The organism is Terrabacter sp. 2YAF2 (assembly GCF_052114705.1).
Classification (GTDB): Bacteria; Actinomycetota; Actinomycetes; order Actinomycetales; family Dermatophilaceae; genus Terrabacter.
On the sequence record NZ_JBFRFG010000002.1, the window covers coordinates 172,291 to 284,233 of the forward strand.

The window sequence follows — 111,943 nt, forward strand, 5'->3', positions numbered from 1 at the left end:
GAGAGCCTCCGGTCCGGGGGAGCGGGCCGTCAGCGCGAAGAGCCGGCGCGGCTCGCGGCGCCGTCGCGGAGCGGCTTCTTCGCCGCCGGACCGGAGCGCCGACTGCCCAGGGAGCTGACTCCGGGGGTGACCGTCGCGCCCGAGGTGTCGAGGTGGGCCAGCGCGGTGGAGATGCCGTGCACGACGCTGCTCGTGATCGGCAGGCTCATGTGTCCGACGCCGTGGAGGGCGACGTTGTGCACGTTGAGGTCGGCATGGTGCAGCGCCGCGTTGTGCTGGGGAACGACGACCTGGTCGAGGTCGGACCAGTAGACGAGGAAGCGCGTCTGGCACTCCTTGACCGGGGCGGCGAGCTCGTCCATGAGGGCGCTCCCTGGGCGGAGCTGGCGGGTCAGGCCGTTGTTCCACGTGTACGCGAGGTAGCTGCCCCGGTGCGGGGTGCCGAGCGTGACGAGGGTGTGCACGTGCTGGTCGCCGCCGAGACGTGTCACGTAGTAGCGCGCGATGAGGCCGCCCATGGAGTGGCCGATGACGTGGATGCGCTCGTAGCCGGTCTCCTCGACGATCCGCTCGACCTCGGCGCCGAGGGCGGCGGCGGCCGCCCGCACGTCGCCGGTGAAGATGGAGTAGTTGATCGTCTCGATGCGCCCGAAGCCGCGTCGCACGAGGCCACGGCGCAGGACCGTGAAGATCGAGCGGTTGTCGACCATGCCGTGCACGAGCAGGATCGGGGTCTCGGCCGCCTCGACGTTCTGGATCGCGAGCCCGCGCTGGCTGGGGGGCAGGTGGCCGAGCCGGTAGCCCTGGCGCCGGTCGCTCGCGCGTGAACCGAGCAGACCGAGGGGATAGAGCCCGAGGTGCAGGCCCATCCAGGACGCCTCGAGTGCGGCCCCGGCGAGCCCGGTCGGCGTGAGGAGCGCGCCGGCGACCTCCCCGACGGCCGCGACGAAGCCCCGGGGGCCCCGCTTCGCGGCACCGGTCGAGGTGCGTGCCTGCCGCGGCGTCGTCGCCGCTCGTGCTGCCATTGCCACCTGTCGAACGTACCCCGACGGGTGGGTCTTCCGTCACTCTCGCGCGCCGCGTCTCCCCAGGCTGGCTAGAGTGCCCGGCATGAGCGAGTCCCTGGGTGCCGACGCCGTTGCCGCGACTGTCGACGAGAGCGCGACCGGCACAGGGCCGGTCTCGACCGACGTCATCCGTGTCGTCGTGGCCAAGCCCGGCCTCGACGGCCACGACCGCGGCGCGAAGGTCGTCGCGCGGGCGCTGCGCGACGCCGGCATGGAGGTCATCTACACCGGCCTGCACCAGACGCCCGAGCAGATCGTCGAGGCGGCCATCCAGGAGGACGCCGACGTCGTCGGGCTCTCGGTCCTCTCCGGGGCGCACCTGACCCTCTTCGCGCGGGTCGTCGAGCTGCTCGCCGAGCGGGACGCGAGCGACATCGTCGTCTTCGGCGGCGGCATCATCCCCGACGACGACATCGCTGCGCTCGAGAAGCTCGGCGTCGCCAAGGTCTTCACGCCCGGCGCGACGACGATGGAGATCGTCGGCTGGGTCCGCGAGCACGTCCACCCCGCCTGAGGCGGCCCGCGCGCCAGCCCGCACCCCACGGCATACGGCATACGCCACACGGCATACGCCCACACGGCAGATGTACGCCTCCGGCCGGATCGGCCGACCGGACCGTGGGTGAGATGGCGGTGTGATCTTTGTCCGGTCAGGCAGACCCGATGCCGTCGCCGCAGGCCGGAGCCACTAGAGTCCGAGCGACAGCCTGATTCGGTTGCGCCACGGCGCAGGGCCCGTCCGAGCGCGAGAGCGTGAGCACGTGGGCCCCGGGACGCCGCAGCGACGCGATCGACGACGATTCGAATCGACGACGAGGACGGACCCCACCCGTGGATCTCTTCGAGTACCAAGCCCGCGACATGTTCGAGAAGCACGGGGTGCCCGTGCTGGCCGGCGCCATCGCCACCACCCCTGAGCAGGCCCGAGCGGCCGCTGAGCAGATCGGACCGAAGTCGGGCGGTGTCACCGTCGTCAAGGCGCAGGTGAAGACCGGCGGCCGCGGCAAGGCCGGTGGCGTCAAGGTCACGAAGAGCCCCGACGAGGCCCAGGCCGCGGCCGAGGCCATCCTCGGGATGGACATCAAGGGCCACACCGTGGGCACCGTGATGATCGCCCAGGGCGCCCGCATCGCCGAGGAGTACTACTTCTCGGTCCTGCTCGACCGGGCCAACCGCACCTACCTCGCCATGTGCTCCAAGGAGGGCGGCATGGAGATCGAGGAGCTCGCCGTCGAGCGTCCCGAGGCGCTCGCGCGCATCGCGGTCGACCCCAACAGGGGCATCGACGAGGCCAAGGCGAAGGAGATCGTCGACGCCGCCGGCTTCGACGACGCCGACAAGCCCGCGATCGCCGACGTCCTGCAGAAGCTGTGGGCCGTCTACCGCGACGAGGACGCGACGCTCGTCGAGGTCAACCCGCTCGTCAAGACCGAGGACGGCGACATCGTCGCCCTCGACGGCAAGGTGACGCTCGACGAGAACGCCGGCTTCCGCCACGCCGACCACGAGGCCCTCGAGGACTCGGCCCACGCGGACCCGCTCGAGGCGGCCGCCAAGGAGAAGAACCTCAACTACGTCAAGCTCGACGGCTCCGTCGGCATCATCGGCAACGGCGCGGGCCTCGTCATGAGCACGCTCGACGTCGTCGCGTACGCCGGTGAGCAGTTCGGCGGCCAGAAGCCGGCCAACTTCCTCGACATCGGTGGCGGTGCGAGCGCCGAGGTCATGGCCAACGGCCTGCACATCATCCTGTCGGACCCGCAGGTCAGGAGCGTCTTCGTCAACGTCTTCGGCGGCATCACCTCCTGCGACGCCGTCGCCAACGGCATCGTCGGCGCGCTCGACGCGCTCGGTGACGAGGAGGACCGCCCGCTCGTCGTGCGCCTCGACGGCAACAACGTCGAGGAGGGCCGTCGCATCCTGCAGGAGCGCAACCACCCGCTCGTGACGATCGAGCCGACGATGGATGGCGCCGCGCGCCGCGCCGCCGAGCTCGCCGCCCGGCCCGCCAACTGACCACCGAGCCAAGAGAAGCGAGAACGAAACCATGGCTATCTTCCTCAACGCCGACTCGAAGGTCATCGTCCAGGGCATGACCGGGTCCGAGGGCATGAAGCACACCCAGCGCATGCTGAAGTCCGGCACGACCATCGTCGGCGGCGTCAACCCGCGCAAGGCCGGCACCACGGTCGACTTCGAGGGCGGCGTCTCCGTCCCCGTCTACGGCACCGTCAAGGAGGCCATCGAGGCCACCGGCGCCAACGTGTCGGTGATCTTCGTGCCCGCCCAGTTCACCAAGGCCGCCGCGGTCGAGGCGATCGACGCCGCCATCCCGCTCGCGGTCGTCATCACCGAGGGCGTCGCGGTCAAGGACACCGCGGAGTTCTACAACTACGCCAAGGAGCAGGGCACGACGCGCATCGTCGGCCCGAACTGCCCCGGTCTCATCACCCCGGGCGTCAGCAACGCCGGCATCATCCCGGCCGACATCTCGGGCACCGGCCGCATCGGCCTCGTCTCCAAGTCGGGCACGCTGACCTACCAGATGATGTACGAGCTGCGGGACTTCGGCTTCAGCTCGGCCGTCGGCATCGGCGGCGACCCGATCATCGGAACGACGCACATCGACTGCCTCGAGGCGTTCCAGAACGACCCCGACACCGACGCGATCGTCATGATCGGCGAGATCGGCGGCGACGCCGAGGAGCGTGCGGCGGCCTACATCAAGGAGCACGTGACGAAGCCGGTCGTCGGCTACGTCGCCGGCTTCACCGCCCCCGAGGGCAAGACGATGGGCCACGCCGGCGCCATCGTGTCGGGCAGCTCGGGCACGGCGCAGGCCAAGAAGGAGGCCCTCGAGGCCGCCGGCGTCAAGGTCGGCAAGACGCCGTCCGAGACCGCTGACCTCATGCGCGAGATCATGCAGGGCATCGCCAAGTAGTCTGCGCGACAAGCGTTTCGAGCGGGCGGTCACCTTCGGGTGGCCGCCCGTTCGTCGTTCCCACCGAGCGCGTATGCCGTGTGGCGCAGCGGGTACTTCGGCGTGGCCAGACGCCCCCAGGTCCCAGGCTCCAGAGTCCGCTCTGGGGTCCGGTCTGGGTCCGGTCTGGGTCCGGTCTGGGTCCGGTCTGGGTCCGGTCGGGGTCCGGTCGGGGGTCACCGGCGTGGGCGCTCGCTCAGAGGCGCGGATCTTGTGACCATGGGGATGAACCACCGGATCCGCATTGCAGGAGTGAGACCACTGGCCCCGCCGAGCACGACCACCACGACCGCTGCGGCGACGACCTCGTCGGTAAGCCCTGCGACGGCCATGCCGGCCTCGCTGCGGGCCGGCGCCCTCGCTGCGATCGGGACGTGGTCGGTCGTCGTGCTGCCCGCCCTCATCGGCTGGGTCGCGGCGCCGGAGACCTCGGTCGGATGGTTCTCGGCCGTGTCGGTCGCGAGCGCGATCTGGTTCCTCGGGCACGGTCAGTCGGTCGGCGCCGGCACCGTGTCGCTCTCCGTGACCCCGCTGCTGCTCCTGCTCGTCTTCGTCTACATCGCCGTCCGGTGGGCCCGACGTCTCGCGGCGACCGAGCGTCTGCGTGTCGGCGCGGGCGCCTGGAGCCGTGTCGCGCAGTGGGGCATCGTGCCGGGCTTCGTCCTCGGCTACGGACTCGTCTCGGCGGTCCTGGCGCTCTTCACGCTCGGCGGTCCCGCCACGCCCGGCGTCGCGGCCGTCCTGGGCTCGCTCCTCGTCCCGGTCGCGGCGCTCGGTTTCGTCCTGCTCCGCCCCGACGACGACACGGCGCCGGCCTTCGTCCGCTCGTGGTTCCGGAGGGGGCCGACCTGGCTGCCGTCGGTGTGGCGTGCCGGGTGGCGCGGAGCGGGCCAGCTGCTCGCGCTCGGGCTCGTCGTGGTCGTCCTCCGCGTCGCCGTGTCGTGGACGACGGTGGCCGACGTCCAGGACCAGTACGCCGCCAACGTCGGGGCCCTCGCCATCATCTCCCTCGCCCAGCTCGCCCTCCTCGGCAACGCGGCGACGTGGGCCCTGTCGTTCCTCGCCGGTCCCGGCTTCCAGGTCGCACTGGGGTCGACGATCACTCCCGCCGCCGCCCAGCCGGGGATGCTGCCGCTCGTGCCGGTGCTCGGCGCCCTTCCGCAGGCGGCCGACTACCCGGCGATCATGTATGCCGTGGTGCTGGCTCCCGTGCTCCTCGGCGCCTGGCTCGGGCGGCGGGTCGACTCCGAGCTCGAGTTCTTCGGCAACGTGCGTGCCCGGTTGACCGCCACCGCGGTCACGGCCCTCCTGGCGGTCGCCGTCGTCCTCGGCGTGACGGCCCTCGGCAACGGGGCCGTGGGGGTCGACCGGCTCTCGGCCGTCGGCGCGCCCCTCGGGCCGTTCGCCGCCGCCCTCACGATCGAGGTCGTCGGTGGCGCGCTCCTCTACGCGGCCGCGCTCGTGCTGCGTGAGCGTCGGCGCGAACGCCAGCAGGAGGAGGCTGCCGAGCCTGCAGCCCAGGACGAGAAGGCCGCCGGATCGGGCGACGAGGACTGACCGGGGTGCGGGGCCCGTGGGCTCCCCGTTCGCTCTCCGCGTCCGACCTCAGCGCATGACGAGACCGAGCAGCCCGGCGTCCCGCAGCGGTGCGCAGCTGCCCGCGGCGATGCTCGTCTGGGCACCGGCGAGGCACTCCTCGTAGGCGCTCACCGAGTCGTAGAACGCGACCTGCACCGCCAGCGTCGACAGCAGCATCCCGGCGATGACGAGCGTGACGACCGGCCAGATCTTCTCCCTGCCCGTGCGCGGCGACAGGAAGCGGAGCAGGCGCACCGTGAGCGCCACGGCGAGGACGAGCGGCACGAAGGCCACGAAGCGCTTGGGCAGCGGGAGGTACATCGCGGTGAGGCCGAGGAGCACGAGCAGCGCGACGGGGAGGGTGCGCTTGGCCTTCTCGCGGGCGAAGACGATCTGGTCCTGCAGGTCGGGGTCGGTCACGCGCCCATCCTCGCCCATGGCGCCGACCGACCCCGCATCACCCCGACCGATACACTCCGCGGCGTGACGAGCGATGCCCCTGCCAGCGCGCCCACCAGTGCTCCCGCCCCCGTCGACGTCGTGGTCCTCGTCTCCGGCTCGGGCACCCTGCTCCAGGCCCTCATCGACGCCTCGGCCGACCCGGCCTACGGGGTGCGGATCGCGGCGGTCGGCGCCGACCGCCCGTGCGTCGGCCTCGAGCGCGCCGAGCGGGCCGGCATACCGACGTTCACCGTGGCACCGAAAGAGCATTCCGACCGGCGTGCGTGGGATGCCGCACTGGCCGAGCAGGTTGCTGCCGCCTCGCCGCGCTTCGTCGTGACGGCCGGCTTCATGCGGATCCTCGGCCCGGCGACGCTCGGGGTGGCCCCGGTCGTCAACACCCACCCGGCCCTGCTGCCGAGCTTCCCCGGTGCCCACGGGGTGCGCGACGCCCTCGCCTACGGCGTCAAGGTGACCGGCACGACGTGCCACCTCGTCGACGCCGGCGTCGACACCGGGCCGATCATCGAGCAGCGCGTCGTCGCCGTCGAGGACGACGACACCGAGGAGAGCCTGCACGAGCGCATCAAGGTCCACGAGCGCGAGCTGCTCGTCGACGTCGTGAGCCGCCTGGCCCGCGAAGGCTTCGCCGTCGAGGGCCGCCGAGTCCGCATCGGCTGATCCGCCCCMCTCGCTGATCGAAMGAGCGATCCGTCCCCGMCCCGCGCCGCCCCACTCGCTGATCGAAMGAGCGATCCGTCCCCGMCCCGCGCCGCCCCMCTCGCTGATCGAAMGAGCGATCCGTCCGCACGACGGACGAACTGCTCTCTCGATCGACGGTAGGCTGGGCAAACACGACTGGCGCGGGTGGGACACCACCGGGGAGTGACGTCGGGAGCATCGACCGCCTGGGTGCCTCGCGAGAACGGAAGCCACCGGGTCCGACCCGGGGCATGCCGCGACCGACGTCACCGAACCAGGAGTGCACCTATGACCGCCGCCCCGTCCGCTGCGACCGACGGCCGCCGCCCCATCAAGCGGGCCCTCGTCTCCGTCTACGACAAGTCCGGCCTCGACGAGGTGGCCCGCGCGCTCGACGCTGCCGGCGTCGCCATCGTCTCCACGGGCTCCACGGCCAAGACGATCGCCGCCGCGGGCGTGCCCGTGACTCAGGTCGAGGAGCTGACCGGCTTTCCCGAGTGCCTCGACGGCAGGGTCAAGACGCTGCACCCCAAGGTCCACGCCGGCATCCTCGCCGACACCCGCAACCCGGACCACGTGCAGCAGCTCGCCGACCTCGGTGTCGAGCCGTTCGACCTCGTCGTCGTCAACCTCTACCCCTTCCGCGAGACCGTTGCGTCGGGTGCGAGCGAGGACGAGTGCGTCGAGCAGATCGACATCGGCGGGCCGTCGATGGTGCGCGCCGCAGCGAAGAACCACGCGAGCGTCGCCATCGTGACGAGCCCCACGGCATACGCCCACGTCACGGAGGCCGTGACGGCGGGGGGCTTCACGCTGACCGAGCGCCGCCGCCTCGCTGCCGAGGCGTTCGTGCACACGGCGAGCTACGACAACACCGTCGCTAGCTGGATGGGCACCGTCGTCGCCGACACGACGGACGGCACCGGCTTCCCGGCGTGGACCGGCGCGACCTTCGACCGTGCGGCGGCCCTGCGCTACGGCGAGAACCCGCACCAGGGCGCTGCGCTCTACCGCCACTGGCGTCCGGGCGTGGCCTCCGCCGAGCAGCTGCACGGCAAGGAGATGTCCTACAACAACTACGTCGACACCGACGCCGCGGTGCGCGCCGCGCATGACCACGGCGACCAGCCGACCGTCGCGATCATCAAGCACGCCAACCCGTGCGGCATCGCCATCGGCGGCACGATCGAGGAGGCCTACGAGCGGGCCCACGCGACCGACCCGGTGAGCGCCTACGGCGGCATCATCGCCGCGAACCGGACCGTCACGGCAGCGATGGCGGCGGCGGCCAAGCCGGTCTTCACCGAGGTCATCATCGCGCCCGACTACGAGCCCGAGGCCCTCGAGATCCTCACGACCAAGAAGAACCTCCGCATCCTACGCCTGCCCGTCGGCATGGCCGAGGCGGCCGACCCGATCGAGACGCGTGCCGTCAGCGGTGGCCTGCTCGTGCAGACGGTCGACAAGGTGGACGCCGTCGTGCGCGGCGAGGGCGGCGACGTCACGGGTGGCGACGACGCCGCGAACTGGCGCCTCGTCGCCGGCGAGTCGGCGGACGACGCGACCCTGGCCGACCTGCAGTTCGCCTGGCGCGCGATCCGCGCCGTGAAGTCCAACGCGATCCTGCTGGCCAAGGACGGCGCCGCGGTCGGCGTCGGCATGGGACAGGTGAACCGCGTCGACTCCTGCTACCTCGCCGTGCGGCGTGCGGGGGAGGAGCGGGCCCTCGACTCGGTCGCCGCGTCCGACGCGTTCTTCCCCTTCGCCGACGGACTGCAGATCCTGCTCGACGCCGGCGTGCGCGCTGTCGTCGCGCCCGGCGGCTCCATCCGCGACGACGAGGTCATCGAGGCGGCCAAGGCAGCCGGCGTGACGATGTACTTCACCGGCACCCGCCACTTCGCCCACTGACGACAATCGAAAGAGCAATCCGTCCGCTCTCAGTAGGACCCTGAGGTCCCGCTGAGCCGGACGGATCGCTCTTTCGATCTTGTGAGGCCGGACGGATCGCTCTTTCGATTGGGCGTATGCCGTTCAGCGGGGTCAGCGGGTCCAGCGGTAGCCGGTGGGCTCGCCCTCGCCGAGGTCGACGATCGCGGCGACCGGGCCACCGCCGTCGGGGCCCTGGTGCGCGGCCGACACCGACACGAAGACGGCGGGGTCGCCCGTGACCGACGCCGTGACGCCGCCGACGGCCGACTTGATCTGGCGGTGCCAGTGCACGTCCGAGTCGTCGAGCATCGCGTTGCGCCGGCCGTGCACGGTGCCGTCCTGGCTCACCTCGCACTTGAGGAACACGTTGACGAGCCTGCCCTGGATGTCGCTGGTGTGCGGGCGCTCCGGCAGGTCGAGCCCGGCGTCCTTGATCGCAGCCCACACGCCGTCGGCGTCGAGCGCGTCCTGCATGACCGAGTGGCCGATGCGGTAGCGGCCGCCGATGCCCTTGGTGTTGCCGACGACGACGACCTGCGCCTGGTCGAGCTCGACGCCCGAGCTGCACGAGGCGACCGACGAGAAGAGCGACCGGTTGTGCATGATGTCGGCGTCGGTCGGCATCTCGATCTCGCCCAGGGCGACGGCGATGCCGAGGCCCGTCGTGCCGTTGGAGAGGTCCATCGACTCGTGGGTGTGCTCGGTCCAGACCTCGTGGCCTCGGGACTTCGCGTCGCGGATCGTGTGGATCGTCAGCAGCGGCGTCTTGGTCTGGACGTAGTGGACGTCGGCCGGGTCGGTGATGCCGGCGCGCTCCATGGCGACCTTCACGGCGTCGGCGACCTTCTGGACCATCGCGACGTAGCCGATCTCCTCGGGCTTGATCGGCTCGCTCATGGCGAACCCGACCGTCAGCCGGGGCTCGTCGGACTGCTCGGCCTTGTCGGCCGGGACGGTCGCGAAGATCGTCGCGTGCGGGCTGATGATGCCGTCGGTGCCGCCGGACCACACGATCGGGACCTGCTTGACCTGGTCGGCCGGAGCGCCCTTCTCGACGAGGACCTCGCGGAAGGCGCGGTCGGCGATGATGCGCGTGTAGTCGTTGACCCCACCGTTGCCCTCGGTCTTGCCGATGATGGCGATGACGCGGCTGGCCTCCATGACGCCGTCGTCGATGAGCTTCGCGAGCTCCGACGCGTCCGCGACCGAGTGGATGGGGACCTTGCGCACCTCAATGGCTTCGGGCACGTGAATCACCTTTCTCTTTCAGGGTTTTCGATGACGGTCCCGACGTGGCCGTCGATGGCCGGGGCGAGCTGGTCGAGTGCTGTGATGATCGAGCGCGAACCGCCGGAGCGGACGAAGCGCAGGGCGGCCTCGACCTTCGGACCCATCGAGCCCGACGCGAAGTGGCCGGCGGCGGCATACGCCTCCATCTCGGCGAGCGTGACCCGGCCGATGTCGTGGGCCTCCGGCGTGCCCCAGCCGGCGACGGCGTGGGCGACGTCGGTCGCGATGACGAGCGCGTCGGCGTGGACGGCCCGGGCGAGCAGGGCGGCCGTGAGGTCCTTGTCGATGACGGCCTCGACGCCGTGCATGGCGCCGTCACTGCCGCGGACGACGGGGATGCCGCCGCCTCCGGCCGTGACGACGACGTAACCGGCGGCGAGGAGCGTGTGGAGCGTGTGCGTCTCGAGGACCTCGACCGGCTCGGGGGAGGCGACGACGCGACGCCAGCCCTTCTCGCCGCGGTCCTCCCAGCGCTCGCCGTGGTCGATGAGCGTCTGGGCCTGCTCGCGGGGCAGGAAGCGCCCGATCGGCTTCGTCGGGTGGGTGAAGCCGGGGTCGTCGGCGTCGACGAGGGTGCGCGTGATGATCGCGGCGACCGGTCGCTCGACGTGACGGGCGGCGAGGGCACCCTCGAGGGTGTCGAGCAGCGTGAAACCGATCGTCCCCTGCGTCTGGGCGCCGCACCAGTCGAGCGGGACCGGCGGCACGACGTGCGCGGCGAGCTCGTTCTTGACGAGGAGGTTGCCGACCTGGGGCCCGTTGCCGTGCGTGATGACGACCTCGTGGCCGGCGGCGACGAGCTCGGCGAGGTGGTGGCTCGCGACGGCGATGGCGTCGAGCTGGGCCTGGGGCGTCGCGCTGCCGTCGGGCCCGGTCATGGCGTTGCCGCCCAGCGCCACGAGCACCCTCACGGCGCGTCCTCGGTCGTCATGGCGTGAGCCTAGGGAGCGCGGCGGAGCGGGCGCGTTGTCACCTCCTGCCCAAGGCAGCCACCGACATTGGCAGATGTATGCCGTCGGGCCGAGGTCCGTGGGCTGCTGCACCGCCGTCCGGGGGCGGGGCCGTCGATCTCGCCTGGACCGTTTCGGTCCGCGGGGCGCGGGGAGATAATGTCTTCAGGCGCCGTCCGGCGCGCTTCGGTCGAGCCGAGAGGTGGGCACACGTGGGAGTCGGGGTCCTGCTCGCCGTCGTCGGGGCCATCCTGGCCTTTGCGGTCCGCGCCAACACGCCCGCCATCAGCCTGCCCACCGTCGGGGTCATCCTCATGGTGGCCGGCGGCCTGCTCATCTGGCACGGGGCGAAGGGCACGCAGCACAAGCGCGTCATCACGCGCGAGGAGCGGCCCAACGGCTCGGACTCGCCGACCAACACGGTGCGTCAGACCATCGAGGAGTTCGACGTCGACTGAGGCGCCCACCGCCTCTGCTGGACGTCAGGGGTGAGCCAGCACCTGCGCCCACGTCCCCGGTTCGTGCCCGAGCAGGCGGCGCAGCGTCGACGGGTCGCCGACGAGGCCGCCCCGGTCGTAGGACGCGAACATCGCCAAGAGGTCGTCGCGGGCCTGGGCCGACAGGGTCGCACCGGGTCCGGCCACCCACTCGGCGACGTCCACGCGGATGGCCTGCACGGGGCGGCCGAGCACGTCCGTGGCGACGCGCGCCAGGTCGCGGACCGAGAGCACCTCGGGGCCGGCCAGGTCGTACGTCAGGCCCTCGTGCCCGATGCGGGTCAGCACTGTCACGGCGACCTGCGCCACGTCGGCGAGGTCGACGTTCGTGAAGGGCGCGTCGAGCGAGTACGGCACGGTGAGCTGCCCGCTGGCCGCTGCGTCGACGAGGTTCTGGTGGTATGCCGCGGGGCGCAGCACCGTGACCCCGGGCAGGTGATCACGGATGACCTTCTCGGCCTCCGCCTTGCGGAGATGATGCGGCATCGAAGCCTCGTCCGGGTGCAGCACCGAGTGGAAGACGAAGCGGGACAGGCCTGCTCGCTCGGCCGCGGCGGCGACGCGCTCGGCGATCCCGACCTCGTCAGGGTGCACGTTGGGCGCGAGGTGGTAGACGGCGTCGACACCGGCGAGGGCCTCGTCGAGCCCGACCCCGGACTCGAGGTCAACGACCGAGATCGACCGGGCCCCAGCGGCATACGCTCTCTTCCCGGCCTCGGTGGAGCGCACCGCAGCGCGCACGTCGACCTCCTGCGAGGCAAGCGCGCGCGTGACGGCGCGACCGGTCTTGCCGGTCGCGCCGATCACGAGGACTGTCGTCACGGTCAGACCCAGTCGACATCTGCCGCAGTCCGTCCCGCGGCCAGCGTTGCGTAGCCGGGCCCACGGTCGAAGAAGGGCTGCTCGGCGGCCCGATCCGCACGCAGCTGCTCGCGCAACGCGTCTGACGCGTCGGTGTCGATGACGGGGCCGTCGAGGTCGCCGGTGGCGACGACGCCGTAGTCGCGGCGTGCTCCGTCGAAGGAGACCTTGCCCCAGCGCAGGTCGCGCTCGACCTCGTCGTAGGGCCGGTCGAGCGGGTCGCCCCAGCCGCCGCCTCCGGTGGTGCGGATGCGGATGACCTGACCGGCCTTGACGACCTCGGCGTCGGCGAGGGCGTCGACGGTGCGCTCCTCGGGTCCGCCCACGTCGACCGTCACCTCGAAGGGACGACCGGCCTTGCCGCCCTTGACGCCCCAGCAGGCGAGGATGGAACGGTCGGCGATGGACATGAAATGGGCGTCCTTGAGCATCCGGATGTGCTTCTCGTAGCCGAGGCCGCCGCGGTAGCGGCCTGCGCCACCGGAGTCGACGGCGAGACCGAGCCGCTCGACGATGAACGGGAACCGGCTCTCGGTGAACTCCGTCGGCAGGTTGCGGCTGTCGGGCACGACGTGGATCGTGTCCTCGCCGTCGGCGTAGTAGCGCCCGCCCGAGCCGCCGCCGAGCACCTCTCGCATGAGGTAGTCGTTGCCGTCGCGGTCCTTGCCGTAGACGCCGGTGTAGCGGATCGTCTCCTGGTCGGCGGGCATCTTGCCGTCGACGGCCTTGGCGACGACGCCGGCGAGGACGCCGAGCAGGCGCAGGATGACGAAGGTGCGGGCGTTCGTCGGCGCCGGGTAGATCGGGGTGAGCAGCGTGCCCTTCTCGGGGAACCTCATCTCGATGAGCGGCACGATGCCCTCGTTGACGTCGAGCTCGGCCATCCGCTCGGGGGTGTCGGCGAGGTTGCGGAGGATCGGCGCGAGCCACTTCTTGAGGAAGTTGCCGCCGACGTAGTCGCCGCAGTGGTTGATCGGGCCCTTGGCCTGCTTGGCGGTGCCGGTGAAGTCGATGATCAGCTTGGGGCCGCCGTCGCCGGGGCCGGGGCCGCCGGTCGACTGCTTCGTCAACGTGATCCGCTGCGTGTGGAGCATCGGCTCGTCGACGCCGTCGTGCTCGGCGTAGTCCTCCCAGACGTAGGTGCCGTCGGGGATCTTGCTGAGGATCTCGCGGCGGTAGGTCTCCGTCGTCTTGTCGAGGATCGCGTCGAAGGCCGCCTCGATGGTGTCGCGGCCGTAGCGCTCGAAGAGCTCGGACAGGCGACGCGCGCCCATGAGGCAGGCCGAGCACTCGGCGTCGAGGTCGGCGGCGAGGCTGTCGGGCATGCGGCTGTTGCGCGTCATGATGCGCAGCGCCGCCTGGTTGGGAACTCCCTTGTCCCACAGCTTGATCGGGGGGACCGAGAGCCCCTCTTCGAAGACCGTCTGCGCGTTGCTCGGCATCGAGCCGGGCACGGCCCCGCCGATGTCGTCGTGGTGCCCGAAGGCCTGGACGAAGGCGACGACCTCACCGCCGGAGAAGACCGGCACCGTGACGCAGAGGTCGGGCAGGTGGCCGATGCCGCCCTCGGACTCGTAGACGTCGTTGTGGAAGAAGACGTCGCCCTCGCTCATCTCGGCGAGCGGGAAGTCGCGGGCGATGGGGTGCACGAGGGCGCTGTAGGACCGGCCGGTCAGCTTGCGCAGCTGCCGGTCGTGGATGCCGGCGCGGAAGTCGTGCGCGTCACGGATCATGGGCGAGCGCGACGTGCGGGCGATGGCCGTCTCGACCTCCATCTCGACGCTCGCGAGGGTGCCCTCGACGATCTCGACGAGGATCGGGTCGACCGTCGTGCCCTCGGGCGTCAGCCGGTTGCCGTGCTCGTAGGCCGTGGGCAGTCCCGCAGGATTGCGTATGCCGTCCGGCGCGCTCGCGTGGGCCGCGCCGGCTGCCAGCCCCGCTCCGGCGCCGGCGGCGTCGACGGGGGCGAGTCGGGTGCTGGCGGTCTGGCAGGAGAAGCACATGTCAGGCCTCCGGGGTGGTCTGGGCGGCGGTGGTCTTGGTGATGACGAGGTTGCCGAGGGTGTCGACGCGGACGACGAAGCCGGGGTGGACCGGGACCGTCGAGCCGAACTCCTCGATGACCGCCGGGCCCTCGACGGTGTCGCCGGCGAGGAGGTCGGCGCGCCACCAGACGTCGGTGTCGACGTAGCCGGCGTCGGCGTCGAAGCAGACCGGCCGGACGCTCCGGTGGGCCCGCTCGCGCACGTCGGCAGCGCCCTCGGCGCCGGCGAGGTCCCGCAGCTCGGGGCGCGTGATCGGCCCGACGCCGGTGACCCGGAGGTTGACCCACTCGACCTGCTGCGTCGGGTCGTTCCGGAAGTCGTAGCCGTAGAGGGCACGGTGCTCGTCGTGGAAGCGTGAGGCGACGCCCGCGGCATACGCCTCGTCGACGTCACCCTCGGGGGCGGCGACGCGGACCTCGTAGGCCTGCCCGAAGTAGCGCAGGTCGACCGTCCGCGTGTAGCGGTGGCTGTCGCGCGGGAAGCCTTCGGCGTCAAGGGCGCTCGCTGCCTTGGCGGTGAGGTCGTCGAAGGTCTTCTGCACGGCGGCGTGGTCGAGCGAGTGGTGCCGGGCGACGGCCGTCTGGACGTAGTCGTTCTTGACGTCGACGGTGAGCAGTCCGAACGCGGAGACGTTGCCGGGGTTCTGCGGGACGACGACCCCGGCGAGGCCGAGGATGTCGACGAGACGGCAGGCGAGCAGGGAGCCCGAGCCACCGAAGGTGGCGAGCATGAAGTCGCGCACGTCGAGACCGCGCTTGACCGAGACCTGGCGCAGGGCGTTGGCCTGGTTCCACGCCGAGATCTCGAGGATGCCGGTCGCGCAGCGCTCGAAGTCGAGGTCGAGCCTGCCGGCGAGCTCGGTGATGCCGGCCCGTGCCGCGTCGACGTCGAGGGGGATCTCGCCGCCGAGCAGGTGCGGGGGGATGCGGCCGAGGGTCACGTGCGCGTCGGTGATGGTCGGCTCGGTGCCGCCCTTGGCGTAGCAGAGCGGTCCCGGGTCGGCGCCGGCGGACTGCGGGCCGACCTTGAGCGAGCCCTCGGGGGAGATCCACGCGATCGAGCCGCCACCGGCGCCGACGGTGACGACGTCGATCATCGGGATCTTGCTCGGGTAGGCACCGACCGTGCCCTCCGTCGTCAGGGTCGGCTCGCCCGCGAGGACGACCGAGACGTCGGTCGAGGTGCCGCCGCCGTCGCAGGTCAGGACCTTGTCGAAGCCGGCGCGGCTGGCGATGAGGCCGGCCCCGAGCGCCCCGGCGGCCGGGCCGGAGAGGACCGTCGTGATCGGCTGGTGCACGACCTCGTCGGCCGAGAGCACGCCGCCGTTGGACTTCATGACGTAGAAGGGGAACCCACGGGGGGCTTCGCCCCCCGCGTCCCCCCCGGAAGACGCGTGTGGCTGGGCCAGGAAGTCGGCCAGCCGGTCGTGGATGTTGCGGACGTAGCGGGAGACGTTGGGCTTCACCGCGGCGTCGACGAGGGTCGTCATGGAGCGCTCGTACTCGCGGTACTCGCGCAGCACCTCCGAGCTGATCGAGACGATCGCGTCGGGGTGCTCGCGGCGGAGCACCTCGCGCATGGCGAGCTCGTGGCTGTCGTCGGCGTAGGAGTGCAGGAAGCAGACGCCGATCGTCGTGATGCCGCGCTCCTTGAACCACCGGGCCACGGCGACGGCGCGCTCCTCGTCGAACGGGCGGATCTCGTTGCCCTCGAAGTCGAACCGTCCACCGACGGTCTTGACGTGGTCGGCCGGGACGATCCGTGCGGGCTTGACCCAGAAGTAGGAGTTGCCGTAGCCGTCGGGGACGGCCTGGCGGGCGATCTCGAGGATGAACTCGTAACCCTCGGTCGTGATGAAGCCGAGGGCCTCGACCTTGCCCTCGAGCAGCTTGTTCGTCGCGACGGTCGTGCCGTGCGAGACGGCGCTGATGTCGTCGCCGCTCGCGCCCATGAGGTCGAGCACCTTGCGGACCCCGGCGAGGAAGCCGTCGGCGGGGTTGCTCGGCGTCGAGGGGGTCTTCGTCGTGACGAGCTCGCCCGACTCCTCGTCGAGCGCGACGACGTCGGTGAACGTGCCACCCGTGTCGATGCCGATGCGGATCCGGCGGGTGGTGGTCGCGTCGGGCATGCGCGCTCCTCGGTCGGGAAGTAGGGCTGTTTCGCTGCACAGATTCAACTGGGGGACGACGGCCGGTCGCGTTGGCGTAATCTGCCAAAGAGCGCGCGGATCTCGGTCAACCCTTCGACTCCGGTCGGCCCGTGCCCCACAATGTCGCCATGGTCGCCGACCCAGTGCCTGCCGACCCGGACATTCGGGTCCTCGTCGTCGACGACCACCGCGTCGTCCGGGCCGGGTTGACGGCCTTCCTGGCCACCGAGGACGGGATCGAGGTCGTCGGGGAGGCCGCGGACGGGCAGGCGGCCCTCGACGAGCTCGCCGTGCTCGAGCGAGCGGGCACGCTGCCGGATGTCGTGCTGATGGACCTCGAGATGCCGCGGATGGGCGGCGTCGAGGCGTGTCGTCGCGCCCGCGAGCGCTGGCCCTCGGTCGAGATCGTCGTGGTCACCTCGTTCGCTGACGGCGACTCGGTGCGGGCAGCCCTCGAGGCCGGTGCCAACGGCTACGTGCTCAAGGACACCGATGCCGACGGCGTGGCCCGCGCCATCCGGCAGGCCGCGGCGGGCCACATGCATCTCGATCCCGCCGCGGCGCGCACGCTGTCGGACTCGTTGCGGGCGCCGCGCAGCGCTGCCGACGCGCTCACTCCCAGGGAGCGGGAGGTCCTGGTGCTGGTCGCGTCCGGGGCGAGCAACCGCGAGGTGGGGCGCCGGCTGGGCGTCACCGAGCGGACGGCGCGAACCCACGTGTCCAACATCCTGGCCAAGCTCGACCTGCGGTCGCGGACCCAGGCGGCCCTCTGGGCGGTCCGCGAGGGGCTGGCCCCGGCGCCGGATGCGTGACGGCATGCAGGACGGCATGCAGGACGGCATGCAGGACGATGCGGTGGCGCCGGGCATCGACCCCCTGGCGCTCAGCCGGAGCCTGCGGTCGACCTCGATGCCGACGGTGCCTGTCCTCGAGCCGGCGCGCGCGAGCCGCACGAGCCTCGACGAGCAGCTGCTCGACCTCGTCTTCGACCGCGCACCGATGGGAGTGGCCGTCTTCGACACGAACCTGCTGCTCCAGCGGTGCAACCGGACCTGGACCCACTTCTACGAGCACTATCTCGGCGTCGGGCCGGAGTACACCACGCCGGGGGCGTCGCTCCACGACCTCATCCCCGGCAACGAGGAGAGCATCCAACCGCTCGTCGACGCGGTCCTCTCCGGACAGGTGATCCGCCAGGCCGCCCACCGGGTCGCGATCCCCGGGCTGGAGACGTTCTGGGACGTCGTCTTCGCACCGCTGTTCGAGGGCGACCGGATCGTCGGCATCGTCGACATCGTGACGGACGCCACCGACCGGGTGCGGGCGACGAGGCGGCTGCAGGCCAGGATCGCGACCTTCACCCGCGTGGCCGCCGGCATGAGCGTCGACCAGCCGCTCTCCACGACGCTGGCCAGCATCGTGGACGCGGTCCGCGAGACGACGGACGCGTATGCCTCCTCGATCGTGTCGTGGGGCTCGTCCGGCACGGGTTCGGCTGTCGGTCATGCTGATCCGCTGCTCGGCCCCGGACTCGCCGAAGCACTTGCTGCCACGTACTCGCACCCGGACATGCCCGTTCGCGAGGTGGGGGAGCGGCGACTGATCCTGCGGGAGGGCATGCGGGAACGGGTCCTGGCCAACCCGCGGTTCGCGGCGCTGCACCCCTACGCGCACGACGCGGTCTGGGACGACGTGGCCATCGTGCCGCTGATCTCCTCGGGCTCCTCGTACGGCGAGCTGCACGTCTACCTCGGGCCCGGTCAGCGACTCGACGACGACGACGAGGCCTACCTGACCGCCCTCGCCGACCAGGCCGCCGTAGCGGCCCAGAACGCCGAGCTGTTCAGCACGGCCGCGCAGGCCGCGTCGCTCGAGGCTCGCCACCGGCTGGCCCGCGACCTGCACGACTCGGTCAGCCAGGCGCTCTTCTCGATGACGCTGCACGCCTCGGCCGTGGCCCGTCACCTCGAGGCGGCGGGTCTGGACGCAGATCATCCGGCGCAGACCCAGGTCGGCCAGCTGCAGGCGTTGACCCGAGGGGCGTTGGCCGAGATGCGGGCCCTGATCTTCGAGCTGCGCCCGGGTGCGCTGGCGGAGGAGGGTCTCGTCTCGGCCCTGACGCGACAGGCGGCCGCCCTGTCGGCCCGTGAGCAGATCCCGATCACCGTCACCGCTGCCACGGTCCCGACGGGCCTCGACCCGGACGTCGAGGAGCACCTCTACCGGGTCGCCCTCGAGGCGCTGAACAATGCCGTCAAGCACGCCGACGCGTCACGCCTCGACGTCGAGGTGCAGGTCGTCCGGGCCACCCCGGACGAGCCCCAGGTCGTCCGCATCAGCGTCGTCGACGACGGCCGGGGCTTCGACGCCCGCGCCTCGTGGCCGGGGCACCTGGGCCTGCGGACCATGGCCGAGCGCGCCGAGGCCGTCGGGGCGCGCCTCGAGATCGCGTCCGAACCCGGGGCCGGCACCACCGTGACGCTGACCTTCCCCCAGCCCGCGCCGTAGCCGACGCCGTAGCCCACGTCGCCGTAGCCGACGCCGTAGCCCACGTCGCCGCAGCCGCGCGCGCCCCTGGCGCCGAGTCTCGTCTACGTCATTGCGCCGAGGCGGCCTCGGCCGAAGATCACGGGCTGACCCAGCGAATCGGCCGATGTGGCCGGGGGTGGCTGTGCAGCAACGTATTCCGTGTCAGCAACAGCCTCCACGGAAGGTCGTCAACACCATGTCAAACGCTCAGTGGGCTCTGAACGTCCTCTTGCTCGTCTGGGTCCTCTCCCGCAACCTCGGGGTGCGTGAGGTCACCCGGTCGATGTTCGTCATGCCCCTGCTCATCGTCGTCGCGGCGGCCGGCGGCCTCCTCCGGGACGTCCCGACGGTGGGCAACGACTGGCTCCTCGAAGCCGTCGGGGCCGGCGCCGGTCTCGCGCTCGGCGTCCTCGCGGCGTTCCTGTGCCGCGTCGAGACCCGGCGCGGCCGGGTCACCGTCTCGGCGGGCGTGGGCTTCGCGGCCCTGTGGGTCGCGGTCATCGGCGGACGGATGCTCTTCGCCGCCTGGGCGCAGGGCCCGGGCGCGGCCGCGATCGGAGGGTTCTCGCGTGACCACCTCATCACCGGCGCGGCCGCCTGGACCGCTGCGTTCGTCCTCATGGCGCTCGCGATGGTCGCGGGACGCCTCGCGACGCTGGCGATCCAGCTCGCCCGAGTCGCCGGCCCGGCCGCCCTCGCACAGGTGCGGTCGTGAGCGCCGCCACGCTCTCGTCCGGCCGGGTGCAGGATCGGCCGCCCCACCAGCCCGAGCACCAGCCCGAGCACCAGCCCGAGCACCAGCCCGAGCACCAGCCCGAGCACCAGCCCGAGCACCAGCAGGACCCATCCGGCGCCCGTCCCATCCGCATCTTCGTCGTCGCACACGACGTCCGGGTGCGGGCGAGCCTCGCGTCCCTGATCACCGCCGACGACCGGCTCGCACTGGCCGGCACGGCCCGGACGGGGGAGGAGGCCCGACGCACGTTGACGCTCGCCCCGGCCTCGGTCGACCTCGTCCTCGTCGACATCGCCCTCCCGACCCGGGCCGCCGGCCACGCCCTCATCCACGACCTCGCCGAGCACCCTGCCGGCCCGTTCACCGTCGTCTCGCTCGGCTTCGACACCGCTGACGACCGATCCGCCAGGGCCTCCGGGGCCGTGGCCCACCTGACGAAGTCGACCGCTCCCGAGGAGATCACCACCGTGCTCGCGCGCGCCCCCAGGACCAGCCACACGACCACCGCACCCGCCCTCCCGGGCGCCGGCCCCAGCACCGTCCGGTCAGGCCTGACCCCGCCACTCGGCCGGGGAGGTCTTGTCCTCGCCGTCCTCGCCGTGTTCGTGCCACCGTGGCTGTTCTGGCTCTCGGCGCTCGGGCAGTCCGCGGGTTGGTGGGGCTGGCGCCTGCCGCAGGGCGCGGCGCTGTGGTCGATGACGCTGCCGCTCGTCGCCGTCATCGCGGTGCGCGGTGGCCGTCCGGCCCTCGTCGACCTGTGGGGTCGCCTGACGCGGTGGCGGGTGTCGCCCTGGGCGTATGCCGCGGCCCTCGGCGTCCCGGTCCTGCTGGGTGCCGCCTCTGCTGGCGTGGCCGTGGCCCTCGGTGCACAGAGCCCCGTCGGGCAGCTGATGTCACTCCCCGGCGCGCTGACCTACCTCGCCTACGGAACCGGGCTCTTCCTGCTCACCGAGGAGCTCGCGTGGCGTGGGGTGCTGCTGCCCCGCCTCCAGGAGCGGATGGCGCCGTTGGCCGCGGCGGTCGTCGTCGGGCTCGTGTGGGGTCTGTGGCACCTGCCGCTCCTCCTGGTCCCGGGCCAGCACGACCACGGGCTGCCGCTTCTCGGGTTCCTGCTCCTCATCGTGCCGACGAGCGTGCTCGTCACGGCCCTCGTCACCACGGCGCGGGGGAGCGTCGTCGTCGCCGCGGTGTTCCACGCTGCCTTCGACGCGGCCTACAGCTGGTTCGGCGTCGTCGGGACCGACCACCGCCCGTTCTGGGCCGCGGTCGTGCTCAGCTGGCTCGCCGCTGCGGCGGTCGCCGCGCTGACGCGCGGACGTCTCGTGCTCGGCTCGATCCGTTGAGCGGGCGCCGCACCACCTCGGCTGCGCCACGATGTCGAGGGCGCGTCGTCGGCTGCGTCCCCCGGGTGAGCGTGCCACGCTGGCACGACGTGACGAAGGAGAGCGACATGGCGCAGTACCTCATCGGCGTGGACTTCCAGCCCGGCGACGACCCGGCCCCGATGTCCGACTGGACGCCGGAGGAGGTCCAGGCACACCTCGACTACTACGGCGTGCTCATCGGTGAGCTCGAGGCCAACGGCGAGCTCGTCTCGTCGACGATCCTGACCGGCCCCGACCTCGCCAAGATCGTCCGGTCCGACGGGGTGGCGCCGGTCGTCACCGACGGGCCCTTCCAGGAGTTCAAGGAGTGGATGGCCGGCTTCCAGGTCGTCGAGGTCGACTCCGAGGAGCGCGCCCTCGAGATCGCGTCGCTGATGTCGGCCGTCCCGGGCCGCGGGGGTCGCCCGACGCGCCAGCCGATCCACGTGCGGCAGGTGATGGAGCAGGCGCCCTCGAACACCGACGAGATGGACGCCTTCCTGCGCACGACGGGTGCCTCGCACTGAGCCCTGCGCCCGCCGTCGACGACCTGCTGCGCACGCTCGCGCCGCAGGTCGTCGGCATCGTCAGTCGCCGCTTCGGCGACTTCGACTCCGCCGAGGACGCCGTCCAGGAGGCGCTGCTCGCCGCCGCGCGGCACTGGCCCGTCGACGGGGTGCCCGACGAGCCCCGCGCCTGGCTCGTCACCGCCGCCTCCCGGCGTCTCGTCGACCTGTGGCGCAGCGACGCGGCCCGGCGGGAGCGGGAGGCGCGCGTCATCGCGTGGGAGGTGCCGGCATACGACCCCGTCGACCACGACGACAGCCTCACGGTGCTCCTCCTGTGCTGCCACCCCTCGCTCACCCCCACATCGGCGATCGCGCTGACGCTGCGCGCCGTGGGCGGCCTGACGACGGCCGAGATCGCGCACGCCTTCTTCGTGCCCGAGCCGACGATGGCGCAGCGGATCAGCCGCGCCAAGGCGACGATCCGTGCGTCCGGAGAAGGCTTTCGTATGCCGTCCGCTGCCGACCGTGACGCCCGCCTCCGCTCCGCGCTGCACGTCCTCTACCTCCTCTTCAACGAGGGCTATGCGAGTACGAACGGTGATGCGGTGCAGCGGATCGAGCTGTCCCGCGAGGCGATTCGCCTGACGAGGCTGCTCGTGGCCAGCCTGCCGCAGCATGCGGAGGTTCTCGGTCTCCTCGCCCTGATGCTCCTGCTCGAGGCGCGTGCCCCGGCCCGCAGCGACGGCTCGGGAGCGCTGGTGCCGCTCCCCGAGCAGGACCGCTCGCGGTGGGATCGCTTCCTCGTGACGGAGGGCCTCGATCTGCTCCGTCAGGCCCTGGCGCTCGACGCGGTGGGGGAGTACCAGCTGCAGGCCGCCATCGCGGCGGTGCACGACCGGGCAGCCTCCGCAGCCGACACGGACTGGGCCGAGATCCTCACCCTCTACGGGATCCTCGAGGAGATCACCGGCAACCCGGTCGTGACGCTGGGCCGCGCGGTGGCCGTGGCGATGGCCTGCGGTCCGCGGGCCGCTCTCGAGGTCGTCGACGCGGTCGAGGACCGGCTCGGCACGACGCACCGATGGCTCGCCGTGCGCGGCCAGCTCCTCGAGATGGCGGGTGAGACCGCCGCCGCGGCGGCCACGCTCGACCGGGCCGCGGCGACCGCGACGAACGAGGCCGAGCGGCGCCACCTCGCGGCCCTTGCTGCACGCCTCCGGTCTCCGCGAGTCACCCGCGGAGGATGAGGCGCGGCCACCCCGGGGGTCCCACGATCGAGATGTCCCCGTCGTTCGTCGTCAGGAGGAGCCATCGTGCTCATCGGCCTCCCGAAGGAGCCGGACTCCGGCCGGGTGCCGCCCCTGGCTGTGGCGGGGGAGCGCGGGCCGGAATGGACGGCGGTCGACGTTGCCGACGTCGCGCTGGGCCTCGCCGTCGTCGCGCTGGAGGGGTCGCGCCGGGTCGCCGCGAGAGCAGGCTTCGTCGTCCGACCGCTGTCGGCGCTCGCCTCGGGGTCGGTCGCCGCCGGTCGGCGGCTGCGCTGGCACCCGCGGGTCGTGGACGTCGTCGAACGGGGCGAGCGGCAGCGGCGGCTCGCCGCGCAACAGGCATACGTCGTGGGCCAGCGTCTGGCTCCCCGGCTCGTCGACGGGCTGCTGGGGCTCGTCGACCTCACCGAGATGGTGCCTGAGCACGTCGACCTCGATGTGATCGTCGCCGGGGTCGACGTCGACGCCGTGGTGGCGCGGGTGGACCTGGAGCGGATCATCGACCGGATCGATGTGGACGCGGTCGTGGCGCGGGCCGACCTGCAGGCAGTGCTGGGCCGGGTCGACGTCGACGACGTCGTCGCGCGGGTGGACCTGGAGCGGATCATCGACCGGATCGACGTGGACGCGGTCGTGGCGCGGGCCGACCTGCAGGCGGTGCTGGGCCGGGTCGACGTGGACGACGTGGTCGCACGGGTGGACCTGGAGCGGATCATCGACCGGATCGATGTGGACGCGGTCGTGGCGCGGGCCGACCTCGACGCGGTGGTCGCCAAGCTCGACCTCATCGCGCTCGCCGAGTACGTCGTCGAAGGGATCGACCTGCCCGGGATCATCCGCAGCTCGACCGGTTCGATGGCGTCCGAGGGCCTTCGGGAGGTCCGCCGGCAGGGGATCGGGGCCGACGAGCGGGTGGCGCACGTCGTGGACCGGCTCCTGCACCGACCCGAGCGGGCTCCCGGGTCGACGTACGAGGAGGGGGCGCCCGGGCCGGCCGTCCGCCACTCGGCCCGGCCCGGGTCCGGTCCGGGTGATCCCGGGCTCGCGCACTGAGGACGACCGTGCAACCGCCGGTGGGACCACCCCGGGGCCCGATCGCGCGCATCGCGATCCCCTTGGGGGCGCGGTCGGTGCAGGGACACCGGGCCGGCATCGTCACCCGAGCGCTGGCTGCGGGCGTCGACGCCTTCGTCGGCGTGGTCGCGGTCGCCCTGGCGTATGCGGGGGCGACCGCAGCGTACTTCGTGCTGGGCCCGCGCACGTTCCGCTTCCCGGACCCCGGGTTCGGACTGCTGCTCGTGGCCTTCCTCGGGTTCCTGGTCTGCTACCTGGCGCTGGCGTGGGCGACCACCGGCCGCAGCTACGGGGCGCGCCTGCTCGGGCTGCGGGTCGTCAACTCGCGCGGCGGGCGTCTGCGGCCCTGGGTCGCGTTGGCCCGCGCCCTGCTGTGCGTCTTCATCCCCGTCGTGCTCCTCTGGGTGGTCGTCAGTCCCGAGAACCGGTCCGGTGCCGACATCCTGCTGCGCTCGTCCGTCGTGTACGACTGGGTGTCCGCCTCGGAGCGGGACGCCGCCCCCGAGGCTGACGACGGCGATGAGGGGAACGGCGGTCCGGCGACCCCTGGTCCGGCGACACCCGGTCCGGCGACACCCGGTCCGGCGACACCCGGTCCGGCGACACCCGGTCCGTGACGCCGTCAGGCGCCGAAGTACTCCCGCAGCGCGGCGTCCTGCTCCGGCGTGAGGTTGGTGTGGAGCAGGGTCGGGTGGTGGGCCAGGAACGCGTCCCGGACCCGCTCCACGTCGCCGTCTGACGTCGTGACGAACAGGGCGGACGTCCCCGGGGTGACCTCGTCGCGGACCTCCTGGATGAACGCGTCGCCGATGCCCGCGCCGCGCAGCGACCCACCCAGGGCACCGGCAGCGGCGCCCACGGCGAGCCCCAGGAGCGGCGCGAAGGCGAGCAGTGGCCCCCGGTGTCGCGGTCCTCCCGGAGCGCGTCGATGACGAGCTTGACCGTGACGTGCTCGTCGCCGGCGGTGCGCAGGCGACGGCCCGCCTGCGCCTGCAGGTCCCGGCCTCGGCCGAGGAGCTGGCTGGTCCGGGCCGGCACGGAGCGCGGACGGTCGGCATCCGGTGGCATGGCTCCCATGCTCCGCCTGCCTCCGGGGCTCGACGTCATGCCCGCGGGGTGAGCTGGGAGCCGTCCGTCGTCGCCGGCCTCCGGGCCTGCTCCCGGGCCAGCTCCCGGGTCGGCGCGCCAACGCGTCCGGGTCACCCTCAGAGCATGATGACCCGCCGCCGCGACGGCGCGATGGTGGGCGAGTGGACCGGCCAGTCGGTCGGACCGGCAGACACCGACTCGGTCGACCCAGCGACCGGGGCACGGGGAGGCGAAGTCATGACCATGGACGATCACAGAGCAGTGGACGGCGGCGGAACCGTTTCGTCACCGACGCAACCGGTGCCCGTACGGGACGTGGCCGCGCTCGAGGCCGAGATCGAGCGGCTCCGCCGTCGCAACGCCGAGCTGGAGTCGCCGACGGCGGTGCGGGCGCGACACGCCGCGCGAACCACCCTCGTGGTCATCCTCACCATCATCGGTGCGCTGTGCCTGACGCTCGCGGTGCCCGCCATCTGGGCGCGCAACCAGGTCCTCGACACCGACCGCTACGTCACGACCATGGAGCCGCTCGCGTCGAACCCGGACGTCCAGGTCTCCGTCGAGGCGGCGGTGAACCGGGAGATCGCCGCCCGCCTCGACATCGGCGCCTTCGTCGATCAGGCGCTCGCGGCACTCCCGCCGCAGGCCGCGCGGCTCAAGGCCCCGATCGAGAGCGGGGTCTCCGGGCTCATCAGCACCGCGGTCCACAAGGCCGTGACGAGCGACGCCTTCGTGACGCTCTGGACGGCCGCCAACCGAGCCGGGCACGCCGCGCTCGTCAGCCTCCTGACCGGAGAGAACCAAGGCACCGCCGTCACGGTGTCGAGCACCGGGGCCGTCGTGCTCAATCTCGGCCCGATCATCGCGCAGGTCAAGACCCGGCTGGTGGACGCTGGTCTCGGGATCGCGCAGAACATCCCGACGGTCGGCGCGACGATCGAGATCGCCCAGATCCAGGGCGTCGACCGCGCGCAGCAGGTCGTGCGGTGGCTCAACACCGCAGCGAACTGGCTGCCGTGGGTCGGGCTGGTCCTTCTCGCGGGCGCGGTCGCGCTCGCCCGGGGGCGCCGACGCCGCGCCCTGCTCTGGGCGGCGCTCTCGACGGCGATCGGGCTGCTGCTGTTGCGCCTCGCGCTCGTCATCCTGCGCGAGGTCTACCTCGGCCAGATGCCGACCGACGTCATCACGCCGCAGGCCTCGGCCTACCTCTTCGACACCGTGACGCGGTTCCTCATCGACGGCATACGGCTGATGTTCATCATCGCTCTGCTCGTCGCCGGGATCGCCGCGCTCCTCGGCCATCGGGCCGCGCTGGCCCGCGCCGGCCGTTGGGTGAGCCGGATCTCCGGCAACGCGTGGCACTCGCTGAACCAGGGGCCCGTCGGGATCGCGGTCCGCGAGCACGCCCGCGTCGCGGCCGGCGTGGTCGTCGGGGTCGGCATGTTGGTCCTCGTGCTCTGGAACAACCCCACCGGCATCGTCGTGCTGCTCATCGCGATCGTCGTGGCCCTGCTGCTCGCCGCCGTCTGGGGGATGGCGCACCGGAAGGTCGAAGCCGGCCTCCCGGCGGGCTGAGGACACCGGACCGCGCGCACCGCCAGCCGTCGGACGACCGTTGGTGCGCGTCAGGAGCGACACGCCGGCCGACACGCCGTGATCGATGCGCCACGTCGACCAACGGTCGTCGGTCGGCGGGGTCCGGGTCAGCCGGCGTCGCCCCGGTGGATCGGGGCGTGCGGGAACGACGTCTCGGCGACGCCTTCCAGCTCGGCCCGGTGGTTGCGGATGAGGTCGAGGTTGCGGTCGCGCAGGTGGTCGAAGGCCTGGCCGACGTTGGATCCGGGTGTCAGCGACGAGAGCGCCTCGGCCGGGTCGAGCCGCGCTGTCACCCAGCCGGGGTGCGTCGCGGCCTTGGCCACGATGTGCCCGATCGGCGTCACGATGTGCGAGTTGCCGAAGTAGAGCACCCCGGCCGGGTCGGCGCCGACGGCGTTGGCGCCGATGACGTAGACGTGGTTGTCGTAGGCACGCGCCCTCGACGTGAGGTCCCAGATGTCGGCCGAGCGCAGCAGCGCCGAAGGGCGGCAGATGACCTCGGCGCCCTGCACGGCCTGGATCCGCGACAGCTCGGGGTAGTCGCCGTCGAAGCAGATGATCATGCCGAGGCGGCCGAGCTCGGTGTCGCACACCGTGACGGTGTCGCCGGGCGTCACCCAGCCGCCACCGGAGACGATCTCGGAGCAGAACGGGTGCGTCTTGCGGTAGGTGCCGAGCAGGTCGCCCGTCGGGCCGATGAGCACCGACGAGTTGTAGACGACGCCGCGCTCCGGGCCCCGCTCGTAGGTGCCGAAGCAGATGTGCACGCCCAGCTCGCGGGCGACGGCCTGGATCGGCTCGATCATCGCGCCCGGCAGCTCGGTGACGAGGTCCCAGAGCTCCTCCTTGGAGCAGCCCGGGGTGAAGCCGGTGCTCGCCGTCTCGGGCAGGACGACGAGCTCGGCGCCGGTGGCGGCGACGCACGCGCGGGTCATCTCGACGCACGTGTCGACGTTGGCGCGGATCGTCTCCGGGGTGAGGGGAGCCGCGACGGGGGCGACCTGGACAGCCGCGGCGGTGAACGCGCGCACCGTCACCGCCTCCCGATCGCCCAGCCGACGACGACGCCGACGAGGGCGACGGCTCCGCCGGTGACGACGCCGAGGGCGAAGTCGCGCCCGGCGAACGGCGCCGCGGGGGCCGGCCGGCCGGCATACGTCACGGGCGCAGGCGCCCCACTGGGTATGCCGGGTGCTCCCGTCGGCGTGACGGCCTCGGGAGCGCTCGGGGCGGGGACCCGGACGCCGGAGATGTCGGCGTCGACGGCGGAGAAGAACTGTCCTGCCATCTTCTTCGTGACACCGGCGAGCATGCGCTGGCCGACACCGCCGATCACCCCGCCCACGGACGCGTCGGCGTCGTAGGTGAGGTCGGTGCCGCCGGCGAGGGACGGCGCCAGGCGCACGACGACGTCGGCGTCGACGGTGCCGGGCGCGCCCGCGCCGGAGGCCTTCATGGTGAAGGAGTCGGGGTGCTTAGGGTCGCGGAGCGAGACCTCGCCGTCGTAGGTGCCCTTGATCGCGGCGACACCGGCCGTGACCGTCATCGCGTAGTGGTCGGGACCGAGCTCGGTGAGGCGCTCGCAGCCGGGGAGGCAGCGCGCGAGCACGGCCGGGTCGTGGAAGGCGTCCCACACCTGCTGCGGGTCGGCCGCGAGAGTGGCGGATCCGGTGATCTTCATGCGGACGGCTCCTTCGATGACGTGTGTGACAGGCGGTGCAGCGACGGGATCTCGCCGTCCGCGTGGCGGCGGCGCAGCTCCCAGAGCTCGTTGGGCGAGATCGGCATCCGGGTGATCGGGAAGCCCTCGGCGTCCTCGACGGCCGAGGCGATGACGGCCGACACGGGGATGCACCCCGCCTCGCCGGCACCCTTGATGCCCAAGGGATTCAGCGGGCTGGGCGTCTCGAGGTGGTCGGCCTCGATGGTCGGCACCTCGGACGCGTAGGGCATGAGGAAGTCCATGAAGCTCGCGTTGAGCAGCTGCCCGGACTCGTCGTAGGCCATCCGCTCGTAGAGGGCGCCACCCACACCTTGGGCGACGCCGCCGTGGACCTGGCCCTCGACGATCATCGGGTTGATCATCGTGCCGCAGTCGTGGATGACGCAGTAGCGCAGGATCTTGATCTCGGCCGTGACCGGGTCGGTCTCGACGATTGCCGCGTGCATGCCGTTGGCGAAGGTGGCCTGGGTGGGGGAGTAGAAGCCCTTGCCCTCGAGGCCAGGCTCCTCGCCCTCGGCGACCGGCGGCTTGTCGGGGTCGAACGTGCCCGCGAACTGCGTTGCGGCCTTGGCCGCCTCGTCGAACGCGTAGCGCAGCGGGTTCGAGAGCACCGACACCGTGCCGAGGCTCATCGACGTCGTCGGAGCGCCCTTGACGCGGACCGTGCCGTCGACGATCTCGAGGTCGTCGGGCGACACCTCGAGGGCATCGGCGGCGATGCGCAGCGCCTTCTCACGCACCTTGCGGGCGCCGAGGGCGATGGCGCTCCCGCTCATGACCGCGGCGCGCGACGCGAAGGTGCCCACGGCATACGCCATCTTGCGGGTGTCGCCCGTCGTGACGTGGACGTCCTCCATGCGGACGCCGAGCTCCTGGGCGACGATCTGCGCGAAGACGGTCTCGTGACCCTGGCCCTGCGACGTCAGGCCCGTCGACACGTTGACCCGGCCGCTCGTCTCGATCTGGATGTGGCCGCCCTCGTAGGGCCCGACGCCGGTTCCCTCGACGTAGCAACCGATCCCGAGGCCGACCTTGCGTCCCTCGGCCTCGGCCTGACGGCGGTAGTCTGCGAAGTCGTCCCAGCCGACGAGGTCCTTGAGCTTGGCGAGGCTGGCCGGGAAGTCGCCGGAGTCGTACTTGAGCGGGCGGCCGTCCTGGAAGAGCAGGCCGTGGTCGTAGGGCATCTCGCTCGGGAGGATGAAGTTGCGCGAGCGCACCTCGGCGCGGTCGAGGCCGAGCTCGTCGGCGATGGCGTCCATGGTGCGCTCCATCGCGAAGACGCCCTGCGGACGGCCGGCGCCCCGATAGGGCGTCACGAGAACGGTGTTCGTGTAGAGCGACCAGAACTCGCAGCGGTAGGTCCCGGGCTTGTAGGGGCCGAGCAGCTGGGTCGAGGTGATGATCGGGACGATGATCCCGTAGGGCGTGTAGGCGCCGTTGTCGTGCCAGAACTTGACGTCGAGCGCGAGCAGGTGGCCCTCGTCGTCGAATCCGACGGTGACCCGCTGGAGCTGACCACGCTCGTGCGCGGCGCTGATGAAGTGCTCGCGCCGGTCCTCGGCCCACTTGACCGGGCGGCCGACGAGCATGGCGGCCCACGGCACGAGGACCTCCTCGGGCCACGGGTGCACGATCTTGACGCCGAAGCCCCCGCCCACGTCGGGGGCGATGCACTCGACCTTCGCGAGGGGGAGGTCGAGCTTGGCCGCGACGGCGGCGCGGACGCCGGTCGAGGTCTGCGTGGAGGAGTACATCCGCAGCTCGCCGCGGTCCCGGTCCCAGCGCGCGTAGACGCCCCGGCCCTCCATCGGCATGCAGGCGCTGCGCTCGATGTCGAGGTCGAGCGTCAGGGTGTGCGGCGCGGCGGCCATGGCGGCGTCGACGTCACCGACCTCCTGGAGCATGTGCGCCGCGACGTTGCCGGGCACGTCGTCGTGGACGAGCAGGTCGCCGTCCCGGGCGTGCTCGATGCCGACGACGACGGGCAGCTGGTCGTAGGTGACGCGGATGCGCTGGCAGGCGTCCTCGGCGACGTATCGGTCGGTCGCGACGACCATGACGATCGGCTCGCCGACGTGGTTGACCTCGTCCTTGGCCAGGGCGTAGCCGGTGCGGCCGTGGGTCAGCGTCGGGTGCGGGATGAGCAGCGGCAGCGGCTCGCCGACCCGGCCCGGGAGGTCCTCGTGGACGTAGATGCCGACGACGCCCTCGATGTCGATGGCGTCCGAGGCGTCGATGTCGACGATGCGCGCGTGGGCGTGCGGGCTGCGGACGAAGGCTGCCGCCAGGGCGTCGTGGCCGAGGTCGTCGAGGTAGCGGCCGCCGCCGGTGACGAGGCGCGGGTCCTCCTTGCGCTTGATCGGCGCGCCGAACATCTGCGTCGTCATGACTGCTCCTCGGCGGCGCCTGCGCGCTCGGCCTTGATCTCGGCGGCGCGCAGGACGCTCTTGACGATGTTCTGGTAGCCGGTGCAGCGGCACAGGTTGCCCGAGATCGCCTCTCGCGCCTCCTCGCTCGTCGGAGAGGGGTTCTCCTCGAGGTAGGCCGTCACGGTCGTGAGGAAGCCGGGCGTGCAGAAGCCGCACTGGAGCCCGTGGCACTCGGCGAAGGCCTGCTGGACAGGATTCATCGACTCGCCGGTCGGCGCGACCCTGGCGTCGGGCGCCGAGCAGAGGCCCTCGACCGTCGTGATCGCGTGGTCCTGGGCCGTGACGGCGAACATCAGGCACGAGCGCATCGGCTGGTCGTCGACGAGGACGGTGCAGGCGCCGCACACGCCGTGCTCGCAGCCGACGTGGGTGCCGGTGAGCTCGAGGTCGTGGCGCAGGAAGTCCGAGAGGAGGCGGCGGGCCGGGACGGTGGCCGAGCGGCGCACCCCGTTGACCGTGACCGTCACCTCGTGGAGCGTCTCGCTGGTCGTGTCAGTCATGGCTGGCTCCTGCGCGGTCGGCGGCCTGGGGGAGGGTGCGGCGGGTGAGCTCCGCGACGAGCATGCGGCGGTAGTCGGCACTCGCGTGGATGTCGCCCTCGGGCTCGACGTGCTCGCGCACCGCCTCGGCGGCCGCGTCGAGCGCCGCGTCCCACGCTTTCGACCCCGGCTCGACGCCACCGAGCGCCGGCCCGAGGTCGAGCACGGACGGGACATCGGTCACGGAGACGAACGACGCGCGGGCGGCCGACACGACGCCGTCGGTCACCGTGACCGCCACCCCGACGCCGGCCATCGCATAGTCGCCGTGACGCCGTGCGGCCTCGGTGAAGGCGGTGCCGGTCCCGGACGGGAACCGGCCGAAACGCACTGCCACAGCGAGCTCCTCAGCCGCGAGCGACGTCTCGAGCGCGCCGAGGAAGAAGTCGGACCAGCCGATCTCGCGCGCCCCAGCGGGCCCCGCCACCTCGACGACGCCGTCGGTCAGCGCGAGGATCGCCGGCATCTCACCGGCCGCGTCGGCGTGCGCGATGGAGCCGACCGTCGTGCCGCGGTTGCGGATGGCGGGGTGGGCGACGTTGACGAGCGCCTGGCGCAGGAGGGGGAGGACGGCATACGCCTCCTCGGAGTGCTCGAGGCCGGCGTGGCGCACGAGCGCGCCCACCCGGACGGCCGACGGCGTCACCTCGATGGTGTCGAGGCCGGCGACGCGGTTGATGTCGACGAGGTGCGCCGGCGAGGCCAGGCGCATGTTGAGGATGGGGATGAGGCTCTGGCCGCCCGCGAGGACCTTGCCGTCGTGACCGACCTCGGTGAGGACGGAGACGGCCTGCTCGACGGTGAGCGGTGCGTGGTGCTCGAAGGGGGCGGGCTTCACCGAACCGATCCTGCCTTCCGACCCCCGGTGGGGACTAGTGATCGTTGTGCATCGCTGCACGTGGGCTTTTGGCAACTTCTGCCGTGAACGGTCGTGGGCCCCCGATGCGAGATCGGAGGCCCACGGGCGCGTGGTGCGTGCTGCGTCAGCGGCGGCGCAGGTCCGGTCCGCCCGGGCGGTCCTGGTAGAGGTCGTCGATGCCGTCGGCGTCGCCGTAGTCCCCTTCCCGTTCGCCGAGCGAGATCATCGTGCCGCTCGCGGCGTCGGCCCGCTCACGCAGGTCTGCCGGGGCGAGGGCGCGGGCCGCGTGGTAGGCGACGATGGTCACGATCGTGCCGAGCGCGATGCCACCGAGCGTGAAGTCCGACGTGAAGACGAGCGAGACGCCGCCGATGCCGATGATGATGCCGGCCGCGATGGGCACGAGGTTGATCGGGTTGCCGAAGTCGACCCCGTTCTCCTTCCAGATCTTCGCGCCGAGCAGGCCGATCATGCCGTAGAGCACGACGGTGATGCCGCCGAGCACGCCACCCGGCACGGAAGCGACGAGGGCGCCGAACTTCGGCGAGAGGCCGAAGATGATCGCGACGATCGCGGCGACGTAGTAGGCGGCCGTCGAGTAGACGCGGGTGGCCGCCATGACCCCGATGTTCTCGGCATACGTCGTCGTCGGCGAACCACCGACGGAGCTCGCGATGACCGTACCGATGCCGTCGGCGGCGATGGCCCGGCCCATGTAGGGGTCGAGGTTCGTCTTCGTCATCTCGGCGACGGCCTTGACGTGGCCGGTGTTCTCGGCGACGAGGGCGATGACGGCCGGGAGCACGAGCAGGATCGCGGCGATCGAGAACGACGGTGCGTGGATGCCGACGATCTCCTTGCCGTCGGCGCCGGTCGTCGACGTCGGCGGGAGGCCGAACCACGGCTGAGCGGCGAGGTTGTCGAAGTTCGTCCGGAAGTGCGTCGTGACCTTGCCGGCGCCGGCGTCGTAGGACGTGATCTGCCCGAACACCTTGTCGAAGAGCCACGAGATGACGTAGCCGAAGATGAGCGCGAGGAAGACCGCGATGCGCGACGCGAAGCCCTTGAAGGCGACCGCGCAGATGATCGTGAACGCCATGACGAGCAGCGCCACCCACTGGTCCTGGGGCCAGTAGATGCTGGCGACGACCGGCGCGAGGTTGAAGCCGATGAGCATCACGACGGCACCCGTCACGACCGGCGGCAGCACCTTGTGCAGCACCGCGGACCCGGCGAAGTGGATCGCCACACCGATGAGCGCGAGCACGGCGCCGGCGACGAGGATCGCGCCCGTCACGTCGGCGGACGTGCCGCCCTGCGCACGGATGGCCGCCACCGCGCCGACGAAGCTCGCCGACGTGCCGAGGTAGCTGGGCACCTTGCCCTTGACGATGAGCAGGAAGCAGATCGTCGCGATCCCGCTCATCATGATCGCGAGCTGGGCGTTGAGGCCCATGACCAGCGGGAAGACGAAGGTCGCCCCGAACATCGCGACGACGTGCTGCGCACCCAGACCGACCGTCCTGCCCCACGCCAGTCGTTCGTCCGGGGCCACGACGTCGTCGGGGCCCATCGTCTTGCCGTCCCCGTGCAGTTTCCAGCCCAAGCCCAAAGCCATTCCGACTCCTATGGTTGCCCCATGAGGTGATGGGGGTCACGTCCCACTCCGGGATGGCCGAAAACTACTCCCACGACAGGGGACTGCGTTCGTCAAACGTTGATACACGCCGACGGAGACCCTCTGGCAGGAGATGACGTATGCCGGGTGCCCGACTTGTCGGGTCCCGCCGGGTGCGTGGAGGTTCGCACCCCCCCTCGGCAATCGAAAGAGCAATCCGCCCGCCTCGGGACCAGGCGACGGACTGCTCTTTCGATTGCCGTCCGACGGCATACGCCATCACGTGGGGTCAGATGCCGCGCATCTGGTGGATCTTCAGCGCGAGGTCCGCGCGTCCTCCTTCTGTAATCGAAAGAGCAATCCGTCCCGTCTTGCGCGGGTCCGGGCGGTCGCGCTGGGAGAGGGACGGATTGCTCTTTCGATTGTCGTGGGGGTGCCGGAACGAGTCAGATGCCGCGCATCTGGTGGATCTTCAGCGCGAGGGCGAGGGTCAGGCGCAGGTCGGGGTCGGTCGTGAAGGGGCCGAGGATCTTCTCGAGCTTGCCGATGCGGTAGCGCAGCGTGTTGTAGTGGAAGAAGAGCAGGCGGGCGGTCTCGGCGACGTTCATGTTCGTGTCGAGCAGGATGCTCAGGGTCTGGCGCAGGCCGGCATACTCCGGCGAGTCGTCGGTGGCGAGCTCGCGCAGCGACTCGGTGACGAAGCGGCGCAGGTCCGCCCCGTCGGGGATGAGCGCGAGCAGGCGGTAGATGCCGAGGCCGTCGACGTGCGTCAGCGCGCCGTCGCCGTGCATCTGGCGTCCGACCGTGACCGCCGAGAGCGCCTCGTCGTAGGCGTGGGGCAGGCCGGCGGGGGACGTGATCGGCCGTGACACCCCGGCGGAGAAGCTGCGCCGGCCGCCGCCGCCGTCGCCGCGCACGACCCGGACGTACTCGCCGACGATCCGCATCACGGTCTCGGTCTCCGCCTCGGCCGGGACGCCGATGAGGGCGACGACCTCGCGGCTGAATCCCATGACGGGAGAACGGGAGTCGCGCACAGCCACGGCGTGCGTCCAGGCCCGGGCGAAGCGCTGCTGGAGGAAGCGCACCTCGTCGGCGTCGCGGGTCGAGCGGTCGTCGTCCTCGTCGGTCTCGGCGACGACGACGACCATGGGCCGGTCGATGTCCCACCCGAGCGAGCTCGCGTGGGCCACGGCCTCGACGGGGGAGCCGGCGCGACCGGCCAGCGCGTCGCGGAGGAACTCGGCGCGGTACTTGCTCTCCACGGCCGAGACGGCCTCGTCCTTGGTGATGGCGAGGGCGGCGACCGTCGCGGCCCGCTCGAGCAGGCGCACGTCGTCGACCGTGAGGTGCCGGTGGCTGCAGAAGGCGATGAGGACGCCGTGGTCGAGGTGTCCGGCGACGATGCGCACGGCCGAGCGGTTCGCCGTCGGTCCGTCGGGGCGCGGGCCCATCGGCTCGGCCTCCGTGAGCAGCCGGCCGGTGCGGTCGAAGCACTCGAGCGACAGCGCGCTCTCCAGCTCCTGCGGCGACCCGGCGCGGGCGATGACGCGGCCGTCCGTCGTCGTCACCATCACGGCGCCGTCGAGGAAGCCGACGACCTGCTCGCAGAGGTCGTCGAGCGAGCCACCGGCGAGGACGATCTGCACGAGCGCCCGGTCGGCGTCCTCGAGCCGGCGCAGGATCGCGGTCTGGTGCTCGAGGATCGCGCTGAGCACCTCGGTGGTGAACGTGGCGATGTGCTCGAGCGGGACGTCGATGACCGGCAGCCCGGTCAGCTCGGCCGCGGACACGAGCGCGGCGAGGGGCTTGCCGCTGAGCCCCGAGACGACGAGCGCGGCGGCGCCGGCCGAGTCCAGGGCCGTTACGACGTCGCCGAGGTCACGGAGGTCGCCGTCCAGCTCGGCCAGGCCCGCGGCGTCGGTGAGGACGAGCCGGTGGGCGAGTCGCGTCCTGGGGTCGGCATCGGCGTCGGCGCCCGCGTCGCGCAACGCCGACCGGAGCGGTGTCGTGCTGTCGACGCTGACGTCGAGGCGACGATGGCCGGCGCGGACGGCGCCGTGGGCGGCGGCGGCGAGCCCGGCGATGAGCCGCAGGGAGATGCCGGACACCTCGGGCTCGGCGTCCCGGGGGCGCGTCGGCGCTGGCAAGTCACCCTCGGGTGCGGCCTGATCGTTGGCAACTTTCACCATGAGCGCACCCTACCCAGCGTCGATAGCGTCGCGTCAGCGGTCCGCGTCTGCGGTCCATCACACGGCGCGGGAGGTGCGGATGGGCGACGGTCTCGAGGTGACGCTGCTGCCCGCCGCGGTGTCGCCGCTCGTCGCCGCCGAGGTGGCCGGAGCGCCCCGGCGCTGCCGGGTGCTCGCGGCGTTCCCGACGTGCCTCTATCTCGATCTCGGCGCGCACGAGCGGGTCCTCGCCGTGCTCGCCTCCGACGCCGTCGCCCTGCCCATCGGCATCCGGCTCGCCCTGCCGTCGACCGAGGTCCGCTGGGGCGTCGAGCCCGGTGCGCACGTGGTCGTGGGTGAGGGGCGCGTATGCCTTCCGCGGGCTGACGTCGTCGCCGTGCGGCCCCTGCGGCCGGGGCTGGTGCGGCCGGCGGCCCTCGGGACAGGGACCGCGAGCGACCTTCCCGAGCCCGGTGTCCTGGGTGACCTCGCCCATGACCTGACGGTCGCGGCCCTGGCCGGTCGCTTGCCCGAGGCCGGCGTCCGCGGCCTCGTCGGGGTCGGTCGCGGGCTGACCCCGAGCGGTGACGACGCCCTCTGCGGGGTGCTGCTCACGCTGGCGGCGGTCGATGCGCCGGAGGCCCGGCACGCCCGGGCCGCCGTGGTCGCTGCCGTGCGCAGAGCGCTGTCGCGGACGACGAGCCTGTCGGCCGCACTCCTCGTCGCCGCCGGGGAGGGGTATGCCGTCCCGGACGTCGCGCGCCTCGTCACCCTCGTCGCCGGGGCCGGGTCGATCGGCCGGAACGACCGCCCCGAACCCGTCTGTGGCGGAGGTTTCCGTGGTTCGGTCCGGCCGCTCGGACCGTCTCCCGAGTTCACCGACCTCACCGACCTGACCAACCTGACCAAGCTCGTCGGCCGGGTGCTCGCCATTGGGCACTCCTCCGGCCGGGACCTGCTCTCCGGCGTCAGCGGTGCGCTCCGTGCCGTCGACGCCCTCCCGTCCGTCTCCCGCCAACACCCCCACGAAGGAGCCCACCGTGGCTGACCACGTCGAGCTGAGAACCGGCGCCTACTTCGACTCCGTGACCCTGATGCAGGTCTCGCGCACGGTCGCCGCCGCCCCCGGGGTGGAGGCCGCCCAGGTCGCCATGGCGACCGAGCTCAACCTCGAGGTCATCCGCGGCATGGGGTTCGAGGTGCCGGACTCGGCGCCGAACGACCTCGTCGTGGCGATCCGGGGCGACGAGGCCGGTATCGCCGCCGGTCAGGCCGCGCTCGAGTCCGCGCTCACCCAGAGCCGTTCTGCTGCAAGCGGTTCCGGTGGATTCGGTGAGGCGCCTGCGGCCCGGACGCTCGGTGGCGCGATCCGCCGGTCCGGCGCCGACCTGGCGCTCGTCTCGGTCCCCGGCGAGCACGCCGTCGCCGAGGCGTTCGACGCCGTCCGGGCCGGGATCTCCGTCATGGTCTTCTCCGACAACGTCCCCGTCGAGGACGAGGTCCGCCTCAAGGACGCCGCGGCCGCCGCCGACGTGCTCGTCATGGGTCCGGACTGCGGCACCGCCGTCGTCGGCGGTGTGGCGCTCGGCTTCGCCAACGTCGTGCGCTCGGGCTCGGTCGGCCTCGTCGCGGCCTCGGGCACCGGGGCGCAGCAGGTCATGTGCCTGCTCGACGCGGCCGGGGTCGGCATCAGCCACTGCCTCGGGGTCGGCGGCCGTGACCTGTCCTCCGCCGTCGCCGCGCGCTCGACGAAGCAGGCGCTCGCCGCGCTCGCGGCCGACCCGGAGACCACGTCGATCGTCGTCGTCTCCAAGCCCCCCGCGCCCGAGGTGCTCGCCGACCTGGAGGCGTATGCCGTCACCATCGGCAAGCCGGTCCATTGGGCGACGCTCGGTGCCGGGCGACCCGACCTCACCGCTGCGGTCGAGGCGGCGCTGGCCGCCACCGGTCACGCCGTGCCGGAGACGTGGCGGACGTGGCGGCCCGGCGTCTCCGACGACGACTGGGCCGAGCTCACGCCGGAAGCCCGATCGGCTGCCGTTCAGGGGAGCTCGCTGCGCGGGCTCTTCTGCGGCGGCACGCTCGCCGACGAGGCGATGCTCGTGGCCGGCGAGGTGCTCGGTGACATCAAGTCCAACATCCCGCTCCGGCCCGAGCTCGCGCTCGGTGCCGACCTGCGCGACCCCGGGCACGTCGTCATCGACTTCGGCGACGACACGATGACCGTCGGCCGCGCGCACCCGATGATCGACCCCTCGCTGCGGCTCGAGCGGATCGTCGTCGAGGCCGCCGACCCCACATGTGGCGTGCTGCTCCTCGACCTCGTCCTCGGTCACGGCGCCCATGCAGATCCTGCGCCCGAGCTCGCCGACGCGGTCCGGGCGGCGCGCGCGACCGCCGCCGCTGACGGCCGGCACCTCGACGTCGTCGTCTCCCTGACCGGCTCCGAGGGTGACCCCCAGGGACTCGAGCGGAGCGCCGGCCGCCTCGTCCAGGCCGGTGCGGTCGTCATGCTGTCGAACGCGGCCGCCACCCGCGAGGCCCTGCGGCTGCTCGGCCACGACGTCGCGGAGCCGACCCGCGCGACGAGCTACACGGCATACCCAAACGAGCCCGCGGCCCAAGAAGATGCTGGTGGCGAGCAGCTCCACGGACTGCTCAGCAACGACGTCTCCGTGGCGTCTGCGGGGGTGTCGCTCTTCTCGGACGCCCTTCGAGCGCAGGCCGTCTCGGTCACCGAGGCGGCGTGGCAGCCGCCGATGGCGGGCACCGCTGGTGACCTGGCCCGTGTCCTTGCCGACTCACGACGCGACGCGGCCAACGCCGAGGCGCTGCGCCGGATGACCGCCGCCGGCGCCGACCTCGTCGACGTGCGGCCCGCGCACGAGGTGCTGGGGCTCGAGCGCGGCACGTTCCTGCACGCCGGGCCGCCGATCGAGTTCGCCCGTGCCTCAGGGCCGCTCAAGGGTGCGCTGATCGGCGCCATGCTCTTCGAGGGCCTCGCCGACACCGCGGAGGAGGCCGAGGCCAAGCTCGAGAAGGGTGACGGCGTCACCCTCGAGCCGTGCCACCACCGCGACGCCGTCGGCCCCATGGCCGGCGTCATCAGCCCGTCGATGTGGGTCTACGAGCTGCGCGACGAGGTGCACGACAACGCGTCGTGGTGCTCGCTCAACGAGGGTCTCGGCAAGGTGCTGCGCTACGGCGCCTACGGGCCCGAGGTCATCGACCGGCTGCGGTGGATGAACACCGTGCTCGGGCCGATCCTCCAGCAGGCCGTGCGCGCCCGCGTCGAGCAGCAGGGCCCCATCGACATCAAGGCGATCATCGCCCAGATGCTCCAGATGGGCGACGAGGGCCACAACCGCAACCGCGCCGGGTCCCTCATGCTCCTGCGCGAGCTCCTGCCGACGATGATCACGGCCGACGCGCCGTCGGCCGACATCGCCGAGGCGGTGCGCTTCTCGGGCGCGAACGAGCACTTCTTCCTCAACCTCGGCATGCCGGCGTGCAAGCTGAGCACCCTTGCCGCCCATGGCATCCCGGGATCGAGTGTCGTCACGACGATGGCGCGCAACGGCACCGACTTCGGCATCCGCGTGTCCGGTACGGGCGACCAGTGGTTCACCGGTCCCGCGAACACCCCCGAAGGGCTCTTCCTCGGCGCCTACGGCCCGGACGACGCGAACCCCGACATCGGCGACTCGGCGATCACCGAGACGGCCGGCATCGGCGGCTTCGCCATGGCCGCGGCGCCGGCGATCGTGAAGTTCGTCGGCGGTGACGTGCCGTTCGCGCTGCGGGCCACGCAGACGATGTACGAGATCACGGTGGGAGAGCACACGGCCTACCAAGTGCCGATCCTCGAGTTCCGGGGGACCCCGACCGGCATCGACGTCGCCGCGGTCGCGCGGACCGGCATCCTGCCCCAGATCAACACCGGCATGGCCGGGCGCGTCGCGGGCACCGGCCAGGTCGGCGCGGGTCTCGTGACGCCGCCGGAGCAGTGCTTCACCCAGGCCCTGACGGCCCTCGCCGCCGCCACCCGGGAGGCCTGAGCACCCGAAGCAGGAAGGGCTCGTGCGCGCTGGTCATACCCCTTTTGTCCGTTTTGTGATGAAACGGGATCATCGTGGCTAGTCTCAGTCGGGGGCTCGGGGAGACGACGAGGGAGCACCGCATGACGCGTTTCAAGACGGGGGTGGCGCTCGTCGCCTCCGCTCTGGTGATGGTGGGGCTGACGCAGCCACGTGCGTCGGTGACGCCCACCGCGCCGCCGAGCGCCCAGCACGGGCTCAGCCACGAAGTCAGCCACGAGTTCAACGACGCGGCGTATGGGGCCTTCGCCACGCCCTCCACGGTGGCCGCGCTCAGGCCCCTGGGCTCCAGCCGGGACTACTCCCTGCTCTTCCCGGCCGAGAGCGACGCGCCCTACGCCCGCTGGGACCCGTGCAAGCCCGTCTACTGGCGGGTCAACCCCCGTTGGGCTCCGAAGGGCGCGCTCGCGGATCTGCGGGGCGCCTTCGCCCGGGTGCACGCCGCCAGCGGGCTGACGTTCGTCTACCGGGGCACGACGACGCTGGTGCCCGGGACCGCGGCCTACGCCACGGCGAACACCGACGGCTACATCATCGTCGCCTGGGCCCCCGACGGCTCCACCACCCTCATCCCCAAGGCCCCTCGTGGCTTGCCCCGCCTGATGGGCAGGGCCGGTGGCGTCTCGACGACCCGCTACGGCGCCACCGACGGCAAGCTGTACGCGACCATCGACAAGGCATACGTGCTCCTGTCCACCAGCTTCCCCAGCCTCGCCGGCGGCTTCGGCTGGGGCAACAGGTACGGCTGGCAGGGCACCCGGGGCCTGTTGGACATGCACGAGCTGGGCCACGCGGTCGGGCTGGACCACGCCCGGGGCAAGACGCAGGTCATGTACCCCGCGGCCCAGCACATGCTGGCCAACTGGGGCGCCGGCGACCTCGCCGGGCTGCGTCTCGTCGGCACGGCAGCCGGCTGCGTCCCCGCGCTCGCCAGCTGAGCCCGGACCGGCGGTTCGCGACCTCGTCTTCGCTCTGCGCGAAGGGGGAGAAAATGGGTGGGGCGCTGTCGGTGCCCGGACCTAGGGTGGACAGGCCATGCGAGACTTTCCGCCCGACGTCAGGGCCTACACCGACCGCGGCGCCGACGCGCCCGACACCCGCTCGCCGCGGGCCTTCCTCTGGTGGATGGTGCGGCAGAACGGCGGGCTGTTCTGGGTCGGCCTGCTCGTCGCCCTCATCTGGATGGTGCCGCAGACGATCGGGCCCTGGATGGTCGGGCGGGCCATCGACACCGGCATCGTCGCGGGCGACTCCGCGTCGACCACCCAATGGGTGCTGGCCCTCGCCGCCGTCACCGTCTTCGGCGCCGTGAGCGGCATCGCCTTCCACACCGTCATCGTGCGCGAGTGGCTCATCGCCCTCTACGGCACGACCAAGCTCGTCACCCGCAAGGCGCTCCAGCTCGGCCACGTCCTGACCCGGCGCACGCCGACCGGCGAGGTGCTCTCGGTCTCGGGCAGCGACGGCGACCAGTTCGGCGCGCTCATGGAGATCACGACGCGCGCCATCTCCCAGCTCGCGGCCTACCTCGTCGTGGCCGCCATCGTGCTCAGCACGTCGGTGCGCATGGGGGTCCTCGTCCTCGCGTCGGCGCCGCTGCTCGTCCTGCTCGGCATGCCGCTGCTCCGACCGATGCAGCGGTGGCAGGGCGTCGAGCGCTCGCGCAACTCGGAGCTGACGTCGATGGCGACCGACATCGTGGGCGGGCTGCGCATCCTCCGCGGCATCGGCGGCGAGGAGACTTTCGGCGGCAACTACGCCGGCCAGTCCCAGCGCGTGCGCCAGTCGGGCGTCGCGGCCGGGCGGTGGCTCGCCGCCGTCGAGTCCGTCGGCGTCCTGCTCTCGGGCGGCTTCGTCGTGGCGCTGATGTGGCTCGGCACGCGCGAGGTCGTCCAGGGCCGGCTCACCGTGGGGCAGTTCGTCAGCTTCCTCGGCTACGGCCTCTTCCTCATCCAGCCGATGCGCACCTTCGTCGAGTTCGCCCAGAAGTGGACCCGCTCGGTCGTCTCGGCGCGCAAGGCCATCGCCGTCTTCTCGCAGAGCCCGCCGTGGGTCCACCCCGACGAGCCGGCCACGCTCGACACCCACGCCGAGATCGTCGACGCCGAGTCCGGGGCGACCATCCGCCCGGGCATCCTGACGATGGTGGTCTCGGCGGTGCCCGACGACTCGGCCGCCCTCGCCGACCGCCTCGGCCGCTACCTGCCCAGCGAGGAGGGGGCGCTCGTCAGCGACGAGATCCCCGAGGACCTCAAGGGCCGGGCCGCGCGCCGTGAGCGTTCCGCCCGCGCCCGCGCCCGCGAGGAGCAGGCCCGCCGCGACGAGGAGCGCGCCCGCCGGCCGTGGGGTGTCACCGTCGGCGGGGTCGACCTGTCCCGCGTCGAGCTCGACGACGTACGCCGTCACATCCTCGTCAGCGACACCGCACCTCAGGTGTTCGCCGGGACGCTGCGCTCGGCCGTCGACCCGCTCGGCCGGCTGAGCCGCGAGCAGGCCGAGCGCGCCCTCTACACCGCAGCGGCCGACGACGTCTTCGACGCCCTGCCCGGCGGCTGGCAGGGCGAGCTCGAGGAGCGCGGCCGCGGACTGTCCGGTGGCCAGCGCCAGCGGCTCGTGCTCATGCGCGCGCTCGCCGCCGACCCGGAGGTCCTCGTCCTCGTCGAGCCCACCTCCGCCGTCGACGCCCACACCGAGGCCCGGATCGCCGCCCGCCTCGGCGAGCACCGCGCCGGGCGCACGACGGTCGTCATGACCGCCTCCCCGCTCCTGCTGCACCACGCCGACGAGGTCATCCTGATCGAGTCCGGGGTGGCCACCGCCCGGGGACGGCACGCTGACCTGCTCACGGACTCGCCGGCCTACCGCTCCGTCGTCGTGCGCGGCGGCGACGCCGACCCGTCCGTCCTCTCGCACCTGTCCGAGGAGTCCCGATGAGTCGCGCCGACAGCACGGTCGACACGGTCGCCACCACCGACATCCCCGGCTGGGTCTCGCTGCTGCCCGTCGAGCTGGCGGCCGAGTCGGCCCGCACGTGGGACGCCGCCACCCAGGCCCCGGCAGTCCCCGACGAGCTGCGCCCGCCCGAGGCGGCGTCGGTGGGCGAGCGCATCAGCGCCCTGCACCGCCGGCACCTGCTGCGCGAGCGCCGCGCGCAGGAGTTCGTCGCCGACACGATGAACCCCCGCACCGGTCTGCCCATGGCCGACACCAGCAGCGTCGTCCGCTTCATCCGCGAGCTCCTGTCGCAGCAGCGCCTCCTCGTCGTGGCCGTCGTCGTCGCCAACGCCCTCGCCGCGACCGCCGGGCTGCTCGTCCCGCGGCTGCTCGGCGAGCTCGTCGACTCCACGACCGCCGACGTCCAGGCGGGGCGCACCGACGCCGCCCTGGCCGGGGCAAACTCGGCGGCGCTCGTCGTGGCCGGGCTGGTCGTCGTCCAGAGCGCCTTCACCCTCGCTGCGAAGTTCTCGTCGACGGTGCTCGGCCAGAGCGTCCTCGCCACCGCGCGCGAATACATCGTCCGCGCCATCCTGCGCCTGCCGCTGTCCCGCGTCGAGAGCGCCAGCTCCGGCGACCTCGTCACCCGCGTCACCCGCGACGTCGGCACGATGAGCGAGAGCGTGCGCTGGGCGCTGCCCGAGTCGATCATCGCGAGCATCACGGTCGTCCTGACGCTCGTCGCCATGGTGAGCAACTCGCCGATGCTCTCGCTCCCGTCGATCCTGCTCATGTCGCTCGCGCTCATCCAAGTGCGGCGCTACCTGAGACGCGCCGGCAAGGGCTACCTCACCGAGGGCGGCACGTACTCCCGGATCAACACCGCGCTCACCGAGACCGTCGAGGGCGCGCGCACCGTCGAGGCGCTCGGCCTCGCGGGTCACCGGCTGCGTCGCGGCGACGAGGACCTCGCGGTGTCCGCGCAGGCCGAGCGCTACACGATGACCCTGCGCAACCTGCTCTTCGCCGTCATGGACGTCGCGTTCAGCACCCCGCGCGTGCTCGTGCTCATGCTCGGGAGCATCGGGTATGCCGAGGGCTGGGCCACGCTCGGACAGATCACCACCGCGGTCCTCTACACCGAGGCGCTCTGGGGCCCGTTCGACATGCTCGTGCACACCGCCGACCGCGTGCAGGTCGGCGTCGCCTCGACGACGCGCCTGCTCGGCATCGCGACCGTGCCGGCGGACCGTGAGGCCGGCAACGGGCGGCCGACCGGATCCGAGCTGGTGGGCACCGACCTGCGCTACGCCTACCGCGCCGACCACGACGTGCTGCACGGCATCGACCTCCACCTGGGCACCGGCGAGCGCCTCGCCATCGTGGGCCCGAGCGGCTCCGGCAAGTCGACGCTGGGTCGGCTGCTGTCGGGCATCCACGGCCCGCGCACCGGGTCGGTGACCGTTGGTGGGGTCGAGCTGACGTCGCTGCCGCTCGACCAGCTGCGCGCCGAGGTCGCGCTCGTCACCCAGGAGCACCACGTCTTCATCGGCTCGGTGCGCGACAACGTCGTGCTCGCGCGGGAGGGCTCGACCGACGACCAGGTCCGTGCGGCGCTCCGCGCGGTCGACGCCCTCGACTGGGTCGAGCGCCTCCCAGAGGGGCTCGACACGAAGCTCGGCTCGGGCCACCAGGTGCTGACCCCGGGGCGCGCTCAGCAGATCGCGCTCGCCCGGCTCATCCTCGCCGACCCGCACACGATCGTCCTCGACGAGGCGACCTCGCTCATCGACCCGCGCACGGCCCGGCACCTCGAGGGCTCCATGAACGCGCTGCTCACGGGCCGCACCGTCGTCGCGATCGCGCACCGGCTGCACACCGCGCACGACGCCGACCGGATCGCGGTCGTCATCGACGGACGCGTGGCCGAGCTCGGCAGCCACGACGAGCTCGTCGAGCGGAACGGGGAGTACGCCGCGCTCTGGCGCGCCTGGACCTCCTGACCTCCGTTGCTCAGGAAGGGGCTGCGGGTCGAGGTGATCGCTCGCGTCCCGGCGCGACGGCATACCTCGACCCGGGCGTGAGCGGGTCTCGACGGCCTCTCCACGCCAGATTCGCGCCAAGACGGCCACCTGAGTCAGGTCATCGACGGCGCGCTACGTCACTGCCCCACCCACCGGAGCACTGACGTAGCCGCCGCACCCCCACCACCCGCCAGGTGACCATCCCGAGCCGCTACGTCACTGCTGCACCCCACGCAGCACTGACGTAGCCACCCAGACCCAACCTCCCCGCCGGGTGACCGTGCCGAACCGCTACGTCACCGCTCCGCACTCGACGGGGGCTGACGCGCGTGTGAAGGTGTGCACATGAGCACTGACACGGGCGGACAGCAGGGGCGCACGGCATACGTCATCGTCGGCGGTGGGCTGGCGGCGGCGAAGGCCGTCGAGGGCATCCGGGAGAGCGACAGCGACGGCATGATCGTCCTCGTGGCCGAGGAGAACCGGCTGCCCTACGAGCGGCCGCCGCTGTCCAAGGCGGTGCTCAAGGGCGAGGACGAGATGGAGACGGCGTTCACGCACGACCGCGACTGGTACTTCGAGCAGGGCGTCGAGCTGCGCCTCGGCAACCCGGCCACCTCCCTCGACGCCGAGCAGCACACGCTCACCCTCGCCGACGGCGAAACCCTCTCCTACGACAAGCTGCTCATCGCGACTGGTTCCACCCCCCGCGCCCTCGACGTGCCGGGCGCCGACCTCGACGGGGTGCTCTACCTCCGGGAGATGCAGGAGTCCGAGGCGCTGAAGGCCCGCTTCGCCGACGGCGCCCGCATCGTCATCGTCGGCGCCGGCTGGATCGGCCTCGAGGTCGCCGCCGCCGCCCGTGACGCGGGCTGCACCGTCACCGTCATCGAGCCGCAGTCCGCCCCGCTCGTCGCGGTCATGGGGGAGCAGGTCGGTGGCTGGTTCGCCGACCTCCACCGGGGTCACGGGGTCGAGTTCCGTTTCGGTGAGGGCGTCGAGCGCATCGAGGGCGACACGTCGGTGACCGGCGTCGTCACGAAGTCCGGCGACACGGTGCCGGCCGACGCGGTCGTCGTCGGAGTCGGCATCACCCCGAACACCGGTCTCGCCGAGGGCGCCGGCATCACGACGGACAACGGCATCGTCGCCGACCCCGCGCTGCGCACGTCGGCCGAGGGCGTGTGGGCCGCCGGTGACGTCGCGAACTGGCGCAGCACCACGCTCGGCACCAACGTCCGCGTCGAGCACTGGGCCAACGCGAACGACGGCGGGCTCGCCGCGGGCCGCTCCATGGCCGGCCAGGACGTCACCTACGACCCGATCCCCTTCTTCTTCTCCGACCAGTACGACATCGGGCTGGAGTATGCCGGCTACGTCCCCCGCGGGAGCGGCGCGGAGGTGCTGTTGCGGGGTGAGCCGTCGAGCAACGAGTTCATGGCGTTCTGGGTCGTGCCCGAGGGGGAGGGCGTACGCGTGCTGGCCGGCATGCACGTCAACGTCTGGGACACCATCGACGACGTCCAGCGCCTGGTGCGCGACAAGACAGTCGTCGACCGCGGCCGCCTCGCCGACCCGAAGGTCGCTCTCGCCGACCTGACCTGACGGGCGGTCACGGGCCGAGATGGCAGGATGTCCACCGTGACGGCACAGATCCTCGACGGCAAGGCCACCCTCCAGGCGATCAAGGTGGAGCTGACCCAGCGGGTCGCCCGCCTGCGCGAGCAGGGGGTCGTGCCGGGTCTCGGCACCGTCCTCGTCGGCGACGACCCGGGCAGCCACTGGTACGTCAACGCCAAGCACAAGGACTGCGCCGAGATCGGCATCACGAGCCTGCGCCGCGACCTGCCGGCGACGGCGACCCAGGCGGAGGTCGAGGCCGTCATCGACGAGCTCAACGCCGACCCGGCGTGCACCGGCTTCCTCGTCCAGCAGCCGACCGGACTCGACGAGATGGCCTTGCTGTCGCGGGTCGACCCGAGCAAGGACGTGGACGGCCTGCACCCGATGAACCTCGGCTGGCTCGCTCTCGGCAAGCCGGCCCCGCTGCCGTGCACGCCGATGGGCTGCATCGAGCTGCTCCGCCGCCACGACGTGCAGATCGCCGGCGCCAAGGTCGTCGTCATCGGCCGTGGCCTCACCGTGGGCCGCCCGCTCGGGCTCATCCTCACCCGCAAGAGCGAGAACGCTACCGTGACGCTCTGCCACACCGGCACCAAGGACCTCGCCGCCGAGGTGCGCCAGGCCGACATCGTCATCGCGGCGGCCGGCGTGCCCGGCATCGTCACCAAGGACATGGTCAAGCCCGGCGCGGCCGTGCTCGACGTCGGCGTGAGCCGCGTCGACGGCAAGATCGCCGGTGACGTCGCGCCCGACGTCGCAGAGGTCGCCGGCTGGGTCAGCCCCAACCCGGGCGGTGTCGGCCCGATGACCCGGGCGCTGCTGCTGACCAACATCGTCGAGGCGGCCGAGGCCTCGGTCGCGCCCGGCGCCTGAGCAGCGCCGGATGCAGTGGCGGGGTAGCGGCTTCGTCGTCCTCAGCTGGTGGTACCTCGTCGCCGGGGCCGCCGCCGCCGGCGTGCTGCTCATGGCCTTCCTCGACGTGCGCTGGGGTGGGCGAGTCGTCGCCCTCGCCCTGCTCGTCGGCGCCGTGATCCGGACCGTGGCCCGGCCCGCGCGCCGGGCCGGCGGCCTCACGGTCCGCTCGCGAACCATCGACGTCGTCTGCCTCGTCGGCCTCGCCCTTGGCATCCTCATCGCCTCGGCGACGGTCAACCTCCGGCCCGACGACCCCGAACGCCTGCCCCCCGCCCGCACCGCGACCCGCTGACCGCCCGTCCTGGCGTTGGATCGTTTTGCCGTCTACCGGGGCCAGACGAACGCTCGCACGATATCGGCCTTGCTCGAGATATCTATTGGGGCCTCTATGTTTAGCGCATGAAGCGAATCCTCCTGGTGTTGGCCGGTGGGCTGTTGGTAGTGGCCCTCGCGGTATTGTTTGGGAGATTGCCGTTCGAGTCTTTCTCGACGGCCCTTCAGCTCTTGGACTCGTTCTTCGCGGTTCTCCTGAGCGTCGCGGCAGTCTCAGCCTTCGTGCTCACCAGTGGTGCGTTGCTGGAACGCCGTCTTCTGCGTGCTCCCTTCAAGGCGGCATGGAGGCGCCACGTCGATGGGAAGAGTAAAGAGCGGAAGGCTTTGGTCCGCGCCTTGGCCGCATCGTTCCACCATGGCCGCCCAACGAGACGCCTCCTGCGTGTCGTTGCGTTGCTGGCTGTCTGGAAACGTCGCGTTGCTGCCCGTCGCGAAGAGCGGGAGGCCCAGATCCACTCACTGTTCGAGGCTGTCCGCAACGGGCAGCGTGCTCCAGGCAGCGTGCTGGGTGATGTGCTCTACTCCGCTGAGAGGGGTGCCGGGAGAGAATGGCCGTGGGATGCCGACTTGCGCCGCCGGTGGCTTCTAGACGCGTCTGTTGGTTTGCGCAACGGGCTTATGGCGCGGCTGCTTGCCCCGGAACGAGCGCGCGTTCTGTCCGATGCCAGCGCGGCTTTGGCAGAAGCCTTTGAGGATTACCTCTATTACGAAGTAGTGCCCCTTGAAGTCCTTCGCAGGGTGCCTATCGCTGGCAAGCAGCCCGTGTTGCTGTCCGATGTCTTGACGCTCTTGACCGGGACCTTGGTTCTTGCGGACGCTTCACAGAGCCGCACCGGGGCGGCGAGGTCAACGCGAGCCTGGCACGCACCGACGATGCCGGATTCGCGCCGCTTCGGCCAGTCGCATGCCTTGGGCCCTCGGCGGCTCGGCGAGTCGCATGCCTTGGGCCCTCGGCGGCTCGGCGAGTCGCCTGCCCTGGACCCTCGGCGGCTCGGCGAGGGGTCAGATCCCTGCCGGTGGGGCCAAGCGCTCAGCAACCAGCCCAAGTCCAGGGCGGGAGACTTCGACGGACGTGTTGTCGACCTCCAAGGAGTGGCTCTGGTGCAGGACGAGCGCGCAGAGGGCATCGACTTTCTCTTGCTGACAGCAGAGACCTGCTATGCGTCCACCGAGACGGACGTGGCCGGCATGCCCAACCGGCGCTGCAAGGGGCTGACGGCTGATGAAGCATTGGTCGCTACGCCGTCTTGGACGCTGTCTGGTGATGACGCCTCGGCGCGGAGGGACGCGCCTGGAGAGCGGAGGTCGTGTTTGTTGACAACCTTTGCCTCCCTCACGCTCTGCTACGAGAAAGAGGAGGGGAAGCCTCGGCAGTCGGTAGTCCTCACCCGGCGGTCCAAGGGGACACGAAATGGGGCCGGGGTGTTGAGCATCCTGGGAGGTGGTGTGGTCAACCTGTCGGTCGGTGGCTGGCGGGGTGACGAGGATAGTGACGGGTACGTCGATGTCGCCAAGGCCGTGTGCCGGGAGCTTCGAGAGGAGGTTGGCCTGGAGCTGTCCCCAGATCAGGCGGTGCCTACGTCGGTCTACGTGAGCAACGAACGAGGACCTGGGAGCGTGCTTGGCGTCGGCAATGGGCAGTTGGTGGCTACCACCGCTTTCGTCGTCACCTACCCGATGACGTTTGCGGAACTCCAGATCTTGAGGGGTCACGCTGCGACGAGCGCTGGGCGCTACGAGAGCACAGGAATCCACGAAGTGCCGCTCCGTGCAGCGGACGATTTTGGTGGACAGCAGGTTCTGGCCGCCGAAGCTTTCGCCCTTGATGTGTGGAAATTGGTCGAGGAGCTTGATCAACGAGCGGTGATGGCCCTGATCCACGCCGCATGCGCCGCGTATTCGACCGACATCGCCATCTGTGCCTTCCTCTCGGTGTGGCCCAAGCCATGGTTCGCGGTGCCGTGGTCGAGGGAGCTGGAGCCCACTCGAAATGAGAGTGCGAGGCTGGCGGTGCCCCTGAGTGCACTTGTGGACACTGGCACCATGAGACGGCTCACCAAGACCGCGGCCGAGTTTGACCTGCCGTCACCGCTCTAGGGAGCGCGCACTCGCATCCTTGCCCGCGGATCTATGCCCGCGGACGCGTCATGGGCGTCGACTCGGACCTCCCTGCGCTGTCGGGGCCGCTCAGACGGCATACGCAAGAGGCGCCGGCCACCCCACGGTGACCGGCGCCTCTCGACGTGCAGAGGACTCAGATGAGACCGAGCTCCTTGACCGCGTCGCGCTCGCCCTCGAGGCGGGCGACGGAGGCCTGGATGCGCTCGCGGGAGAAGTCGGAGAGCTCGATGCCCTGGACGATCTCGTAGGCGCCGTCCTTCACCGTGCACGGGAACGAGGAGACGATGCCCTCGGTGACGCCGTAGGAGCCGTCGGACGGGACCGACATCGACACCCAGTCGTTGGTGCCGAGCACCCAGTCGCGCATGTGGTCGATCGTCGCGTTGGCCGCGGAGGCCGCCGACGACAGGCCGCGGGCGGCGATGATGGCGCCACCGCGCTTGGCGACGGTCGGGATGAACTCCTCGGTGATCCAGGACTCGTCGACGAGGTCGGCCGCGATCTTGCCGCCGACCTTCGTGTTGTAGAGGTCGGGATACATCGAGTCGTCGTGGTTGCCCCAGATCGCGAGGTTGCTGATCTCGGTGACCGGCACGCCGAGCTTCTTGGCGAGCTGGGTCTTGGCGCGGTTGTGGTCCAGGCGCGTCAGGGCGTTGAAGCGCTCGTTGGGGATGTCGGGGGCGTTCGTCATGGCGATGAGCGCGTTGGTGTTGGCGGGGTTGCCGGTGACGAGCACCTTGATGTCGTCGGCGGCGGCGTCGTTGAGCGCCTTGCCCTGGCCGGTGAAGATCTTGCCGTTGGCCGAGAGGAGGTCGGCACGGTCCATGCCCTCCTTGCGCGGCATGGCCCCGACGAGCATCGCGAGGTTCGCGCCGTCGAAGACCTGCGACGCGTCGTCGCCGATCTGCACGCCGGCGAGCGTCGGGAACGCGCAGTCGTCGAGCTCCATGACGACGCCCTCGAGCGCCTTGAGCGCGGGGGTGACCTCGAGCAGGCGCAGCTCCACCGGGGTGTCGGGCCCGAGCAGGGCACCGCTCGCGATGCGGAACAGGAGGCTGTAGCCGATCTGGCCGGCGGCGCCGGTGACGGCGACCTTGACGGGGGTAGTGCTCACAGGAAGGCCCTTCACGTCGGTGACTCGCTGGACGCTCCGACGCTATCAGTGCGTGCGGGCCCGTCTGGACGGGTGGGCGTGCTCACCGGCGACGCTGGCGTATGCCGTGACGCGCGGCGTGACGACGATCACGCGGACCGTCGTGGGTGGCGTTCTCAGACGGTCAGCGCGAGGGAGCCGAGGGCGATGAGCCAGCTGACGAAGCTGCCGACGAGGAAGTACTCGGTGATGTCGTCGATGCCGGCGGGCCCACCGGCGTAGGAGCCGTTGGCCGCGGCGGCGGGGCCGCCGTTGCCATTGCGGGCGGCGGCCTGGATCTCGGGGAAGCGGAGCAGCCCCTTGGCGGCGATGACGAGCCCGGCCGCCCCGAACTGCCCGGCGACACCGAGCCCGAGGATGACGAGGCGTTCCATGGGCCCGAGCAGCCGACCGCCCTTGAGCCGGTCGGAGGGCTGTCCGGACGTCGGGGGAGCGGCACTGCCGGTCAGGGCCGCGGCGGCGGCCGCGGCGGCGTTGGCCTTCGTGACGTCGGAGGGTCGCAGGGCCCCGATGGTGAGCAGCACGAGGCGCACGATGATGTTGCCCGTCGCGACGTTGAAGAGCACGAGCCCGGTCAGCAGCAGCACCCGGGCCGCGGGCAGCGGACCGTGCCCGGGCAGGTCGGCCCAGACCAGCCACGTCGCGAGGGCTCCGCCCGCCGGGGACGCGGCTCCGGAGAAGGCGAGGAGCCCGACGACGATCGCGGCGAAGACGGCCAGCGGAGCCAGCGCCCCCTGCCCGGTCATCTGCGTGCGCCGGGACAGCTCGGCCCAGGCCGCGCCGGCGGCGGCAGCGAGGACGAGTGCGATCAGGTCGGGCCAGGCGTGCATCCCGGCGAGCAGGCCGAGCCCGACGATGACGGCCGGTGCGGCCACGTGCCCGGCGACGCGCCCGTGCCGCCAGGACGTCGACCGGAGGATGTCGCCGACCCCGATGCCGGCGAGGACGATGGACAGCCACGTCACGGCAGGTCCCCGAGCGTCGCCATCGCCTCGAGGGCGATCCCGATGCCGTCGCGCCGCACCCGCTGCGACACCGCGGACGGGCTGATCCCGACCCGCTCGGCGACGTCGTGCTGGGCGAGGCCGTGCATGAGTCCTCCGAGGATGGCGCGTGAGGTGGTCGACATGGAGCCAACCATGAAGTCCAGACAGTCGAGCGCGGCCCGCACGGCCGCCACGGTGGCCGGCGGCTCGTCCGGGGCGACGTATGCCGTCCGCGACGTCCGCGTCTGTGCTCGCTGGGCGCGGTCCTCCGCCAGGGTGATCGCCTCGCGGGCGGCCCAGTAGGCGGGGCCGTCGTGGATGCCGCGCACCGGGTCGAGGGTCGTCACGTCCCCGCGGCCGAGACCGAAGCGGATGTCGGCGCGCGGGAAGAGCTCGGTCCGGACGACGAAGCTGGCCCGCAGCGCCGCGCCGAGGGTGGGGTAGACGCCCTGGAACTCGTCGCCGACCGTGATGACGGCGGGGTCGGTGATCGGCACCTCGGCGTTGGCGCGCCCGACGGCGGCCTGGAACGCCTCGTGCAGCGCCTGGCGCTCGCGGTGGGTCCGGGACTCGACGATGTCGCCGATGAGCGCCACCGGTGAAGGCTTGACCTTCAGTTCTGCCATCTGAAGATCATAACTTCATCTGAGAGAAATGGAGCCTGAGTCTTCAGATCGTCGGTGTTTAGTCGTCGAGGATCGGGCGGCCCTCGGCGTCGACGGCGGCGTTGGAGACGGTGTCGGTCGAGCCGCTGATGTCGAGGTTCTCGCGCTGTTCGCCGGTGATCCACGCGTACGTCGCACCGGCGATGAGGCCGCCGACGATCGGGGCGACCCAGAAGGCCCAAAGCTGGCCGACCGCACCGTTGCCGCTGAAGAAGGCGACGGCCGTCGAGCGGGCCGGGTTGAGCGAGGCGTTGCTGATCGGGATGGCGACGAGGTGGCCGAGCAGCAGGCCGAACCCGATGGCGAGCGGGGCGAAGCCCTGGGGGGCGTCGTCCTTGGTCGCGCCGAGGATGATGTAGACGAAGAAGGCGGTGACGAGCGCCTCGACGATGAGCACGCCGCCGAGCGCGAAGCCGCCGGGGGAGTGGGCGCCGTAGCCGTTGGCCGCGAGGTTGCCGATGACCGGGCGTCCCGTCGAGGAGAGCAGCCCGGCGAGCGCGGCACCGGCCAGCAGGCCCCCGACGACCTGGGCGCCGACGTAGGCCGGCACCTCGCGCCACTCGAAGCGCTTTGCGACGGCGATGCCGATGGTGACGGCCGGGTTGAAGTGCGCCCCGGAGACGTGCCCGACGGCGTAGGCCATGGTCGTGACGGCAAGCCCGAAGGCGATCGCGACGCCGAGGTGGCCGATGCCGAGCTGGACCGACTGCCCGTCGAGGGCCTGGACGGCGAACTTGGCGTTGAAAACGGCCGAACCGCAGCCGATGAAGACGAGCCAGAAGGTCCCGAGCGCCTCGACGGCGAGGCGCGAGCTCATCTTGGGCGTGTACATCGGGGCTCCTCCAGCAGGGACGTCGAGGCCGTACCGTCCGGGAGGCTCCCGGTGCCCGCAGCGTAGTGGAGCACTGCTCGGCCAGTTTAAGCGTCGCCACTCGCGTCGAAGGTTGCGACGAGCCCCAAACGCGCAGAGCTTGACGCAGTATCCATGTAACAGACGTATGCGATGATAGGACGGCAAACCACCATATCTGCCGCCCGGAGGCGTATCGCGATGCCTGGGACGGGCCAGCGGACGCCCTCCAGGGCACAGGGGCTTAGGAGTCAGGGGTCATGAGTCAGTTGAGCAGTCGAATGCTCGAGAGTCCGGAGATAGCGCTTCCGCGATTTCGTGCCCGTCACCGTTGGGCACACTCGGAGCGTGTCCGGCTGACCCTGTCAGACTTCGGGGCCGCCTTCGCTGCTGCGGTCGTGGCACAGATGGTCGGGCTCCCGAATGCCAGCATGGACGTAGTGAAGGAGGGAGCCAAGCCGGAGGGCACCACCTCCTACTGGATGTTGAGCCTACTAATCGCCCTGGCGTGGACCGCCGTACTCGGCCTCAACGGGTCGCGGGACAAGCGCGTGCTGGGCTCGGGGGCCGAAGAGTACCGCCGCGTACTGTCGGGCATGGTATGGATGCTGGGCGGCTTGGGATTCGTTGCCTACTTCTTGCAGTATGCCGTCGGCCGCGGCTACGTAGTCATCTCCCTCCCACTCGGAGTAGTTGCCCTACTTGCCACACGATGGATCTGGCGTCGCCGACTGGTACGAATGAGGGTCAAGGGATTGGCGTCGTCAAGGGTCCTCACCATCGAGTCCCCGGACGAGATCGGTCGCTTGGCCGACCATGTGGCCGCGGCCCGGGCTTCCGGACTTCTCGTTGCCGGACAGGTTTCCGTGCAGAACCGAGCCACCTTGGCTGAAGAGGTCACCTATCTGGCGAGCGAACACCAAATCGATGCGGTGGTCGTGTCCGCGTCTGCCCACTTGTCGCCAGCGGAACTAAGCCAACTCATGTGGTCTCTAGAGACTGTCGGCGCTGACCTAATCCTCGCGCCGTCACTTAGCGGGATCGCTGGACCCAGAGTGCACACACGGCCGATAGAAGGCCTGCCTCTGCTCTACGTAGAAGGGCCTCGGTATGACGGGGCAATGCGCACGGTCAAGGACATCTTCGATAAGGTCTGCGCTTCGCTGGCACTTGTACTGCTCGCTCCACTGTTCGCAGTCATCGCGATAGCCGTAAAGGTCACGAGCCCAGGACCAGTCTTTTTCCGCCAGACGCGTGTTGGTCTCAACGGCCAAGAGTTTGAGATCTGGAAGTTCCGCTCCATGGCCGACGGAGCTGACGCGCATCTGGTGAAGATGGCGGAGGAGAACGGTTTCTTGCCGCCTCTGGTGAAAATCAAGGATGATGCGCGCGTAACCCCCATTGGGCAATTCCTGAGGACATGGTCCTTGGATGAATTGCCCCAGCTCATAAACGTTCTATTAGGCGATATGAGTTTGGTCGGGCCCCGGCCACAACGCCCGCAAGAGGTGAGCACTTACAGCGCGATGCACGCGCGGAGGCTTAAGACAAAGCCCGGGATGACAGGGATGTGGCAGGTCAGCGGAAGGAATGACGTCGAGTGGGATGAAGCTGTCCGCATGGACCTCTACTATGTAGAGAATTGGTCTTTATCCTTGGACCTAGTTCTTGTGTGGCGGACGATCTTTGCTGTCTTGCAGGGCCGAGGAGCATACTAAGTTTCAGGCGTGAATGTCAGCGACGCACTATTGCTTTTTAGGCAAGCGCAATGCCCTACAAGCTGAGTATGATTCAAAATCACAAACCCAATTCAAGGAAACATGTGCGTATTCTCCACATTGTCGAGTGCTATTCCGGCGGTGTTCGGCGCGCCCTCAGGTCCTATGTTGAAGCCACCCCAGACCTCGAACACGTCGCCTTGATTTCAGGGGAAGATCAAGAGCACGTAAGAATAGACTTGCCCACTGCCAAAACTGGAATCTTCAAGTCTAGCGGCATGGGCCGTGTATCGGAAATACGCAGTGCAGTCAAGGAATCGAGACCCCATGTCGTTCATGCGCATTCAAGTTGGGCCGGAATGCACGCCCGTCTAGCGCTTCCGCGGCGGACAGTTCTCTATCAGCCGCACGCCTTCTACTTCCTGAACCCGTCTCTCTCACGGGTATCCGCGATGGTTGCGCGTGGCGCCGAACAGTTCCTAGCGCGATTCCCCACGCACTACCTGACTCTAAGCGCACACGAAGACAGCCTTGTTAAAGGCATGCATCCTGGAGCGACATCGAGCCGGATATCCAATGTTCCAACATTGCCGGAGCATTACAAGGACTCTTGGCGACCGGGATATAGTTCGCGTGTAGTCATGGTGGGGCGCGTAGTCCCGCAAAAGGACCCTACCTTCTTTGCAGAAGTCGCGAGCGGTGTTCGCGCCAAAGATGCTTCAGCGTCCTTCGTGTGGGCCGGAGACGGAGACGCGAGTCTCAAAGCTCACCTCGAGAGGGCCGGCGTCCTGGTCACAGGTTGGCTGGGGGAGCGGCGACTCGCGGAACTGCTGGCAACTTCTGCTGTCTATTTTCATTCAGCGCTTTATGAAGGCTCTCCACTGAGCGTCTTAGACGCGGCCCACGTTGGCTGTCCAATAGTTGTCCGCGAAACAGATTCGACAAGAGACATTAACGCAGCCAAGATCTCCACCGCGGCGGAAGGGATCGAGGTCATCCTTGGAATTCTTGAAGAGGCAAGGTTCAACGCCTCCGGGCCGGCTGACTGTGGCCTGCAAATGGAGGTAGATGCATCCATGCTGGGAAACCAGTTAACCCAAGTCTATGAAGAAGTGAGCGAACTAAGCCGAGTGGCAAGAGGGTGAAGCTATGGCACCGCTTGTAACCGTCGGCATAGCTTTCTTGGCTTGGGATGAACTTACGTCTCAGGCGATCCGGTCTGTGTACGCACAGACAATGCTTGATTGGCAGCTCATTCTCGTTCTCGATGGCCCCGAAGATGGTCTAAAAGATGTGCCGCCCTGCGTGCTCCAAGACTCAAAGGTGCGTGTGTTGTCGAATGGCACCAAGCGCGGCCTCGCGTACTCCTTGAACCGGATCAGTCGCCACGCTGAGGCGGAGTTTCTCTGCCGAATGGACGCTGACGACGTTATGCACCCGGATCGCCTCCAGTTGAGCTTACTTGAGCTCATCAATGGAAAACATGACGTTGTTGGTTCACGAGCCTTTGCCATCAATGACAAGGGTGAACTGCTCGGTCGTTATCGCGAGGGCGTACTACCAACCGATAGAAGAGGGTACCTCAAAAGCAATGCTTTTAGTCACCCAACCGTAATGGGGCGCACAGAGTGGTTCAGGAGCAATCCTTACGACGCCTCGATCGGTCGTGCTGAGGACAAGGAACTTTGGCTTAGAACCTGGCAAACGTCTCGCTTCTTCAAACTCCCGGATGCGCTACTCTTCTACCGAATTGCGCAAGTTATCAACCGGGAAAAAGTCAAGAAGACTCACGAAGACAATTGCCGAGTATTGACAACTTACTCTGAAAATGTCCTGGAGCGCGCCTCCTTGTTGTCGCAGGCAACAGTGAAATACATTGCTCAGAGGGCGCTACTTGGAATGATGATGGACGACAAGATCGTGGCGCAAAAGTATGAGCGCCTAAGCGACGCAGAGTTCGTCGACGCTAGTACAGCGCTCGAAGCCTCATTGCGAGGAAATTTCGCCCATGGATAATAGTGTTGCAATGCTGACGGTCACTTACGGGGATCGCGGCGAATTCCTCGAGCAAACGCTGAATGACGCGATAGGATCCGGCGCATCCAGTGCTTTGGTGATCATCAACGGACCCTGCGGTGACTTGACGCACCTCCTCCGCAGTAATTGGGGCATACCTATCGACTTTCTTCAGATTTCCCGAAACACGGGGAGCGCCGGCGGGTACGCAGCCGGGCTTACATGGCTTGCTCGCCACGGCAGAGCACAATGGATTTGGTGTCTTGATGACGACAACTCGTGCGATCCCGACACTCTGTCAAGGCTGCTCATCGCGGCCAAGCAGCACGATTCATCCGCAGTTCTATCGATGAGATCCGAGCCTCATCTGGAGCGTGCCTCAAAGGGGGCGCCCTTTCCAGTACCCGGTAGTTTTCTTTCTTTCGACGTGATTCAGCGAATAAGAGGCGACTACAAGAAGTTGTCTGATTCCGCATTGCCTCGCCAGATACCCTATGCTCCTTACGGGGGTCTCCTATTCAAGGCGTCGTTGCTGCAGGTTGTGGGGGTGCCTGACGCTTCCCTGGTGCTTTATGAAGACGACACCGAATATACGTATAGATTCACTCGAGCCGGAATCCCGATACTGTTGGTCCCGGACGCTTTCGTTGAGGATCAAGAGGCAAAATGGCACGCCCATGATCAGTCGCGACCCAACCTTGTGTTTTCCGAGAATTCCATAAGACAATACTACTCAGTACGGAATCGCACAGCCTTCGATACTGAAAGGGCGCGCGCCCACGGCACAATTTCTCAAGCGCGATTGCTTATCAACATGATCACGTACAGCGTGGCTTCCATTGCTGCTCACTGGCCGCGTCGCAATCGTCACCAGTTAATGCGCTTTCTGGCGGCTGTTGCCGATGGCCTGCGAGGAAAACGAGGAGTTAGACGTGCAGATGTTCTTCAGCTTGCCGAGTGGCGCGGGGAATGGGAGATGGTGAAGTGAACGGAGGGGTCCTGCAGGATCTTTATCCTCGACGGGTTGGAATGGCTGCGACCGTGTTGGCCTTGCTGAAGGGCTGTACTCGGGCAAGTGGAGTCAGCGTGCTGCTCTTTCGGCTTTCCCAGACCGCTGGATTGAGAGTTCCGTTTGTTGGAGATGCGCTAAAGCAGTTCAATCAGTTCCTGACCGGCGCCGACATATCTTGGCGGGCGTCCATAGGAGCCGGTCTGCGTCTCTACCATCCCCAAGGTGTAGTGATAGGGCCGGGAGTCGTCATTGGCCCAAGGTGTGATGTTCAGCAGGGCGTCACTATTGGCACCAAGCGCCCTAACGATGATGCTATGCGTGAGTCACCGCGGATAGGCGCGGATGTGCTGATCGGAGCTGGAGCTCGAGTCGTGGGGCGTGTGCAGATAGGCGATGGTGTTGCCGTCGGGGCGAATGCTGTATGCCTGTGTGACGCGCCCCCTCACTCGACTGTGGTGGGAGTCCCTGGGCGGATCATCGAACGTGATCAAATGCCCGATCCAATGAGACATCGACCGGGGCATCACATTGAATCGAGCCCTTCACCTTGATTTTCCTAATTACGGCCTGCGTGGTCGGGCTTTGCTTCGGGCTGCGGATGGGGCACCACCGCCTCAACCCGATGAGTATCTTCTTTGGTATTTGGCTTGCGGTAGCAATATCTTACCAACTCGCCGGTGACTCGCTCTATCCCCTCACGGACGTATCATTGAGCTTTATCCTGCCTGGCCTCTTTGCAACTGGGACCGGAATTTTCTTCGGCATGCACCAAGTTTCGACTAGGACACACAGTCGTCCTTCGTCTGTACGAGGCCACCTCAAATATGATGAAGATCGATTCCGTAAGAGCTACTCGATTCTATGTCTTATGCTCTTCGCATATGTCGCCCTCCAAATCGCAAAAGTCTGGCCTACGCTTGCCCGCAGTGGCGGGATTCAAGGGATTCTGTTTGGGTCCGACGGCTTGAGGTTCAGGCAGGGCTACCTGTCGGATCGCAGCCTAGAGACACAAGGTGGCTTCAGTGATGGCGGTTTCAGCATTGCCCTCCTGGGATACGTCCTGTTTGTAGGAGCCGTTGCACTCATCCTTGCGGGGTATCTGGCGGCAACAGGTCGTTGGCTTAGCGCGATGCTTCCGCTTCTCCTGATGGCTGCGTATGGTCTGATCCTTTTGGAGAGGTCGACCTTCTTGTATGCAGTGTCAATCTTCCTTTTCTCTTTTGTCTACCACAGGCGACTAGTCTCGCGGACAAGTTCGACAAGCAGGGCCCACGACAAGGTAGCGCTTGGAATTTTGGTAGGGCTCGTCGCCACCGTTGCGGTAGTCCCTGCAGCGCTGCGCGCCATGGGTGCGGTCTCGGATCGCAACGGACAGGGCTCTGTAGTCTCATACCTTTATGCGGGGCTTGCGGGCCTGAATGGGGCATCGTTTGCCAGCGATGATTTTTCGGCGGCCCACACGGGGGCTGCAAGCCCTTTGTACTTTGATCGGCCTGAGGCGGTCTTGGACCTACAGAACGGTCATGGAGTTTGGACATTCCAAGGTGTCTACGGCATCATCGAGCGCCTGGGTTTCTCTTTCGAAGTTCCCCCGGGTTTTTCGTATGTGCGAACCGGGCCTCAAGATGGAAGTATTTCGAACGTGTACACGTTTCTAATCTATCCCTACTATGACTGGGGATTCACGGGCATGCTCGTGTTCTGTCTCTGTCTCGGCTTTGTTGCGGCCCGAGCCGACCTTAGAGCGTCGCGTCTGGGTTCTGCTTCGGCCCTTGCCTTGGCATGCATCTTCATGTCCACGCTGCTGATGAGTTTCTTTGGATTGGCGCTCATACGAGATTTCCGCTATCTGTTCCTCGGCCTGGCGGCGGTTGTGATCCTGCGGAGTCTGCGCGCCGCGGAAGGGCAAAGTGTTTACCCTCCTCGTGAACTGTTAGGGACCGCGTGAGCGCGGATCTGGGGCCAGTAAGCACCGCATCGTTGGGACGTTCGGCGGCGCGCGGCAGCATCATTACTGTGTCTACCCAGCTGACTACCTTGATCGTCCAACTCGTTGGACTGCTTGTATTGGCTCGCATTCTCGGCCCCGGGGTTTATGGGAGGTTGGCCATCGCAGTGTCATTCGCGACCCTAGCAGGGGCCATAGTGCTCATGGGCATTCCCATGGCCGTCGCGCAAAGCCCCAACTTGAGTTCGCGAGCGCGTTCTCTGCTTTTTCTCTGTACGACCGGGCTGGGGATATTGTGCGGTGGCATACTGGCACTGCTGGCGCCGGGAATCGCTCACTACTACGGCGATCAAGAACTCCGCACCTTGGTGCTGTGTGCCTCGCTGTTGCCGGTACTAAGCGGAATCCAAAGCCAATTTCGTCTTGAGTTAGTTCTTAAACTTCGTTTTGTGGCCCTCGGCCTGACGGATGTGTCAGCACAGTTGTGCGGGACTCTTCTGGCGTTGAATTTTGCTTTTCGCGGTCAAGTCTTCGAGGCCGTCGTATCGCAGTTACTGGGCCAAGCCTTGCTGCAGTTAGTTATTGCCGTATGCGTCGCTCGTTGGCGCCCAACCCGTCCGGGAGATTGGTCATCCGACGTTGTGCCGGTTCTTAAGGTCGGAGCCAATCTTCTGGGAGTGTCTCTCCTCCGGGAAGCGTCGAGATTGTCAATCATACCCCTGATTGCAACCAGTTTGCCCGTGGCGCAAGTGGGAACTTATGACCGTCTGCAACAAATTGCAGTATCGCCAGGGAGCGTAGCCGTCGACCAGTTGCAGCGAGTGATGGTACCTGTTCTATCTAGGGTCAGGGCCGATCCCGTTCGACTTCAGCGGTTTTCGCGAACGGGACACTTGGGGCTCATCTACTCTGCTTTTACTGGTTATCTTGTGATGGCAGTTCTCGCCACTCCTCTTGTCGAGGTGCTGCTGGGCCCCAAATGGGGCGGTGCCGGGGCGGTGCTCCGTCTGCTGGCCGTCGGAGGGGGTTTTGTTTCTCTTGGCCGGAGCATGCAATGGCTATTCATAGGTTCCGGTGCGACGCTATCCAGTCTCAAGCTGAGTCTGTGGGTGAGCCCAGTTGTGGTGTTGTTGACCCTGGCCGGGTTGCCTTGGGGGCTTGAAGGAGTGGCGCTTGGGGCCGCCGCTGGGGGGGCGATTCTTTGGCCAGTAAGCGTCGTGTTGGCGGCACGTGCGGCGGGCGTCTCGGTGGCAGGGTTCTTCAGGGACTTCTTGAGAGTATTGGTTTCGTGGTGTTTGCCGCTTATGCTGGGCGCATGGGTGGGCGCTCAGATTGGCGTCTCTCATGTCCTGCAATTGCTATGTGGAGTTTTCGGCGCTGCCGCCGTGGCTCTTGCTATGTATGTGTTCTGGCGTCCCGTGCGGGCGGACGTTGGCATGTTTCTTGGCCTATTGAAGGGTGATTGATTTAATGACTTCTACGGTTCAGCCCCAGAACGAAGGTTCGGTAGGCCTGATCGGTGCTTTTGAGCGCAACAATTTCGGTGATATTCTTTTTGCCTTATATACTCTCCAGTACCTGTCAGGCAGAGCCACCGCCCTTACGGGACCGTTTGCCAGCCCCGCATCGAAGGAATTGGGGCCGATTCTTCCGTACCGCGACTTTGTGGTTCAATCCCGACCATCTGCTATTTGGGTGGTGGGTGGCGAGGTCGGTGGCGTAGGCCTGGAGTACGCATATCAAATGACGTCTGATGATGCGTCGTATGGCTCTTGGGCATCGATGGACCGAGTGGACAGAAATCGTTACCTAGAGGGTGTGACAGGCCTCCATTCATCTAGCGGAGCTTATCTCCCGCGCATGTCTGCCATGCAGTCCACTGGTGACACGAGGCTTATCGTTAATTCGGTTGGGTTGCGCTCGGTAGGGGCCTTGGTCGGGTCGCCTAGGGCCGAGCAGATCCAAGCATTGCGGGAAGCCGATTACTTGTCTGTGCGAGACTTCGCGTCCTGGAGGCTTGTTTCAGGCTTGGGTATCTCGGCCACTTTGGCGCCCGACCTAATTCAGTCGATTCGACTACATAGAAGTCCTATGCGGTCCACTACAAAGTACGCTCTGCTGCAGATTCGTGAGGCTGACGTCTTGAGGCTTGGGGTATCAACGGTCGCAAGCGCAATCGCGCGTAGTCAGGTGCTGAGTGGCATGTCGGTGCGTTTGTTCTCAGCTGGAAGCGCTAGAATGCATGATTCTAGTGAACTATATGCTGAGATTGTGCGACTAGTGTCTCAAGAGAATCCGCGTCTTGACATCTGTCGGTCGAGTTCCCTGTCGGCGCTTGACAAGGTTGATGAGATCTCAGGGGCGGCATTGTGGGTTGGAACGTCCTTGCATGGCAACATTGTCTCCTCGGCTTTCAACGTGCCCCGGGTGGCACTCGATAATGCGAAGGTAAATCGGTATGCCATGACGTGGGAGGAGCCCATGCCTTACGGGGTAACGTGGGATCGTCTTGAGGACGCTATGGTGTCGGCTTTGACTCTCTCAGATGTCGCATCGGTTACGGGTCGGGCAACGGAATTGGCGGATCTGGCTCATAAGTCTGCAATCGCTGGGGTTTCTGTGCTTGACAAGCGAACTACGTCATCAAATGCCTCACTTGCGAGAGTGAATGAGATGATCGTGCAGGAACGGTCGGCGCGGGTGCGGCGTTTGGTGGACGCTCGGCCCTTCATACCGAGCAGGGCGAGGGCGTTGAGCATGCGTCTGAGGGGACGCTAGGCTCCGGCTGTTTGCAGGCGCAAGGCTTGTAGTGGCGCCCCCTCCTGCCAGGGACACGCAAAGTGGCTACAGATTGAATGTAGGAACGGGCGCCGTGTCGCTCGGTGGGAGTCGTCGAGGTCGCCCGAAATTCGAAGTACTCATATTGCCCATCTGACGACCTCCACGTGCATAACAGTACCTTCGCTTGCCGCGCCTAACCGTTTTCTTCCGGCTCGATGAGTTTTGGCCTTGAAGGCGTCAGCCAGTGACTCTAGGCGGCCGAGCGAGGGTTCGGGCAGACCGAAAGGGCGCGAAGACATGGTCGGTGATAGTTGAGTCCATAGCGTTGGTGTACGACGACACCGGTGAGCGTGTCCCTGCACATGCAGATGCGGTCACCGCGTGATCCTTCGAGTGAACCTCTCACAGCACCCTCGAATGGAGCATCGCGATGACCGCGAACACCAGTATCGACCCTTCCCTCTTTCTGCACGAGCAGCTGGCGCAGGCCAGCCCTGATCTGATGCGGGAGCTGCTCGGCGCGTTCATCAACGCCCTGCTGTCCGCGCAGGCCGACAGCGTGGTGCGGCGCGGAGTACGGCACCCGGTCCCCGGACCGCACGAACAGCCGCAACGGCTACCGCCGCCGGGACCTCGACACCCGCGCCGGCACCCTCGACATCGCGATCCCGAAGCTGCGCGAGGGGACGTTCTTCCCGGACTGGCTCCTCGAGCGGCACCGCCGCGTCGAGGCGGCCCTGACCACGGTCGTGGCGACCTGCTACCTGCTCGGGGTATCCACCCGCCGGATGGACAAGCTCGTCAAGACCCTCGGGATCACCGGCCTGTCCAAGTTGAAGGTCAGTGAGATGGCCCGGGACCTCGACGAGCAGGTTGCCGCATTCCGCACCCGCCCACTGAACGAGGGCCCGTACACGTTCGTCGCGGCCGACGCGCTCACGATGAAGGTCCGCGAGGCCGGCCGGGTGGTCAAGGTGGCGGTGATGGTCGCGACCGGCGTCAACGTCGACGGCTACCGCGAGGTCCTCGGGATCCACACCGCCACAACCGAATCCGCCGCTGGCTGGCTCAGCTTCTTCCGGGACCTGACCGCCCGCGGCCTGTCCGGCGTCGCGCTCGTGACCTCCGACGCACACACCGGCCTGGTCGAGGCGATCGGCGCGACCCTGCCTTCCGCGTCCTGGCAGCGGTGCCGCACCCACTACGCCGCGAACCTGATGTCCGTGACCCCGAAGAGCCAGTGGGGCTGGGTCCGGGCGCTGCTGCACTCCGTGTACGACCAGCCCGACGCAGAGTCCGTCAACGCCCAGTTCGACCGGGTCCTCGAGGGCCTGTACGAGAAGCTCCCACAGGTCGCCGAGCACCTCGAGCTGGCCCGSGCSGACATCCTCGCCTTCACCGTGTTCCCGAAGGAGATCTGGMRSCAGATCTGGTCCAACAACCCGAACGAGCGGCTCAACCGYGAGATCCGCCGSCGCACCGACGTCGTGGGCATCTTCCCGAACCGCGAGGCCGTCATCCGCCTCGTCGGRGCSGTCCTGGCCGAGCAGCACGACGAGTGGGCYGARCARCGCCGCTACCTSGGCCTSGARGCRYTGAAGAACGCCCGCACCGTCCTGACCGATCGCGAGGACAACCCCGAGGAGGTGAGCACCAACCTGATCGCCGGCGCCATCAACCTCTAAACGAACAACCTCGACGGATCACGTCGTACACCACCGACCCGGACTTGACCGTCGGTGATTTTCTTGCCCTCGGCTCGGCGCCAGTCTTGGCACGTGCAGCGCAGTTCTTCGGAGCAGTACCGGGTCGTCGACCGTACATTCGGGAATGCCCGGCGTAGACGGGTGCTCTGCTGCGGTGGTTGCCTGTTCGACAGATGTTCTCGCCCGCGGCGCAGCATCGCGGAGCTTGGACCGGGGGTCGTTTGCGTTCGGGCGGGGTTGTGGAGTGGCCTGCTAGATCCGGCGACTCTGCCGGTCGGTTAGCTGCGTCCCGCAGAGGAGCCCAGTAGCCGCGGAAGGGGGCGAGCGAGGTCTGCTCAGGCCCGTCGATTAACGGGGCGGTTCGCTCGTGAGCCAGCCAGCTCCAGGTTTCCCTGCCCGACCGGGGTCAGCAGCCGCGCGTGCAGGTTTCCGCGCTCGTCGCGCGTCACGTCGACCATCCCGGTCACGTGCCGAGCCGGCTCGCCGGCCTTGCCGGTCGTCGGATGTGCCCGTCGGCTTCGTCGATGCCGATCCGGCGCATTTGCTGGGGTTGAGTGAACGGCGGGTGAGCTCGACCGCAGTGGCGTCCCAGAGGCTGTACCAGTCGACACTGAGGTATCGGGCCAGCGCGGACCGTTGGTGTCGTCACGGGCAAGGGCGTCGGTGGCCGGCCTCACGGTTCGGGAAGTGAGCGTCGCAGGGGTGAGCAGTTCGTGTACCTCGATGCAAGGTCACCACCGCAGGCCGGTTCGGTGCAACGAGAGATCCGTTTGCGCCAGTGGATCGCGGTCGACTGCCTGAAGCGAGAAGCCTCGGTCGCGAGTGGTCCCGGCGGCCATGCCCGACCGCGAGCACGCCACAGCCAGGGCGGCCGCCCACGTTCGCGTCGGTTCCACCGTCACCGCAGGCTGTCGAGTTAGGTGTCATGGCTGCGTCGAGTCTGTGCATGCCGACAACGCCGCGCAGGGCGTCGACTTGAGTGCACCAACCCGCGGCCAGTGGCCATTGTCTGCTCGCTATGTATCGCTTTGAGTCTGGCCGCGCGGCGCGGCCTATCGTCAGGCTTTGCCGTCGAAGATTTCCAGGCGCTCAGAGCCGAGCAGAGGAAAGACTGTCGACGATGAGACTCGGGAGCGCCGCTCGAGGGCCTCGGCGAGGATTGTGCGATAGTCCGTGGTGCCGGCGAGGTCGCCATTGTCCAGGTCGCCAGCGGCGAGGCCGGGCCAGCGGCCGAAGACCTTGCCGCCGCGGACGCCGCCGCCCATGACGAAAGCGACGTTGCCGTGACCGTGATCGAGGCCACCCGAGCCGTTCTCCGCGACGCGGCGCCCAAATTCGCTGAGGGTCACAAGGGTGACGTCCCCCATCTGCGTGCCGAGGTCCCGGTTGAACGCGGCGAGGGCCTGACCAAGTTCGGTAAGTTGTCGGAACATCCAGCCGGCGTCGCTGGCGCCGAGGCCGGAATGCATGTCCCAGTTGCCGACGTCTATGGTTGCTGCGCGTAGTCCTATGCGGGCCTTGATAAGGCGGGCAAGGTCGCGCAGCGCATCCCCGACGGCGCCCTTTGGATAAAAGGCTCCATTGGCAGGGGTGTACCCGCTGGCCTTCAGAGAGGCCATCGTCGAGAGAGCCGCGAGGGTGGCAGCGGCCGGTATCGCAAGCGGCGCAGGTGCCCCTCCATACAATGCGTTGAGCGCAGTCGTCCACCGGCTCTGCTCATCGGCGGCTCCGGCGCCAGAGAGGGTGAAGCTATCGACCGTTTGAATCGCTACCTCGGGGTTAGGCCCCATCATCGATGGGGGAGTTGTAGCAGAGCCGACCGATGCGGACGCGAACGTCGAGACAGGGCCGCTTAGCCCGATCATGCGGTCGAGCCAGCCGCTACGCATAGCTGATCCGGGTGCAGCGTTCTCCATGCTCGTCATTGCCTCGAAGTGCGACCGGGTCCGGTTTACTTGACCGACGGCGTGAACGACCGCCAGGCCCCTGGCATCCCAGATGGGTTTGAGGGGGGCGAGGGCAGGGTGCAAGCCGAACATCGTGTCGAGTTTTATCGCCCGAGAGGACGGGATCGCGATGGAGGGCCGAGCGGCGAAGTACGCCGGGTCGCCAATTGGGACGACCGCGGACATTCCGTCGAAGCCGCCGCGCAGGCTGAGTATGACTATGGTGTCGCCGGTATACGCGGTGCTGGTGAACGCGAGTTGAGTAGCGACGCTCGGGCTGGGGGCGCCCAATACAGCGCCGAGCGCCCCGAGGGCGCCTGCACCCGCGAGCAACGTGCGGCGCGAGACTTGCGAACTCAGCAGCTGGCTTTGAGGACATCCGCAGCCCTCGTCGGGTGTGGTGTGAGAAGGCTGTTTGGCGTGGGGCATTAGGAGTCCTCAGCGAATCGCGAAGTTCGGGGAGTCGAGCAGGAGGGCGATGATGTGTGGCAACCGCCACGTGACGGCGGCTGTACCGGCCTTAAGTGCGTCGGTTGGGGCGTAGCCGACGAAATGGCAGATCGCGTCGCGCTGCGTGGTGCTTAGCTGGATGAAGAGCTTCGCGGCAAGCGTGTCGACTAAAGCTCCATAGGTCGTGGGCAATGGCGATGGCAGAAGCGTCGTTAGGTCCGGACGCTTCATGGCCTTCAATGTCCAGTTGCCTGCGAGGCTGAGGTGGAAGTTCCAACGGTTCAGCATGCTCGACGCGCCGCCCCACGCGTCGGCGACGTCCGGATAACCATTCGGCGCTGGCCAACCCATAGGCGCTTGGCCGAAACTCCCGAGGTACCACACGAAAGAGTGGAGGTCGCTCGCCGTTCCACTTGCCGGAACCGGCTCTGGGGTTAGCCCCAAAATGCGTGCGGTGGCCAGCGCGTCCTCGTAGGGTGTGCGCATCTTTTGCCCCACCGAAGAGACGAACTCCGGCGAAAGAAACAGAACGCGCAGCACCGGTGCCATGGCGGTGCCGTTGGCGAGATAAGTCTGGGCCAGCCTAGCGACGAGAGTCGACGGAGGTGTGTCGGAGACGTAACGGGTAGCGAGCTTCGTCGCTATGCGATTTGCAGTGGCGGGATGATTCGCGAGGTAGTTGAGGTACGCCGTGACAACGGCTTCCCCGCCTTCTGCCGAGGAGTTTGTATGACTCCAGCCTAAAACTCTTACGCTGCCGACATAACGGCGCTGCGGCTTGTAGTAGTAAAGCCCCTGTTCAGAGTCGATGCTTAGGCCAGTCAGTGCAAGCGCCGACATCGCAACGTCAGCCTCGGTGAATTCCCCGACGCCGACGGTGTGCAGTTCGAGCAACTCGCGGCCGTAGTTCTCGTTCGGCGCCTTTCTCGTGCTATCGGCGTTATCCAGGATCTTTAGCATTGCGGGATGACGCGCTGCAGCGTTAAGCATGTCGGAATACTTCCCAAGCGCGTGCGCACGTATGACATCCCGCTGAAAGAGGTGCGAGTTGTCCCAGACCTCGCTGCTCGGCACCGGGATGACGAGATGGTTGGTCCAGAAGTCGACCACCGTCTCGAGCAGCTGGCGCCGGGAGAAGAGGGCGCGGGCGACGTGAGACTCGAGAAGGTCGCTCATCACGGCCCAAGTGTCGCTGGACAGAAGGCGCTCCCGCACTTCCCACGTCTTCCACCCCAGCCGCGGCCACCGGGTCATAACTGACTCCATAGCGGTGTCGGTTACCTGAGTGAGTGGCGCAAGTTGAGCGTCTAGCCAAGCTGTCGGCCCCGCCGCCCGGACCTCGGCGAGCAGCGCCGCCGTCGGGCCGAAAGTGGCGCGACGGATCAGGTGTAGGACGGGGTCAGTCATCGAATCTACCGTCGGCATGGCAGCGGCGGGGCTTGGCAACGCCGAAGGCATGGCCACGGCCCTCGCCGGGACCAGAGCACCGTGCGCGAAGACTAAAGCGGCTCCACCCCCAAGCCCCGAGATGACCCGGCGCCGCCCAGACGACGGCACTTCCGTGGACGAAGCGGGTGTCTGATTTGTCATGTTTTGACCGTACGCTCCATTGCGAGCGTTGGGGCTGAAATGAAACGTGGCCAAGGCCGAGGCATCCCTGAGGGTGAAGGTCCGCCGTGCTCGGGCCCCGCCCCAAGTCCCACAGCGACAAGCGCCCGCCACCCCAGACCTTTGACATCGCCGGCGGCCTTCGAGGGAGAAGGCCAGCCGGTCGGCACCGACGGACGGGCGGATACCGTCGTTCGCCCGCGGGACCTGACCCCGCTCATCGTCGGATGAGAATCTCACCGGCGCACCCGTAGAGCAACGCCGCCGGAAGGCTCGGACACGGAACACGGGCTTGCTCGAAGTGATGTCTGTCGTCGACGCGGTTGAGCCGCGAGTGGCTGACAACATGCGGAGGAGAGCCCACGAATATGCGCAATCGTGCCCGTGCAGACCTGGGCGTGCCTACGATCGAGCCTTCACGAACGACGCTGAGAACGGGTTGGGGGCATGATGCTCGTGGATTCTCGGGGCATACTTTTCGTCTGCACTGGCAACATCTGCAGATCGCCATACGCAGAGAGGCGGCTACGCCAGTTGATGCCCGACTCGGGGGTGTCAGTGGCTAGCGCGGGGACAGCGGCGGTCGTAGGTGCGCAGATTGAACAGGGGACCAGTGAGCAACTGCGCCGAAGGGGAGCCGACGTTACAGGGTTCGCCGCACGGTCGTTGAGCCCACGACTGCTTAAGGAGACCGAGCTCGTCCTCACGATGACGCGCGCGCATCGCGGCGAGGTGGCACGCTTATGCCCGTCCGCGATGACTCGGATCTTTTCCCTCGGCGACTTTGCCGACCTGTGTAGCTCGTCTAAATCGTGGCGGCCGATCTCGTCGTCGAGCCCGTGGCTCCCACAGGTCGCTGTCGAAGCGGCGGCCGCCCGCGGCACGATCGCTCCACGGGACCTATCGGAGGTCGATGTCGTGGACCCCTTCGGTGCCTCAGCTCGCGTGCTTTCCGAGGCGTGCGATCGCATCGACGCGTTCCTGGACGTTGTTGTGACGACGCTCGGTGCGCTCGCCCGGTCCCCGAAGGTCGCGTCGTACCGCTGAAGCGCCGAAGGCCCTGACCGTTCGGGTCAAGGGCCTTCGGCTCCACAATCACAACGGGCTGGGAGACCGGTTATTTGAAGATCGAGTCTGCCGCCGGGAAGCCGGGCTTGGTCCCATTCGGCTGCTGGGGGACCGGCGCCCGCACCGGGGCACCAGCAGGGGGCGTGGCCGAGGGACCCGACTCCGCGCCCGTGCGGCTTCCGGCTGCCGGCGGACGGGGGTTGACCGGACCCACATCCTCGGCCGGAACGGTTTGGCGCCGGCGACCCCGACCTGGCCGGTCTTTCGCGCGCTGCCGCTCGCTCTCGGGGCGGTAGTCGTACTCATACGTGCCGTAGCCAGCGCCCAGTTCCTTAACCTTTACCCGGTTGAGAATAAGACCCAGCAACGAGCCGTTGACCTGCTCGAGGGAGTCAAGCGCACGACGTGCGTGCTCGCGCTGGGCAATGCCCGCACCGACGACTACCAGGGCGCCGTCGACGATCGTACTGAGAACCGCCGCGTCCGTGACCGGGAGTAATGGCGGTGCATCGATGAGGACATAGTCGAAGCGCGCCGTCAGGTCGGCCACCAGCTGCTCCATGTTGGCCGACCCAAGCAGCTCGCTCGGGTTGGGCGGGATCGGGCCAGCGCCGAGCAGACGCAATCCGGTCCGGCCGAAGGGCTGCAGCACGTCGTCGACCTCGACGCGGCCCACGAGCACGTCGGTCAGCCCTACCGACCCCTCGAAGCCGAGGTAGTCCAGCAGGCGGGGCCGGCGAAGGTCGCCCTCGATCACGACGACCTTGAGGCCTGTCTCAGCGAGGCTAAGGGCGAGGTTCGCGGCCGTCGTCGACTTACCCTCGCCTGGAAGCGACGACGTGACGACTATGGACTTCGGCGGGTTCGCTACATCGACGAACTGCAGGTTTGTCCGCAGCGAGCGGAAGGCCTCGGCGCGCTTCGAGTGCGGGTCGACCTGGACGATCAGGGGGTGCGCCGACGCGTCGGAGTCGAAGGCGATGCTGCCGAGGATGGTCCCGTTGGTCACGGACTCGAGGTCGCGCTGGGACTTGATCGACTTGTCGAGCACATCGCGGAGCAGGGCGACGCCGAAGCCGAGGAGCAGGCCAAACACGAGACCTAGCGCGAGGTTGCGAGTCGGCTTGGGGCTCACCGGGACTGGGTCAGTGGTGGCCTCCTTGACCACGGTGACCTTGACCGGGCTTGCTTGGCTTGCCTTGCGTTCGAGCTCCTGAATGGTCTGTGGGAAGACGACGCCGATGGCCGCGGCAATGCGCTGCGCGCTGGCGGTGGAGTCACTCGTGACGCTGACATCGATTATGACGGTGTCTAGCGGTATGGTGGGGGTCACGTGTTCCGCGAGCTTGTCGGCCGTCGTGGAGAGGCCCACCTGCTTGATGACGGGGTCGAGAACCTTGGGCGAGTCCAAAAGTTGCGAGTAGGACTTCACGCGCGCCTGCGTGAACGTGTTTGCCTGCTGCAACGCCGAAGCAGTTTCATCGCCCGACGTGGACACGAAGAACTGCGTCGTCGCGGCGTACGACCGCGGCGCAAGCGTCGTGTACGCGGCAGCGAGGCCGAGCGTGACGAGCGTCAACGCCGCGATGATCATCCACCGCTTCCGGATGACGTTCAGGTAGTCCTGCAGTTCCACAGTGGTCGTCTCTTCTCGTCGGCCGTGCCTGGTCACACGACTCCCGTCGGACAATTCCGACACATAAGTCGATGGCATCTTATGCCGTCTGTCCGAGATGCGCTGTTCCAGTCCAGTCGGTCCGTAGAGTGACGCTCGTGATGCGGTGGATATCGGACAGATCGCTAGGCCGCTTGGCGCTCGTAGGCCTGGTGGGACTGCTCTTCGTCGACGTGCTTCTCGTCGTGCTCGCCTTTCGTCCGGATACTGCGGGAGCCTCGACGCAGGCTCCGGCTCCTCCCGCCGCTGCCACCACGGCGGCGCCCACCACACCGCGCGCGACGAGCGCGGTCGCAGTGCAGCTCACCATGCAGGCGGTGCCGTTGACCGAGCTCATCTCGGCCGTCGACGGCACTCGCGCCTGGCGCGCGACCCTCGGCTCGTGTCGGGACGGCGGCGCAAGCCTCAGCGTCACCGGCGACGGTGGCCGCACCTGGACGAAGCGCGCGGTCCCAGCCCGGGCCCTCGGACGCATCCAGCCCGTGGCCACGACGCGGGGGTTCGTCATCGGCGCCAAGGAAGGCGGTTGCGCGGTGGGGGAGTACTCGACGAGTGACAACGCCGCCACCTGGCAAGGCCCGCGCGCTGTCGATGGCGGGTGGTCACGGGTCCCTGGCGGAGATCCGAGCATCGTCATCACGCCACAGCGACCCGACGCCCGCCCGTGCGGCACCGCCGCGGTCATCGACCTCGCCCGCGTGAGCGCCACGAGCGCGGTCGTGGTCTGTGCGGATGGGCGACTCGTCCGCTCCGGCGACGGTGGCGCCGTCTGGCAGGCCATTGCGACGGTGGAGGGGGCACTGACCGTCAGCGCGCGCCAGGTCAGCGGCGCCGACACCGTCGACGTCGCGCGAGTGGGCCCGGGCTGCACCGGAGTCGAGATCGCAGGAGTCACCGATGGCACAACCAAGCGCGTCTCGTGCGTGCAGACTTCCCTCGTTGGCGCAGCTGGCCGGATCTCGCTCAGCGTCGTTGGGGACGGCGGCTGGTTGGCCGTCGGTGATGCCACATGGCGCTCCGATGTGACGCTTACGACGTGGCGACGCACTGCGTGAGGAGAGGGCCCTCGGTCCCCGGCGGTAATACTGATTTTCCGCCTAATCTGGACAGGCATGGTGCAAAAGGGACAACTGTCCGGTTTTCCGCTACGATCATGCTCGCCAGACTTGGCCATCAAACTTAGGGGTACTTCTTATGCGCGCTACCAAGGCATCTCTCGCCGTCCTCGGCCTGTCGGCAGTTCTCGCCGGTGGCGTCATCAGCGGGGCCGGCGCTGCAAATGCGGCCCCGAGCTGTGAGGGCGGCTACCCGCCCGCCCAGTGCAAGGCCGCGATCAGTGACAACACCGTCCGCCCGGGTCAGCCGGTCAGCTTCCAGGCTGACGGCTTCCGCGGTGGCGAGAGCGTCTCGGGCGACGTCCACTCGGTCGTCGTTCACGTCGGCACCTACGCCGCCAACTCGAAGGGTGTCGTCACTGGCACCTTCACCGTGCCGAGCGGCCTCTCGAACGGCAGCCACACCTTCACCCTGACCGGCCTCGGCTCCGGCGTCATCAAGAGCGCCCGGTTCAGCGTGACCGGGGCTCCCGCTGGTGGCGGCAACGGCAACGGCAACGGCGCTGGTGCCGGCACCACGACGGGCACCGGCACCGGGTCTAGCACCACGGGCAACGGTGGCGGCCTCGCGATGACCGGCACCAACGTGGCCGGGGTCGTCGGCGGCGGCGCGGCACTCGTGCTCGCCGGTGGCGCGCTCATGGTTGCCACGCGGCGCCGTAAGCACGTCAACGCTGCTGCCTGATCAGTGAGGCACGGTCGGCCGCGTCGCCCCTGGCGCGCGGCGCTCGTGACCGTCGCTGCACTGCTCGTGGGCTATGGCATCGTCCTGGCCTACACGGCATACCAAGTCAACCGCCACCTGCGCGACGCGCAGGTGGCGGTTGGTTTGCTCCGGGCGGACCTCGTCGCGAAGGATGCGCCGCCGGCCCGGGTCAGTGACCTCTTGGCGACGGTGCAGCGGGAGTCGGCGGCGGCTCGTTCGCTGACGGACGGCCCGGTGTGGGGCGCGCCGGCCCTGCTCCCGTGGTTGGGGCGTCCCTTCGTGACAGTTCGCGGGGCGGCAAGCGCGGTTGATGACCTTGCGGCCGAGGTGCTCCCGGACCTCCGCGCCGCGCAGCACGACGTGCTCGGCGGCAAGCTCTCGCCGGGGCACGGCAGCATCGACCTCGCCCCCCTCGTCGCGGCGCAGCAGCCGCTGGCGCACGCGTCGGTCGCGACCGACCGCATCATGAGCGCGGTGCGCGCTCTGCCAGAGACCTCGGTCGGCCCTGTTGACAACGCCCGGGCGACGCTGCTTTCACAGATCACCGACCTGTCCGGGCAGCTGCGCACCACCCGCGACACGGTCGATCTCCTGCCATCGATGCTCGGGGCGCAAGGCACCCGGCGCTACCTGATAGCGTTCGAGAACAACGCGGAGGCCCGCGGACTAGGGGGCATGCCGGGTGGCTATGCCATCCTGCGGGCAGACCATGGCAAGGTCACGTTCGAGCGCTTCGGCATCGACAGCGACTTCGGCGGCATGAAGGTGCCTACCACCGGATTCGACGAGGACTTCCTTTCGCACTATGAGGGCTCTGCCGTCGGCAGTTTCTTTGCAAACGCGACGGTGAGCCCCCACTTTCCCTACGCTGCCGAGCTGATGCTTCGCTTCTGGCAGGTCAGGGCGGGGGAAAGACTTGATGGCGTCATCGCGACTGATCCTTCGGCCCTGGCGATGCTCCTCAAGGTGGCTGGCCCCGCGCGTATGGCGGACGGGACCGTGGTCACGGCTGACAACGTCGTCGCGCTCTCCGAGAGGGACGCCTACTCGCGGTTTGACGACCAGGTCGCGCGCAAGCGCTTCCTCGTCGACCTGGCCAAAGCCGTGGCCGACCACGTTTTGAGTCGGGGACCGTCGAATCCCAGCGGAATGGCGAAGGCGCTCGGCAACGCGATCGACGAACGCAGGCTCCTCGTCTACAGCACGTCAGCGAAGGAGCAAGGTCTCCTGGCCAAGTACCCGGTGGCCGGTCTGCTCGACGACACCGATGGACTCTTCTCCGGGGTGGTCATCAACAACGGAGGCGGCAACAAGCTCGACTACTACCTGGCGCGTGACGTGACCTATACGTCCGCCTGCCCGGGTCCCCAGCCCACGGCCACGGTCACCATCAAGCTGACCAACACCGCCCCCGCCACCGGGCTGGGGTCGTATGCCGCAGGCACCGCAGACCCGGCCCAAGCCGGGCAGCCGCTCGGCACGAGCCGACTGCTCGTGGGCTACTACGCCACCAAGGGTGCCTCCTTCCAAGAGCCCACGCTGGACGGCAAGCCGACCTTCCTGACCGCCGACACCGAGCGCGGTCGACCGGTCTTCACCGCGACAGTCGACATCCCACCCGGAGCCAGCCGCACGCTGGTGATCCACGTGGATGAGCCGCCGGCCGCTCGAGGACCGGTGAAGACGTGGGTCCAGCCCTTGGTGCTTCCGCAGGCCACCAATGTCAAGGCAGCATCGTGCGGCACCCAGACGCGATGAGATGCTGCGTCCAGGTATTCCAAGCGAGACAACTGAAGGTGGAGCGTGACTGAAAGCACCGGTGCGACGAGCAGGGCAGGGCGCGTGCTCGTCGTGTGCACTGGAAACGTGTGCCGCTCGCCCTACATCGAGCGGCGACTGACACAGCTGCTCGACGGAACCGGCGTCGAGGTGTCGAGCGGTGGCACGGGCGCCCTCGTCGGCTCCCCGATCGACCCGGGCTCGGTTACCGAGCTACAAGAGCGCGGCGCTGCGACAGAAGGATTCGCGGCCCGACAGCTCACAGCCGCGATGGTCGCCGACGCCGACCTCGTGCTCACCGCCACCCGGGCACACCGCGCCGAGGTGGTCCGGCTGAGCTCCCGAGCCATGTCCTACTGCTTCACCCTCGGCGACTTCGCCCACCTCGTCGACGATGCCGACGCGGCTGAGCTCGACGAGTTCGGCGACCCTGACCCGGACACTTCCTGGGTGGCGCACGTCTCCGGCTTCGCCGCGTCCCGCCGCGGCATGATCGCGTCCCTCCCGCTGGAAGAGTCCGACATCCCCGATCCCTACCAGCAGGGGCCCGAGGCGTTTGCCCGCATGGCCGACGCAGTCGAGCGGGTGCTGCCCGCGGCAGTGCGTACGCTGAGGCCCTGAGCCGAAGCCGGCCGCCGAACGGCCCGGGTTGGGGGAGTGCGGCCGCGATGGGCCAGAATGCACCCATGTCTTCGACGCCTTCCCCCTCGACCACGACGCCGCGCAGCCTCTCCGGCATGCAGCCGACGAGCGACTCGCTCCACCTCGGCAACTACATCGGTGCGCTCGTCGAGTGGGTGCGCCTGCAGGAGACGCACGACGCCTTCTACTTCGTCGCCGACCTGCACGCCCTGACCGTCGCGCCCGAGCCGGAGGTGCTGCGCGAGCGCACCCGGATTACGGCGGCACAGTACATCGCCGGCGGCGTCGACCCCGCGCGCTCGACGCTCTTCGTCCAGAGCCACATCGCCCAGCACACCGAGCTCTACTGGGTGCTCGGCACGCTCACCGGCTTCGGCGAGGCGAGCCGCATGACGCAGTTCAAGGACAAGTCGGCCAAGGGCACCAACACCAACGTCGGCCTCTTCGCCTACCCCGTGCTTCAGGCCGCTGACATCCTCATCTACGACGCCAACGTCGTGCCGGTCGGCGAGGACCAGCGCCAGCACCTCGAGCTCTCCCGCGACCTCGCCGGACGCTTCAACCAGCGCTTCGGCGACACCCTCGTCGTGCCCGAGCCGCACATCATGAAGGCGACGGCCAAGATCCAGGACCTCCAGGCCCCGACGGCCAAGATGAGCAAGTCGGCGGCATCCGACGCCGGGCTCGTCAGTCTGCTCGACGAGCCGTCGCGCATCGCGAAGAAGATCCGGTCGGCCGTCACCGACACCGAGCGCGAGATCCGCTTCGACGAGGACAACAAGCCGGGCGTGTCCAACCTGCTCTCCATCCACTCCGCCCTGTCCGGCACGCCGGTGGCCCTCCTCGAGGAGCACTACGCCGGCAAGGGCTACGGCGACCTCAAGAAGGACGTGGCCGAGGTCGTCGTCGAGGCCGTTACGCCGTTCCGCACCCGCACCCTCGAGCTGATGGCCGACCGCGCCGAGCTCGACCGCATCCTCGCTGATGGCGCGGACCGGGCCGGGGCGGTCGCCGAGGCCACGGTGCGTCGCGTCTACGACAAGGTCGGTCTGCTGCCGCGACCGGGCCGCTGAAAGCCGCGCGCACCCAGGTGCGTTGTGGGGGCGCCCCATTCGATACCGTCTGGGCGTGAGTGTTGCGCGCCTGACGACGATCGGCGTTTCCATCCCCATCCCGGCCCCGCACGGAGACTACCTCCAGCGCCGCCGGGCCGACTTCGGTGACCCCCAGGCGTGGCGCATCCCCACGCACATCACGCTGCTGCCGCCGACCGAGGTCGACGAGCAGACGTATGCCGCCTTCCGCAGCCACTGCACCGCAGTCGCTGCCGCCCACACACCGTTCGACGTCGTGCTGCGGGGGACGGGGACGTTCCGGCCGCTGTCCGACGTCGTCTTCATCCAGGTGGCCCGGGGCGTCTCGAACTGCGAGTCGCTCGAGCGCGCGCTGCGCTCCGGGCCGGTCACCCGCAACCTCGACTTCTACTACCACCCGCACGTCACCGTCGCGCACAACGTCCCTGCGGACTCGCTCGACCGCGCCTTCACCGACCTCGCCGACTACTCGGTGACCTTCGAGGTCGACGCCTACCACCTCTACGAGCAGGGCGACGACGGCGCCTGGCGTCCCGTCGACGAGTTCACCCTCGACGGGAGCTGAGCCGTGGCTCACCTCCAGCGCATCCTGGACCGGCTCAAGGCCACCCGGGGCTACCGCGCCTGGACCCGCTACGGCGAGGCCAACGGGGACCTCCTCGCGGCCGGTGTCGGCTACTTCGCGTTCTTCTCCATCTTCCCGGCTCTCGCCCTGGCCTTCGCGATCTTCGGCTTCGTGCTCCAGGGCCGCCCCGACCTCGTCCAGACCATCGCCGAGTCCCTCAACAGCACCCTGCCCGGGATGGTCAAGACGGCATCCCACCCGGACGGCATCATCAGCGTCCAGGCACCGACAAGCCTGACCCTCACCGTGACCGGCATCATCTCGTTCGTGACGCTGCTGCTGGCCGGACTCGGCTGGGTGGGCGCACTGCGCACCGGTATCCGCGGGGTCTTCGGGCTCGAGGCGTCCACCGACAACATGGTGCGCACCAAGGCCCGCGACCTCTTCGTCCTCGTGACGCTCGGCCTGGCGATCGCCCTCTCGGCCATCCTCACCAGCACCGTCGGAGGCCTCGCCGAGCGCGTCGCGGGCTGGATCGGCCTCGCGGGCAATGGTTTCCTCGTCACCGTCGCGGGGCTCGTCGTCGGCGTCATCTTCGACACCCTCATCCTCATCGTGCTGCTCCGGATGCTCTCCGGGGTCCCGCTGCCGATGCACAACGTCCGCCAGGGAGCCCTGCTCGGCGCGGCCATCCTCACGGTGCTCAAGCTCTTCGGTGGCTTCCTCGTCAGCCGGGCCAGTCACAACCCCGTGCTCGGCACCGTCGCCGTCGCCGTCGGCCTGCTCTTCTGGCTCAACCTCATGGCGAAGGTCATCCTCCTCTCCGCCTCCTGGGCCGCCAACGACGTCGACCTCGACCACCTCGGCGACGACACCCAGCGCTCGCCGATGGCGCGCGCCCTGCGGCCGGCGTTCATCGCCCCGCTCCGGGCGCCCGCCGACACCAGCCTCGTGCCGTATGCCGCCACGCCCGCCGCGAGGGTCGCGGTCACCTCCCAGCGCGACGAGCCACGCTCACGCGCCACCGACCGCGTCAGCGTGGCTGCGGGAGCAGTCGTCGGCGCGGCCGGAGCCCTGGCCGTCACGGCAGCACGACGTCTGCGCCAACGCTGACGGGAGCCGCTGAGGCGCGGACCGAGCCGGGTGCTCAGGCCCGTCGTCTCCGGCTTCGTCCGCGCCTTCGGGCGACGAGCAGTGCAGCCGCGGCCGTCGCGACAGCGCCCGCAGCCCCGAGCACGCCAAGCGCCGTCTTCCGGTCGAAGGCGGCCGCCCACGTCGCCCAGGTCGTTCGGGCCGCAGAGGCTCCCACGGGCGCGAGGGCGGCTGCCCCCTCCACCCCGCTGGCTCCGGACGCGGCGGCGCCGTCGTCCCCGCCGATCAGTGCGGGCAGCGTCGGCGCGGCGGTCGGTGCAGCGGCCTCGCCGGGCTCGACGAGCCGCCCGACAGGCGTCACTCGGCCGACATTGGCGAAGCCCCAGTCGAGCAGGGCCGCGGTCGGCTTCCACGAGCCGGTGACACTGCCCATCTGGCTCACGATCAGCGTGCGACCGCCCCGAGTCGCTGCCCCGATGAAGGTGTGCTGGGCGCGGTCCGTGCGTCCCGGCTTGATGCCGATCGTGCCGGGGTAGTGCTTCAGCAGCTCATTGATGTTGTAGACGTGGAAGGCCGGCCACACCTTGCCCTGCTTGTCCTTGCCACCCGGGAAGACAGCGTCACGCTTGGTGATGGTGGCCCGGAACGCCGGCAGCCGCATCGCGTCACGCCCGATGAGCGCGAGGTCGTAGGCGCTCGAGCGCTGCTCGCCGTCGTCGAGCCCGCTCGGGTCGACGGTGACGGTGTCGTGCGCACCGATTTGCTCGGCCTTCTCGTTCATCAGCGCGACCGTCGCGTCGTAGCCTCCGGCGGCGTCGGCCAGGGCATAGACCGCGTCGTTGGCCGAGAACACGAGCATCGCGTCGAAGAGGCTCGACACGGGATAGGGGTTGCCAGCCAGGACCCCGACGCGTGAGCCCGCCGCGTCCTGGGCGTCCTGTTTGGCGACGACGACCCGCCGCGGGTCGAGGCGGGGCATCAACGTGAGCGCCGTCAGGGTCTTGAGCGTGCTGGCCGGACGCAGCCAGGCGTGCGGTGACTTGGCGGCCAGGATCTCACCTGTGCCGAGGTCGGCAATGACGTAGGAGACATCGAAGACCTCGGGCGGCGCCGGCACGGAAGCGGGTCGGTCGACGACGACGCCGGTCTCGGCGAGACGTGACCCGCCGACGACCGTCTCGGGCTCCCAAGCCGGGTGGGCGAATGGCGTGGGCGGCACCGCGCGGCACACGACGTGCGGCGCCGGCGTCGGCGTCGGGTGCGGCGGTGCTGGGTGCGGCGACGTAGGCGGCGTCGCCCGAGGGGGAGTGGGCGGCGGTGCAGTGGCCACGTCCGTCGGGAAGATCCTCGGCGCGAGGGTCACTCCCGCGGGGACGGTCTGAGGCGCCTGCCAGGGCGCACAGCTCGGCGTTGCAGCCGCGGCGTGCGGGACGGCATACGTCGTCGTCATCGTCAGCCCCAGCGCGAGGGCACCGAGCGTCGCGCCCGCGGTCGGCATCGACCACGGGCGACGTCGGTAGGGGTCCAGAGGCGTCATCGCGGGCACAGACTAACCCGCCCCGAGGACCGGGCTGGCGTCCGAAACGCGTAGATCGGGAGCGCTGGATGAGCTCGAGAGCGTTCGTCGCAAGGTCTACACCCGCGACATCTACGGGCGCGACTGACCCGAGGAGCCGACGGGACGGCATACGTCCTCATCCCTCGACATGACGAACCCGCCCCGGTGACCCGGGGCGGGTTCGTCTGTGGTGCAGTGTCCGACGCGGTGTCGGACGCGGTGTCACTCGCCGTGCGTGAGGGCGTGGCGCAGGTCCTTGTTGAGCTGGTTGATGACGTCCATGGGGATCTCCTTCGGGCACGCCAGCGAGCACTCGCCGATGTTCGTGCAGCCGCCGAAGCCCTCGTGGTCGTGCTGGTTCACCATGCTGACGACGCGAGCGTCCCGCTCCGGCTGTCCTTGGGGGAGCTCGCCGAGGTGGGTGATCTTCGCGCCCATGAAGAGCATGCCTGACGCGTTCGGGCAGGCCGCCACGCAGGCGCCGCAGCCGATGCAGGCGGCCGCCATGAAGGAGCGGTCGGCCTTGGCCTTGGGCACCGGCACGGAGTGGGCCTCGGGCGCCGAACCGGTGTTGGCGCTGATGAAGCCGCCGGCCTGGATGATCCGGTCGAAGCTCGACCGGTCGACGACGAGGTCCTTGATGACGGGGAACGCGTCGGCGCGCCACGGCTCGATGGTGATCTCGTCGCCGTCGGAGAAGCTGCGCATGTGCAGCTGGCACGTCGTCGTGACCTCGGGGCCGTGGGCCTTGCCGGAGATCATCAGGCCGCACATGCCGCAGATGCCCTCGCGACAGTCGGAGTCGAAGGCGATGGGCTCCTCACCGCGGGCGTTGAGCTGCTCGTTGAGGACGTCGAGCATCTCGAGGAACGACATGTCCTCGGAGATGTCGGTGACCGGGTAGGTCACCATCTCGCCCTTGGCCTTCGGGCCGGCCTGACGCCAGATCTTGAGGGTGAGGTTCACTTGTAGCTCCGCTGCTTCAGCTCGACGAATTCATAGACCAGGTCTTCCTTGTGCAGGACCGGCGCACCGTCCTGCCCGCCCCACTCCCACGCGGCGACGTAGGCGAACTCGTCGTCGTGACGCAGCGCCTCGCCGTCCTCGGTCTGGGACTCGGCGCGGAAGTGGCCACCGCAGGACTCGCGGCGGTGCAGCGCGTCGATGCACATGAGCTCACCCAGCTCGAGGAAGTCGGCGACGCGGCCGGCCTTCTCGAGGCTCTGGTTGAGCGTGTCGGCGGCGCCGAGCACCTTGACGTTGCGCCAGAACTCGTCGCGCAGGCCCCGGATGAGGTCGATGGCCTTGAGCAGGCCCTCCTCGGAGCGCTCCATGCCGCAGAACTCCCACATGATGTTGCCGAGCTCCTTGTGGAAGGAGTCGACCGAGCGGTCGCCGTTGATCGACAGCAGCTTCTGCACCCGGGCGTCGACCGAGGCGCGGGCCTCGACGACGGCCTCGTGCGACTCTTCGAGCTTGTCGAACGGTCCCTTGGCGAGGTAGTCGCGGATCGTGTGCGGGAGCACGAAGTAGCCGTCGGCGAGGCCCTGCATCAGGGCGGAGGCGCCGAGGCGGTTGGCGCCGTGGTCGGAGAAGTTCGCCTCGCCCGTGACGAAGAGGCCCGGGATGCTCGACTGGAGGTCGTAGTCGACCCAGAGGCCACCCATCGTGTAGTGCACGGCGGGGTAGATGCGCATCGGCACCTCGTAGGGGTTCTCACCCGTGATCCGCTGGTACATGTCGAGCAGGTTGCCGTACTTCTCCGCGACGGCCTCGGCGCTCATCCGCTTCAGGGCGTCGGTGAAGTCGAGGTAGACCCCGCGGCGGAAGTCGCCGACCTTGGGGCCGACGCCGCGGCCCTCATCGCAGACGTTCTTGGCCTGACGGCTCGCGATGTCACGCGGCACGAGGTTGCCGAACGAGGGGTAGATCCGCTCGAGGTAGTAGTCGCGGTCCTCCTCGGGGATCTCGCGGGGGTCCTTCTCGCAGTCGGCGGCGTTCTTCGGCACCCAGATGCGACCGTCGTTGCGCAGCGACTCCGACATGAGCGTCAGCTTGCTCTGGTGCTCACCCGCGACGGGGATGCACGTCGGGTGGATCTGCGTGTAACAGGGGTTGCCGAAGTAGGCGCCCTTGCGGTGCGCGCGCCACGTCGCGGTGACGTTGCTGCCCATCGCGTTGGTCGAGAGGTAGAAGACGTTGCCGTAGCCGCCGGAGGCGAGCACGACGGCGTCGGCGAGATGGGTCTCGATCTCACCGCTCACGAGGTCACGGGCGATGATGCCCCGGGCCTTGCCGTCCACGACGATGACCTCGAGCATCTCGTGGCGGCTGAACATCTCCACCGTGCCGGCCGCGACCTGGCGCTCGAGAGCCTGGTAGGCGCCGATGAGCAGCTGCTGGCCGGTTTGGCCGCGGGCGTAGAAGGTGCGGGAAACCTGCACACCGCCGAACGAGCGGTTGTCGAGCAGTCCGCCGTACTCCCGCGCGAAGGGCACGCCCTGCGCGACGCACTGGTCGATGATGTTGGTGCTGACCTCGGCGAGGCGGTAGACGTTCGACTCGCGCGAGCGGTAGTCGCCGCCCTTGACCGTGTCGTAGAAGAGGCGGTAGACGGAGTCGCCGTCCTCCTTGTAGTTCTTGGCGGCGTTGATGCCGCCCTGCGCGGCGATCGAGTGGGCGCGGCGCGGGGAGTCCTGGTAGCAGAACGACTTGACGTTGTAGCCCGCCTCACCGAGGGTCGCCGCGGCCGCGCCACCGGCCAGACCGGTGCCGACGATGATGACCGAGAGCTTGCGGCGGTTGGCCGGGTTGACGAGCGAGGCCTCGAACTTGCGCTTGTTCCAGCGGCGGTCGATGGGACCGGTCGGGGCCTTCGTGTCGCGGATCGGCTCACCCTCGGCATACAGGCCGTGGACGAGACCGGGCAGCGGCGAGTCGGGTGTCGTGGAGGTCGTGGTCACAGGTCAGCTTCCCTTGACGAGTCCGAAGAGGATGGCGAGCGGCGGGAGGGCGAACCCCACGCTCGTGACGAGCGCGATGATCATCCCGAGCGTCTTGGCGCGCCGGCGCGCGGTCGCGTTGCCGGCCCAGCCCAGCGTCTGGGTGGCGCTCCAGACGCCGTGGTAGAGGTGCAGGCCCAAGGCCACGAGAGCGAGCAGGTAGATCAGGACGACCCACCACACCTGGAAGCTGCTGATGACGAGGAGGCCCGGGCTGCCTTGGGCCGGAATCGATCCCACGTTGAACTTGACGATCGTGAACTGGAGCAGGTGCCACACGAGGAAGAGCAGCAGTGCGACGCCGCCCCAGCGCATCATCTTGCTCTTGACCGTGGCGCGGGCAGCGGCCTTGGCCACGTAGCGCGTCGGTCGGGCGCCATGGGCCCGGCCCCACAGGGAGAACGCGGCCCACGCGTGCGCGACGAGCGCGACGACGAGGACGACCCGGAAGAGCCAGAGGAAGCCGCCGAACGGCAGGAAGGGCGTGAACAGCGTCCGGAGGTGGTCGGCGTACTCGTTGAAGGCGCCGACGCCGCCCAGAATCTTGAGGTTGCCGTACATGTGCACGAGGACGTAGAACACGAACAACGCCCCGGACACGGCCATGAGCATCTTCATGAACACGGTGCTCCGGCGGGCCGATGCAGGTCGATTCGATCCCGTCACCGGGAGAGTTTTGGTGGCCACGGTCGAAACCCTATCCCCGAGTCCTCGCCGGGTCCGACGGCTACCCTCCAGTACGCGCCGAGTGTGACCATTTCCACTGTCGCGCCCGGTCAGCCCGCCTCAGCGCTTGCGGAGCCCGATCTTCGTGCCGAGCCACACGAGCGGGTCGTAGTGGCGCCCGGCCACGCGCTCCTTCATCGGGATGATCGCGTTGTCGGTGATCTTGATGTGCTCGGGGCAGACCTCGGTGCAGCACTTCGTGATGTTGCACATCCCGATGCCCTGTTCATCGCGGGCGAAGTCCGCACGGTCGTCGCGCGCGTCGAGCGGGTGCATGTCGAGCTCGGCCGCGCGGATGAGGAAGCGCGGGCCGGCGAAGGCCTCCTTGTTCTGCTCGTGGTCCCGCACGACGTGGCACGTGTCCTGGCAGAGGAAGCACTCGATGCACTTGCGGAACTCCTGCGAGCGCTCGACGTCGACCTGCTGCATCCGGTACTCACCCGGCGCCAGGTCCGGCGGGGCGAAGGCGGGGATCTGGCGCGCCTTGGCGTAGTTGAACGACACGTCGGTGACGAGGTCACGGATCACCGGGAAGGCGCGCAGCGGGGTGACCGTGATCGTCTCGGTCTCGCTGAAGGTCGACATCCGAGTCATGCAGAGCAGCCGCGGCCGGCCGTTGACCTCGGCGCTGCACGAGCCGCACTTGCCGGCCTTGCAGTTCCAGCGCACCGCGAGGTCGCCCGACTGGGTGGCCTGGAGGCGGTGGATGATGTCGAGCACGACCTCGCCGTCGTTGACCTCGACCGTGTAGTCGACGAGCTCGCCGCCGTCGGCGTCGCCGCGCCAGACCCGGAACCTCGCGTCGTAGCTCATGTCCCGCTCCCGTCACTGTGCGGTGCCGGCGCCGGCAGGGCGGCCATCTCGTCCGGCGTGAGGTACTTGCCCAGCTCGCTGGCATCGAAGAGGGCCAGCAGGTCGCCGCGCATGGCCGACATCGGCTGCTCGCGCACCACGATGCCGTCGCCGTCCGCCGAGCAGATGAGGTTGCGGCCCCGCCAGTGCGGGTCCATCGTCGGGAAGTCGTCGCGGGTGTGGCCCCCGCGGCTCTCCTGGCGCAGCAGCGCGGCCCGCGCCACGCACTCGCTGACGGCGAGCATGTTGCGCAGGTCGAGGGCGAGGTGCCAGCCCGGGTTGAACTGCCGGTGGCCCTCGACGGTCAGGTGCTGCGCCCGGGCCTTGAGGTCCTCGAGCCGCTCGAGCGCGCGCTCGATCTCCTCGGCCGTGCGGATGATGCCGACGAGGTCGTTCATCGTCTGCTGCATCTCCTGGTGGAGGGTGTAGGGGTTCTCGCCGCCCTCCTCCTCGAACGGCGCGAGCGCGGCCGCCGCGGCGGCGTCGATGACCGCCTGGTCGACCTCCGGCCGGCGGTCGCCGAGACCGTGGACGTATGCCGCGGCGCCGCTCCCGGCGCGGGCGCCGAAGACGAGCAGGTCGGAGAGGGAGTTGCCGCCGAGGCGGTTGGACCCGTGCATGCCGCCCGACACCTCTCCGGCGGCGAAGAGACCGGGCACCCGTGCGGCAGCAGCGGTGTCGGGGTCGACCTCGACACCGCCCATGACGTAGTGACAGGTGGGGCCGACCTCCATCGGCTCCTTCGTGATGTCGACGTCGGCCAGCTCCTTGAACTGGTGGTGCATCGAGGGCAGCTTCTTGAGGATCTCTTCCGGGCTGCGCCGGGAGGCGATGTCGAGGAAGACGCCGCCGTGCGGTGACCCGCGCCCGGCCTTGACCTCGGAGTTGATGGCGCGCGCGACCTCGTCACGCGGGAGCAGCTCGGGCGGCCGCTTGTTGTTGTCGGGGTCGGTGTACCAACGGTCGCCCTCCTCCTCGGTCTGGGCGTACTGGCCCCGGAAGACATCGGGGACGTAGTCGAACATGAAGCGCTTGCCCTCGGAGTTCTTCAGGACGCCGCCGTCGCCGCGCACGGACTCGGTGACGAGGATCCCCTTGACCGAGGGCGGCCACACCATGCCGGTGGGGTGGAACTGGATGAACTCCATGTTGACGAGGTTGGAGCCGGCCCGCAGGGCCAGGGCGTGACCGTCGCCGGTGTACTCCCACGAGTTCGAGGTGACCTTGAACGACTTGCCGATGCCACCGGTGGCGAGGACGACGGCGGGGGCGTTGAAGCGCACGAACCGGCCCGACTCGCGCCAGTAGCCGAAGGCGCCGGCGACGGCCCCGCTCGGGTCCTGGAGCAGATCGGTGATCGTCACCTCGGCGAACACCTTGAGCCGGCTCTCGGGGTCGCCGGACTCACGCTCGTCGTCCTGCTGCAGGGAGACGATCTTCTGCTGCATCGTGCGGATCAGCTCCAGCCCGGTGCGGTCGCCGACGTGCGCCAGTCGGGGGTACTCGTGGCCGCCGAAGTTGCGCTGGCTGATCCGTCCGTCGGGGGTGCGGTCGAAGAGGGCGCCGTACGTCTCGAGCTCCCACACGCGGTCGGGGGCCTCCTTGGCGTGCAGCTCGGCCATCCGCCACGAGTTGAGGAACTTGCCGCCGCGCATGGTGTCGCGGAAGTGCACCTGCCAGCTGTCGTGGCTGTTGACGTTGCCCATGCTCGCGGCGATGCCGCCCTCGGCCATGACCGTGTGAGCCTTGCCGAACAGGGACTTGCAGATGATGGCCGTGCGAAGTCCCGCCTCGCGCGCGGCGATCGCGGCGCGCAGGCCCGCCCCGCCGGCCCCGATGATGAGGACGTCGTAGTCGTAGGTCTCCAGCTCGGCTGTCATCAGTTGAAGAACCTCAGGTCGGTCAGGGCCCCGGACGCGACCAGGGCGATGTAGGCGTCGGTGATCATCAGCGTGCCCAGGGTGATCCAGGCGAGCTGCATGTGCCGGGTGTTGAGGCGGGACACGAGCGTCCAGGCGCGGTAACGCACCGGGTGCTTGGAGAAGTGCTTGAGGCGGCCGCCGATGAGGTGGCGGCACGAGTGGCACGACGCCGTGTAGAGCCAGAGGAAGCCTGCGTTGACGAGCATGATGAGCGTCCCCAGGCCCATGCCGACGCTGCCGTCCTTGCCGTGGAAGCCGTCGAACGCGTCCAGCGTGTTCATCGCCGAGACGACGATCGCGGCGTAGAAGAAGTAGCGATGGATGTTCTGCAGGATGAGGGGGAAGCGGGTCTCACCGGTGTAGGTGGCGTGCGGCTCGGCCACGGCGCAGGCCGGCGGTGAGAGCCAGAACGACCGGTAGTAGGCCTTGCGGTAGTAGTAGCAGGTGAGGCGGAAGCCGAGCAGGAGCGGCAGCACGAAGAACGCGAACGGAACGAGCGGCGGGAGCTCACCCATCCAGGTGCCGAGGTGGCGCGCGTCCGGGAGACACGAGGCCGTGACGCAGGGGGAGTAGAACGGCGTGAGGTAGTGGTACGGCTCCACGAAGTAGTACCGCTGCATGGAGGTCCGCACCAGGGCGTAGAGAAGCCAGATGACGAGCAGGGTGGCGGTGATGACGGGCTGGACCCACCACCGGTCGCCGCGCAGGGTGCGCCCGGCGATCTGCGCCCGTCCCGGCGAGCCGACTCCGCCCGCGTACGATCCGCTTCCGCTGGAAGCCGGGTCGAGCCTCGTCTCACTCATCGTGCGAACCTCCACCGTCGTTGGTCGGGCGCCGCGGCTCACTCTAGTGTCACCGTGCGTCGCATCTGGGTGATCACGACCGACTGGCGTGTGGTGCAGGCGCACCTAGGGTGGGGCGCATGGTGCTCCATGAAGCGGCCGCGGCTCTCGACTGGGTGATGGACAAGTCCCTGGTCCTCGGCTACACGAAGATCGGCCCCGCCGTGCGCCGGAACTGGTGGCCGCACGACCCAGTGCCGGGCGCCTTGATCGGACGCCATGTCCTCGTCACCGGTGCGAGCGGCGGTCTCGGGCTCGCGACCGCCCGCGGGCTCGCTCGGCTCGGGGCCGCCGTGCACCTCACCGGCCGGAACGCCTCGCGGCTTGACGACGCGCGCTCGATGCTCCTCGACGAGCAGCCCCTCGCAGAGCTCACGGTCCACGTCGCAGACATCAGCGATCTCGCCGCGACGGCGGAGTTCGCCCGGCAGTTCTCCACCGACGTCCCGCGTCTGCACGCTGTCGTGCACAACGCCGGTGTCATGCCGCCGAAGCGCACCGTCACGCCCGAGGGCCACGAGCTGACCCTCGCCACGCACGTGCTCGGCCCGCACGTGCTGACCTACGGCCTGCGCAAGGCCCTCGCCGGCGGTCGGGTGGTCCTCGTGACGTCGGGTGGGGCGTACGGCCAGCGCCTCGACGCCGCTGACCCGGAGTATGCCGAGGGGGACTACTCCGGGGTCACGGCCTATGCCCGCACCAAGCGCATGCAGCTCGTCCTCACCGAGCTCTGGGCCCGCGACCTGGAGCCCGACGGCATCCGCGTCCACTCGATGCACCCCGGCTGGGCCGACACCCCGGGCGTCACCGACTCTCTGCCGCGCTTCGCCGCCGTCACCGGGCCGCTGCTGCGCGATGCCGACTCGGGCGCCGACACCGCCGTGTGGCTCACCGCCACCGACGACGCCATCGGCACCGGCGGCTTCTGGCACGACCGGCGCCGCCGCCCGACGCACTACGCCCCCGTCGGGATCGAGACGCCCGAGCAGGTGGGACAGTTCTGGGACTTCGTCCTGGACGCGACCGAGCAGCCCGCGCCGGGCGCCTGAGGCGCGCGGACGGCATACGCCCTCGGCGGGTCAGGCCGTCGCGCTCCCAGCAAGATACGCCGCGACAGAGGCGCGCCAGTCGCCGATGGGCGCGATCCCCGCGCGCTCGAGGGAGTCGTGGGACAGCACGCTCCACGAGGGCCTCGGCGCCGGCAGCCCGAGGGCCGCGCTCGTCGTTGGCTGCACGCGCTCGGGGTCGAGGCCCCGCTCCTCGAAGACCGCCTGGGCCAAGCCGCGCCACGTGGTGCGGCCCGACGCGGTGCCGTGGTGGACTCCGTATGCCGGTTGATCGGCGACGAGCCGCACGACGAGGTCGGCCAGGTCGCGGGTCCAGGTGGGCTGGCCGACTTGGTCGTCGACGACGGTCAGGGTGTCGCGCTCGTCGGCCAGGCGGAGCATCGTCTTGACGAAGTTGCCGCCGCCGGCGCCGTAGAGCCACGCGGTGCGGATGATCCACGACTCGGGGCACAGGGCCTGCACGGCCCACTCTCCGGCGGCCTTGGTGCGGCCGTAGGCCGAGCGGGGAGCGATGGGGTGGTCGACGGGATAGGGCGCGCTGGCGTTGCCGTCGAAGACGTAGTCGGTCGAGATCTGCACCAGGCGGGCCTTCGCGCGCGCCGCGGCGCGGGCGAGGTTGGCGGCGCCGACGGCGTTGACGGCGAAGGCTCCGGCCTCGTCGGTCTCGGCGGCGTCGACCGCGGTCCACGCGGCGCAGTTGACGACGAGGTCGTGGCCCTCGACGCCGGCGAGGCACTCGGACGCGTCGGTGACGTCGAGGTCGCCGCGGCCCAGCGGGGTGACGACGTGCCCGGCGGCGCGCAGCGCGGGGACGAGGTCGTAGGCGAGCATCCCGCTGGCGCCGGTGACGAGGACCCGCAGCGAGTCGCCTGGGAGCGGGCTCATCGACCCAACCTGGCGTAGGTGTGCTCGGCGGCGTCCTTGGCGGTCAGCCACCATGCCTCGTTGTCGCGGTACCAGTCGATGGTTGCCTCGAGGCCTGCGCGGATGTCGCTGTAGCGGGGGCGCCAGTCGGTCTCGGCGCGCAGCTTGGAGGAGTCGATGGCGTAGCGCAGGTCGTGACCGGGCCGGTCGTTGACGTGCTCGAACCAGTCGGCCGGCTGGCCCATGAGCTCGAGCAGCAGCTGAACGATCTCGAGGTTGTTGCGCTCGCCGTCCGCGCCGATGAGGTAGGTCTCGCCGAGACGGCCCTGCTCGAGGATCGCGATGACGGCGTCGTTGTGGTCATCGACGTGGATCCAGTCGCGCACGTTGAGCCCGGAGCCGTAGAGCTTGGGCTTGGTGCCCTGGAGGATGTTGGTGATCTGGCGGGGGATGAACTTCTCGACGTGCTGGCGCGGGCCGTAGTTGTTCGAGCAGTTGGAGACGGTCGCCTTGAGGCCGAAGGACCGGATCCACGCCCGGACGAGCAGGTCGGCGCCGGCCTTCGTCGCCGAGTAGGGGCTCGAGGGGTTGACCGGGGTCGTCTCGGTGAAGCGCTGCGGGTCGTCGAGCTCCAGGTCGCCGTAGACCTCGTCGGTGGAGATGTGGTGGATCCGCTTGTCGTGCTTGCGGACCGCCTCGAGCAGGGTGAAGGTGCCCACGACGTTGCTCTCGACGAAGGGCCAGGGGCTGTCGAGGCTGTTGTCGTTGTGCGACTCGGCCGCGAAGTGCACGACGACGTCGCAGTCGGCCACGAGCGGGTCGACGACGGCGGCGTTGGCCACCGACCCGACCACCAGGCGAACGTCGCCGGCCCCGTGACCAGCCCCGTCGCCGAGGACGGGCTCGAGCGAGGCCCGGTTGGCGGCATACGACATGGAGTCGAGCACGGTGATCGACCAGTCGGCCCGGGTCTGGCGGGTGCGGAGGACGAAGTTCGAGCCGATGAATCCGGCCCCACCCGTGACGAGAAGACGCATTCCCGGAGCCTACCCAAATCCCCACCAACCGGCGCCTGCCGGCCGGGTCACGGGCCCGGCCGCGGCGTCCCCTACTGTGGGCGACCATGAAGGGGATCATTCTCGCGGGGGGCACGGGTAGCCGGCTGCACCCGATCACGCGTGGCATCAGCAAGCAGCTGATGCCGGTCTATGACAAGCCGATGGTCTACTACCCGCTCTCGACGCTGATGATGGCCGGCATCCGCGAGGTCCTCGTCATCACGACGCCCGCGGACGCGGAGCAGTTCCAGCGTCTCCTCGGCGACGGGTCCCAGTGGGGCATGTCGATCGCCTATGCCGTACAGGCGCGGCCCGAGGGTCTGGCGCAGGCGTTCGTGCTGGGGGCCGACTTCATCGGCGAGGACCGGGTGGCGTTGGTCCTCGGTGACAACATCTTCTTCGGCCCGGGTCTGGGCACCCGGCTGAAGGACAACACCGACGTGTGCGGTGGGCACGTCTTCGCGTACCGGGTCGCCGACCCCACGGCCTACGGCGTCGTGGAGTTCGGCTCGGACGGTCGTGTCGTGTCCATCGAGGAGAAGCCCGAGCACCCGAAGTCGAGCTATGCCGTGCCCGGCCTCTACTTCTACGACAACGACGTCGTCGAGATCGCACGTAACCTGACGCCGAGTGCCCGCGGCGAGCTGGAGATCACCGCCGTCAACGACGAGTACCTCCGCCGTGGAGCTCTGTCGGTGAGCGTTCTGCCCCGCGGCACGGCGTGGTTCGACACCGGCACGTTCGAGGGTCTGATCGAGGCGAGCCAGTACGTCCACGTCGTCGAGGCGCGGCAGGGCCAGAAGATCGGCTGCGTCGAGGAGGTCGCCTGGCGCAACGGGTGGCTCGACGATGACGGCGTGCGCCGACACGCGGACGAGCAGGCCAAGAGTGGTTACGGTCTCTACCTCCACGGCCTGCTGGCCGAGGGCAAGGACGGTCACTGATGGACATCCGACCGCTGTCGATCGACGGCGCGTGGGAGGTGACCCCGCGGATCTTCCCCGATGACCGTGGCGTCTTCCTCGAGTCGTTCCGCGGCGACCTGCTCGCCGAGGTCGTGGGGCACCGGCTCGACGTCGTGCAGAGCAACGTCTCGCTGTCCGCGCGCGGCACGGTGCGAGGGATCCACTTCGCCGACGTGCCGGTCGGGCAGGCGAAGTACGTCACCGCCGTGTCCGGCTCGCTCATCGATTACATCGTCGACCTGCGCGTCGGCTCGCCGACCTTCGGGCAGTGGGACTCGGTGCTGCTCGACGCCGTCGACCGGCGCGCGGTCTACCTCTCCGAGGGTCTCGGCCACGCGTTCTGCGCCCTCGAGGACGACACCACCGCGCACTACCTGTGTTCGGCGGCCTACAACCCGGGCGCCGAGCACGGCATCCACCCGCTCGACCCGACCGTGGGGCTGCGACTCCCTGACGGCATCGAGCCCCTCCTGTCGCCCAAGGACGCCGCCGCGCCGACCCTCGCCGCTGCCGAGGAGTCGGGGCTGCTTCCGTCCTACGCCGCGTGCATGGCCTTCAAAGCCACACAGCAGTGAGCGGGGACTGAACCCACCCGGGGCGCCGGGAGCCTGAGGCGCGCGGACGGCATACGCCCTCGGTGGGTCAGGGACGGAGCCAGCAGGTCCAGCGCTCGAGGCGCAGGTAGCCGAGCCGCTCATAGACGGGCTGGCCGTCGTCGCTCGCGATGAGGACGGCGCTCTGCCCGGGCCACGCCGTCGCCGCCGCCCACGTGAGCGCGGCGCCGGCGCGCTGGCCGCGGGCGCTCGCGAGCACCGCGACGTTCTCGACGACGGTGACGCCGGCGGCCGAGTGCGCGGCCGAGGTGGCGACCGGGGTCTCACCGTCGTAGCCGACGAAGACCCTGGTCGGGCCGGCCACGACCTCCGGGCGGTAGAAGTCGCCGGGCGGGAGGTCGGCCATGTCGGGCATCGGGTAGCCCTCGATGAGCACCCTCTCGGCGTCCCGCAGCTGCTGGTCCGTCGTCGCCTCCCGGACGTCGAGCGGGGTGGCCGGGGTCGTCGTGACGGTGGTCGTCGGGCGGAACATCAGCGGCGGGTGGCCGACGAGGCCGAGGCCGTGCCGCGTCAGGTCCGGCGTGGGGAAGGGGCTGATGACGAGCGCCGCGACACCGTCGGGGTATGCCGTCGCGATGGCTCCCACGGTCTGCGCCCAGTCCCGCGGTGGGCGCGTCACGATCGCCCAGTTGTGCAGCGCCGAGGGAGCGCCCCCGCGGCCGGCGCACCAGTCCGGGCCCTCGGCGAAGGTGCCGCGCGCGGCGGTCGTCAGGGCGCGGGCCCAGGAGACGTGCGCGAGGACGGCCTGGCGCACGAGCGAGTCGGTCGGGGCGAGGTCGTCCTCCCAGCCGGTCGTGAGGTGCTCACCCTCCTCGGGCAGCATCGAGGTCATGCCACCACTGTCGACCCGGGCGGCGCTCGCGGGCGGCGTTTCGCAGGATCGGGAAGGGGCCGGATCAGGTGAGGTCGGTGCGGCCCCGGGCGGTCAGGATCTCGACGACCTGCTTGACCTCCTGGACCCGGTCGGGGCTGGTGATGAGCAGGGCGTCCTGCGTGTCGATGACGACGAGGTCCTCGACCCCGATGAGGGCGACGAGCCGGCCGCCGGCCGCGACGGTGGCCCGCGAGTCGATGCTGATGATGTCGTCGGTCGGGCCGATGGCGGTGATCCCGGGCAGTGAGGTCGACACGGGGGCGAGCCGGCTGAGCGAGGCGAAGTCGCCCACGTCGTCCCAGCCCAGGGCCGCGGGCACGACGGCGACGCGGCCTGCGGCGGCGGCGGGCTCGGCCACGGCGTGGTCGATGGCGATCTTCTGCAGCGACGGCCACAGGTCCGGCATCCGGCGGGGGTCGGCGGCGATCGTGCGCAGGCTCTCGACCATGTCGGCGTGGTTCTCGGCGAGCAGCTCGAGCAGGGTCGTCGCACCGACGACGAACATGCCTGCGTTCCAACGGTATTCACCGCTGTCGAGGTAGCGGGTCGCCGTCTCGAGGTCGGGCTTCTCGACGAACTCGTCGACGCGGTGGGCGCTCGGCGCGCCGACGACGTCGAGTGGCTCGCCGAGCCGGATGTAGCCGTAGCCGGTCGCCGGCCCGGTCGGGTCGATGCCGATCGTCGCGAGCTCGCCGCGGCGCGCGAGGACGACCGCCTCGGCGACGGCGCGCCGGAAGTTGTCGGGCTCGGTGATGACGTGGTCGGCGGCGAAGGAGCCCAGCACCGCCTCCGGGTCGCGGCGCTCGAGGACGGCGGCGGCGAGGCCGATGGCCGGCATCGAGTCGCGGGGCGAGGGCTCCCCGAGGACGGCGTCGTAGCCGAGCATCGGAAGCTGACGGCGGACGGCCTCCTCGTGGGCGACGCCGGTCACGACGAGGATCCGCTCGCCGACGAGCGGTTCGAGCCGGTCCCACGTCGCGCGCAGCAGCGACTGGCCCGAGCCGGTCAGGTCGTGCAGGAACTTGGGGGAGTGGCGCCGGGAGATCGGCCACAGCCGGGTGCCGGAGCCGCCTGCGGGGATCACGGCCCAGAAACCGGGGATGCCTGTCATGGGGCACACCGTATCCAGTTCCCGGGGGACGCGAAGGTCGGCGACGCGTCAGCCGATGCCGAGGTCGCGCCGGCGGAGCGCCGCCAGGCCCGCGGCGCCGACGGCCACGGCCACGACGGTCAGCCCGACGAGCGGCGCCCACTCCAGCACGCCTCCCGGCATCGCGGGCAGGTGCGTGAACGGGGAGAGGTCGACGAGCCAGCCGGGCAGGTCGAGCAGGTCACCGAACTCACCGAGCAGGAGGAAGAGGATCAGCGCGGCCCAGGCCAGTCCGGTGAACCGGGGCAGGGCGCCGTAGAGCAGCAGTGCGACGGCCATCGCCACCCAGACGGCCGGCAGCGTCGAGAGCGCCGCGCCCGCGAGGCGACCCACTGTGCCGCCGATGTCGCCGACGTCGGCTCCGTGGAGGAGGCCGGCCACGGTGGCACCGACGAGCATGACGACGGCCGTGGCGAGGACCGCGAGCCCGACGTGGCCGAGCGCCCACGCGACCCGCCGCACCGGGGTCGCGAGGAGGGCCTCCAGGTGCCCGGTGGTCTCCTCCGTGTGCATCCGCGTGATGAGGGCGATCGCCAGCGCCGCCGCGCCGACGGCCGCGAAGTGCAGCTCGGTGGAGAAGAAGAGGTCAGTGACGGAGCCGGCAGCACCGCCCATCGCCTTGAGCATGTCGGCGATCTGGGGGGAGTTGACGAAGCTCTCGACGCTGCCCGCGATCGACCCGAGCACCAGGCCGAGCACCACGTAGGCCGCGACCCAGCCGATGAGCGTGGGGCGGGCGAGCCGCACGGTCAGGGCCACCGGCGAGGCGATCGCGCTGCGCTCGTGGCCGGCCCGGCTGGGCAGCACCCCGGCCCCGAGGTCGCGACGGTCGAGGAGCGCGAAGGCGACGACGACGAGGCCGGCATACAACAGGACGCCGAGCGCCAGCACCCAGTAGCGGTTCTCCCCGAAGGGCGAGACCTTGACGCCCCAGCCGAGCGGCGAGGCCCAGGAGAGGAACCGTGCCGGGCTGTCCGCGGCCGCGGTGTCGCCCACGGCGCGGACGAGGAACGCGACGGCCAGCGCCCCGAGTGACCATCCCGCCGTGCCGCGGGTGCTCGAGGTCAGCTGGGCGGCGACGGCCGTGACGCCGACCCACGACAGGCCGATGACAAGCCACGTGACGCCGAGGGCGACCGAGCCGGCGGGGTCGAGTCCGACGGCGATGGCCCACACGACCATGAGGACGACGGTGAGCAGCACGGCGAACGTGCCGAGCAGCACGGCTGCCGTCAGCGCAGCCCGCCGGCCGACGACGCCGGCGCCGAGCAGCTCGAGGCGACCGGCCTCCTCCTCGGTGCGCGTGTGGCGCCGGACGACTACGTAGGCGAGCAGGGCGAGGAAGACCGCCCCGAGGAGCACCGACTTGAAGGTCGCGATCGAGTCGATGCCGAGGCTCGAGATCGGGCCGTACATCGCGACGAGGGCCGGGTTGGCCAGCGTCGACGCCATCGACGCCTGGGCCGTCTTGAGGTCGGGGAAGAGGTCGAAGGTCGCCTTGGCCGACAGCGCGACGAAGGCGGCGAGGCCGAACGCGCTGGCCGGCACGAGCACCCGGTCGCGGCGGCTGGCGAGACGCAGCAGTGCCATCGTCCCGGTGAGGCCGGCGCCGGCTCGGAGGGTGGACGGGGGAGCGGGTGGGCGCGCCGGCGCGGTCACGGTGGTCATGTCGCGGCCGCCGGCGTCGAGCGGTACTGCTCCATGAAGAGCTCCTCCAGCGTCGGGGGAGCGCTGGTCAGGGCCGTGATCCCGTGCGAGCCGAGCAGCTCGAGCAGCCGCCCGAGGTCGTCGCTCCCGACGGTGCACATCACGTGGTCGTCGGACACGGTGACGTCGGCGACCCCGGGCAGCGCCTCGACCTGCGCCGCGTCGACGGGGTGGGCCAGCGTCGCGCGGACCGTCGTCCGGGACAGGTGGCGCAGCTGGGCCAGGGTGCCGGACTCGACGTTGCGGCCCTCGCGGATGATGCTGACCCGGTCGCACAGGTGCTCCACCTCGGAGAGGATGTGGCTCGACAGGAGGACCGTGCCGCCGGCCTCGCGGAACTCGCGGACGACGTCGCGGAAGACCGCCTCCATCAGCGGGTCGAGGCCCGAGGTCGGCTCGTCGAGCAGGAGCAGCTCGACGTCGGAGGACAGGGCCGCGACGAGGGCCACCTTCTGCCGGTTGCCCTTGGAGTAGGACCGGCCCTTCTTCGTCGGGTCGAGGTCGAAGCGCTCGATCATCTCGGCTCGGCGCTGCTCGTCGACCCTGCCGCGCAGGCGGGCCAGGACGTCGATGACCTCGCCGCCGGTGAGGTTGGGCCACAGGGCCACGTCGCCGGGCACGTAGGCGAGGCGGCGGTGCAGCGACTCGACCTCGCGCCACGGGTCGCCACCGAGGAGGGTCGCGCTGCCGCCGTCGGCGCGCAGCAGCCCGAGCAGGATGCGCAGGGTCGTGGACTTGCCGGCGCCGTTGGGGCCGAGGAAGCCGTGGATCTCGCCCGTCGCCACGTCGAGGTCGAGCCCGTCGAGGGCGACCGTGCGACCGAAGCTCTTGTGCAGCCCTTGCACCTGGATCGCGGATGTCATGTATTCGACAGTACACAAGATTCACGGTTTACTGAATAATCTGACGGTAGAGACAGGGTCAACGCAGACGGAGGAGACGTGGTGACGACAGCGCGACTGAGGACGACGCGGGACGACCGGGCGGTCTCCGCCTACGTCGAGCGCTTCGGCGACACCCTCACCGACGCCGGTATGCCGCGACTGGCCTCCCGCGTTTTCGCGCAGCTGCTCGCCGACGACGACGGCCGGATGACCGCCGCGGAGCTCACCGAGGCCCTCGACGTCAGCCCGGCAGCGGTCTCCGGGGCCGTGCGCTACCTGACCCAGACGTACCTCATCGGCAAGGAGCGCGAGCGGGGCTCGCGCCGCGACGTCTACGTCGTGCAGGCCGACGCCTGGCACGGCGCCATGCTCTCGCGTGACCGGGTGCTCTCCCAGATCGAGACGAGCCTGCGCGCCGGGGTGCCGGCCGTCGGCGGCCTCGAGACCGCGGCGGGGCGGCGTCTGCAGCTGTCCGTCGCGTTCCTCGAGTTCCTCGGCGACCGGCTCGGGGCGCTCGAGGGGGAGTGGGACGAGCGCAAGGCCGAGCTCACGAGAGCCTGGCCCACCGACGCCTGACGCACCCCGCCCCACCCCGCCCCGCCGCCCCCTCCCTTCAACCGTCGAAAGGCCACGTGTGGCCGCCTCCCACCCGTCGAGAGGCCACGTGTGGCCGCCTTGCCGTCGTCGAGAGGCCACCTTTGGCCGGGACCCGGGCTGACGGCATACGCCCTCGGTGACGTGAGATCGACAACGTTCGGTGGCCGGACGGCAGCGGCCGACCCTCTCGCCGATACGCTCGGCAGCATGGCTGACAGCACTGGTGCGCGCTCCGAGTCCGACCTGCCCATCGAGCCCGTCTACGACGCGTCGGCCCTCGCCGGCTTCGACGCCGACGCCAAGCTCGGCGGGCCCGGCAGCTATCCCTTCACGCGGGGCGTCTACCCGTCGATGTACACCGGGCGGCCGTGGACGATGCGGCAGTACGCCGGCTTCGGCACGGCCAAGGAGAGCAACCAGCGCTACCACCAGCTCGTCAAGGCCGGCACCGGAGGCCTCTCGGTCGCCTTCGACCTGCCGACCCAGATGGGCTACGACTCCGACGAGGCCATCGCGCACGGCGAGGTCGGCAAGGTCGGCGTCGCCATCGACAGCCTCGACGACATGCGCACCCTCTTCGACGGGCTCCCGCTCGACAAGATCTCGACGTCGATGACGATCAACGCGCCCGGCTCGACGCTGCTGCTGCTCTACCAGCTCGTCGCCGAGGAGCAGGGCGTCGCCGGTGACCAGCTGACCGGCACGATCCAGAACGACGTGCTCAAGGAGTACATCGCGCGCGGCACCTACATCTACCCGCCGCGCGAGTCCCTGCGCCTCATCGCGGACATCTTCGCCTACTGCCGCAAGGAGATGCCGCGCTGGAACACCATCTCCATCTCCGGCTACCACATGGCCGAGGCGGGGGCGACGCCCGTGCAGGAGATCGCCTTCACGATCGCCAACGCGATGGAGTACGTCCGCGCCGCGCAGGCCGCCGGGCTGCACGTCGACGACTTCGCGCCGCGCCTGTCCTTCTTCTTCGTCGCGCGCACGACCCTCATCGAGGAGGTCGCTAAGTTCCGCGCGGCTCGTCGCATCTGGGCGCGGATCATGAAGGAGGAGTTCGGCGCCCAGAACCCGAAGTCGATGATGCTGCGCTTCCACACCCAGACCGCGGGCGTGCAGCTGACCGCCCAGCAGCCCGAGGTCAACCTCGTCCGCGTCGCGCTCCAGGGCCTCGGCGCGGTGCTCGGCGGCACGCAGTCGCTGCACACCAACTCCTTCGACGAGGCCATCGCGCTGCCGACCGAGAAGGCGGCGCGGCTCGCGCTGCGCACCCAGCAGGTCATCGCCTACGAGACCGACGTGACGAAAACCGTTGACCCGTTCGCCGGTTCGTATGTCGTGGAGTCGATGACCGACGAGATCGAGGCGGCGGCGCTCGCGCTGATCCAGGCCGTCGAGGACAAGGGTGGTGCCGTCGCGGCCATCGAGCAGGGCTTCCAGAAGAGCGAGATCGAGCGGTCCGCCTACCGGGTGCAGCTCGAGATCGACAACGGCGAGCGCACCGTGGTCGGCGTCAACCGCTTCGTCCTCGACCAGGAGGACCACTACGAGCCGCTCCGCGTCGACCCGACGATCGAGGCGGACCAGCGGGCGCGGCTCGAGGCGCTGCGTGCCGATCGCGACAACGACGCGGTCAAGGCAGCGCTGGGCCGCCTCCAGGAAGCGGCCCGCGGCACCGACAACCTGCTCTACCCGATGAAGGAGGCGCTCGCGGCGCGCGCCACCGGAGGCGAGGTCGCGCACGCGCTGCGCGAGGTCTGGGGCGTCTACCAGCCCCGCGAGACCTTCTGACCCGAGCCCGTATGCCGTCTCCCCGGCCCGGCGGACCGCCACGAGGCCGCCGGTGGCCGGGTGCTGAGCACGGCTAGGAAGCGGTTGGGAGGTTCGTGGCGGTCGGTTGGCGCACGGCGACGGTCTCGCGCAGTGCGGCCAGCACGTAGCCGGGCTCGAACATCACCTCATCCCAGGTGAATCGGAGCACCACCCAACCGCGCGCTCCGAGCCCCGTGTAGCGCCGGCAGTCGCGCTTCAGGGCCGGTCGGGTGCCGTGGTTCTCGAAACCCTCGGCCTCGATCACGATGCGTAACGCCTTGTCGGCGAGGTCCACCTGGGCGAAGAAACCCCGCCCCTTGACGACGTGCTGGGTGACGACGCTGAGTCCTTCGACCTGCAGGCACAGGGCGCGCAGCACCGACTCGAACGGGTTGGCGGCCCCGCGATCCACGTACTGAAGCACCCGGCCCACCTTGCGCCGTGACCGTGGCGGCAAGCGCAGCGCCAGGTCTCGCACGGCCAACGGTGACAGGCCGGCACGCCACGAGGAGTCGGCCACGGCCAAGGCCTCGTCGAACGGCAGGTCCAGGCAGCAGTCGATGACGGTGCGCGCTGGGCTCGTCACCCATCCGTCGACGACCTCGTCAGCAGCCAAGTCTCGCCAGTGGCGCGTCACTCCGGTCCGCGCCGGCTGGCGCAGCTTGCGGCCCCTCGGCAGTGTCACGTGGGCGAGGTCCGGCTCGTGCTTGACCGCCCATCCCCAGTGCAACGCAGCCGTGAGGTGTGACGCCGTCGCGGTCAGCCCTTCGGCGGCGGCGCGTGCGGCGAGCAGGCTCGACAGGCCGTACCGGCCTCGGCCCAGGCGGACGACGTTCCCGTCCGCGAGTGCGCGTCGCAGCTGCCGGCGGCGTACGACCGGTCGCAGCTGTGACCATCGGGCGCTGCCGCCGCACTGTGCCAGCACCGTCGCGACGTCCATGGCATCAGGCTGCCCGGGCGCTACGGAGCGGCGCCACGGCCATCCACAGGACCGGCGGACCGCCACGACGGCAGACCGCGGCCGTCGTCACGCAGGGAGCACACGGCATACGCCGGTTCGTGGCGGTCCGCCGGGCCCAGCGCCCGAGGGCGTATGCCGGCTAGCGGGGTCGCGCGCCCACGCGGGCTGCCGCGGCGCTGCCGGCCGCCACCCCGGCGCGCAGGGCGCTGGACCGGTCCTCGCCCCGCAGCCAGGCCGAGAGCAGCCCGGCGTTGAAGGCGTCGCCGCACCCGGTGGCGTCGACGTTGTCGACGAAGGGCGCCTCGGCCGACTCGTCGACGTCGGCACCGACCCACCGCGCACCTGCCGCGCCGTAGGTGGCGACGACCTCGCGCGCGTGATCGAGGACCGCGGCCAGACCGCCGAGTGCCACCACCTCGTTCTCGTTGGGCAGCAGCAGGTCCACCCCGGACACCCACGACAGGAACGCCGAGACCCCCTCCCGCTCGATGAGCGCCGGCGACTGCGGGTCGACCGACGTCGTCCACCCGAGCTCGCGCGCCTGGCGCAGCGACTCGAGGCCCGCCGCCCGCGACCCGGCGTCGAAGAGCACGTAGCCGGACAGGTGCAGGTGCGGTCGCGGGTCGAGCGGCAGGCCGAGCGAGGCCAGGTCGACGTCCGCGACGGAGAAGGCCCGGTTGGCCCCGCGGTCCGGGAACATCGTCCGGTCACCGTGGGCGTCGAGCAGGATGACCACCATGCAGGTCGGCAGCGCCGGGTCGACGGCGAAGGCGCACGTGACACCGGCGGCCTCGAGCTCGCCCCGGCACGCAGTCCCGGCCGCGTCGTCGCCGACCCGCGCGACGAGCGTCACCTCGGCCTCGAGACCGGCGAGCCACGACGCGGAGTTGCCGCCGGCCCCGCCGGGGACGAGCGCGACGGCCGACGGCGTGTCGGAGTGCCACCGGATGTCGCCGGACGGGCGGGTGATGACGTCGAGCCCGACGTCACCGACGACGACGACCGGCCGCGTCGGACCGTGCCCCGCCGTCATGCGCGTGCTGCCGACTGCACCGCCACCTCGGCGGCGACCTCTCCGGCGAGCCGGGCGTTCGACAGGACGAGCTCGACGTTCGCGCGCAGCGACTCGCCGCCCGAGCTGGCGTGGAAGTGCTCGAGCAGCCGCGGCGTGACGTCCTTGCCGTGCACGCCCTCGCGCTCGAGCAGGGCGAGCCCCTCCGCCACCAGCCGGTCGTGCAGCTCGCGGTCGACCTGCCGGTCGACGGGCAGCGGGTTGGCGAGGACGACGCCCGCCGCATCGGTGCCGAGCCGGTCGCGCATGACGACGACCCTGGCCGCCTCTGCTGGCGACTCCACGCGCCACGGCACCGGGTGCCCCGAGTCCGACAGGTAGAAGCCCGGGAAGGCATCGGTCCGGTAGCCGACCACCGGCACCGACAGCGTCTCGAGCGTCTCGAGCGTCCCGGCCACGTCGAGGATCGACTTCACGCCGGCGCACACGACGAGGACCGGTGTCGACGCGATGACCCCGAGGTCGGCGGAGACGTCGAAGGTCTCGGACGCGCCGCGGTGCACCCCGCCGAGCCCGCCCGTCGCGAAGACGCGGATACCGGCCAGATGGGCCAGCGCCGACGTCGAGGCCACGGTCGTCGCACCCGAAAGCCCAAGTGCCGCAGCGACGCCCACGTCGCGCACCGACAGCTTGGCGATGTCGGGGTCGGTGCAGACCCGCTCGACCTCAGCCGCGCCGAGGCCGATGTGCACGACCCCGTCGAGCACCGCGATGGTCGCCGGCACCGAGCCACCGGCCCGCACCGCGTCCTCGATCCGCGCGCCGATCTCGATGTTGTCGGGGTGGGGGAGCCCGTGGGCGAGGATCGTGCTCTCGAGGGCGACGACCCCGACGCCGGCCTCGAGCGCCTCGTGCACCTCCTCGTGGACGACGAGCAGGTCGGGCCCGGGCAGGTGCTGCAGCATGGCCGTCACCCTAGTTCCGGGCGTCACCGGCCGCCGCGGGGGCACGCGGCGCACTCGCGCATGCCGGGCAGCGCGTAGATGAAGCAGCACGACACGCGCGTCGGCTCGGGCCCGACGCTCTCCCCGGCCGCGCCGCGCGCCAGCCGCACCGCCGTGCGCCACATGTCCTCGACGACCCCCCACCGCTGCCGCGAGCCCATCCGCACGTCGGGGGCGTATGCCGTCACGACCTCCGAGACGAGCGCGAGGTATGCCGCGTGGCCGCGTTCCAGACGGCGCGCCGGGTCCTCGTCGACCTCCAACGACGTCGCCCCCGGGTCGACGACGAGCCGGTGGGGACTGAGCCCCGGCGCCAGCTCGAAGCCCAGCCCGGCAGGGGAGGGAACCAGCAGCCAAGGACCCAGCGACACGGCATACGCGATCGGTGTCGCCGCGATCTCGCACACCCACTGGAGCACGAAGGCGGCGGGCACGTGCGCGGGCGCCGGCGCGCCGTGACGCTGTCCCATCTGTGTACGCAGCGCCGCGCGCCACGGCTCGAGCGGGTCCGTGCCGGCCCGCACGTGCGTCAGCACGTCGCGCCACCACACGGTCGCCGGGGAGGCCTCGCACGTCGCGGTCGTGAACGGCAGCGCCCGGTCGACGAGTCCGACGACGGCCCGGACGGCGTCGGGACCGAGGGCTGTCGCGGAGCGTGACTCCGGCTCCACGCGTGACCCCTCTCCGTCGTCCTGTGGTCGTCCTGGTGCTCGTCGAGCCCCCCGTGCGCGAGGGATGTGACCATCCTCTCGCTAGACTCCCGTGCTCGTGACCCACCGCTCCGCGCCGCTGCCCTTCGAGGCCATCGCTCGAACCGTCGAGCAGCGCGCTGCAGAGCTCCTCTCGATCCGTCGCGACCTGCACACGCATCCGGAGCTCGGGCGCGGTGAGGTGCGCACGACGGCGCTCGTCGCCGAGCGCCTCGAGCGCGCCGGCATCGGCGTCCGGCGGCTGCGCGGCACCGGACTCGTCGCCGACCTCGGCGCGCCGGACCCGTCGCACCGCATCGCGCTGCGGGCCGACATCGACGCCTTGCCGATCCGGGAGCAGACCGGCCTCGACTTCGCCTCGCAGACCGACGGTGTCAGCCACTCCTGCGGGCACGACGTGCACACGACGGCGCTCATCGGCGCGGCGCTCGCGCTCAAGGCGGTCGAGGACCGGCTCGTGGCTGCCGGTGTCGGCGCGCGTCTCATCTTCCAGCCCGCCGAGGAGCTCATGCCCGGCGGTGCGGAGGACGTCGTGGCCCAGGACGGGCTCGTCGGGGTCGACCGCATCTTCGCCCTGCACTGCGACCCCAACCTCGACGCCGGCCAGGTGGGTCTGCGCGTCGGCGCCATCACCGCGGCGGCTGACCAGATCGAGGTGACGCTCTCGGGACGGGGCGGACACACGTCGCGCCCGCACCTGACCCAGGACCTGACGTATGCCCTCGCGAAGGTCGTCACGGACGTGCCGGCCGTGCTGTCGCGTCGCCTCGACCCCCGCGCCGGCGCGGCGCTCGTCTGGGGCTCGATCCACTCGGGCGGCGCCGCCAACGTCATCCCGTCGACGGGACGGGTCGGCGGCACCCTGCGCATGCTCGACGCGAGCATCTGGGACGGCGTCGAGCGCCTCCTCGAGGCCGTCGTCCACGAGGTCGTCAAGCCGTATGCCGTGCACGCCGACGTGGAGATCACCAAGGGTGTGCCCCCGGTCGTCAACGACGCAGGCTCCATCGACGCGCTCACGGCAGCGGTGACGGGCACCGGCTCGTTCGTCGCCCAGACGCCGCAGTCGCTCGGGGGTGAGGACTTCGCGTGGTACCTCACCCACGTGCCCGGCGCCATGGCCCGGCTCGGGACCCGTGCGCCGGGCGGCCCGACCTACGACCTGCACCGCGGGGACCTCGTCATCGACGAGGGCGCGATCGTCGTCGGCGCCCGCACACTGGCCGGGGTCGTCTTCTCCGCGGCGGCCCAGCTGGCTGGCACATCGACCATCGCGGGGGTGGCTCCGCTGGGTGCGGTCGCGGATCGGTAACACTTCCCGCGAGTTGCCCCGAGGTGCTCAGATCTTCTCGTCCCGGGGTCTACAGTCCCTTCGTATCTGGGCTGATGTCGTCGTCGGCCCCGCGGAATAAGGAGCACGACTTGCGTTACGCAACCAAGGTCGCGGCAGTTGTCGCCGCCGCCTCGCTGGGGCTTGCAGCCTGCGGCAGCAGCAACTCCGGCAACACGACGTCCCCGGGCGCCTCAGGCGGTTCGACCGGCACCGGCGGCTCGCTGAAGATCGGCATGGCCTACGACGTGGGTGGTCGTGGTGACCAGTCGTTCAACGACGCCGCCGCGGCGGGCCTCGACAAGGCCAAGACCGAGCTGGGTGCCGACGTCAAGGAGGCCTCGGCGGTCAACGGTGAGTCGGAGTCCGCCCGCAAGGAGCGCCTGCAGCAGCTCATCGACGCCGGCTACAACAACATCGTCGCGGTCGGCTTCGCCTACGCCAAGGCCGTCGGCGACACCGCCAAGGCCAACCCCGAAGTCAAGTTCGCCATCGTCGACGACGCGTCGCCCGACTCGGCCGGCCCCAACGTCGACCAGATCACCTTCGCCGAGGAGCAGGGCTCCTTCCTCGTCGGTGCTGCCGCAGCCCTCAAGACCAAGACCAACCACGTCGGCTTCATCGGTGGAGTCCAGACCGACCTCATCAAGAAGTTCGAGAAGGGCTTCGAGGCCGGCGTCAAGGCGGTCAAGCCCGACGTCAAGATCGACGTCAAGTACCTCACGCAGCCGCCGGACTTCTCCGGCTTCAACTCGGTCGACAAGGGCAAGGCTGCGGCTGACGGCATGTACCAGAGCGGCGCCGACGTCGTCTACCACGCTGCTGGCGGCTCCGGCGGCGGTGTCTTCACGGCGGCCAAGGCGGCCGGCAAGATGGCCATCGGCGTCGACTCCGACCAGGCCAAGACGGCCCCGGCCGACGTCCGCGACGTCATCATCACCTCGATGATCAAGAAGGTCGACGTCGGCGTGTTCGACTTCATCACCTCGGTGAAGAACAACACCTTCAAGGCTGGCAACAAGATCTTCGACCTCAAGGCCGGCGGTGTCGACTACTCCACGACCGGTGGCCACATCGACGACATCAAGAGCAAGCTGGACGAGTACAAGCAGAAGATCATCTCGGGCGAGATCACGGTCCCGAAGTCCTGATCATCCTGAGCCCGGACGGGAACGGCCTTGACGGTCGTCCCACCGGACGGCCCGGGCGGCGCGAGCAGCGCCGCCCGGGCCGTCGCATCTTCCAGACTTCCCCCACCCGGCACCGCGGCTTGTTAGGTTCGCGAGTGCTGGTTCAATACTCGATCGACGCCCGTGTCGAGGCGGGCCCGCATGAGGAGTGTGTGTCATCGTCAGCAACACGCCCGTGACCGGGGGCAGGCCCCCGGCGGCGGTCCACCACGGAGCCCCGGCCGTCCGGCTCGAGGGCATCACGAAGCGGTTCCCGGGCGTCGTCGCCAACAAGGACATCGCGCTCACCGTCGACAGGGGAACCGTCCACGCCATCGTCGGTGAGAACGGCGCCGGCAAGTCGACGCTGATGAAGATCCTCTACGGCGTCCAGCAGCCCGACGAGGGCACGATCGAGGTGGACGGGAAGGCACTCGAGCTGCGCTCGCCGTCCGACGCCATCGCCGCCGGGATCGGCATGGTCTTCCAGCACTTCCAGCTCGCCGACAACCTCACTGTCCTCGAGAACGTCGTCCTCGGCGCCGAGAAGCTGCACGGCATCGGCGACGCGGCGCGCGCGAAGATCCGCGAGATCGCCGACGCCTACGGGCTCGAGGTGCCGCCCGACACGCTCGTGGCCGACCTCGGCGTGGGCGCCCGCCAGCGCATCGAGATCCTCAAGGTCCTCTACCGCGGGGCGCGGATCATCATCCTCGACGAGCCGACCGCGGTCCTCGTGCCGCAGGAGGTCGACGAGCTCTTCGACAACCTGCGTGAGCTGAAGTCCGAGGGCCTGACCGTCATGTTCATCTCGCACAAGCTCGACGAGGTGCTCAAGGTCGCCGACGCCATCACGGTGATCCGCCGCGGCACGACCGTCGCCGAGGTCGACCCGACCGGTGTGACGGCGCGCCAGCTCGCCGAGCTGATGGTGGGCTCCGAGCTGCCGTCGCCCTCGACCGAGGAGTCGACGGTCACGCAGACCCCGATGCTGACGATCGAGGACACCTCGCTGGCCGACCCGGCGGGCGGCCGTGCGCTGCTCGAGGACATCGACCTCACGATCCACGCCGGCGAGATCGTCGGCATCGCGGGCGTCGAGGGCAACGGCCAGGCCGAGCTCGTCGAGGTGATCATGGGCATGCGCGAGCCCTCGAGCGGCCGCATCCTGCTCGGCGACGTCGACATCTCCGACTGGCATGTCCGTGAGATCCGCGAGGCCGGCATCGGCTACATCCCCGAGGACCGGCACCGCCACGGCCTGCTCCTCGAGGCCCCGCTCTGGGAGAACGTCATCCTCGGCCACCAGACCGAGGCCATCAACGTCACCGGCCCGGGCCACGTCCTCGTCAACGCGGGCGCGGCCAAGCGCGAGACGCAGACGATCGTCGACGAGTTCGACGTGCGCACCCCCTCGATCAACGTGACGTCGGGCTCGCTGTCCGGCGGCAACCAGCAGAAGCTCATCATCGGCCGCGAGATGCGCCGCAACCCGCGCGTCCTCGTCGCGGCGCACCCGACCCGCGGCGTCGACGTCGGCGCGCAGGCGGCGATCTGGGACCACATCAAGGCCGCCCGCCGCAACGGACTGGGAGTCCTGCTCATCTCGGCCGACCTCGAGGAGCTCGTCGGCCTGTCCGACACCATCCGCGTCATCCTGCGAGGCAAGCTGTCCGGTGAGTTCGACCCGGACGTCGTGACGCGCGAGGAGCTCGGCGCCGCCATGACCGGGGCGCAGTCCGCGTCCACCGACGACGATGCCCGCACCGGCGACGACGCCCGCACCGGCGACGACGCCCGCACCGGCGACGATGCCGGCACCGACGAGGAGAAGACCCGATGAGCACCCGCTTCGACGCCCGCCGCATCGTCATGGCGATCGCGGCGCCGCTGCTGTCGATCGTCGTGGCCGTCGTGGTGACGAGCATCATCCTGTTCGTCGCCGGCGACCCGGTCGGTGCGGTCTGGGCCCAGCTGTTCAAGGCACCGCTGCCGCGTCAGGTCGTCGCGATCGTCAACGCTGCATCGGTCTACTACCTGTCGGCGATCGCCGTGGCCATCGGCTTCCGGATGAACCTCTTCAACATCGGTGTCGACGGCCAGTACCGCGTCGCCTCGTTCGCGGCGGCCCTCTTCGCGGGCCAGGGCTGGCTGCCCGGCTGGCTCAACATCATCGTGGCGCTCTTCGTCGCGATGGCCTCCGGAGCCCTCTGGGCCGGGATCGCCGGCGTGCTCAAGGTGACGCGCGGCGTCTCCGAGGTCATCTCCACGATCATGCTCAACGCGATCGCCACCTTCCTCGTGGCCTTCCTGCTGGGCAAGACCGCCGAGAAGGTCCAGGGCAGCAACGCGACCAACACGAAGCCGCTGCCGCAGGACTCACGGGTTCCCGGCATCTCGGTCGACGGCATCATCGCGACGCCGAGCAAGATGTACGGCCTCATCCTGCTCGCCATCCTCGTCGGCGTCCTCTACTGGTTCGTCATCAACAAGACGCGGTTCGGCTTCGACCTGCGCGCGACCGGCCGGTCCGAGTCGGCGGCCGTCGCGAGCGGCGTCAAGGTCAAGCGGATGGTCCTCCTGTCGATGCTCATCTCCGGTGCCGCGGCCGGGCTCGTCGGCATGCCGCTGCTCTTCGGGCAGGACTACGTCTACGGCGACACCGTCCAGGCCGGTCTCGGCTTCGCCGGCATCGCCATTGCCCTGCTCGGTCGCAACAACCCCATCGGCATCGCCTTCGCCGCGCTGCTGTTCGCCTACCTCGACGCCCAGGGCAACGGCCTGCAGATCACCGCTGGAGTCAGTGACCGGCTCGTGCTGGTCATCCAGGGAGTCATCGTGCTGTCCGTCGTCATCGCCTACGAGGTCGTCCGCCGCGCGAACGTCCGCCTGGAGCAGCGGCGTGTCGCCAGCGAGCTCGCCCGGCAAGCCGGCGCACCGACGGAAGGAGCGGTGGCATGAGCGCCTCCGTCATGACCGAGACCGCCCCGGCCACGCCGCCGGCAGCAAGTCGCGGGGGTCGACCCCGGTGGTTCTGGGCCGCGATCGTCGTGGGCGGCCTCGTCGTCCTCTCGACGGTCCGCGTCCTCACCGGCGCCAACGACATCGACTCCTCGGGTGCCCTCATGGCTGCCATTGGTCTGGCCGTGCCCATCGGCCTCGCCGGCCTCGGTGGCCTCTGGAGCGAGCGGGCCGGCGTCGTCAACATCGGCCTGGAGGGCATGATGATCCTGGGCACGTGGGGTGGCGCGTTCTTCGGCTACCACTACGGCCCGTGGGCCGGCATCCTCGGGGCGATCCTCACGGGCGTCGTCGGTGGCGCCGTCCATGCCCTTGCCACCGTGGTCTTCGGTGTCGACCACATCGTCTCCGGTGTGGCGATCAACCTCCTCGGCCTCGGCGCCGGCGCCTACCTCGCGGTCCGCACGTTCACCGGCCTGCCGGGAGGTGGCCCCACGCAGTCGCCGCCTCTGGAGCAGCTGCCGTTCCTGTCCGTGCCCGGGGTCTCCGACCCGCTGCAGAACCTCGAGCAGAAGCACTGGTGGCTCGTGTCCGACCTCGCGGCCGTGCTGCGTGCGGTCACGACCAACCTCAACGTCCTGACGGTCATCGCGGTGCTGCTGCTCGTGGTGACGTGGTGGGTGCTGTGGCGCACGGCCTTCGGCCTGCGGCTGCGCTCGTGCGGTGAGTCGCCGGTGGCGGCCGAGACGCTCGGTGTCAACGTCTACCGCTACAAGTTCCTGGCCGTCCTCATCTCGGGCGGTCTCGCGGGGCTGGCGGGGGGCTTCCTCGTCCTCGTCGCCAGCAACCTCTACCGCGAGGGCCAGACCGGTGGTCGGGGCTTCATCGGCCTCGCCGCGATGATCTTCGGCAACTGGCGCCCGGGCGGGCTCGCGGGCGGCGCGGCCCTCTTCGGCTACACCGACGCGGTGCAGCTGCGCGGCGGCGGCGACGTGGTCCACGCCTACCTCCTGCCGATCGCCATCGGCCTGGCCGCGTGGGGGATCTGGCAGCTCGTGCGTCGTCGTCGGGGCAAGTCCTTCACCGGCGTGCCCATGGTGGTGATGGGGGTCGCGGCCATGGCCTGGTTCTTGGCGTCTCCCAGCGTCCCCAACGAGTTCACCGGCATGACGCCCTACGTGTCGACGCTCCTCGTCCTCGCGTTCGCCTCACAACGACTGCGTATGCCGGCCGCTGACGGTGCCGTCTACCGCAAGGGTGAGGCGTCGTGACCGATCCTGCGCCCGTCGACTGGGAGGCCTTGCGCCTGCGCGCCGTCGAGCTCATGGAGCGTGCCTACGCGCCCTACTCCCAGTTCCGGGTCGGCGTGGCCGGGCTCGTCGACGACGGCCGCGTCGTGGGCGGCTGCAACGTCGAGAACGCCGCCTACGGCGTCGCCCTCTGTGCGGAGTGCGGCATGGTGTCCGAGCTCCACGCGAGCGGCGGAGGGCGGCTGACGGCCGTCTTCTGCGTCGGCTCCGACGGCACGGCGCTGATGCCGTGCGGTCGGTGCCGTCAGCTGCTGTGGGAGAACGGCGGCCCGGAGTGCCTGCTCATGACCCCCGAAGGGGTGCTGCCCATGACGGCGGTGCTGCCGCAGGCCTTCGGCGTCGACGACCTGACGCACGGGGGCTCCCGGTCGTGAACGGCCTGCGCCTCCGTGTCCCCCGGACAGCCCGACAGACCCGCGTGGTCGAGTGAGGATGTTCTCGTGAGCGAAGCCTTCGACGCCGTCGACGTCATCTCCGCCAAGCGTGACCGGGAGGAGCTCTCGGACGCGCAGATCGACTGGGTCATCGACGCCTACACCCGGGGTGCGGTCGCCGAGGAGCAGATGTCCGCTCTCGCGATGGCGATCTACCTCAACGGGATGAGCCCGCGCGAGATCGCCCGGTGGGCCGACGCGATGATCCGCTCCGGCGAGCGGCTCGACTTCTCGGGGCTGTCACGCCCGACGAGCGACAAGCACTCGACCGGGGGAGTGGGCGACAAGATCACCCTGCCCCTGGCTCCGATCGTCGCCGCCTGCGGCGTGGCCGTCCCCCAGCTCTCGGGCCGAGGGCTCGGGCACACCGGCGGCACGCTCGACAAGCTCGAGTCGATCCCCGGGTGGCGCGCCGACCTGACGAACGAGCAGATGCTGCACCAGCTCGAGGATGTCGGCGCCGTCATCTGCGCGGCCGGCACGGGCCTCGCCCCCGCCGACAAGAAGCTGTATGCGTTGCGTGACGTCACGGGCACCGTGTCGTGTGTGCCACTCATCGCCACCTCGATCATGAGCAAGAAGATCGCCGAGGGCACGGGCTCGCTCGTCCTCGACGTGAAGGTCGGGTCCGGCGCGTTCATGAAGGAGCTGGGCCAGGCGCGGGAGCTCGCCGAGACGATGGTCCGTCTCGGCACGGACGCCGGCGTGCACACGGTCGCGCTGCTGACCAACATGGAGACACCCCTCGGCCTCACCGCGGGAAACGCCCTCGAGGTGCGCGAGTCGGTGGAGGTGCTCGCCGGCGGGGGACCCGGCGACGTCGTCGAGCTCACCCTGGCGCTCGCACGCGAGATGGTCGCGGGAGCGGGGCGGTCCGACATCGACCCGGCGGACGTGCTCGCGGACGGCCGGGCCATGGACGTCTGGCGGCGGATGATCCGCGCCCAGGGGGGAGACCCCGACGCCGAGCTGCCGACGGCGAAGGAGACGCACCACGTGCTGGCGCCCGCCGACGGGGTGCTCGTCCAGCTGGACGCCCTCGCCGTGGGTGTGGCCGCGTGGCGTCTCGGGGCCGGTCGCGCCCGCAAGGAGGACCCGGTCCAGGCCGGCGCAGGTGTGGAGCTGCACCACAAGCCGGGTGCGACGGTGCGCGGGGGAGAGCCCCTGATGACGCTGCACACCGACGAGCCCGAGCGCTTCGCTCGCGCCCTCGAGGCTCTCGAGGGCGGCTTCACGATCGCCCCGGAGGGTTCGCGTCCGGACCTGCCCCCGATCGTCATCGACCGCGTGTCCTGAGCGCCAACCCCCATCGAAAGAGCGATCCGTCCGCCCTTTCCCTCGGGCTGGTAGTCGCAAGGGTGCGTCGGCGTGCGCGCGGCACGGGCGCACCGAGGCTGCCGATGTCGGACTTTCCGCAGGTCAGAGCGCCAGCGGTGCAGCAGAGGCGTCGCAGAGGGGCGGATTTGTGTTTCTCCGGAGGGGCGGGTTAACGTTCTCTTCGTCAGCCCGACAGGGAGGAACGGACGCCACCGCGGAGCGAGTCAATCGCGAGCGAAGTTGGCCGGTCCCGGGGTTGACCATCATGGTCCAGGCCAGTCCGGTTCGTCCGGTAAGGTGCTGGGTCGCCCCGCTGAGGAGCCCGAGTCGATCGAGCACTTCTCCGGGGTGGCCGAGGCACTCCGGTTGATCCGGTAGGCTTCGGAGAGCATGGCCGCTGACACCAAGCGGGTCTGACTCGGTCGTCCTGAAGGACGGTTCGCGGGTTTGACTCCCAAGCTTGACGCGGGTAAGTTTGAAGGGTTGCCCCGGATGCCTTCTCGTTGAGGTGGTTGATGGTGTGTGTCCGATTCTTGAGAACTCAACAGCGTGTCAAAAATCGATGCCAATTACCTCGTCCCGGGGTCTGGCTCGGATTCATCCATGAGGGTGGT

The 111,943-nt window shown here is 69.7% G+C and carries 92 protein-coding genes, 1 pseudogene and 1 riboswitch; of the genes and pseudogenes, 54 read left to right on the plus strand and 39 right to left on the minus strand.

Annotated elements, in window-relative coordinates; translation table 11 throughout:
• Positions 1–29: 29 nt before the first annotated feature.
• Positions 30–1,025, minus strand: coding sequence for a lipase family alpha/beta hydrolase (locus tag AB4030_RS03725; RefSeq protein ID WP_442277931.1), 996 nt, complete (start codon positions 1,023–1,025; stop codon positions 30–32).
• An 85-nt stretch (positions 1,026–1,110) separates the two neighbouring features.
• Here AB4030_RS03725 and AB4030_RS03730 point away from each other — a divergent pair, with 85 nt between their 5' ends.
• From AB4030_RS03730 to AB4030_RS03745, 4 genes are all read left to right on the plus strand, one after another.
• Entirely contained in the window at positions 1,111–1,581 is a 471-nt protein-coding gene (locus AB4030_RS03730; protein ID WP_442277839.1) for a cobalamin B12-binding domain-containing protein, read from the plus strand.
• 317 nt (positions 1,582–1,898) lie between these two features.
• Positions 1,899–3,083, plus strand: a complete 1,185-nt coding sequence (sucC, locus tag AB4030_RS03735) for an ADP-forming succinate--CoA ligase subunit beta (RefSeq protein ID WP_442277840.1) — start codon at positions 1,899–1,901, stop codon at positions 3,081–3,083.
• Positions 3,084–3,114: 31 nt separating this feature from the next.
• Complete coding sequence (gene sucD / locus AB4030_RS03740) at positions 3,115–4,008, plus strand: succinate--CoA ligase subunit alpha (RefSeq protein WP_442277841.1); 894 nt, start codon at positions 3,115–3,117, stop codon at positions 4,006–4,008.
• Positions 4,009–4,299: 291 nt separating this feature from the next.
• A complete protein-coding gene (locus AB4030_RS03745) occupies positions 4,300–5,604 on the plus strand; it encodes a cell division protein PerM (RefSeq protein WP_442277842.1) in 1,305 nt (434 codons plus the stop codon).
• 48 nt (positions 5,605–5,652) lie between these two features.
• On the opposite strand, the gene AB4030_RS03750 is transcribed toward AB4030_RS03745, so the two are convergent.
• The gene (locus AB4030_RS03750) at positions 5,653–6,045 is read right to left on the minus strand and encodes a hypothetical protein (protein WP_442277843.1); all 393 of its coding nucleotides are present in this window, start codon (positions 6,043–6,045) and stop codon (positions 5,653–5,655) included.
• A 63-nt stretch (positions 6,046–6,108) separates the two neighbouring features.
• Between AB4030_RS03750 and purN the strand changes: the two genes are divergently transcribed.
• Together purN and purH are read left to right on the plus strand one after the other, a co-directional pair.
• Complete coding sequence (gene purN / locus AB4030_RS03755) at positions 6,109–6,747, plus strand: phosphoribosylglycinamide formyltransferase (RefSeq protein ID WP_442277844.1); 639 nt, start codon at positions 6,109–6,111, stop codon at positions 6,745–6,747.
• A gap of 163 nt (positions 6,748–6,910) precedes the next feature.
• Positions 6,911–6,987, plus strand: a riboswitch (ZMP/ZTP riboswitch).
• A gap of 69 nt (positions 6,988–7,056) precedes the next feature.
• Positions 7,057–8,679: a bifunctional phosphoribosylaminoimidazolecarboxamide formyltransferase/IMP cyclohydrolase gene (purH, locus tag AB4030_RS03760; protein ID WP_442277845.1), complete on the plus strand. Its 1,623-nt coding sequence runs from the start codon at positions 7,057–7,059 to the stop codon at positions 8,677–8,679.
• A gap of 132 nt (positions 8,680–8,811) precedes the next feature.
• Here the strand turns inward: purH and AB4030_RS03765 are convergent, their stop codons facing one another.
• Both AB4030_RS03765 and AB4030_RS03770 read right to left on the minus strand, forming a co-directional pair.
• The gene (locus AB4030_RS03765) at positions 8,812–9,948 is read right to left on the minus strand and encodes a ring-opening amidohydrolase (protein ID WP_442277846.1); all 1,137 of its coding nucleotides are present in this window, start codon (positions 9,946–9,948) and stop codon (positions 8,812–8,814) included.
• A 5-nt stretch (positions 9,949–9,953) separates the two neighbouring features.
• Complete coding sequence (locus AB4030_RS03770) at positions 9,954–10,901, minus strand: carbamate kinase (protein ID WP_442277847.1); 948 nt, start codon at positions 10,899–10,901, stop codon at positions 9,954–9,956.
• Positions 10,902–11,152: 251 nt separating this feature from the next.
• Here AB4030_RS03770 and AB4030_RS03775 point away from each other — a divergent pair, with 251 nt between their 5' ends.
• The gene (locus AB4030_RS03775; protein WP_442277848.1) at positions 11,153–11,398 is read left to right on the plus strand and encodes a DUF6458 family protein; all 246 of its coding nucleotides are present in this window, start codon (positions 11,153–11,155) and stop codon (positions 11,396–11,398) included.
• A gap of 24 nt (positions 11,399–11,422) precedes the next feature.
• On the opposite strand, the gene AB4030_RS03780 is transcribed toward AB4030_RS03775, so the two are convergent.
• From AB4030_RS03780 to AB4030_RS03790, 3 genes are read right to left on the minus strand one after another with little or no spacing between them, the layout of a single operon-like run.
• Positions 11,423–12,259, minus strand: a complete 837-nt coding sequence (locus AB4030_RS03780; RefSeq protein ID WP_442277849.1) for an SDR family oxidoreductase — start codon at positions 12,257–12,259, stop codon at positions 11,423–11,425.
• A gap of 2 nt (positions 12,260–12,261) precedes the next feature.
• Positions 12,262–14,301, minus strand: a complete 2,040-nt coding sequence (locus tag AB4030_RS03785; RefSeq protein ID WP_442277850.1) for a hydantoinase B/oxoprolinase family protein — start codon at positions 14,299–14,301, stop codon at positions 12,262–12,264.
• 1 nt (position 14,302) lies between these two features.
• Positions 14,303–16,471: a hydantoinase/oxoprolinase family protein gene (locus tag AB4030_RS03790; protein WP_442277851.1), complete on the minus strand. Its 2,169-nt coding sequence runs from the start codon at positions 16,469–16,471 to the stop codon at positions 14,303–14,305.
• A gap of 149 nt (positions 16,472–16,620) precedes the next feature.
• Between AB4030_RS03790 and AB4030_RS03795 the strand changes: the two genes are divergently transcribed.
• The 8 genes from AB4030_RS03795 to AB4030_RS03830 all read left to right on the plus strand — a co-directional run bounded on the left by AB4030_RS03795 (position 16,621) and on the right by AB4030_RS03830 (position 24,589).
• Positions 16,621–17,304 carry a response regulator gene (locus AB4030_RS03795; RefSeq protein ID WP_442277852.1) on the plus strand — a complete coding sequence of 228 codons (684 nt, stop codon included), beginning with the start codon at positions 16,621–16,623 and terminating at the stop codon, positions 17,302–17,304.
• Between the two features lie 4 nt (positions 17,305–17,308).
• Positions 17,309–19,000, plus strand: coding sequence for a histidine kinase (locus tag AB4030_RS03800; RefSeq protein WP_442277853.1), 1,692 nt, complete (start codon positions 17,309–17,311; stop codon positions 18,998–19,000).
• A gap of 217 nt (positions 19,001–19,217) precedes the next feature.
• Positions 19,218–19,736 (plus strand): hypothetical protein, encoded by a 519-nt coding sequence (locus tag AB4030_RS03805; protein WP_442277854.1) that lies wholly within the window; start codon positions 19,218–19,220, stop codon positions 19,734–19,736.
• Entirely contained in the window at positions 19,733–21,100 is a 1,368-nt protein-coding gene (locus tag AB4030_RS03810; RefSeq protein ID WP_442277855.1) for a CPBP family glutamic-type intramembrane protease, read from the plus strand. The genes AB4030_RS03805 and AB4030_RS03810 overlap by 4 nt, the downstream gene beginning before the upstream one ends.
• Before the next feature lie 89 nt (positions 21,101–21,189).
• A complete protein-coding gene (locus tag AB4030_RS03815) occupies positions 21,190–21,648 on the plus strand; it encodes a YciI family protein (protein ID WP_442277856.1) in 459 nt (152 codons plus the stop codon).
• A gap of 26 nt (positions 21,649–21,674) precedes the next feature.
• Positions 21,675–22,877 carry an RNA polymerase sigma factor gene (locus AB4030_RS03820; RefSeq protein WP_442277932.1) on the plus strand — a complete coding sequence of 401 codons (1,203 nt, stop codon included), beginning with the start codon at positions 21,675–21,677 and terminating at the stop codon, positions 22,875–22,877.
• Positions 22,878–22,943: 66 nt separating this feature from the next.
• Positions 22,944–23,951, plus strand: coding sequence for a hypothetical protein (locus AB4030_RS03825; RefSeq protein ID WP_442277857.1), 1,008 nt, complete (start codon positions 22,944–22,946; stop codon positions 23,949–23,951).
• A gap of 20 nt (positions 23,952–23,971) precedes the next feature.
• Entirely contained in the window at positions 23,972–24,589 is a 618-nt protein-coding gene (locus AB4030_RS03830; RefSeq protein ID WP_442277858.1) for an RDD family protein, read from the plus strand.
• A 5-nt stretch (positions 24,590–24,594) separates the two neighbouring features.
• Here the strand turns inward: AB4030_RS03830 and AB4030_RS03835 are convergent, their stop codons facing one another.
• Complete coding sequence (locus AB4030_RS03835) at positions 24,595–25,284, minus strand: DUF1269 domain-containing protein (protein ID WP_442277859.1); 690 nt, start codon at positions 25,282–25,284, stop codon at positions 24,595–24,597.
• 77 nt (positions 25,285–25,361) lie between these two features.
• Between AB4030_RS03835 and AB4030_RS03840 the strand changes: the two genes are divergently transcribed.
• Positions 25,362–26,636, plus strand: coding sequence for an LPXTG cell wall anchor domain-containing protein (locus AB4030_RS03840; RefSeq protein ID WP_442277860.1), 1,275 nt, complete (start codon positions 25,362–25,364; stop codon positions 26,634–26,636).
• Between the two features lie 128 nt (positions 26,637–26,764).
• On the opposite strand, the gene AB4030_RS03845 is transcribed toward AB4030_RS03840, so the two are convergent.
• The 7 genes from AB4030_RS03845 to AB4030_RS03875 form a co-directional block, all read right to left on the minus strand.
• Entirely contained in the window at positions 26,765–27,688 is a 924-nt protein-coding gene (locus AB4030_RS03845) for a carbon-nitrogen hydrolase family protein (protein WP_442277861.1), read from the minus strand.
• A gap of 2 nt (positions 27,689–27,690) precedes the next feature.
• Positions 27,691–28,338 carry an SRPBCC family protein gene (locus tag AB4030_RS03850; RefSeq protein ID WP_442277862.1) on the minus strand — a complete coding sequence of 216 codons (648 nt, stop codon included), beginning with the start codon at positions 28,336–28,338 and terminating at the stop codon, positions 27,691–27,693.
• Positions 28,335–30,767, minus strand: coding sequence for an aerobic carbon-monoxide dehydrogenase large subunit (cutA, locus tag AB4030_RS03855; protein WP_442277863.1), 2,433 nt, complete (start codon positions 30,765–30,767; stop codon positions 28,335–28,337). Before cutA ends, AB4030_RS03850 begins: the two co-directional genes overlap by 4 nt.
• The gene (locus AB4030_RS03860) at positions 30,764–31,309 is read right to left on the minus strand and encodes a (2Fe-2S)-binding protein (protein ID WP_442277864.1); all 546 of its coding nucleotides are present in this window, start codon (positions 31,307–31,309) and stop codon (positions 30,764–30,766) included. Before AB4030_RS03860 ends, cutA begins: the two co-directional genes overlap by 4 nt.
• On the minus strand, positions 31,302–32,186 hold the full coding sequence (locus tag AB4030_RS03865; RefSeq protein ID WP_442277865.1) for an FAD binding domain-containing protein: 885 nt from the start codon (positions 32,184–32,186) through the stop codon (positions 31,302–31,304). The genes AB4030_RS03860 and AB4030_RS03865 overlap by 8 nt, the downstream gene beginning before the upstream one ends.
• A 145-nt stretch (positions 32,187–32,331) precedes the next feature.
• Positions 32,332–33,825, minus strand: a complete 1,494-nt coding sequence (locus tag AB4030_RS03870; protein WP_442277866.1) for a uracil-xanthine permease family protein — start codon at positions 33,823–33,825, stop codon at positions 32,332–32,334.
• 446 nt (positions 33,826–34,271) lie between these two features.
• Complete coding sequence (locus AB4030_RS03875) at positions 34,272–36,017, minus strand: helix-turn-helix domain-containing protein (RefSeq protein ID WP_442277867.1); 1,746 nt, start codon at positions 36,015–36,017, stop codon at positions 34,272–34,274.
• 79 nt (positions 36,018–36,096) lie between these two features.
• Here AB4030_RS03875 and AB4030_RS03880 point away from each other — a divergent pair, with 79 nt between their 5' ends.
• From AB4030_RS03880 to AB4030_RS03920, 9 genes are all read left to right on the plus strand, one after another.
• Positions 36,097–37,044: an oxamate carbamoyltransferase subunit AllH family protein gene (locus AB4030_RS03880; RefSeq protein ID WP_442277868.1), complete on the plus strand. Its 948-nt coding sequence runs from the start codon at positions 36,097–36,099 to the stop codon at positions 37,042–37,044.
• Positions 37,037–40,054, plus strand: coding sequence for an oxamate carbamoyltransferase subunit AllG family protein (locus AB4030_RS03885; RefSeq protein WP_442277869.1), 3,018 nt, complete (start codon positions 37,037–37,039; stop codon positions 40,052–40,054). The genes AB4030_RS03880 and AB4030_RS03885 overlap by 8 nt, the downstream gene beginning before the upstream one ends.
• Positions 40,055–40,176: 122 nt before the next feature.
• Entirely contained in the window at positions 40,177–41,031 is an 855-nt protein-coding gene (locus AB4030_RS03890; protein ID WP_442277870.1) for a hypothetical protein, read from the plus strand.
• Between the two features lie 97 nt (positions 41,032–41,128).
• On the plus strand, positions 41,129–43,027 hold the full coding sequence (locus tag AB4030_RS03895; RefSeq protein ID WP_442277871.1) for an ABC transporter transmembrane domain-containing protein: 1,899 nt from the start codon (positions 41,129–41,131) through the stop codon (positions 43,025–43,027).
• Positions 43,024–45,030, plus strand: coding sequence for an ABC transporter ATP-binding protein (locus AB4030_RS03900; protein WP_442277872.1), 2,007 nt, complete (start codon positions 43,024–43,026; stop codon positions 45,028–45,030). The genes AB4030_RS03895 and AB4030_RS03900 overlap by 4 nt, the downstream gene beginning before the upstream one ends.
• 366 nt (positions 45,031–45,396) lie before the next feature.
• On the plus strand, positions 45,397–46,656 hold the full coding sequence (locus AB4030_RS03905) for an NAD(P)/FAD-dependent oxidoreductase (RefSeq protein ID WP_442277873.1): 1,260 nt from the start codon (positions 45,397–45,399) through the stop codon (positions 46,654–46,656).
• Between the two features lie 36 nt (positions 46,657–46,692).
• Positions 46,693–47,547: a bifunctional methylenetetrahydrofolate dehydrogenase/methenyltetrahydrofolate cyclohydrolase gene (locus tag AB4030_RS03910; protein WP_442277933.1), complete on the plus strand. Its 855-nt coding sequence runs from the start codon at positions 46,693–46,695 to the stop codon at positions 47,545–47,547.
• Positions 47,548–47,557: 10 nt separating this feature from the next.
• Positions 47,558–47,881 carry a DUF3017 domain-containing protein gene (locus tag AB4030_RS03915; RefSeq protein WP_442277874.1) on the plus strand — a complete coding sequence of 108 codons (324 nt, stop codon included), beginning with the start codon at positions 47,558–47,560 and terminating at the stop codon, positions 47,879–47,881.
• A 107-nt stretch (positions 47,882–47,988) separates the two neighbouring features.
• Positions 47,989–50,019, plus strand: a complete 2,031-nt coding sequence (locus tag AB4030_RS03920; RefSeq protein ID WP_442277875.1) for a hypothetical protein — start codon at positions 47,989–47,991, stop codon at positions 50,017–50,019.
• A 157-nt stretch (positions 50,020–50,176) separates the two neighbouring features.
• On the opposite strand, the gene AB4030_RS03925 is transcribed toward AB4030_RS03920, so the two are convergent.
• The 4 genes from AB4030_RS03925 to aqpZ form a co-directional block, all read right to left on the minus strand.
• On the minus strand, positions 50,177–51,157 hold the full coding sequence (locus AB4030_RS03925; RefSeq protein ID WP_442277876.1) for a malate dehydrogenase: 981 nt from the start codon (positions 51,155–51,157) through the stop codon (positions 50,177–50,179).
• Positions 51,158–51,312: 155 nt separating this feature from the next.
• Entirely contained in the window at positions 51,313–52,161 is an 849-nt protein-coding gene (locus tag AB4030_RS03930) for a hypothetical protein (protein ID WP_442277877.1), read from the minus strand.
• Positions 52,158–52,808 carry a SatD family protein gene (locus tag AB4030_RS03935; protein ID WP_442277878.1) on the minus strand — a complete coding sequence of 217 codons (651 nt, stop codon included), beginning with the start codon at positions 52,806–52,808 and terminating at the stop codon, positions 52,158–52,160. Before AB4030_RS03935 ends, AB4030_RS03930 begins: the two co-directional genes overlap by 4 nt.
• 58 nt (positions 52,809–52,866) lie before the next feature.
• The gene (aqpZ, locus tag AB4030_RS03940; protein ID WP_442277879.1) at positions 52,867–53,679 is read right to left on the minus strand and encodes an aquaporin Z; all 813 of its coding nucleotides are present in this window, start codon (positions 53,677–53,679) and stop codon (positions 52,867–52,869) included.
• Between the two features lie 299 nt (positions 53,680–53,978).
• Here aqpZ and AB4030_RS03945 point away from each other — a divergent pair, with 299 nt between their 5' ends.
• The 9 genes and pseudogenes from AB4030_RS03945 (at position 53,979) to AB4030_RS03985 (ending at position 64,857) form a co-directional block, all read left to right on the plus strand.
• Positions 53,979–55,415, plus strand: coding sequence for a sugar transferase (locus AB4030_RS03945; RefSeq protein ID WP_442277880.1), 1,437 nt, complete (start codon positions 53,979–53,981; stop codon positions 55,413–55,415).
• 50 nt (positions 55,416–55,465) lie between these two features.
• Complete coding sequence (locus AB4030_RS03950; protein WP_442277881.1) at positions 55,466–56,560, plus strand: glycosyltransferase; 1,095 nt, start codon at positions 55,466–55,468, stop codon at positions 56,558–56,560.
• Between the two features lie 4 nt (positions 56,561–56,564).
• Entirely contained in the window at positions 56,565–57,431 is an 867-nt protein-coding gene (locus tag AB4030_RS03955) for a glycosyltransferase (protein WP_442277882.1), read from the plus strand.
• A gap of 10 nt (positions 57,432–57,441) precedes the next feature.
• Entirely contained in the window at positions 57,442–58,419 is a 978-nt protein-coding gene (locus AB4030_RS03960) for a glycosyltransferase (RefSeq protein WP_442277883.1), read from the plus strand.
• Between the two features lie 338 nt (positions 58,420–58,757).
• Positions 58,758–58,994 (plus strand): hypothetical protein, encoded by a 237-nt coding sequence (locus AB4030_RS03965; protein ID WP_442277934.1) that lies wholly within the window; start codon positions 58,758–58,760, stop codon positions 58,992–58,994.
• Positions 58,991–60,391, plus strand: a complete 1,401-nt coding sequence (locus AB4030_RS03970; protein WP_442277884.1) for an O-antigen polymerase — start codon at positions 58,991–58,993, stop codon at positions 60,389–60,391. The genes AB4030_RS03965 and AB4030_RS03970 overlap by 4 nt, the downstream gene beginning before the upstream one ends.
• Positions 60,388–61,857 (plus strand): oligosaccharide flippase family protein, encoded by a 1,470-nt coding sequence (locus tag AB4030_RS03975; protein ID WP_442277885.1) that lies wholly within the window; start codon positions 60,388–60,390, stop codon positions 61,855–61,857. Before AB4030_RS03970 ends, AB4030_RS03975 begins: the two co-directional genes overlap by 4 nt.
• Positions 61,858–62,260: 403 nt before the next feature.
• Positions 62,261–63,169 carry a polysaccharide pyruvyl transferase family protein gene (locus tag AB4030_RS03980; RefSeq protein ID WP_442277935.1) on the plus strand — a complete coding sequence of 303 codons (909 nt, stop codon included), beginning with the start codon at positions 62,261–62,263 and terminating at the stop codon, positions 63,167–63,169.
• A gap of 433 nt (positions 63,170–63,602) precedes the next feature.
• Positions 63,603–64,857: pseudogene (locus AB4030_RS03985) on the plus strand (IS256 family transposase).
• A 1,079-nt stretch (positions 64,858–65,936) separates the two neighbouring features.
• Here the strand turns inward: AB4030_RS03985 and AB4030_RS03990 are convergent.
• The gene (locus tag AB4030_RS03990) at positions 65,937–67,253 is read right to left on the minus strand and encodes a DUF1501 domain-containing protein (protein ID WP_442277886.1); all 1,317 of its coding nucleotides are present in this window, start codon (positions 67,251–67,253) and stop codon (positions 65,937–65,939) included.
• A 9-nt stretch (positions 67,254–67,262) separates the two neighbouring features.
• The gene (locus tag AB4030_RS03995; protein WP_442277887.1) at positions 67,263–69,230 is read right to left on the minus strand and encodes a DUF1800 domain-containing protein; all 1,968 of its coding nucleotides are present in this window, start codon (positions 69,228–69,230) and stop codon (positions 67,263–67,265) included.
• 102 nt (positions 69,231–69,332) lie between these two features.
• On the opposite strand from AB4030_RS03995, the gene AB4030_RS04000 reads away from it, so the two are divergent.
• A complete protein-coding gene (locus AB4030_RS04000) occupies positions 69,333–69,929 on the plus strand; it encodes an arsenate reductase/protein-tyrosine-phosphatase family protein (RefSeq protein ID WP_442277936.1) in 597 nt (198 codons plus the stop codon).
• A gap of 70 nt (positions 69,930–69,999) precedes the next feature.
• Here AB4030_RS04000 and AB4030_RS04005 read toward each other — a convergent pair whose 3' ends face one another.
• Positions 70,000–71,586, minus strand: coding sequence for a polysaccharide biosynthesis tyrosine autokinase (locus AB4030_RS04005; RefSeq protein WP_442277888.1), 1,587 nt, complete (start codon positions 71,584–71,586; stop codon positions 70,000–70,002).
• A gap of 173 nt (positions 71,587–71,759) precedes the next feature.
• Between AB4030_RS04005 and AB4030_RS04010 the strand changes: the two genes are divergently transcribed.
• The 7 genes from AB4030_RS04010 (at position 71,760) to AB4030_RS04040 (ending at position 78,639) form a co-directional block, all read left to right on the plus strand.
• A complete protein-coding gene (locus AB4030_RS04010) occupies positions 71,760–72,680 on the plus strand; it encodes a hypothetical protein (protein WP_442277889.1) in 921 nt (306 codons plus the stop codon).
• A 139-nt stretch (positions 72,681–72,819) separates the two neighbouring features.
• Positions 72,820–73,425, plus strand: coding sequence for a hypothetical protein (locus AB4030_RS04015; protein WP_442277890.1), 606 nt, complete (start codon positions 72,820–72,822; stop codon positions 73,423–73,425).
• A gap of 66 nt (positions 73,426–73,491) precedes the next feature.
• A complete protein-coding gene (locus tag AB4030_RS04020) occupies positions 73,492–75,204 on the plus strand; it encodes a DUF4012 domain-containing protein (RefSeq protein WP_442277891.1) in 1,713 nt (570 codons plus the stop codon).
• Between the two features lie 45 nt (positions 75,205–75,249).
• On the plus strand, positions 75,250–75,846 hold the full coding sequence (locus AB4030_RS04025; RefSeq protein WP_442277892.1) for an arsenate reductase/protein-tyrosine-phosphatase family protein: 597 nt from the start codon (positions 75,250–75,252) through the stop codon (positions 75,844–75,846).
• A gap of 47 nt (positions 75,847–75,893) precedes the next feature.
• The gene (trpS, locus tag AB4030_RS04030; RefSeq protein ID WP_442277893.1) at positions 75,894–76,940 is read left to right on the plus strand and encodes a tryptophan--tRNA ligase; all 1,047 of its coding nucleotides are present in this window, start codon (positions 75,894–75,896) and stop codon (positions 76,938–76,940) included.
• Between the two features lie 55 nt (positions 76,941–76,995).
• Entirely contained in the window at positions 76,996–77,526 is a 531-nt protein-coding gene (locus AB4030_RS04035; protein ID WP_442277894.1) for a 2'-5' RNA ligase family protein, read from the plus strand.
• A gap of 3 nt (positions 77,527–77,529) precedes the next feature.
• Positions 77,530–78,639, plus strand: coding sequence for a YihY/virulence factor BrkB family protein (locus AB4030_RS04040; RefSeq protein ID WP_442277895.1), 1,110 nt, complete (start codon positions 77,530–77,532; stop codon positions 78,637–78,639).
• Positions 78,640–78,673: 34 nt separating this feature from the next.
• Here the strand turns inward: AB4030_RS04040 and AB4030_RS04045 are convergent, their stop codons facing one another.
• The 7 genes from AB4030_RS04045 to AB4030_RS04075 form a co-directional block, all read right to left on the minus strand.
• The gene (locus AB4030_RS04045) at positions 78,674–80,155 is read right to left on the minus strand and encodes a D-alanyl-D-alanine carboxypeptidase family protein (RefSeq protein WP_442277896.1); all 1,482 of its coding nucleotides are present in this window, start codon (positions 80,153–80,155) and stop codon (positions 78,674–78,676) included.
• Positions 80,156–80,398: 243 nt separating this feature from the next.
• A complete protein-coding gene (locus AB4030_RS04050) occupies positions 80,399–81,142 on the minus strand; it encodes a succinate dehydrogenase/fumarate reductase iron-sulfur subunit (protein ID WP_442277897.1) in 744 nt (247 codons plus the stop codon).
• Positions 81,139–83,106: a fumarate reductase/succinate dehydrogenase flavoprotein subunit gene (locus tag AB4030_RS04055; protein ID WP_442277937.1), complete on the minus strand. Its 1,968-nt coding sequence runs from the start codon at positions 83,104–83,106 to the stop codon at positions 81,139–81,141. The genes AB4030_RS04050 and AB4030_RS04055 overlap by 4 nt, the downstream gene beginning before the upstream one ends.
• Positions 83,107–83,142: 36 nt before the next feature.
• A complete protein-coding gene (locus AB4030_RS04060; RefSeq protein ID WP_442277898.1) occupies positions 83,143–83,796 on the minus strand; it encodes a succinate dehydrogenase cytochrome b subunit in 654 nt (217 codons plus the stop codon).
• 168 nt (positions 83,797–83,964) lie between these two features.
• Positions 83,965–84,717, minus strand: coding sequence for a succinate dehydrogenase/fumarate reductase iron-sulfur subunit (locus tag AB4030_RS04065; RefSeq protein ID WP_442277899.1), 753 nt, complete (start codon positions 84,715–84,717; stop codon positions 83,965–83,967).
• Complete coding sequence (locus AB4030_RS04070) at positions 84,714–86,636, minus strand: fumarate reductase/succinate dehydrogenase flavoprotein subunit (RefSeq protein WP_442277900.1); 1,923 nt, start codon at positions 86,634–86,636, stop codon at positions 84,714–84,716. The genes AB4030_RS04065 and AB4030_RS04070 overlap by 4 nt, the downstream gene beginning before the upstream one ends.
• Positions 86,636–87,481: a hypothetical protein gene (locus AB4030_RS04075; protein ID WP_442277901.1), complete on the minus strand. Its 846-nt coding sequence runs from the start codon at positions 87,479–87,481 to the stop codon at positions 86,636–86,638. Before AB4030_RS04075 ends, AB4030_RS04070 begins: the two co-directional genes overlap by 1 nt.
• A 119-nt stretch (positions 87,482–87,600) precedes the next feature.
• Between AB4030_RS04075 and AB4030_RS04080 the strand changes: the two genes are divergently transcribed.
• Complete coding sequence (locus AB4030_RS04080; protein ID WP_442277902.1) at positions 87,601–88,569, plus strand: SDR family NAD(P)-dependent oxidoreductase; 969 nt, start codon at positions 87,601–87,603, stop codon at positions 88,567–88,569.
• A gap of 30 nt (positions 88,570–88,599) precedes the next feature.
• Here AB4030_RS04080 and rfbD read toward each other — a convergent pair whose 3' ends face one another.
• Together rfbD and rfbB are read right to left on the minus strand one after the other, a co-directional pair.
• Positions 88,600–89,472 carry a dTDP-4-dehydrorhamnose reductase gene (gene rfbD, locus AB4030_RS04085; protein WP_442277903.1) on the minus strand — a complete coding sequence of 291 codons (873 nt, stop codon included), beginning with the start codon at positions 89,470–89,472 and terminating at the stop codon, positions 88,600–88,602.
• Complete coding sequence (gene rfbB, locus AB4030_RS04090) at positions 89,469–90,488, minus strand: dTDP-glucose 4,6-dehydratase (RefSeq protein ID WP_442277904.1); 1,020 nt, start codon at positions 90,486–90,488, stop codon at positions 89,469–89,471. Before rfbB ends, rfbD begins: the two co-directional genes overlap by 4 nt.
• 86 nt (positions 90,489–90,574) lie before the next feature.
• Between rfbB and rfbA the strand changes: the two genes are divergently transcribed.
• Positions 90,575–91,453: a glucose-1-phosphate thymidylyltransferase RfbA gene (gene rfbA / locus AB4030_RS04095; protein WP_442277905.1), complete on the plus strand. Its 879-nt coding sequence runs from the start codon at positions 90,575–90,577 to the stop codon at positions 91,451–91,453.
• Positions 91,453–92,049: a dTDP-4-dehydrorhamnose 3,5-epimerase family protein gene (locus AB4030_RS04100; RefSeq protein ID WP_442277906.1), complete on the plus strand. Its 597-nt coding sequence runs from the start codon at positions 91,453–91,455 to the stop codon at positions 92,047–92,049. Before rfbA ends, AB4030_RS04100 begins: the two co-directional genes overlap by 1 nt.
• A gap of 67 nt (positions 92,050–92,116) precedes the next feature.
• Here the strand turns inward: AB4030_RS04100 and AB4030_RS04105 are convergent, their stop codons facing one another.
• The 4 genes from AB4030_RS04105 to AB4030_RS04120 all read right to left on the minus strand — a co-directional run bounded on the left by AB4030_RS04105 (position 92,117) and on the right by AB4030_RS04120 (position 96,682).
• Entirely contained in the window at positions 92,117–92,920 is an 804-nt protein-coding gene (locus AB4030_RS04105; RefSeq protein WP_442277907.1) for a hypothetical protein, read from the minus strand.
• Positions 92,921–92,984: 64 nt separating this feature from the next.
• The gene (locus tag AB4030_RS04110; protein WP_442277908.1) at positions 92,985–94,073 is read right to left on the minus strand and encodes a mannose-1-phosphate guanylyltransferase; all 1,089 of its coding nucleotides are present in this window, start codon (positions 94,071–94,073) and stop codon (positions 92,985–92,987) included.
• Between the two features lie 48 nt (positions 94,074–94,121).
• Positions 94,122–95,780, minus strand: a complete 1,659-nt coding sequence (locus AB4030_RS04115) for an ABC transporter permease (RefSeq protein WP_442277909.1) — start codon at positions 95,778–95,780, stop codon at positions 94,122–94,124.
• Positions 95,777–96,682, minus strand: coding sequence for an ABC transporter ATP-binding protein (locus AB4030_RS04120; RefSeq protein ID WP_442277910.1), 906 nt, complete (start codon positions 96,680–96,682; stop codon positions 95,777–95,779). Before AB4030_RS04120 ends, AB4030_RS04115 begins: the two co-directional genes overlap by 4 nt.
• A gap of 81 nt (positions 96,683–96,763) precedes the next feature.
• Between AB4030_RS04120 and AB4030_RS04125 the strand changes: the two genes are divergently transcribed.
• Positions 96,764–97,279 (plus strand): GbsR/MarR family transcriptional regulator, encoded by a 516-nt coding sequence (locus AB4030_RS04125; protein WP_442277911.1) that lies wholly within the window; start codon positions 96,764–96,766, stop codon positions 97,277–97,279.
• 228 nt (positions 97,280–97,507) lie between these two features.
• The gene (locus tag AB4030_RS04130; RefSeq protein ID WP_442277912.1) at positions 97,508–99,100 is read left to right on the plus strand and encodes an acyl-CoA mutase large subunit family protein; all 1,593 of its coding nucleotides are present in this window, start codon (positions 97,508–97,510) and stop codon (positions 99,098–99,100) included.
• A 73-nt stretch (positions 99,101–99,173) separates the two neighbouring features.
• Here AB4030_RS04130 and AB4030_RS04135 read toward each other — a convergent pair whose 3' ends face one another.
• From AB4030_RS04135 to AB4030_RS04150, 4 genes are all read right to left on the minus strand, one after another.
• Positions 99,174–100,061 (minus strand): DUF559 domain-containing protein, encoded by an 888-nt coding sequence (locus AB4030_RS04135; RefSeq protein ID WP_442277913.1) that lies wholly within the window; start codon positions 100,059–100,061, stop codon positions 99,174–99,176.
• Positions 100,062–100,221: 160 nt separating this feature from the next.
• On the minus strand, positions 100,222–101,115 hold the full coding sequence (locus AB4030_RS04140; protein WP_442277914.1) for a carbohydrate kinase family protein: 894 nt from the start codon (positions 101,113–101,115) through the stop codon (positions 100,222–100,224).
• Positions 101,112–102,059: a pseudouridine-5'-phosphate glycosidase gene (locus AB4030_RS04145; protein ID WP_442277915.1), complete on the minus strand. Its 948-nt coding sequence runs from the start codon at positions 102,057–102,059 to the stop codon at positions 101,112–101,114. Before AB4030_RS04145 ends, AB4030_RS04140 begins: the two co-directional genes overlap by 4 nt.
• 23 nt (positions 102,060–102,082) lie before the next feature.
• Positions 102,083–102,769, minus strand: a complete 687-nt coding sequence (locus tag AB4030_RS04150; protein ID WP_442277916.1) for a (2Fe-2S)-binding protein — start codon at positions 102,767–102,769, stop codon at positions 102,083–102,085.
• Between the two features lie 91 nt (positions 102,770–102,860).
• On the opposite strand from AB4030_RS04150, the gene AB4030_RS04155 reads away from it, so the two are divergent.
• The 7 genes from AB4030_RS04155 (at position 102,861) to AB4030_RS04185 (ending at position 111,308) form a co-directional block, all read left to right on the plus strand.
• The gene (locus tag AB4030_RS04155; protein ID WP_442277917.1) at positions 102,861–104,120 is read left to right on the plus strand and encodes an amidohydrolase; all 1,260 of its coding nucleotides are present in this window, start codon (positions 102,861–102,863) and stop codon (positions 104,118–104,120) included.
• A 110-nt stretch (positions 104,121–104,230) separates the two neighbouring features.
• Entirely contained in the window at positions 104,231–105,289 is a 1,059-nt protein-coding gene (locus AB4030_RS04160) for a BMP family lipoprotein (protein WP_442277918.1), read from the plus strand.
• Positions 105,290–105,503: 214 nt separating this feature from the next.
• Entirely contained in the window at positions 105,504–107,150 is a 1,647-nt protein-coding gene (locus tag AB4030_RS04165) for an ABC transporter ATP-binding protein (RefSeq protein ID WP_442277919.1), read from the plus strand.
• Positions 107,147–108,268, plus strand: a complete 1,122-nt coding sequence (locus tag AB4030_RS04170; RefSeq protein ID WP_442277920.1) for an ABC transporter permease — start codon at positions 107,147–107,149, stop codon at positions 108,266–108,268. Before AB4030_RS04165 ends, AB4030_RS04170 begins: the two co-directional genes overlap by 4 nt.
• A complete protein-coding gene (locus AB4030_RS04175; RefSeq protein WP_442277921.1) occupies positions 108,265–109,539 on the plus strand; it encodes an ABC transporter permease in 1,275 nt (424 codons plus the stop codon). Before AB4030_RS04170 ends, AB4030_RS04175 begins: the two co-directional genes overlap by 4 nt.
• Complete coding sequence (locus AB4030_RS04180) at positions 109,536–109,952, plus strand: cytidine deaminase (RefSeq protein ID WP_442277922.1); 417 nt, start codon at positions 109,536–109,538, stop codon at positions 109,950–109,952. The genes AB4030_RS04175 and AB4030_RS04180 overlap by 4 nt, the downstream gene beginning before the upstream one ends.
• A gap of 66 nt (positions 109,953–110,018) precedes the next feature.
• On the plus strand, positions 110,019–111,308 hold the full coding sequence (locus AB4030_RS04185) for a thymidine phosphorylase (protein WP_442277923.1): 1,290 nt from the start codon (positions 110,019–110,021) through the stop codon (positions 111,306–111,308).
• Positions 111,309–111,943 lie beyond the last annotated feature (635 nt).

What these genes read in the sequence shown, in the direction of transcription:
- AB4030_RS03725 (WP_442277931.1), bottom strand. Translation starts at nt 1,025, where the DNA reads ATGGCAGCACGAGCGGCGACGACGCCGCGGCAGGCACGCACCTCGACC.
- AB4030_RS03730 (WP_442277839.1), top strand. Translation starts at nt 1,111, where the DNA reads ATGAGCGAGTCCCTGGGTGCCGACGCCGTTGCCGCGACTGTCGACGAG.
- sucD (WP_442277841.1), top strand. Translation starts at nt 3,115, where the DNA reads ATGGCTATCTTCCTCAACGCCGACTCGAAGGTCATCGTCCAGGGCATG.
- purH (WP_442277845.1), top strand. Translation starts at nt 7,057, where the DNA reads ATGACCGCCGCCCCGTCCGCTGCGACCGACGGCCGCCGCCCCATCAAG.
- AB4030_RS03785 (WP_442277850.1), bottom strand. Translation starts at nt 14,301, where the DNA reads ATGTGCTTCTCCTGCCAGACCGCCAGCACCCGACTCGCCCCCGTCGAC.
- AB4030_RS03790 (WP_442277851.1), bottom strand. Translation starts at nt 16,471, where the DNA reads ATGCCCGACGCGACCACCACCCGCCGGATCCGCATCGGCATCGACACG.
- AB4030_RS03795 (WP_442277852.1), top strand. Translation starts at nt 16,621, where the DNA reads ATGGTCGCCGACCCAGTGCCTGCCGACCCGGACATTCGGGTCCTCGTC.
- AB4030_RS03800 (WP_442277853.1), top strand. Translation starts at nt 17,309, where the DNA reads ATGCAGGACGGCATGCAGGACGGCATGCAGGACGATGCGGTGGCGCCG.
- AB4030_RS03805 (WP_442277854.1), top strand. Translation starts at nt 19,218, where the DNA reads ATGTCAAACGCTCAGTGGGCTCTGAACGTCCTCTTGCTCGTCTGGGTC.
- AB4030_RS03850 (WP_442277862.1), bottom strand. Translation starts at nt 28,338, where the DNA reads ATGAAGATCACCGGATCCGCCACTCTCGCGGCCGACCCGCAGCAGGTG.
- cutA (WP_442277863.1), bottom strand. Translation starts at nt 30,767, where the DNA reads ATGACGACGCAGATGTTCGGCGCGCCGATCAAGCGCAAGGAGGACCCG.
- AB4030_RS03860 (WP_442277864.1), bottom strand. Translation starts at nt 31,309, where the DNA reads ATGACTGACACGACCAGCGAGACGCTCCACGAGGTGACGGTCACGGTC.
- AB4030_RS03870 (WP_442277866.1), bottom strand. Translation starts at nt 33,825, where the DNA reads ATGGCTTTGGGCTTGGGCTGGAAACTGCACGGGGACGGCAAGACGATG.
- AB4030_RS03875 (WP_442277867.1), bottom strand. Translation starts at nt 36,017, where the DNA reads ATGGTGAAAGTTGCCAACGATCAGGCCGCACCCGAGGGTGACTTGCCA.
- AB4030_RS03880 (WP_442277868.1), top strand. Translation starts at nt 36,097, where the DNA reads ATGGGCGACGGTCTCGAGGTGACGCTGCTGCCCGCCGCGGTGTCGCCG.
- AB4030_RS03890 (WP_442277870.1), top strand. Translation starts at nt 40,177, where the DNA reads ATGACGCGTTTCAAGACGGGGGTGGCGCTCGTCGCCTCCGCTCTGGTG.
- AB4030_RS03895 (WP_442277871.1), top strand. Translation starts at nt 41,129, where the DNA reads ATGCGAGACTTTCCGCCCGACGTCAGGGCCTACACCGACCGCGGCGCC.
- AB4030_RS03900 (WP_442277872.1), top strand. Translation starts at nt 43,024, where the DNA reads ATGAGTCGCGCCGACAGCACGGTCGACACGGTCGCCACCACCGACATC.
- AB4030_RS03905 (WP_442277873.1), top strand. Translation starts at nt 45,397, where the DNA reads ATGAGCACTGACACGGGCGGACAGCAGGGGCGCACGGCATACGTCATC.
- AB4030_RS03915 (WP_442277874.1), top strand. Translation starts at nt 47,558, where the DNA reads ATGCAGTGGCGGGGTAGCGGCTTCGTCGTCCTCAGCTGGTGGTACCTC.
- AB4030_RS03920 (WP_442277875.1), top strand. Translation starts at nt 47,989, where the DNA reads ATGAAGCGAATCCTCCTGGTGTTGGCCGGTGGGCTGTTGGTAGTGGCC.
- AB4030_RS03935 (WP_442277878.1), bottom strand. Translation starts at nt 52,808, where the DNA reads ATGGCAGAACTGAAGGTCAAGCCTTCACCGGTGGCGCTCATCGGCGAC.
- aqpZ (WP_442277879.1), bottom strand. Translation starts at nt 53,679, where the DNA reads ATGTACACGCCCAAGATGAGCTCGCGCCTCGCCGTCGAGGCGCTCGGG.
- AB4030_RS03945 (WP_442277880.1), top strand. Translation starts at nt 53,979, where the DNA reads ATGCTCGAGAGTCCGGAGATAGCGCTTCCGCGATTTCGTGCCCGTCAC.
- AB4030_RS03950 (WP_442277881.1), top strand. Translation starts at nt 55,466, where the DNA reads ATGCCCTACAAGCTGAGTATGATTCAAAATCACAAACCCAATTCAAGG.
- AB4030_RS03955 (WP_442277882.1), top strand. Translation starts at nt 56,565, where the DNA reads ATGGCACCGCTTGTAACCGTCGGCATAGCTTTCTTGGCTTGGGATGAA.
- AB4030_RS03960 (WP_442277883.1), top strand. Translation starts at nt 57,442, where the DNA reads ATGCTGACGGTCACTTACGGGGATCGCGGCGAATTCCTCGAGCAAACG.
- AB4030_RS03965 (WP_442277934.1), top strand. Translation starts at nt 58,758, where the DNA reads ATGCGTGAGTCACCGCGGATAGGCGCGGATGTGCTGATCGGAGCTGGA.
- AB4030_RS03980 (WP_442277935.1), top strand. Translation starts at nt 62,261, where the DNA reads ATGCAGTCCACTGGTGACACGAGGCTTATCGTTAATTCGGTTGGGTTG.
- AB4030_RS03990 (WP_442277886.1), bottom strand. Translation starts at nt 67,253, where the DNA reads ATGCCCCACGCCAAACAGCCTTCTCACACCACACCCGACGAGGGCTGC.
- AB4030_RS03995 (WP_442277887.1), bottom strand. Translation starts at nt 69,230, where the DNA reads ATGTTGTCAGCCACTCGCGGCTCAACCGCGTCGACGACAGACATCACT.
- AB4030_RS04000 (WP_442277936.1), top strand. Translation starts at nt 69,333, where the DNA reads ATGCTCGTGGATTCTCGGGGCATACTTTTCGTCTGCACTGGCAACATC.
- AB4030_RS04015 (WP_442277890.1), top strand. Translation starts at nt 72,820, where the DNA reads ATGCGCGCTACCAAGGCATCTCTCGCCGTCCTCGGCCTGTCGGCAGTT.
- trpS (WP_442277893.1), top strand. Translation starts at nt 75,894, where the DNA reads ATGGGCCAGAATGCACCCATGTCTTCGACGCCTTCCCCCTCGACCACG.
- AB4030_RS04045 (WP_442277896.1), bottom strand. Translation starts at nt 80,155, where the DNA reads ATGACGCCTCTGGACCCCTACCGACGTCGCCCGTGGTCGATGCCGACC.
- AB4030_RS04060 (WP_442277898.1), bottom strand. Translation starts at nt 83,796, where the DNA reads ATGAAGATGCTCATGGCCGTGTCCGGGGCGTTGTTCGTGTTCTACGTC.
- AB4030_RS04065 (WP_442277899.1), bottom strand. Translation starts at nt 84,717, where the DNA reads ATGAGCTACGACGCGAGGTTCCGGGTCTGGCGCGGCGACGCCGACGGC.
- AB4030_RS04070 (WP_442277900.1), bottom strand. Translation starts at nt 86,636, where the DNA reads ATGACAGCCGAGCTGGAGACCTACGACTACGACGTCCTCATCATCGGG.
- AB4030_RS04075 (WP_442277901.1), bottom strand. Translation starts at nt 87,481, where the DNA reads ATGAGTGAGACGAGGCTCGACCCGGCTTCCAGCGGAAGCGGATCGTAC.
- AB4030_RS04080 (WP_442277902.1), top strand. Translation starts at nt 87,601, where the DNA reads ATGGTGCTCCATGAAGCGGCCGCGGCTCTCGACTGGGTGATGGACAAG.
- rfbD (WP_442277903.1), bottom strand. Translation starts at nt 89,472, where the DNA reads ATGAGCCCGCTCCCAGGCGACTCGCTGCGGGTCCTCGTCACCGGCGCC.
- rfbB (WP_442277904.1), bottom strand. Translation starts at nt 90,488, where the DNA reads ATGCGTCTTCTCGTCACGGGTGGGGCCGGATTCATCGGCTCGAACTTC.
- rfbA (WP_442277905.1), top strand. Translation starts at nt 90,575, where the DNA reads ATGAAGGGGATCATTCTCGCGGGGGGCACGGGTAGCCGGCTGCACCCG.
- AB4030_RS04100 (WP_442277906.1), top strand. Translation starts at nt 91,453, where the DNA reads ATGGACATCCGACCGCTGTCGATCGACGGCGCGTGGGAGGTGACCCCG.
- AB4030_RS04105 (WP_442277907.1), bottom strand. Translation starts at nt 92,920, where the DNA reads ATGACCTCGATGCTGCCCGAGGAGGGTGAGCACCTCACGACCGGCTGG.
- AB4030_RS04110 (WP_442277908.1), bottom strand. Translation starts at nt 94,073, where the DNA reads ATGACAGGCATCCCCGGTTTCTGGGCCGTGATCCCCGCAGGCGGCTCC.
- AB4030_RS04115 (WP_442277909.1), bottom strand. Translation starts at nt 95,780, where the DNA reads ATGACCACCGTGACCGCGCCGGCGCGCCCACCCGCTCCCCCGTCCACC.
- AB4030_RS04120 (WP_442277910.1), bottom strand. Translation starts at nt 96,682, where the DNA reads ATGACATCCGCGATCCAGGTGCAAGGGCTGCACAAGAGCTTCGGTCGC.
- AB4030_RS04130 (WP_442277912.1), top strand. Translation starts at nt 97,508, where the DNA reads ATGGCTGACAGCACTGGTGCGCGCTCCGAGTCCGACCTGCCCATCGAG.
- AB4030_RS04135 (WP_442277913.1), bottom strand. Translation starts at nt 100,061, where the DNA reads ATGGACGTCGCGACGGTGCTGGCACAGTGCGGCGGCAGCGCCCGATGG.
- AB4030_RS04140 (WP_442277914.1), bottom strand. Translation starts at nt 101,115, where the DNA reads ATGACGGCGGGGCACGGTCCGACGCGGCCGGTCGTCGTCGTCGGTGAC.
- AB4030_RS04145 (WP_442277915.1), bottom strand. Translation starts at nt 102,059, where the DNA reads ATGCTGCAGCACCTGCCCGGGCCCGACCTGCTCGTCGTCCACGAGGAG.
- AB4030_RS04170 (WP_442277920.1), top strand. Translation starts at nt 107,147, where the DNA reads ATGAGCACCCGCTTCGACGCCCGCCGCATCGTCATGGCGATCGCGGCG.
- AB4030_RS04175 (WP_442277921.1), top strand. Translation starts at nt 108,265, where the DNA reads ATGAGCGCCTCCGTCATGACCGAGACCGCCCCGGCCACGCCGCCGGCA.